The organism is Zobellella sp. An-6, assembly GCF_052487945.1.
Map to the genome: position 1 here is coordinate 1,195,019 of NZ_CP199259.1, position 110,762 is coordinate 1,305,780.

Here is a 110,762-nt window from a genome sequence, read left to right on the forward strand (position 1 = left end):
GGTGCGGCTGGATCTGATCATGCGCATCGCCGAGCTGGAAGAAGTGCAGCCGGCGGCCCTGCAGGAGCTGAACGACATCATGGAGAAGCAGTTTGCCGGCCAGAGCGGTGCCAAGGCCGCCAAGATGGGTGGCCTGAAGGCGGCGGCCAATATCATGAACTATCTGGACACCTCCATCGAAGGGGTGCTGATGGAGGCGATTCGCGATCAGGACGAAGAGATGAGCATGAAGATCCAGGACCTGATGTTTGTGTTCGAAAACCTGATCGACGTCGACGACAGGGGCATCCAGATGCTGTTGCGCGAAGTGAATGGCGACCTGCTGCAGCGCGCGCTCAAGGGCGCCGACGATCAGCTCAAAGAGAAGTTTTTCAATAACATGTCCAAGCGTGCTTCCGAAATGCTGCAGGATGACCTGGAGGCCATGGGGCCGGTGCGGGTCAGCGATGTGGAGGTGGCCCAGAAGGAAATTCTGGCGATTGCCCGTCGCCTCGCCGACAGTGGCGAGCTGATGCTGGCCAAGGGCGCGGGTGACGATTACGTATGAGCCGTCGTTCTTATCCGACCCGGGGCTACGTCAGGCCCGGCGAGCTTTCTGATGCCGAGCACTGGTCCTGGCCCGAGATGTCCCTTCCCCAGGTGGCGCAGAAAGAGCATGCCCTGAATATCAAGAGCCGCGCGCAAGCCGTGCCCGAGTCGCCGGATACCGAGTTCGAGCCCGAGCCCCTGACCGCCGAGGCCCTGGAGTCCATCCGCCAGGCCGCCTACGAAGAAGGCCATGAGGAAGGATATGCCGAAGGCAAGCAACAGGGCCTGGCCGACGGACGGGAAGAAGGCCGCTTGCAGGGGATGAAGGAAGGCCATGAGGCGGGGCTGCGGCAGGGACTGGAGCAGGGGCTGGCGGAAGCCAAGGAACGCATCGACGAGCAGGTGCGCCAGTGGCAGCAGTTGCTGGCACGGCTGGAGCAGCCCCTGGCACAGGTCGATAAGGTGGTGGAGCAGAGCCTGGTGATCCTGGCCCAGGAACTGGCCCGCAACCTGTTGAAAACCGAGGCCACTACCTCACCCCAACTGCTGCTGGCCACCTTGCGGGAGGCGATGGATGCCCTGCCGGACCGCGAGGGGGGAGTGACCCTGTTTTTGCATCCCGATGACGTGGCCGTGATCGAGCAGCACTTTGACGACGGCAGCCGGCAGCAGCGACGCTGGACGCTGGTGGCCGAGCCGAGCATGAGCCCCGGCGACCTGCGTCTGAAAACCGCCATGTCGGAGCTGGACGTGGGCTTGGCGCGGCGCATCGACGAACTGATGGGCAACTTCATCAAGGCCAACTGGAGCCGTTTCCATGAGCCTGGCTGAGCGGCTGGCCGCCTACCAGAGCCGGGGGTTGACGCCGGCCCTGGCCGCCAGCGGCAAGCTGACCCGGGTGGTGGGCCTGACGCTGGAGGCGGTGGGCTGTACCGCGGCGGTCGGCAGCCAGTGCCGCATCCAGACCCTGTTCGGGGAGATGGATGCCGAGGTGGTGGGCTTTGCCGACGACAAGCTCTACCTGATGCCCGGCGAATCCCTGAAAGGTGTGATCCCCGGCGCCCGGGTCACCCCCGTGGGGCAGGGCGCCGGCGTGCCGGTGGGCATGGCGCTGCTGGGACGGGTGATCGACGGTATCGGTCAGCCCCTGGACGGCCTGGGCCCCCTGGCCACCAATGACACCGCCGACTTTACCGCCCGGCGGCTGAACCCCATGTCGCGCAAGCCGATCGAGGAGCCCATGGACGTGGGGGTCAGGGCCATCAATGCCATCCTCACCGTGGGACAGGGCCAGCGCATGGGGCTGTTCGCCGGCTCGGGGGTCGGCAAGAGCGTGCTGCTCGGCATGATGACCCGGGGCGCCAAGGCCGATGTGGTGGTGGTGGGGCTCATCGGCGAGCGTGGCCGGGAGGTCAAGGAGTTTATCGACGTCATCCTGGGGGAGGAGGGCCGGGCCCGTTCCGTGGTGGTGGCGGCTCCGGCCGACGCTTCCCCCCTGATGCGGCTCAAGGGCTGTGAAACGGCCCTGACCCTGGCCGAGTATTTTCGCGACCAGGGCCTGAACGTGCTGTTGCTGATGGACTCCCTCACCCGCTACGCCCAGGCCCAGCGGGAAATCGCCCTGGCGGTGGGCGAGCCGCCGGCCAGCAAGGGGTATCCGCCCTCGGTGTTCGCCAAGCTGCCGGCCCTGGTGGAGCGGGCCGGCAATGGCGCCGAGGGGCAGGGCAGTATCACCGCTTTCTTTACCGTGCTGACCGAAGGGGACGACCTGCAGGATCCGATAGCCGACTCGGCCCGGGCCATCCTCGACGGCCACATCGTGCTGTCGCGGCAGCTGGCCGACAGCGGCCACTATCCGGCCATCGATATCGAGAAATCCATCAGCCGGGTGATGACGGCGGTCACCAGTGATGCGCACCAGCAACAGGCCAGGGCGGTGAAGCAGGCCTATGCCCTCTATCAACAGAACCACGATCTGATCAACCTGGGCGCCTATCAGTCCGGCGCCGATCCCCGCCTGGATCTGGCCATTCATATCCGGCCCCGGCTGGAGCGTTTCCTGACTCAGGGCATGACCGATGTCATCGGTCTGCAGGCCTGCCTCAATGAGCTGGAAGTGATCAGCCGGCCGCTGCTGAGGGCCGGCTGATGAGCAAGGCCCTGCACCTGCTGCTGGAGCAACTGGACGGCCAGGAACGTCAGGCCGCCGCCGAGATGGGTGCCGCCCAGCTCCAGTTGCAGCGGCTGGAGCAGCAGCAGCAGACCCTGAGCCAGTACCAGCGCCACTACAGCCAGGAGTTTCACAACCGCGGCCAGCAGGGACTCGGTGCCCACCAGTTTGGCCATTTCCAGGGCTTCATCGACAAGCTGGAGCAAGCACAGCACCAGCAGCAGCAAGGGCTGCAGCAGGCCCGGCAACGGCTCGAGCAGAGCCGGCAGGCCTGGATGGCGGTGCGTACCCGCAAGCAGGCCATCGACAAGCTGCTGGAGCGGGAGGCGGTGCGCAAGCGCCAGGCCTCCGCCCGGCAGGAGCAGAAGATGCTCGATAACCTGGCGATTTATCGTTTTTACAAGAAAAGCACTTAGTTTCCGGTATGTATTTTGCTTGGTCTTAATGCCGGTACGATAGCTGACGGCGCGGCGACGCGATTTACAGGGATCCATTCATCATGACAATGAGCATCATGCCCGTGAACCTCGGGGGCGGTTTGGAAACGGATGTCGCCAGGGCGAGCGGGGTCGAGGGCCCGGCCAAGACGGGCCTGCGTTTTGACGATGTGCTGCAGCAACAGGCGGCGGAAGAGAAGCCGTTGCCCGGACCGGTCGTGGCCGCGGCGGATGAAGAGGCCGGGCCGCAAGATACCCGAGCGGTGCCCGAGCCGGACAGGAGCGGCGGGGAGGCTGCCGCGCTGCCGGCCGTGTCCGACCCCGGGGAAGCGCCGGCCTCCGCCCGCGCCGGGGAGGAGGGTAAGGCCCGGCCCGAGGAGCACATTGACGGTCAGTCCGAGGAGCAAGCTGAGGTCCAGCCTGAGGGCCAGCCCTTCCGCGCCGAGCTGGCCGCCATAGCTCCGCCCCGGGGCGAGCCGGGGGCGTCTCTCACCGGGGCGCTGAAAACGCAGGCTCCGGAGCCGCCGGCGGCCGAGGCCGTCGAGCCGCGGTCGAGCCAGGGCGTCGACCACGGCGCCGCGGGCACGACGGCGGCCGCCACCGCGGATGCCGGGACGGCAGCGGCTGAAGAGGGGGATGCGCCGGTGCAACCGGGGGCCTTGCCGCAGGCAAGGCGGACGGCACCGGAACAGCCGTTCCCGGAAGAGAGCCCCTCGGCCGACGGCGCAGGGCAGGAAAAACACGCCGGCCAGCCGGTGTTTCAGGCCGAGGCGAGCGGCCGGGAAATGGCTGGGAAGGGGGAGCGGCCTCTGGCGCCGGAGGCGGTGGAGCACGCGAGGTCGAATGGCGCCCCGGGGACACAACCGGACAGGAAAGACGCCCTCTGGCAGGCCGATGTTCAGCCGGACCGGCGGGAGTCGACCCTGCCGGAGGGGGGGGCGGAGCCGGACGAGGTGGCGAAAACCGGCGCGCCAGTGGAGCGCCGGGAGGCACGTTGGCAAGCCGGACCCGCCCCTGTGGTGTCGCCGGACACTTCGGTGGCGCCCGCTAACGAGACGGGCTATCGGGCGGCGGCCGGGGTGAACGTCTCGGCGGCGGGGCAGGCGCAATGGTCTTTGGCCCGGCCACCGGTCGCTGCCGAAGGGGACGAGGCGACTCCCGACTGGCTGGCCCAGATAGAGCACGGCAGGCGTTGGCAGCAGGCGAGTGAAAGCGGCAATAAGTTGCCGCCGGAACCGGCGGCGGCAACAACCCTGGACCTGACCGGGGCGGAGGACGGGAGGGAGCCTGCGGGCTTGCCCGAGATGCCCGGGGCGGAGGTCGAGCCGGACAAGGCGGTGCCTCCGGTGACGGTGGGCAAGGGGGAGACGCTTCCCCCGCCGGTGGCCGACGACAGGGTGACGATACCGGAAACGGTGGCGCCGGCCGTGGCCGGTTCACGGGAAGGCTCTCCCCTCTTGTCTCCCGAACGAGGGGGGCTGACGGAACGCCCCCTGGCGCTGCAGGGAACACCCGAGCAAGGTGCCAGGCAGCTGGCGCAACAGGTGCAGGTGATGGTCAGCCAGAATCTGCAGGAAGCGGACATTCGCCTGAGCCCCTCCGAGCTGGGCGGCCTGAGAATACAACTCAAGTTCGAGCAGGGGGAAGTGAACGTCCAGTTTCTGGCCAGCCAGCCCCAGGCCAGGGAACTGCTCGACCAGGCGCTGCCCCGGCTGAGGGAGATGCTGGTGCAGCAGGGCTTGACCCTGGGCCAGGGGACGGTGGGCGGTTTTGGCGGTCAGCAGGGGGCGCAGCAGCAGGCGGCATCGGAAGGGGGCGGCCGGGGTGGCCACTCCTCGGCCCCGGCCGAAAGCCAGGACATGCTGGAGCCGGGCGAGATGGCGGCGAAGGGCTCCGGGCCTGTCCCCGACGGCCGTATCGATTTCTTTGCGTGAGTCAACCGGGTAAGGTTCCTGTTTTTTTAAGGGTAAAAGATGGCCAATGATCTGATCATGCCCAAGGTGGCGTGGTACAAGCGAAAACTGATCTGGGTAATAGTGTTGCTGGTATTGGGCGGGGCCGGTGGGGGCGTGGCCTGGTGGCTGACTCCAGCGGAAGATACCTCGCAGCAGGAAGGGATCGATGAGAGCAAGGCACTCTATGTCAGCGCGTCCAGGCCCTTTATTTTCAGCGTGTCGGCCGGCATGCGCGAACGTCTGGTGCAGGTGGAAGTGCAACTGATGGTGCGGGGGGCGACCAATGAGGCGAAGGCCAAGCGCCATCTGCCCCTGCTGGAGAGCACCCTGCTGTCGGTGTTCAGCCGGCAGAGCGCCGATAATTACCTGACGGCGGAAGGCAAGCTGGTGGTTCGTCAGGAGGCACAGAACGAGCTGAACCAGATCCTGACGGAAGAGCTGGGCGAGCGGCTGATCGAGCAGGTGCTCTTTACCAGTATCGTAATGCAATAGGTGAATCGTGAGCGATCTGTTATCCCAGGATGAAATCGATGCCCTGCTGCACGGGGTGGACGAGGTAAAGGAAGACGCGGTCAAGAGTGGCGACGGCGTGACCATGTTCGATTTCTCGTCCCAGGATCGCATCGTCCGCGGGCGCATGCCGACCCTGGAGATGGTGAACGAGCGTTTCGCCCGCCATATGCGCATCAGTCTGTTCAACATGATGCGTCGCACCGCCGAGGTCTCGATCAACGGTGTGCAGATGCTGAAGTTCGGCGAATATGTGCACTCCCTGTTTCTGCCCACCAGCCTGAACATGGTACGCTTCCGGCCGCTCAAGGGCATTGGCCTGATCACCATGGAGGCCCGCCTGGTGTTTATCCTGGTGGACAACTTCTTCGGGGGCGACGGCCGCCATGCCAAGATCGAGGGACGCGAGTTCACCCCGACCGAGCGGCGGGTCATCCAGTTGCTGCTGAAACTGGTGTTCGAGGACTACAAGGAGGCCTGGGCCCCGGTCATGGATGTGGAGTTCGAATATCTGGACTCGGAAGTCAACCCGACCATGGCCAACATCGTCAGTCCCACCGAGGTGGTGGTGGTGAGCTCCTTCCATATCGAGCTGGATGGCGGTGGCGGTGATTTTCACGTGACTTTGCCCTACGGCATGCTGGAGCCCATTCGGGAGCTGCTGGATGCCGGGGTGCAGAGCGACAAGGGCGAGAACGATCTGCGCTGGGGCAAGGCGTTGCGCGACGAGATCCTGGATGTGGGGGTGGATATGTCGGTCAGGCTGCTGGAGAAGGAAGTCACCCTGCGCGACATCATGGAGTTCAAGGCCGGCGATATCATCCCGGTGGTCATGCCCGAACAGCTGCTGATCTCGGTAGAAGACCTGCCGACCTTTCGCGGCCGGCTGGGTCGGGCCGGGGAGAAGATGGCGGTCAGGATCAGCGAAAAGATCAGACGGCCGGAAACGGTCAAGACCGAATTGCATGAAGTGACCCGGCGCGGCGTCCGTATCGACGGCGAGGCCGAGCTGGAAGAACTGGAAAGAACCATTGAGGATGCGTCATGAGCAATGAGCAAAACGAGCTGGATGATGTCTGGGGTGAGGCCATGGCCGAGCAGGAAGCCCAGGACTCCCAGGTGAAGCGGGTCGAGCTGGATGATTTCAGCGATGACGATGCCTCGCCGTTATCCGGCGAGGAGCGACGGAAACTTGACGCCATCCTGGATATTCCGGTTACCATCTCGATGGAAGTGGGGCGCAGCCAGATCAGCATCCGCAACCTGCTGCAGCTCAACCAGGGCTCGGTGGTGGAGCTGGACCGGCTGGCCGGCGAGCCGCTGGACGTGATGGTGAACGGCACCCTGATCGCCCATGGCGAGGTGGTGGTGGTCAACGACAAGTTCGGCATCCGGTTGACCGACGTGATCAGCCAGACCGAACGCATTAAAAAGCTGAAATGATGATCCCGTTGCTGCTGTTAGCGATCCTGCCCTGGCCCCTGCTGGCCCAGGGCCCCGACATCCGCTGGGATTCCTGGGCCCTGTCGTCGTTGCTGGTCATCGGCCTGATCGTGCTGTTGGGCGCCCTGGTGCGCAAGCTGCGCCTGCCCGGTGCCCTGGGCGGCAGCCGCCAGCTGCGGATCGTGGCCAGCCTGGCGCTGGGGCATCGGGAACGGTTGCTGGTGGTGCAGGTGGGGGAAGAGCAGTGGTTGCTCGGGGTGACCGCGCAGCAGGTCTCCGGCCTGGGCAAGCTCGACAAGCCCCTCAGCATCGAGCAGGCGGGCAAGCTGTTGGCGGGGCGGGCCGATGGCAAGAATTAGTTGGCTGCTGCCGTTGTTGCTGCTGGCGGTGCCGGCCATGGCCCAGCAGGGCATGTCGGCGGTGACCGTCACCACCAATCCGGACGGTAGCCAGGAATACAGCCTGACGCTGCAGGTGCTGGCGCTGATGACGGCGCTGTCGTTCCTGCCGGCCATGGTCATCATGATGACCTCCTTCACCCGTATCATAGTGGTGCTGTCGATTTTGCGTCAGGCGCTGGGCCTGCAGCAGAGCCCGTCCAACCAGGTGCTGATCGGCATCAGCCTGTTCCTGTCCTTCTTTATCATGTCGCCGGTGCTGGACCGGGTGAACAGCGATGCCCTCCAGCCCTACCTGGCGGAGGAGATCGGTTCACGCGAGGCCCTCGCTCGTGCCGAACTGCCGATCCGCGACTTTATGCTGGCCCAGACCCGGGTCAAGGATCTGGATACCTTTCTGACCATCGCCGATGTCCAGGTGGACAGCGAGGCGGAGGTACCGCTGCGGGTGCTGATCCCGGCCTTTGTCACCAGCGAGCTGAAGACCGCGTTCCAGATAGGCTTCATGCTGTTTCTGCCTTTTCTGGTGATCGATCTGGTGGTGGCCAGCATACTGATGGCCATGGGGATGATGATGCTGTCGCCCATGCTGATTTCGTTGCCGTTCAAGCTGATGCTGTTCGTGTTGGTGGACGGCTGGAGCCTGATCATGGGGACACTGGCCAACAGCTTCGGCCTGGGAGCGGGATAGTGAGTCCGGAAACCTTCGTCGATATCTTTCGCAGCGCGCTCTGGCTGGTGACCCTGCTGGTGTCGGCGGTGATATTGCCGAGCCTGGCCGTGGGCCTGATCGTCTCCATCTTCCAGGCGGCGACGTCCATCAACGAGCAGACCCTGAGCTTCCTGCCGCGTTTGCTGGTCACCCTGGGGGCGCTGGCGGTGGGGGCCCACTGGGGATTCGAGATGCTGATGGACTTCTTTTACGAGCTGGTATTCCAGATCCCGCAGGTGATCGGGTAAACCAAGCTTGAAGCTTGAAGCTTGAAGCTTGAAGGGTGAGGAGTGAGAAGTGGGGGGAAGGGTGAGAGAAGAGAAGGCGGTCATCTCCGCGAAGGCGGAGATCCATGACAGATTGCACTGGACTCCCGCCTTCGCGGGAGTGACAACAGAGTGTTTACCGCTTTGGCGTGTACTTTCAATCGCCGCTACTTCCAGCTTCCAGCTTCCGGCTTTAGCCCGAGTTAATAGATGAACTACACCACCGAACAGATACTGCTGTGGCTGGCCTCTTATCTCTGGCCCCTGTGCCGCATCGCCGGCCTGATGATGACCATGGTGCTGTTCGGTGCCCAGCTCACGCCGGTATACAGCCGTTTGCTGCTGGCATTGGCGCTCACCATCGCCGTGGCACCGGTGCTGCCGGCCATGCCGGCGGTGGCGTTGTTTTCCGGCGGCGGTTTTCTGATCACGGTGCAGCAGGTGCTGATCGGGGCGGTGATCGGGCTGCTGTCCCAGTTTTTACTGCAGACCTTCGTCACCGCCGGCCAGATCATCGCCATGCAGACCAGCCTGGGCTTCGCTTCGATGATGGATCCCCTGAACGGCCAGTCGGCGCCGGTGGTGGGTCAGTTCTATCTGATGCTGGGCACCGTGCTGTTCCTGGCGCTCGACGGTCATCTGCTGATGATCGAGGCCATCGTCATGAGCTTCGAGACCCTGCCCGTGGCCATGAATGGTCTGTCGGTGGTCAGCTGGCAGAGCCTGGCCGGGCTCTTGACCCTGCTGTTCCAGGGCGCCGTGGCCATGTCGCTGTCGGCCATCGTCGCCATGCTGCTCATCAACTTCAGTTTCGGGGTCATGACCCGGGCCGCTCCCCAGCTCAACATCTTCAGCGTGGGCTTCGCGGTCAGCATGGTATGCGGTCTCTTTATCATGTGGCTGACCCTGGGCGGCTTCCTGGGGCATTTCGAGAACCAGTGGCTCAGGCTGCAGCTGGTGATGTGCGATACCCTTTACCTGAGTTGCGAGGGAGGCTGAATGGCGGAGTCGGACGGCCAGGAACGAACGGAACAGCCCACGGAGCAGCGACTCCGTCAGGCCAGGGAAAAAGGGCAGATCCCCCGCTCCAAGGAGCTGGGCACGGCGGCAGTGCTGCTGAGCGCCGCCGCCGGCCTGCTGATGATCAGCGGCCCGCTGGGGCGGGCCATGTCCCGGGTGTTCGAGCAGAACTTCCGGGTTGAGCGGGCGGCGCTGTTCGACCCCGAGGCCATGATGGCGGCGCTGAAGAGCTCGGTGCTGAGCCTGATGTGGCCCCTGCTGGGGCTGTTCGCCATGGTTCTGGTGGCCGCCCTGGTGGGCAATACCCTGCTCGGCGGTTTCAATTTCAGTACCCAGGCGATGATGCCCAAGCTCAGCCGGATGAGCCCGCTCGCCGGCATCAAGCGGATGTTCGGGTTGCAGGCGCTGGTCGAGTTGCTCAAGTCCATCGCCAAGGTGGTGTTTATCGCCACCTTCGCGATCTGGCTGCTGTGGGGCCAGTTCGAGAACATACTGCGGCTGAGCGATGAGACCCTGCCGGCGGCCATGATCGGTGCCCTGGAGTTGCTGCTGTGGATGGGATTGCTGCTGTGTCTGGCGTTGTTGCCTATCGTGGCCATCGACGTCCCCTTCCAGCGCTGGAACCACAACCGCCAGTTGAAGATGACCCTGCAGGAAGTCAAGGACGAGTACAAGAATACCGAGGGCAAGCCCGAGGTGAAGGGGCGGATCCGCCGGCTGCAGCAGGAGATGGCCAATCGCCGGATGATGGCGGAAGTACCCACCGCCGACGTGGTGGTGGTCAACCCGAGTCACTACTCGGTGGCCCTGCGCTACGACAAGGACAAGCCCGGCTCGGCACCCGTGGTGGTGGCCAAGGGGCTGGACGAAATCGCCCTCAAGATCCGGGAGATCGCCCGGGAATACGAGGTGCCGGTGATCTCCTCGCCCGCCCTGGCGCGGGCCGTCTATCATTCCACCAAACTCGACAAGGAAATTCCCGAAGGGCTCTTCGTGGCGGTGGCCCAGGTCCTGGCCTATGTATTCCAGCTGAACGCCTGGCGCAAGGGCCAGGGCCGCAAGCCGGTGCCGCTGAAGGATGACCTGCCGATCCCCGAGGAATATAAAGTCTGAAGCTTGAAGCCTGAAGCCTGAAGCCCGCCGTAGGGTCCACTTCAGTGGACCGTTTCGCCACCGGCGCTGGGGTTCGGTCGAATGAATTCGACCCTACAGTGCGTAGTTTTTGGTGTTGATGGCTTGTTTTTTGCATCAAGAATCACATCGGTTTTCAGCAACAATTAACGTACTCATGGAATTCAGGGCAAGGCTTTTACAGGCGGGACAGTGGTCGCGGTGGTTTCACAAGGGCCTGGGCACGCCCCTGCTGGTGCTGGCGGCACTGGGCATGGTGGTGCTGCCCATTCCCACCCTGCTGCTGGATGTGCTGTTTTCCTTCAATATCTCGCTGGCGCTGGTGATCCTGCTGGTGGCGGTGTACACCCAGCGGCCGCTGGATTTCGCCGCCTTTCCGACAGTGCTGCTTGTGGCCACCCTGCTGCGGCTGGCCCTGAACGTGGCCTCCACCCGGGTAGTCCTGCTGGAGGGACACGAAGGCGGCAACGCCGCCGGTAACGTGATCGAGGCCTTCGGCTCGGTGGTGATCGGCGGCAACTACGCGGTGGGTCTTATCGTCTTCCTGATCCTGATGATCATCAACTTCGTGGTGGTCACCAAAGGGGCCGGGCGCATTTCGGAGGTGAGTGCCCGCTTCACCCTGGACGCCATGCCCGGCAAGCAGATGGCCATCGACGCGGATCTGAACGCCGGTCTTATCAACCAGGAGGAGGCCCGTACCCGGCGGGAAGAGGTGACCCGGGAGGCCGACTTTTACGGCTCCATGGACGGTGCTTCCAAGTTCGTGAAGGGCGACGCCATCGCCGGCATCATGATCCTCTTCATCAATATCATCGGCGGTTTCATCATCGGCATGGCCCAGCATGGGCTGCCCTTCGGTGAGGCGGCCCGGATCTATACCCTGCTCACCATCGGCGACGGCCTGGTGGCGCAGATCCCCTCCCTGCTGTTGTCCATCGCCGCCGCCATCATCGTCACCCGCCAGAATACTCGGGAGGACATGGGCCAGGCGATGCTGGGCCAGTTGTTCGACAATCCCAAATCCCTGTCCATCGCCGCCGGCATACTGATCACCATGGGACTGGTGCCGGGCATGCCGCATTTCGCCTTTCTGCTGCTGGGCGGCCTCTCGGCGTTGGGCGCCTGGTGGCTTTACAAGCGCAGTGCCCGGGCCGAGCAGCAGGGGAGCGAACAGGAGAAGCTGCCGGCCCCCATCGGTGCCGAGCCGAAAGAGCTGAGCTGGGACGATGTCTCCCAGGTCGACACCATCGGCCTGGAAGTGGGTTACCGGCTGATCAGCCTGGTGGATCAGTCCCAGGGCGGGGAGCTGCTGAGCCGGATCAAGGGGGTGCGCAAGAAGCTGTCCCAGGAGCTGGGCTTCCTCATCCCGGCGGTCCATATCCGCGACAACCTGGAGCTGGGCCCCAACCAGTACCAGATCACCCTGATGGGCGTCAGCTCCGGTGCGGCCGATATCTACCCGGAACGGGAGCTGGCCATCAACCCGGGGCAGGTGTTCGGGCCCGTTGCCGGCATCGATACCCGGGATCCGGCCTTCGGGCTGGAAGCGACCTGGATTGCCAGGGAGCAGACCGAACAGGCCCAGAGCCTGGGCTACACCGTGGTGGATGCCGCCACCGTGGTGGCCACGCACCTGAGCCAGCTGCTGACCAACCATGCCGCCGTCCTGCTGGGCCACGAAGAGGTGCAGAACCTGATCGACCAGGTCGGCCGCAGCCAGCCCAAGCTGGTGGAAGGGCTGGTGCCCAATACCCTCGGCCTGGCGCTGGTGACCAAGGTATTGCAGAGCCTGCTGAACGAAGGGGTCACCATCCGCGACATGCGCACCATACTGCAGACCCTGACCGAATACGCGCCCAAGAGCCAGGATCCCGAGGTGCTCACCGCCGCCTGCCGTATCGCCCTGCGCCGCTTCATGGTTCAGGAAATCGCCGGTACCGAGCGGGAGCTGCCGGTGATCACCCTGGCTCCAGAGTTGGAACAGATTTTGCAGAATTCCTTGCAGGCAGGTGGTGCCCAGGGCAGCGGCATAGAGCCGGGCCTGGCCGAGCGCATGCAACAATCCCTGGCCCAGGCTGCGGCCAACCAGGAGATGGAGGGTCAGCCGGCCATATTGCTGACTTCCGGCATGTTGCGTACCACCCTGGCCCGTTTTGTCAAACATACTATTCCCAGTCTGCGGGTGTTGTCCTATCAGGAAGTGCCTGATGATCGTCAAATCCGCATCGTGGCATCCGTTGGCCAGCAGTAGCAGGGTGGAAGCTGTAAATGAAAATTAAACGATTTTTTGCCAAGGACATGAGAGCCGCCCTGGCCGAGGTAAAGGAAGAGCTGGGGGCCGATGCGGTGATCATGTCCAATAAGAAGGTCTCGGGCGGTATCGAGATCGTGGCCGCCGTCGATGATGATGAAGCACCGCCCGCCCTCTCCCAGCGTCCGCTGATGGAGGACAACGTCAGAATTTCGTCGCAGGCCCGTCAATTTGTCCCGCCGCTGGATGGAAAGAAGCAGGCCGAGACCCTGCAGTCACTGCTGATGCGCAGCCAGCAGGTCGAAGCCTCTCCGAAAACCCTGGCGGAGCAGGGTAACTGGGCCGAGTCGATGGGACGCCGTAAAGAGCCGACGCTGGGCCGGCCGGAATCCACGGCGGCGTCGCTGCCCCGGCATGAAGCCCGGGACAGCCGGCGCAAGGAAAGCGCCAAGGACAAGGAGCTGAACGCCATGCGTCAGGAAATCGCCAGTATCCGCCGTCTGCTGGAGCATCAGGTATCCGGGCTGATGTGGCAGGAGGTGGAGCGGCGCGAGCCGGTGCGGGCCATGGTGATCAAGCAACTGGGCAGCCTTGGTTTCAGCGACGGTTTTGCCGATCAACTGGCGATGCGGGTCGACGACCGGGTGCCGCCCCACGTGGCCTGGAGTCAGGTCGAGGCGGCCCTGACCCAGCAGCTGTCGACCGGCGAAGATGACGTCTTGCGTCAGGGCGGGGCCGTGTCCCTGCTGGGACCGACCGGGGTCGGCAAGACCACCACCATCGCCAAGCTGGCGGCCCGTTTCGCCGCCCGCTACGGGGCCGAGCAGGTCGCCCTGATCACCACCGATCACTATCGTATCGGCGCCCATGAACAGTTGCAGACCTACGGTCGCATCATGGGGGTGGTGGTCAAACAGGCGCGAACCTATCAGGAGCTGGCCCAGGCCCTGTACCACCTGCGCCACCGCCGGCTGGTCTTGATCGATACCGCCGGCATGGGACAACGGGATCTGCGGTTGAACGAACAGCTGGACACCCTGGTGGGCGACAAGCAAATCAAGATCCGCAATTACCTGGTGCTGCCGGCCACGGCCCAGCGTAGGGTGTTGCAGGAGGCGGTGGATCACTTTCGCCGTATTCCGCTGGCGGGCTGTATCCTGACCAAGCTGGATGAAAGCCTGTCTTTGGGGGATGTGCTGGACATCAGCATCCAGAACAGCCTGCCCATCAGCTATATCACCGATGGCCAGAGGGTGCCGGAGGATTTGCGGCTGGCGGACCCCCTCGAGTTGGTCCGCCAGGCGCTGGGCACCGTGGAGCAGCGCCGGGAAGAGCCCTATTACTGGGACACTTCTGAGTCCGATGAAGAGGGTGCGCGTTTCTATGATTAATTGGTTTCAGGACCAGGCGAGTGGGCTGCGGCGTATGCAGAAAACAAACAAGGTGCAGGTCATCGCGGTGACCGGCGGCAAGGGCGGGGTGGGCAAAACCAATATCAGCCTGAACATGGCCTCGGCCATGGCGGCGCAGGGCAAGCGGGTCATGGTGCTCGATGCGGATCTGGGGCTGGCCAATGTCGATGTTTTGCTGGGGATCAGGGTGACCCGCAACCTGTCCCACGTGTTGCGGGGTGAATGTACCCTGGACGAGGTCCTGGTCGAGGGTCCCCAGGGCGTCAAGATCATACCCGCGACCTCCGGCAACCAGGCCATGACCGAGCTGTCGCCCCTGGAACATGTCAGCCTGATCCGGGCCTTCAGCGAGATGCAGACCCCGGTGGACGTGTTGCTGGTGGATACCGCCGCCGGCATCTCCGACATGGTACTCAGCTTTTCCCGGGCGGCCCAGGAAGTCTTGGTGGTGGTGTGCGACGAACCGACTTCCATCACCGATGCCTATGCCCTGATCAAGATATTGTCCCGGGACTATGGCGTCTTCCGCTTCAAGATAGTGGCCAACATGGTGCGCAGCCAGCGGGAGGGGCAGGAACTGTTCGCCAAGCTGACCCGGGTGACCGATCGCTTCCTCGACGCGGCCCTGGAGCTGGTGGCTTGTGTGCCCTTCGACGGCAATCTGCGCCTGGCGGTGCGGCGCCAGTCCCTGGTGGTCAACCAGTATCCCAAGTCGCCGTCGGCCCTGGCGATCAAGCTGTTGGCGGCCAAGGCCCTGACCTGGCCTGTACCGCAACGGGCCGGCGGGCACCTGCAGTTTTTCATTGAGAACTTACTGAATCACCCCGTGGCGGAGCAAGATGTCTGGAGTGAATAAAGCGTTGGCGTATGCCCCGCAGCAAGGTTCCCATCAGTTGGTGGAACGTCATGTCGGCCTGGTACGGCGTATCGCCCAGCACCTGCTGGCCCGTTTACCGGACAGCGTCTTGCTGGACGACCTGGTTCAGTCGGGCATGGTGGGGCTGCTGGAGGCGGCACGCAACTTCGATGCCAGCAAAGGCGCCAGCTTCGAGACCTTTGCCGGCATCCGTATCCGTGGCGCCATGCTCGACGAGATCCGCCGCGGCGACTGGGTGCCGCGCTCGGTGCACAAGCACAGCCGGCAGATAGCCGAAGCGATGGCGGCCGTGCAGCGGCGGGAAGGGCGCAATGCCCAGGACCGGGAGGTGGCCGCCGAGCTGGGGGTCGATCTCGACAGTTACCATGCCATGCTGCGGGATGCCAACAACGGTAAAATCCTGGAAATCGAAGAGTTCGAAGCCGGCGTGGAGGCTTACACCGAAGAGAGCATGCATCCGGCCAGCCCCTTCGAGGTGATGTCAAAAACCCGCTTCCTGCAGGCGCTGTCGGATCATATCAAGACCCTGCCGGAGCGTGAGGCCCTGGTGCTGTCGCTCTATTACGATGAGGAGCTCAACCTCAAGGAAATCGGCCAGGTGCTCGAGGTCAGTGAGTCCCGGATCAGCCAGATCCACAGCCAGGCGATGCACCGGCTGAGAGCCAGGTTAAAAGATTGGCAAAATTGAGGGATGGCAATGGGTTATTGCCCGCCCGATGAGATATCCTGCTCAAGTTTCGGTATGCGGGGCCGACATAGTAACAAGACTTATCATGTTCAGCGGCTGTTGGTTCGGCTGATAGGAGGAAATGCTTGGACAAGAACATGAAAATCCTCATCGTGGACGATTTTTCCACCATGCGCAGGATTATTAAAAACCTACTCAGAGATCTCGGCTTCAACAATACCCACGAAGCCGACGACGGCAGCACGGCGCTGCCCATGCTCAAGAACGGGGACTTCGACTTCGTGGTCACCGACTGGAACATGCCCGGCATGCAAGGCATCGACCTGCTGCGCGCTATCCGGGCGGACGACAAGCTCAAACACCTGCCGGTACTGATGGTCACCGCGGAAGCCAAGCGCGAGCAGATCATCACCGCCGCCCAGGCCGGCGTGAACGGCTATGTGGTAAAGCCCTTTACCGCCGCCACCCTCAAGGAAAAACTCGAGAAGGTCTTCGAGCGCATCGGATAAAAAGGCATCGACATGGCAGAACAGAAAGGAATGATAAGCCTGGAGCAGGCCCGGGAGCTGGTCGCTTTGCTTGAGCGCGGCGATCAGGATGGCGCCGACCGCTATCTCGCCGATGTTTGCATGCCCCAGGCCAACGAATTGCGGGAGCAGGTCGGCCAATTGACCCGCCAGCTGCACGATGCCCTGCAGGAGTTCCGCAACGATCCCCGCCTGCCCGAGCTGGCGGAGAGCGAGATCCCCGATGCCCGGGAACGCCTGAATTACGTTATCGACATGACCGACAAGGCCGCCAACCGTACCATGGATGCGGTGGAAGCCAGCCTGCCGATAGCGGACCGGCTCAATGATCGCATTCAGCAGGTGATGCCGGGCTGGCAGGAGCTGATGAGCCGCCAGCTGGAGCTGAACCGCTTCAAGGAACTGTGTTTCCAGCTCGATGACTTCCTCAGGGATTCCGAGCAGGATGCGGACAAGCTGCGCCAGCTGCTGACCGAGATCCTGATGGCGCAGGACTTCCAGGATCTGACCGGGCAGATGATCCGCAAGGTGATCAACCTGGTGCATGAAGTGGAAGCCAAGCTGGTCGAGATCCTGTCGGTATTCGGCCGTCTGCCCGGCATGAGCGAGATAAAGGCTGCGCCGAAGAGCGCCCCGGTCTCGGCCATCGCGGCCGAAGGTCCGATCATCAACAAAGAGCAGCGTAACGACGTGGTCTCCGACCAGGACGAGGTCGACGACCTGCTGTCCAGTCTGGGATTCTAAGGAGAGAGCATGGGCTTTGAGGTAGACGAGGATATTCTGCAGGATTTTCTGGTAGAAGCATCGGAGATCCTGGAGCAGCTGTCGGAGCAACTGGTCACGCTGGAACGGCAGCCGGACGACAAGGATTTGCTCAATGCGATTTTTCGTGGCTTTCATACCGTCAAGGGGGGCGCCGGTTTCCTGTCGCTGACCGCCCTGGTGGAGACCTGCCACAAGGCCGAAAACGTCTTCGATATTCTTCGCACCGGCCAGCGCCGGGTCACCGCCGAGCTGATGGATGTCATCCTGCGCTCCCTCGACACCGTCAACAGCATGTTTTCCGAAATTCAGAGCCGCCGGGAACCGACGCCGGCCGAGCCGGAGCTGCTCGAGGAGTTGGGGCGCTACTGTACCCCGGCCGGTGAAGAGGTCTCGGTGGTCACCCCGGCCGTCGTGGCCGCCGCGCCGACCGAGCCCGCTTCCGCCGGCGCTTCCATCGCCGACCTGACCGAAACAGAATACCGGCAGATGCTGGATGAATTGGCACCGGGCGAATCCGAAGGTGGCAGCCAGGGCGACGATATTACCGACGATGAATTCGAAGCCCTGCTGGATCAGCTGCACGGAGCCGGCAAGCACGGCGGTATACCCCAGCAGGCACAAGCGCCGGTGGCGGCCGCCACCGAGCCGGCCACCCCGGGCGGTGGCGACGATCTGATTGACGACAGCGAATTCGAGGCCTTGCTGGACCAGTTGCACGGGGCGGGCAAGGGGCCTTCGGTCGTGTCCTCAATGGCGGCCACGGTGTCGGCGCCGGTTGCCGACAAGGCTCCGGTGTCGGCGCCGGTCGTCGACAAGGCTCCGGTTTCGGCGCCGGTCGCCGACAAGCCGGCCGCCAAGGCGGCCCCCGCACCGGCGAGCGCGCAGCCGGACACCACGGTACGGGTCGATACCAAGACCCTCGACAACATCATGAACATGGTGGGCGAGCTGGTGCTGGTGCGCAACCGCCTGCTCAGCCTGGATTCCAGCCATGAAAACGAGGAGATCACCAAGGCGGTGACCAACCTGGACGCGGTGACCGGGGATCTGCAGGGGGCGGTGATGAAGACCCGGATGCAGCCGATCAAGAAGGTGTTCGGTCGTTTCCCCCGGGTGGTGCGCGACCTGGCCCGCAGCCTGAAAAAGGACATCAACCTGGAGATGGTCGGCGAAGAGACCGATCTCGACAAGAACCTGGTCGAGGCGCTGGCCGATCCCCTGGTGCACCTGGTGCGCAATTCCTGCGATCACGGTATCGAACTGCCGGAAGTGCGTGAGGCCGCCGGCAAGCCGCGGGTGGGCACCATCCGGCTGACCGCGTCCCAGGAAGGGGATCATATCCTGCTCGGCATCGAGGACGACGGCGCCGGCATGGATCCAGAAAAGCTCAAGAGCATCGCCATCGAGCGGGGTATCCTCGATGCCGACGGCGCCGCCCGCATGAGCGACAACGAGGCCTACAACCTGATCTTCGCCCCCGGCTTTTCCACCAAGACCGAGATTACCGATGTGTCGGGCCGCGGTGTGGGGATGGACGTGGTCAAGACCGGCATCAGCGCGGTCAACGGCTCCATTTTCATCGACTCCGAAAAAGGCAAGGGCACCCGGCTGCAGATCAAGGTGCCGCTGACCCTGGCAATATTGCCGACCCTGATGGTGCTGGTGGGCAGGCAGACCTTCGCCTTGCCGCTGACCAACGTCAACGAGATCTTTCACCTGGATCTGACTCGTACCAGCATGGTCGACGGCCAGCTCACCATAGTGGTGCGCAACAGGGCCATCCCCCTGTTTTACCTGCAGGACTGGCTGCTCAGGGGCGCCGGCCGGGTGCGCAAGGAGCAGGGCCATGTGGTCATCGTGATGATCGGCAACCAGCAGGTCGGCTTCGTGGTGGATGGCCTGATCGGCCAGGAAGAAGTGGTGATCAAGCCGCTCGACCAGTTGCTGCACGGTACGCCGGGGATGGCCGGGGCCACCATTACCAGCGACGGTGGTATCGCCCTCATTCTGGATATCGCCGGCCTGATCAAGGCCTACGCCCGGCGCTACGCCTAACAATCAATAACAAGGGAACGGGATTCAAGAGATGGCTATTCGGGTATTAGTGGTGGACGATTCGAGTTTCTTCCGCCGCAGGGTGAGCGAGATCCTGAACCAGGATCCCCTGCTGACCGTGGTCGATACCGCCGCCAACGGCCAGGAGGCGGTGGAAAAGGCGAAGTCGGTGCGTCCCGATGTGATCACCATGGACATCGAGATGCCGGTGATGGACGGTATTTCCGCGGTGCGGGCGATCATGAAGCAGAGCCCGACCCCGGTGCTGATGTTTTCCTCCCTGACTCATGAGGGAGCCAGGGCGACCCTGGACGCCCTGGATGCCGGGGCCATGGACTTCCTGCCGAAGCGCTTCGAAGACATCGCCCGCAGCAAGGAAGAGGCGATCCAGCTGTTACAGCAGCGGGTCAAGGCGATCGCCCGCCGCCGTGCCTTTATCAGCCCGCGGCCGCCGGCTGCTCCGTTGCGGGAACGGCCGGCGCCGAGCGCCCTGCTGCCCGAACGGAGTGCCCTGTCGACGCCGGCGCCGGCCGTGACGGAAAGGCGCAGCCTGCCCCGGCGCAGCGGCAAGAGCTACCAGCTGCTGGCCATCGGCACCTCCACCGGCGGCCCGGTGGCGCTGCAGAATGTGCTGACCAAGCTGCCGGCCAATTTCCCCCATCCGATAGTGCTGATCCAGCATATGCCCGGTACCTTCACCACGGCCTTCGCCGCCCGCTTGGACGGCCTGTGCCAGATCCGGGTGAAGGAGGCGGAAGACGGCGATATGTTGCGCCCGGGCCATGCCTACCTGGCGCCCGGCGGCAAGCAGATGATGTTCGAAGGCCGGCCGGGCGCGGCGCGCCTGCGCATCGTCGAGGGCAATGACAAGGTCAACTACAAGCCCTGCGTCGACATCACCTTCGCCTCCGCCGCCAAGACCTACGGCGGCAACGTCCTGGCGGTGGTGCTGACCGGCATGGGGGCGGACGGACGGGAAGGGGCCCGGCTGCTGAAGGAGCAGGGCGCCAATATCTGGGCCCAGGACGAGGAAAGCTGTGTGGTTTACGGCATGCCCCAGGCGGTGGCCAAGGCCGGCTTGGCCAGCGAGTCTTTGCCGCTGGGCGTGATCGGCGAGGCCATTGTCGGCGAGATGGGAGCCTGACATGGCCCTGGCCGGCTTGTTGTTGGCGCTGGTGAGCATCACCCTGGCTCAGCTCTGGCACGGCGGCAGCCTCTGGGGGCTGCTCGACGTGCCGGCCTTGCTGATCGTGCTCGGCGGTACCCTGGGCGCCGTGCTGTTGCAGACACCCTGGACCCAGTGCCGGGCCGCCTTCAAGGCCTCGGCCATGCTCTTTCGCACCCCGCACTGGCCGTTCCAGGAGCAGGCTTCCCGTCTGTTGCGCTGGTCGAACGAGGCGCGTCAGGCCGGTTTCCTGGCCCTGGAGCCCCGGCTGGCCAACGGCGAGCTGGATGCCTTTACCCGCCAGGGGCTGCAGTGGCTGGTCGACGGCACCGAGCCGCCCGCCCTGGAGCAGTTGCTGGATAATGAGTTGGATCGGCTGGAAGAGCAGAGAGAGATGGAGGCGCGGGTGTTCGAAGCCATGGGCGGATACAGTCCGACCATCGGCATCGTCGGCGCCGTACTCGGCCTGATCCAGGCCATGGCGCACCTGGACGATCCCAACCGCCTGGGTGCCGGCATCGCCGTGGCCTTTGTCGCCACCCTCTACGGGGTGGGGCTCGCCAACCTGCTGCTGTTGCCCCTGGCCAACCGCCTGCGGGCCCTGTACCGGCTGGAACTGCGCTACCGGGAACTGACCGCCATCGGCCTGCTGGCCATTGCCCGGGGAGAGGGCAGCCTGGCGGTCAGCCGGCAGCTGGGCCAGTACCAGGGACAGCGGCAATGAAGCGCCGCTCGCTCATCCGGCGTCCGCACAGTGCCGGCCTGGATCGCTGGCTGGTGTCCTATGCCGACTACATGACCCTGGTGTTCGCGCTCTTCGTGGTGCTCTACGCCATTCACGCCAGCAAGAGCGAGGTGCAGCAGCCCCTGCTCGACGGCATGCAGCAGGCACTGGTGCGACTCAGTGGCCAGCACCCGTCCGGGATCGGGCTGGCCCGCACCGAGCCCGCCGAAACGCTGGTGAGCTCGTCGCCGGCCTTGGAACCGGAGCCGGCCGGGATGCCGTCGGCCCCCGCCGAGCCGGTACCGCCTTCGGCCCTGGCCGAGCTGGAGCGGCGGCTCCAGCGGCAACTGGCCCCTCTGCTGGAGCGGCAACTGGTCGAATTCGAGCGGGACGAGGACTGGCTGACCCTGACCCTGGCGGGGGAACTGCTGTTTGCCAGCGGCAGCGCCTTGCTCGCTCCCAACAGCGAAGCCGTGCTGGGCGCCCTGCTGCCGGTGTTGGAGGAGGGTCAGCATTACATCCGGGTGCGCGGTTATGCGGACAGCATCCCGGTCAGCAACGAACTCTACGCCTCCAACTGGCAGCTGTCCGCCGAGCGGGCCAGGGCCGTATTGGAATGGCTGCTGAGGGCGCAGATCGCCGCGCCGAGGCTGGCCCTGGAGGCCTTTGGTGAACACCGGCCCCAAGCCCTGGGACGGGGTGAACGGGGGCGGGCCCTCAACCGGCGGGTCGAGCTGGCCATCTCGTCGCACCAGTGGCGGCCGGCGGCGGCCTTGCCGTCCCGGCCCCTGGAATCGGCGCCGCAACGCGGGCTCAGGGTCTATGAACTGCCCGGCGGCGGCATCAGAATCAGCACAGCACAGGACTAGCCAGTGATTGTTTGGACAGTAGCAAATCAGAAAGGCGGTGTCGGCAAGACCACCTCGGTGATCGCGCTCGCCGGCCTGCTGGCACAGTTGAAGAAGCGGGTCTTGTTGATCGACACCGATCCCCACGGCTCGCTGACCGCGTACCTCGACTATGATACCGATGTCCTGCCCCATACCCTGTTCGATCTGTTCCAGACGCCACAGGCGGGACGGGCGGAGCTGGCGCAGGTAGCGCTGCAGACCCGGTTCGACGGCATGACCCTGCTGCCGGCCTCCATCTCCCTGGCCACCCTGGAGCGCACCTCCAGCGGCCGGGAAGGCATGGGCCTGGTGCTCAAGCGGCTGCTGGCGGAGGTGAAGGACGATTTCGACGTGGCCCTCATCGACTGCCCGCCGGTGCTGGGGGTGATGATGGTCAACGCCCTGGCTGCCTGCGATCGTATTCTGGTGCCGGTACAGACCGAGTTCCTGGCGCTCAAGGGGCTGGAGCGCATGGTCAGCACCTTCCAGCTGATGCACAAGGCCAGGAAGGACGGTTTCCGTTATACGGTGGTGCCGACCATGTACGATCAGCGCACCCGGGCCTCGGTGCAGAGCCTGGACAGCCTGAAGCAGCGCTATGGCAGTCATGTCTGGCCCTCGGTGATCCCGGTGGACACCAAGTTCCGCGATGCCAGCCTGCGCCATGAGCCCCCTTCCTATTTCGCCAAGGGCTGCCGGGGCGTCTACGCCTACCAGACCCTGTTGCGCTACCTGTGGCGCCTCGACGGCGCGGATCAACCCTTATGAATAAAAGACAGTTTGACGCCCTCGACGACTATTTCGATGCCCTGCTGGAGGAAAGCGCTCCCCAGCGGCAACCCGAGGCGCTGCCCGTGGTGCCGGCACCGGTGTTTGCCGAGCCGGAGGCGGAGCGCCGGCAGGCGCTGGAAACCCTGCTGGCCCGGGTGGCCGAGCTGAAGGAAGAAGAGGCGCCTCCCTTGCCAGCGCCGGTGGTTGCCGCGACGCTCCCCGAGCCCGAGCCCGAGCCCGAGCCCGAGCCCGAGCCCGAGCCCGAACCGGTGGCCGATGCCGTCGAAGTCGGTGAGCCGGCACAGATATTACAGACACAACCAGAGCCAGTTGCCGCCGAGTGGCGTAATATGGACACGGAAAACAGTTTCCAGGCGCTGTTTTTCGAGGTGGCGGGCATGACCTTCGCGGTGCCCCTGACCCATTTGGGGGGCATCTACCAGCTGTCGAAAATCACCACCCTGTTCGGCAAGCCGGACTGGTTTGCCGGGGTGCTCACCGAACGCCAGCGCCAGCTCTATGTGGTGGACACCGCCCGCTGGGCGATGCCCGGTCACCAGGCGGAAAAAAAGGAGTACCAGTACCTGGTGACCCTGGGGGAAAGCAACTGGGGGCTGAGCTGCCACCAGTTGAAGGGGACCGCCCTGCTGCACCGGGATCAGGTCAAGTGGCGCGCCAGCCCGGGCTCAAGGCCCTGGCTGGCGGGCATGGTAAAAGAGAGAATGTGTGCCTTGCTGCACGTGGACGCCTTGATCGGGCTGCTGGAGCAGGGTAAGAATATCGATGGTCAACAAGTCTGAGCAGACATAAGGGAAGCCTATGAGCAGTCATCGCAATGTAGCTGAAAATCTCGCAGAAGGTGAAGTATTACAGTGGGTTACCTTCCGCCTGGATAATGAGACCTACGGCATCAACGTGATGCAGGTGCAGGAAGTGCTGCGTTACAGCGACATTGCGCCTGTGCCGGGCGCGCCGGACTATGTACTGGGTATCGTCAACCTGCGCGGCAACGTGGTCACGGTGCTGGACACCCGGCTGCGCTTCGGACTGGAGCCGGCCGAGGTCACCGACAATACCCGCATCGTCATCATCGAGGCCGAGAAGCAGGTGATCGGCATCCTGGTCGACAGCGTGGCCGAGGTGGTCTACCTCAAGTCCTCAGAGATCGAAAGCGCGCCCAATGTGGGGACCAGCGAGAGCGCCAAGTTTATCCAGGGGGTCTGCAACCGGGAGAACGAATTGCTGATCCTGGTGGATTTGGACAAGCTGCTGTCCGATGACGAGTGGGACGAGCTGGGTCAGCTCTGATGTGGTGGGAACCGGCCTTTATCCTGGCCATGCTGGCGCTGATGCTGGCCATGGTCGCTCTGCTGGTGGCCTGGATGATGTGGCGGCTTTGCCAGCGCAAGCTCGAGGCCATGAGCCGGCTGATGCGCGAGCTGACGCGCACCCGGGACAGCTACCGCAAGCAGTTGGAAGAGTTGCAGGCGGCCAACATCGGACTGGGGAAAAAGGTCACCGAACTGGGGCGGCATCTCGGGATCTTGAACGAGCGGCAGCAGGAGCTGGCGCTCAAGGATCCCCAGAGCAAACTCTACAGCCGGGCGGCGCGCATGGTGCAGCTGGGGGCCGATGTGGAAGAGATCATGGCCGAGTGCGAGATGCCCAGGGCCGAAGCCGAGCTGCTGCTGTCCCTGCATCGCAAGCCGTAACTTGAAGGGATCGGTCAGAGTTTTAGTCAAGCCCTGCTGTCTGCCTTGACGAAGCGCAGAGGCAGCCCTGTTGCCTCTGCGCTCACAGGTGATTACCGGCGATCATCTTTCGGCGATTCCATCACCACCATGGTGGTGATGGAATTGACCTGGTGACATTCACCCAGCACATCGGAGTGAAACCGCTTGTAGTCCGCCAGGCTTGCGGTCTCCACCCGCAGCAGATATTCATTCGTTCCAGTGATATTGTGGCACTCCACCACTTCTTTCACATAGCGGACATGTTCTTCAAAGCCATTCTGGGCTTTCTTGCTGTGATCGGACAAACCTATCGCCACATAGGCAATAAATCCGCACCCCATCTTCTGGTTATCCAGCACGACCCGGTAGCCTCTGATCACCTTCCGGCGCTCGAGTTCTTGAACTCGGCGCAGTGTGGCAGAGGGAGACAGTCCCACTCGTTCGGCCAGCTCCACGTTCGGGAGCCGGCCATTCAGTTTTAGCTCTTGCAATATTCTTTCGTCAAGTTTGTCCATAGCATGGATTTGTTGTTTATTTTAAGTTTATGTAATGAATTCAAGCACAAAATTTCCCGTAAGAACAATTATCCTGTGTCTGTCTGGGGCGTATTTCTACGGCGAGTTCTTGCCATGCAGGAACCAACCGGCCTGAATCCGGCCCCTGGTGATCCGTTATCATCCGTTTTCAGCAGGAGCCCCCATGCCTATCGAGCAACTCTGGCCGCTGGTCATGTTCGCCTTCGTGACCTCTTTCACTCCCGGCCCGAACAACATCATGTTAATGACGTCAGGAGCCAATATCGGCTTTATCCGCACTATTCCTCACATGATGGGCGTGACGCTCGGTTTCAGTGTGATGGTGGTCGTGGTCGGTATCGGGCTGACCGGCATTTTTCTCCGCTATCCGGCGCTGCATCACATTCTGAAGGTAGTGTGTCTGATCTATCTGGTCTGGCTGGCGATCAAAATTGCCATGAGTAAACCAGGCAACAAGGAGCAAGAGTATCAGCCGATGAGTTTTAGCGCGGCCGCCATATTTCAGTGGGTCAATCCCAAGGCCTGGTCCATGGCCTTGACGACGGTCAGCGTTTACAATCCGAGCGCCGACGGGTTGGGGTTGGTGCTGATAGCTCTGGTCTTTGGGCTAGTGAATCTGCCCTGTGTGAGTATCTGGGCTGCCGCCGGTAAACAACTGAGCCACATGCTGACCCACCCCATACAGGTACGCCGCTTTAACCTGGCCATGGGTGGGCTGCTGCTTGTCTCCACGCTGCCCATGCTGTGATCGGCACGGGCTCTTCATTTCCGTCCTAGAACGCCATATAGTTTAAAACTTAGGCAGCCCCTTCCCCTCTTGTTTGTAGGCTTGGCTGCTGACGAGGTGTAGGCTGTCAGCCAAAGGGCACTCCTCCTTCGGCACGCCGTAAACCCGTCCATGGGGGCTCCGCCGCGCCCTCCCTGGCGTGGAGGGCCGGCGGAAGAGCGCCCTTTGTCTTCCCTAGTGCTCCGGTGCCGCCTGCCGGCAGCACCATCAGACGACATAGGGGTTTGGAAAGAGGCAACAGGGATGGCCTCCGCCGACCGTCACATGCTAGGGGGCGCGAAGCGCCTTGCACCGCCGCCAGCATCGCGAAGCGATGATACGGCGGTTTCCGCGACATTTGGCATGTGCCGAGCGCCACAAGGATGTGCTTGCAGCGTGTCGGCGGAGGTGGCCCTGTTGTCTCTTCGTCTACATTTTATGATTAATTTTTAAACTAATCGGTGCTCTAGCAGGCAACCGGACTGGTGACGAAGAGACAAGCCTTCAGCCGACTTTGTTCCAGCGCAATAAATCCGGCGATTTTAACTTTCACCGTAGCGAAACTAAGGCCATTTATGGGCGCCCTGTGCTAGACTGGCGCCCATTTTTCATGGTCAGAATACCGATCTATGCTTGAAGCCCGCGCGTTAACCTGTGTCCGCGAAGAACGCACCCTGTTCAGCGAACTGTCGCTGACGGTTTCCCCCGGTGATCTGGTGCAGGTGGCCGGCCCCAACGGCGTCGGCAAAACCAGCCTGCTGCGGCTGCTGGCCGGCCTGTCCCGTCCCTACGGCGGGGAGGTGTGCTGGTCCGGTGAAAACATCGAGCAGTGCCGCGACGGCTACCACCAGGAATTGTTCTACCTCGGGCACCAGGCCGGCATCAAGCACGAACTGACCGCCTTCGAGAATCTCGCCTTCTTCCGTCGCATGCATCACGCGGGCAGCAAGGCCAACCTGTGGGAGGTGCTGGCCATGGTGGGCCTGGCCGGGCTCGAGGATCAGTACGCCGGCCAGCTGTCCGCCGGACAGAAGCGGCGGGTGGCCCTGGCCCGGCTGTGGCTGAGCGGCCCCCGCCTGTGGATCCTGGACGAGCCCTTCACCGCCATCGACAAGCACGGGGTCAAGGTGCTGGAGCGGCTGTTGCTGGAGCATACCGATGCCGGCGGCATGGTGCTGATCACCACCCATCAGGACCTGTCCCTGAGCGCCGACCGGGTGCGAATCCTGCACCTGACCCCCTTCCAGGAGAGCGAGGCATGAGAACCCTGTTTACCGGCGTGGTCCGCCGCGAGCTGGTGTCGGCCCTGCGCCGTCGCGCCGATATCCTCAACCCGCTGTGGTTCTTCCTCATCGTCATCACCCTGTTCCCGCTGGGCATCGGTCCCGAGCCGGCCCTGCTGGCCCGCATCGCCCCGGGCATCGTCTGGGTGGCGGCGCTGCTGTCGTCGCTGCTGGCACTGGAGCGGCTGTTCCGGGATGATTTTATCGACGGCACCCTGGAACAATTAATGCTGATGCCCTGTCCCTTAGGGGTGCTGGTGCTGGCCAAGGTGCTGGCCCACTGGCTGCTGACCGGGCTGCCGTTGCTGCTGCTGTCGCCGTTGGTGGCGGTGTTGCTGAGCCTGGATCTGGCCGGTTTCCAGGGGGTGTTTTGGACCCTGTTGCTGGGCACCCCCATCCTCAGCCTGCTCGGGGCCATCGGGGTGGCGCTGACGGTCGGCATCGGCAAGGGCGGCGTGCTGTTGAGCCTGCTGACCCTGCCGCTGTATATTCCGGTGCTGATCTTCGCCACCTCGGCGATAGAGGCGGCGTCGATGGGGGTGCCCTACAACGGCCAGCTGGCGATCCTGGGCGCCATGCTGGCGGGCAGCGTGACCCTGGCGCCCTTCGCCATCGCGGCGGCGCTGCGGGTCAGCGTCAACTAACTGGCGGTAGCGGTTTTTTGAGCGGCGAATTTAGGGTATCTTGAATTCGTGTGAACAATAGGTAATACAAAAAGAAGGTTTGTGAGCAATATGTGGAAATGGTTGCATCCTTATGCCAAGTCCGAAGACGCCTACCGCCTGGCCGGGCTCTGGCTGCCCTGGTTTGCGGTCTTCAGCGTCGTCTCCTTTACGATCGGCCTGGTCTGGGGCCTGGCTTTCGCGCCGGCGGATTACCAGCAGGGTGATGCCTTTCGCATCATCTACATCCACGTGCCTTCCGCCATCATGTCGATGGGCGCCTACTCCGCCATGGCGGTGGCCGCCTTTATCGGCCTGGTGTGGCAGATCAAGACCGCCGACATGGCGGTGGCAGCCATCGCCCCGGTGGGCGCCGTCTTCACCTTTATCGCGCTCTTTACCGGCGCGGCCTGGGGCAAGCCGATGTGGGGCACCTGGTGGGTGTGGGACGCCCGCCTGACCTCGGAGTTGATCCTGCTGTTCCTCTACCTGGGCGTCATCGCCCTGTACAACGCCATTTCCGACAAGGTGCTGGCCGGCCGGGCCGCCGGCATACTGGCGCTGGTGGGGGTGATCAACCTGCCGATCATCCACTATTCGGTGGAATGGTGGAACACCCTGCACCAGGGCGCCACCATCACCAAGTTCGCCCGGCCGTCCATTTCCAATGACATGCTCTGGCCGCTGCTGCTGATGATTGCCGCCTTTGTCTGCTTCCTCGGCGCGCTCACCCTGATGCGGCTGCGCAACGAGTTGATCCGGCGGGAATCGCACCGGCCCTGGGTACTGAAAATGGCGGAGGAACAGGATGAAATTTGACAGCTGGTCCGCATTCTGGGCCATGGGCGGCTACGGCTTTTACGTGTGGCTGTCCTTTGCCGTGACCCTGCTGGCCCTGCTGGGCCTGGTGGCGGTCACCATAACAACGAAGAAACGCTTGCTGCGCGAGGTCAAACAGAAACAAGCCAGGGTCGCCCGTCGCAAGGCCGCCCAGAAGTTGGAGAACACCCTATGAACCCAAGACGTAAGAAGCGGATGACCCTGCTGGTGGCCGTGGTGATCGGCCTGTCGGTCATGACCGGGCTGGTGCTCTATGCATTGCAGCAGAATATCGACCTCTTCTATACCCCCACCGAACTGGTGCAGGGCAAGGGCAAGGAGCAGATCAGGCCAGAAGTGGGCCAGCGCCTGCGCATCGGCGGCCTGGTGGTACCCGGCTCGGTGCGGCGCGATCAGCAGAGCCTGAAGGTCAGCTTCGATCTGGTGGACGCGGGCGGCGAAAAGGTGACGGTGCTGTTCGACGGCATATTGCCGGATCTGTTCCGGGAAGGGCAGGGCATCGTGGCCCAGGGCCACCTGGAGGATGCCCGCACCATCAGCGCCTTCGAGGTGCTGGCCAAGCACGATGAGGAATACATGCCGCCGGAAGTGGCGGAAGCGCTCAAGGGGATGGAGCACTTCAAGCCGGAGTACACCGAGGAACAGCTGAAAGGGAGCCGTTCATGATCCCTGAGATAGGCCAATTCACCCTGATCCTGGCCCTGGCGGCGTCCGTCGTCCTGAGTATCTACCCGCTGCTGGGCGCCGCCCGCGGCAACGTCGGCATGATGCTGCTGGCCCGGCCGCTGGCCTACGCCCAGTTCGGCTTCCTGCTGGTGTCTTTCCTCTGCCTGACCTGGGCCTTTGTCGATCACGACTTTACCGTGCTCTACGTGGCGTCCAACTCCAACAGCCTGTTGCCGCTGGAGTACCGTATTTCGGCGGTGTGGGGCGCCCACGAGGGCTCCCTGCTGCTGTGGGTGCTGATCCTCGCGGGCTGGACCGCGGCGGTGGCCCGCTTCAGCCGGGCGCTGCCGCTGGAGGCGGTGGCCCGGGTGCTGAGCGTGATGGGCATGGTGGGCATCGGTTTTTTGCTGTTCGTGCTGCTCACCTCGAATCCCTTCGAACGGACCCTTCCCTATTTCCCGGTCGACGGCCGGGATTTGAATCCGCTGCTGCAGGATCCGGGGCTGATTTTCCATCCGCCCATGCTGTACATGGGCTATGTGGGCTTTTCCGTCGCCTTCGCCTTCGCCATCGCCTCGTTGATGACCGGCAAGCTGGACGCGGCCTGGGCTCGCTGGTCCCGACCCTGGACCATGGCCGCCTGGATCTTCCTGACCCTCGGCATCGCGCTCGGCTCCTGGTGGGCCTACTACGAGCTGGGCTGGGGCGGCTGGTGGTTCTGGGATCCGGTGGAAAACGCCTCCTTCATGCCCTGGCTGGCGGGCACGGCGCTGATCCACTCGCTGGCGGTGACCGAGAAGCGGGCCACCTTCAAGGCCTGGACGGTGCTGCTGGCGATCATGGCGTTTTCGCTCAGCCTGCTCGGCACCTTCCTGGTCCGCTCCGGGGTGCTGGTGTCGGTGCATGCCTTCGCCTCGGATCCGACCCGCGGGCTCTTCATCCTGGTGTTCCTGATGCTGGTGGTGGGCTCGTCGTTGCTGCTGTACGCCATCAAGGGCGCCGAGGTGCGCAGCCACGGCAAGCATGAGCTGGCCAGCCGGGAAACCATGCTGCTCGGCAACAACATCATCCTGATGGCCGGCCTGGTGGTGGTGCTGATCGGTACCCTGCTGCCCCTGGTGCACAAGGAGCTGGGCCTGGGCAGCATCAGCATAGGCGCGCCCTTCTTCAACAGTCTCTATGCCTGGCTGATCATCCCCTTCGCGCTGCTGCTGGGGGCGGGCCCCCTGTTCCGCTGGCGCCGCCAGCAGATGAAGGAGGTCAACGGCAAGCTGCTGTTCGCCCTGGCGGTGAGTACAGTGCTGGGCCTCGGCCTGCCCTGGTGGTTTGCCGAAAACTTCGAACCCTGGGCGGCGCTGGGCATCGGCCTCGGGGTCTTTATCGTCGTCACCAGCCTGCAGGAAACCTGGATCCGCGCCACCCACAAGCACAGTTTCGGCGTGGGGGTACGCAAGCTCGGCAACAGCCACTGGGCGATGATCCTCGGCCACATCGGCCTGGCGGTGTCCATCATCGGCATTGCCTGCACCCAGATCTACAGCATCGAGCGGGACGTGCGCATGAGCAAGGGCGACAGCGTGACCTTTGCCGGCTACACCTTCACCTTCGAGGGGACCCGCCGGGCCGATGGTCCCAACTACGAGGGCTTCAAGGGGGTGATCGGCGTGGCCAAGAACGGCCGGCCGCTGACCGAGCTGCGTGCCGAGAAGCGGATGTACGTGGTGCAGCGCATGCCCATGACCGAGGCCGCCATCAACGCCGGCTTTACCCGGGATCTCTACGCCGCCCTGGGGGAAGAGCTGGATGACGGCGCCTGGGCGGTCCGGCTCTACTACAAGCCCTTCGTGCGCTGGATCTGGTTCGGTGCCGTGCTGATGTCGATCGGTGGGGTCATCGCCATGGTCGACAAGCGCTATCGTTTCGGCCGTAAACACGAGCAGGAGGTTGCATGAACCGCCGTATTCTGATCCTGTCCATTCCGCTATTGCTGTTCCTGGGCGCCAGCGTCTTCCTGTACAAGGGACTGTTCTCCGATCCCACCCGGCTGGAATCGGTGCTGATCGATCAGCCGATCCCGGAATTCACCCTGCAGGATCTGCACGATCTGGACAAGCAGCACGGCAAGGACATCTTCACCGGCCGGCCCATGCTGCTCAACGTCTGGGCCACCTGGTGCCCGACCTGCTATGCCGAGCATGAGTACCTGAACGAGCTGAAGGCGAAGGAGGGCATCCACATCATCGGCATGAACTACAAGGACGAGCGGGACAAGGCCCTGCGCTGGCTGAGCAACCTGGGGAATCCCTATGCCATCGACCTCTACGATCCGCGCGGCATGCTGGGCCTGGATCTGGGGGTGTACGGGGCGCCGGAGACCTTCCTCATCGACAGTGGGGGTGTCATCCGCTACCGCCATGTGGGGGACGTGAACGAACAGGTGTGGACCCAGACCCTCAGGCCCATTTTCGAGCAGATGGAGTAAGCCATGCGTTTTCTCTCCTTCCTGGCCCTGCTGGCCGGCCTGGTGCTGACGGCACCGTTGCCGGCCCGGGCCGCCATCGATGTGTATGAGTTCGACAGCCCCGAGCAGGAAGACGTGTTCCGCGAGCTGGTGCGCGAGCTGCGCTGCCCCAAGTGCCAGAACCAGGACATTTCCGACTCCAATGCGGAATTGGCCAAGGATCTGCGCGACAAGACCCACGAGATGCTGCTGGCGGGCAGCAGCAAGCAGGAAATCATCGACTACATGGTGGCCCGCTACGGCAACTTCATCCTCTACAAGCCGCCGCTGATGGCCTCCACCCTCATCCTGTGGCTGGGGCCGGTGCTGGTGATCCTGCTCGGCCTGGGGGTGGTGCTGCTGCGTACCCGCCGGGGCCGGCGCGGCCGGAGCGAGGCGTTGAGCGCGGAAGAGCAGAAGCGCCTGGCGGAACTGCTGAACAAAGACAAAGAGAGCTGATATGACCTTATTCTGGATCTTCAGCGCCGGGCTGACCGCCCTGCTGGCGCTGGTGATAGTGTTGCCCCTGCTGCGTGGCCGGGTCGAGTCCGCCGAAAGCCGTAACGAGCTCAACACCCGGCTGTACCGACAGCGGTTGCAGGAGCTGGAGCAGGATCGCGAACAGGGCCTGCTGGAAGACAGTGAGTCGGCCCGGCTGGAGCTGCAGAAAAGCCTGCTGGACGATGTGGTGCCGGAGCCGGCGCTGCAACGCCGGCGCAGCCCGCTGCTGTGGCTGCCGGCGGTGTTGATGGTGGTGGTGATCGCCTATGCCGGCTACTGGCAGCTCGGCGCCCACCGGGAAGTCGCCCAGTGGCAGGACGCCAGCGGACGGCTGGCGGAGCTGTCCCGCCGGGTGCTGGTGGAGCAGGACGAGAGCGTGACCGAGCAGGACGTGCGCGCGCTGATGCTGGCGCTGCGCACCCGCCTGCATCAGCAGGGCGACGATTACCGCGGCTGGCTGCTGCTGGGCCGGCTGGCGCTGGAGATGCGCGACGGCGAAACCGCCAGGGACGCCCTGGAGAAGGCGCTCGGGCGGACCGACGATACCGGCGCCGTGGTGGTGCCCTATGCGGAGGCCCTGGCCATGACCGGCGAGACCCTGCGGGCCGAAGGCCTGATCAAGGAAACGCTGGCCCGGGATCCGGACAACCTGGAAGCCTGGTCGGTGTTCGCCTTCATGGCGTTGCAGCAGGACGACTATGCCACCGCGGCCGAACGCTGGCGCGACATGCTGGCGCGGATGTCGCCGGACAATCCCCGCTATGTGATGATAGAGCGCTCTATCGCCTTCGCCGAGCAGCGGCTGGCCACGGCCGATACCACGCCGGTGGCCGGGCCCCGCTACGAAGTGGAGATCAACACCTCGAGTTCGGTGCCCTACCATCCGGGCGCCGTGCTGTTCGTGTTCGCGGTGGATGCCGAAGGCGGCGAGATGCCGCTGGTGGCCCGGCGTATCGAGCAGCCGGCCTTTCCGCTCACCATCACCCTGTCCAACGCCGACGCCATGGTGGCCGAGAATAACCTGAGCAGCCGGGAGGGGGTGATCGTCAAGGCCCGTCTCGCCCCCAGCGGCAACGTGGCCGACAGCACCGACGCCTGGGAAGGGCACAGCGGCGTATTGAATACCGACGCAGATAGCCGTATCCGGGTTATCATAGACACGCCCCTGTAAGGGGCGGCGGCCGTCGCACTGCCGGCCGCTTAAGCTAGACTAGAACGATAACAAAAATCATAAGGTTACATTATGTGGCGAGTGCTTATATTGACGGCGGGCATGACCCTGACGGGTGCTGCCGTGGCTCAGGGGGATGCCTTGCCCCGGGCCAGTGATCCCTTTTCTACCAGCAAGCCGGCAGACTATGCCAAGTCCACGGCCGACGATCCCCGTGATCCCTTCGAGCCGGTCAACCGGGCCTCCTGGGTGATCAACTATGATCTGCTCGAACCCTATGCGGTACGTCCGGTCGTGCATACCTATGCCAATCTGGTACCCGATCCGCTCAAGGAAGGGATACAAAATGTGGTGCTGAACCTGGAGGAGCCGGCCAGTTTCGTCAACCATCTGGTGACGGGAGAGTTTGCCGGAGCCGGGACCAATCTGGCCCGCTTCGGTATCAACAGCACCTTCGGGGTGCTGGGCTTTTTTGATGTGGCGGGAAAAATCGCACTCCAGCCCCAGCCCAAGGATTTCAGCCAGGTCTTGGGGCAGATGGGGATAGGAGATGGTCCCTATCTGATGGTGCCACTGATGGGGCCTTATACCCTGCGGCAGCTGTCGGGAGACGTGGTGGACAGCCTTTATTTCCCTTACGATGTCATGACCTTTGCCATGCGTACCGGGAAGTGGATGCTGGGTGGCCTGTACCAGCGTAGTCAGTTGATTGAACGCGAGCCCATTATCGACAACGCCCTCGATCCTTACGGCCTGACCAAGGATTTCTATATGCAGTATCAGGCGAGCAAGGTGGGCCGGGAAGCGAACGCCATGCCGGACGACGAGGAATTGTCCGATTTTATGGACGAGATCGACGGCTAAAAGAGAGCGGTAAGCCAGAAGCTTGAAGCCGGAAGAGGCCGGGTTTCAAACTCCTTTCCAGCTTCCAGCTTCCAGCTTCCAGCTTCCAGCTTCCAGCTTTCAGGGTTTTCCCGTCACTCCGCCGCTGACGATAAAGGTGGTGACGGTGCCGGCGGGGATGTCCAGCGGCCGCACCTTGTCCTTGTCGACGATCAGCACATTGCCGGCAAAGTTGTAGGACTGGGGCAGGTAGACGGCGACCTTGTCCTGAAACCCGAACTCTTCCATCTGCTCCCGGGTGATAAAGCCCAGCACCATCACTTCTCCGTCCATCAGGCTGACCGCCACCGGCTTGTCGAAGCGCTTGTTGTCGCCGAGCAGGGCGTTGAACAGGTCCCGCAGGGAATTGTAGAGCATCTTCACCAGGGGAATGCGGGTGAGGACGGCGTCGAACAGGTTGAGGAAAAAGCGGCCCAGGTAGAAGGAGGCGAACATGCCGGTGAGGATGATCAGCGCCAGGGTCACCAGGCCGCCGGCCAGATCCGATACCCAGCCCGCCTCCAGCGCCGGAAACACCAGTTGCAGCAGCGAGCCCAGGGCTGAAAACAGGGTTTCGTTGAGCATGTTGAAGATCAGGTACACCAGGTAGACGGTCAGCACGAAGGGCAGCAGGATCAGCAGGCCCTGGAAGAAAAAGCGGATGAGTCGTTGCATGTCCGGGTTCCTTGAAAAGAGAAGGGAATGATGGCAGAACTCCGCCCGAATACCAGTCCGAACGGCGGGAACCGTGTCAGGGCGAGTCGTGCGCTCGCTAGTGCCGGCCCGCCGCTAGGGCGCGCACGTAATTCAGCCAGCGGGCGTACCAGGGCGGGCTGAACCGCCGGCTCTGCTCGGCGGCGAACAGGGCCTTCTGCAGCAGCTGGGGGCTGGGCCTGTGGCCATAGTGGGCGAGCCAACAGCGGGCGACTTCATCCAGGATCAGCCGGCACTGGTGATCGTAGAGGGTGTCGTTGTTGTAGGACGGCGGACTCCGGCGGTAATCCACCCCGTAGTGATCCAGGATCCGGCGGAAGCTGGCCACCAGTTGCCGGTATTCGTGTTGGTCCATGCGCGCTCCTCTCTTGCCTCAAGTATACGCCGCCAGCCGTGCCGTTTTGGCTCTTTTCTGCCCATTCGCATCCTTCAGGGTAAAATAACCGGTTTTTCACCGACATCAGGCTTTGCAAGGCCGCCCGGCCTTGGTATGGTGGGGGCGGTTGCGTAAAAGAGAAATCACCGTATGTCAAATGGTGAGTGATTTTTCTTTAAGTTTGGTTGTAAAGAAATGTTTACATGTGAGGATGTCATCATGCAGAAAGACACACTGAATAATATCCATATCCAATCCGAACAGGTGATGATCACCCCGGCGGAACTGAAGGCCAAGCTGCCCATCTCCGACCAGGCGCTGGCCTTTATCGGCCAGGCCCGGCAGACCATCTCCGATATTATTCATCGTAAGGATCACCGCCTGCTGGTGATCTGCGGCCCCTGCTCCATCCACGATATCGACGCAGCCAAAGAGTACGCAACCCGCCTCAAAAAACTGCATGATGACTACCGTGATAGCCTTTATATCGTGATGCGCGTCTATTTCGAGAAGCCGCGTACCACCGTCGGTTGGAAAGGCTTTATCAACGATCCTCACCTGGACGGCAGCTTCGACATCGAACTGGGCCTGCACAAGGCGCGTGAACTGTTGTGCTGGCTGGCCGAGCTGGAGCTGCCCCTGGCCACCGAAGCACTGGATCCCATCAGTCCCCAGTACCTGGCGGAGCTGTTCTCCTGGTCCGCCATCGGCGCCCGGACCACCGAGTCCCAGACTCATCGGGAGATGGCCTCCGGCCTGTCCATGCCGGTCGGTTTCAAGAACGGCACCGACGGTAACCTGGGCACCGCCATCAATGCCATGAAGGCTGCGGCCGAGCCCCATGCCTTCATGGGCATCAACCAGGAAGGACAGGTGGCCCTGCTGGTGACCCAGGGCAACCCGGACGGCCATGTGATACTGCGCGGCGGCAAGCAGCCCAACTACGACTCGGTCAATATCGCCCTGGCGGAAAAGGCGATGACGGCGGCGGGCCTGACCCCTAAACTGGTGGTGGACTGCAGCCACGGCAACTCCAACAAGGATTACAGCCTGCAGCCGCTGGTGGCGGAGAACGTGGTGCACCAGATCCAGGAAGGCAACCAGTCCATCATCGGCATCATGCTGGAATCGCACCTTGCCGAGGGCAACCAGTCGAGCGAGCAGCCCAAATGCGATATGCGCTACGGGGTGTCCATCACCGACGCCTGCATCGGCTGGGACACCACCGCCGAGCTGCTGGCCCAGTGCCACGAGCAACTGGCCGCGCCACTCAAGGCCCGCCTCGGCTGAGCCGCCGGATCACCTCCTCGAACCTGAGCCCGTGCCGGCGGATGACTGTCGCCGGCGGCCAATAGCGGGCATAATAGAGCACCGTGCCCGGGAAGGGCCGGTGCTTTTGTAATTGGGATGAAGCCAATGGTAGATGAATTGCAGGTCCTGCGGGATCAGATTGATGAGGTCGACCAGCAACTGGTCGAGCTGTTTGCCCGCCGGTTGAAACTGGTGGCGGGCGTGGGAGAAGTGAAAAGCCGCCAGGGCGTGCCCATCTATGCACCCGATCGGGAGGCCGCCATGCTGGCCCGGCGGCGGGCCGAGGCCGAGGCCAGGGGCGTGCCGCCGGACCTGATTGAGGATGTCCTGCGCCGCGCCATGCGCGAGTCCTACGCCAGTGAAAAAGATACCGGCTTCAAGTGCATCAAACCGGAGTTGTCCAAGGCGGTGGTGATCGGCGGCGCCGGCCAGCTCGGCGGTCTGTTCGCGCACCTGCTGCGCCTGTCCGGCTACCCGGTCGAGATCCTGGAAAAGGAAGACTGGGACGGGGCCGACACCCTGCTGGGCGATGCGGGCCTGGTGGTGATCGCCGTGCCCATCGATCAGACGGTGGCGGTGATCGAGCGTCTGCCGACGCTGTCCGCCGATTGCCTGCTGGTGGACCTGACCAGCATCAAGAGCGAGCCGCTGGCGGCCATGCTCAAGGCCCACGCCGGCCCCGTGCTGGGGCTGCACCCCATGTTCGGGCCCGATGTGTCCAGCCTGGCCAAGCAGGTGATCATCTACAGCGACGGTCGCGGCGCCGAGCAGTACGAGTGGCTGCTGGCCCAGATGCGGATCTGGGGCGCCCGGCTGCAGGCGGTGTCGGCGCAAGAGCACGACCAGGCCATGAGCCTGGTGCAGGCCCTGCGCCACTTCACCAGCTTCGCCTACGGCGCCCACCTCTGTGCCGAACGGGCGGATCTGGCCCAGCTGTTGCGCCTGAGCTCGCCCATCTACCGGCTGGAGCTGGCCATGGTGGGCCGGTTGTTCGCCCAGGATCCGGCGCTGTACGCGGACATCATACTGTCCTCGCCCCGCAACCTGGAGATGATAAGGCGCTACCACCGCCGCTTCGGCGAGCTGCTGGCGCAGCTGGAAAACGGTGGTCGGGAGGCTTTTATCGAGCACTTTGCCACCGTCAGCGCCTTCTTCGGCGACTATGCCGATATCTTCCTCAAGGAAAGCCGGCTGCTGCTGGCCCAGGCCAACGACAGCCGCCACCACCAGGACTGACGCGACCAACAAGGCCCGGGCTCCCGGGCCTTTTCAGACTGCAGACTTACCTGGACAGGCAACGCTTATGCCAAGGCGGACAAAGGGAACGCTCCGCCGACCGTCACATGCCATGGATAGCATGTGCGAGCCTACATGGGGCGAGCTTGTCTCGCCGTGACGAGTCGTTGCAGCCTGACCGAACATCCAGTGAATGTTCGCAGCAGGCTGAAACGGTGAGTGTCATCTTTCGTGGCCTGTCGACGGAGTTGGTCTTTGGCCGACTTATTCGGCCATTACAACGCCTTTGTCATCAACCTCGAAAAGGCCCGGTCTCCCGGGCCTTTTTACTGTCCGCGTTATCCCTGGTACAGCCGACGGGCGAGGGGCGCCAGGGCGTCGGCCTGCCGGCCTTCGGCCAGTTCGATGCAGAAGCCCTGCAGGCCGGCTTCCTTCAGGGCATGGGCGAGTTCGGGCAAGACGGATTCCTCGCCGTCGAGCCGGCCGAGCAGGGGCAGATGGGTCTGCTGCTGCAGGGCCAGCAGCTCGGCCAGGGGCAACCCCCGCTCGTCGAGCAGGGCCAGTTGCTGGTTGCCTTCCGCCAGGATGAGTTCGGCGTCCGCCAGCGAGGCGGCGGCGTCCTGTTGCAGGGGCAGCAGCAGGGGGCGGGTACAGCGGCCGGCGGCGATCAGCAGTTCACTCCGCAGGGCCTGCTCCGGCTGCAGCAGCAGCAGATCGAGGTATTCCGCCGCCCGGTTGAGCTCTTCGACCTTGCTGACCCTGGTCATGGCCGCCAGATCGAAGCGGGCCGCCACCTCGCGCAACCGCTGCAGGTGCTGCAGCCCCTGCTGGATATCGCCGTTGTCGAAGCAGGGCACGGCCAACACCTGGCCGCCGCTTTCCTTCAGCTTGCGGGCGGCTTCCTGCAGTTGCTGCTCTCCGGGCCAGGCGGACAGCATGGCGATCAACAGGGGCTCGCCGGCGCCCAGGTAGAAGCGGCCCACCTGCAGACGGGTGTCATCCTGCTTGTAGGCACGGCTGTGGCGGGGCTGCTCGTCCTCGGCCGGCGCCGCGACCCCGCCCCGGCTGAGGGCGCCGGAGGGGATCCGGGTCGGCGCCACTTCGGCGCTGGGATAGCAGCCCAGCACCTTGATAAAGCGGGTGATGCGACCCAGCTCCTTCAGCGCCGACTGCATCTCGGGGCTGTTGACGTTGGCGGCCACGTCCACATAGAACATCTCCTCCCAGGGATTGCCGATGATGGGGCGGGATTCCAGCTTGGTCATGGTGATGTCGTGGTTGCGCAGTACCAGCAGGGCCTCCACCAGGGCGCCGCTCTGCTGGCCGGTGGACATGATGAAGCTGGTCTTGGCCGGGATCTGTTCGGCCACGTCGATGGGTTTGCGCGCCACCACGATAAAGCGGGTCATGTTCTGCTTCTGGTTGGCCAGGCCGCGCACCAGCGGCTTGAGGCCGTGCAGCTCGCCGCCGTCGGCGCTGCCCATGGCGCCCACGTCCGGGCGCTTGAGGCCGGCCACCAGCTCCATGGCGTTGGAGGAGGCGGCGCAGAACTCCACCTTGACCCCGGGCAGCGTCTTCAGGTACTGGGAGCACTGCTGGTACACCTGGGGGTGGGTGTAGAGGGTTTTCAACTGGCCGACGTCGGTGTCCACCGCCACCAGCAGGCAGTGCTCTATGGGCTGGGTCAGCTCGCCGACGATGGACAGGCTGGTGTGCTGCATCAGATCGAAGACGTCGTTGATGGAGCCGGAGCTGGTGTTCTCGATGGGCAGGATGCCGTACTGGGCCTGGCCCGACTCCACGGTGTCGAGGATCTGCTGGAAGGTCTCGCAGCTGTGCTCGATGATGCCGGCCTGGAAGCGGGACAGGTACTTGCGGGCCGCGAGGTTGGAGTAGGAGCCGCGCAGGCCGAGGAAGGCGACGCTGATGGAGGGCACCTGATCCCGGGGGTTGAGCAGGTCCTGCAGCAGTGCCTGTTGGGACAGCACCGAGTCTTCGATGATGGTGTGATAGAGGCGGGTGACGTAGTGGGCGTCCAGGCCGAGCTGCCGGCCCTGGTTGACAAGCTCCACCAGCAGCGCCTGCTCCCGCTCCTGATCCCGTATCGGCCTGGGGTTTTCCAGCTTGGCGCGGGCCACCTCCAGGCTCAGGGCCTTGCGCCTGGCCAGCAGGGTCAGCAGCTCGCTGTCCAGGCGGGTGATGTGGGTTCTGATCTCGTCCAGATTCATGAATAGGGCTTCCTTCGTCGCCAGTCCGGCTGAATAAAAAAGCCTCCCGGTGGGAGGCTTGGCGGTTCGTCTTTCGCTTATCTCTTGCTTGCGCCCCGGCCTCCCGTGTCAGGATGCAAAAAAGAAGCGAAAGAAAAACGGGGATACGGACATCTTCGGGTCATCACGGCTAGGAACAACTCCCATAGGAATACTGAAAAGCGCCGGCGCTGGCAAGCCTTTTGCCGGATTTTTTGGTGTATTGGCCATGGAAAGCAAGAAAACGGCCCTTCGGCCGTTTTCTTGCTGCTATCAGTGCAGTAGGGTGCAGGAGCAGTCGGGGAGGTATTATTCGCCCTCTTCACTGACCGGCTGAATGGCATTGGCCCTCTGGGCCAGGGGTTTTTCCGCATAGCGACCGAGCTGGCGTTCCAGCTTCTGCCCCAGTTCGTTGATGGCCGCATAGAGATCTTCGTGTTCTGCCTGGGCAAAAAGGGTGTCGTTGGGCACACCTGCCTTGGCTTCCACCAGGTAATTCAGGCCTTCCTTCTGAATCACCACATGGGGGTTGATAAGCACGATTTGGCGCCGGTTGAGTTTATCGAAACGACTTTCGATCCGTTCACGAATGGCGGGAGAAATGTCGACGACATGGCTGGTAATCGCAATAGACATAGGGACCCCCTTGCTGTTTCTTCGTTTGTGTTCAGCTTCAGGTTACCCCGGCGGGGAATTAATTTTGTGATTGAAATCAACTTTTTTCCGCCCCACATCGCGCCTTGGCAATATTTGTGAGCCAGCCGCCGCTACGGTGAAAAAAGCCTTGCCAGCATAAGGCGACAAGAGACAGACTCGAACGGATAAGCTCTTGGGCCCTGCCGCTCTGAGTGCCCGCTGACGAGGTTCCGCCGCTGCCCCAGGATCGGGGAGAATTTGTCGCGCCCCATTGGCAGCCCACCCCGTATTCCTTAGGATAGCCCTATATTTTCTCGAAAGGGGTGGAGCCGTGAAAAGCTGGTTTGGAGTCGGATTGCTGCTGTTGAGCCTGGGGAGCCTGGCCGAGGCGTCGCCGTTGCGTGAACGTTATCAGCAGGCCGAGCAGGCGTTGAAAAAGAACGAATTATCCCGTTACCAGCAGTTGCGCCAGGGACTGGACGCCTACCCGCTGACCGTTAATCTGGACTACCGCTACCTCGCCGACCGGCTCAACCAGCTCACCACGGCCCAGGTCAGGAACTTCATGGCCCGTTATCCCGATTCCCTGCAGGCGGACCGGCTCGAGCGGCAGTACCTGTTCCGCCTGGCCCGTGAGCAGCGCTGGCAGGAGTTTCTGGCCCTGTATCCCCAGCTGCCCAACAGCATAGAGCTGCAATGTGCCCACTATCAGGCCAAGTGGGCGGCCGGCGACAGGGTCACCGCCCTCGCCGGGGCCGAGCGGCTGTGGCTGCATGGCCACTCCCGGCCCGGTATCTGCGATCCCCTGTTCGAGACCTGGTACCGTGCAGGCGGACGCAACGACGAGCATATCTGGCAGCGCATGCTGCTGGCCTACGAGAACGGTCAGGAAGGATTGATCACCTTTCTGGGCCGGTTGTTGAGTCCCTCGGTCCGCCCCGCCGGCGAGCTGCTACAGGCGTTGTACAAGGATCCTCGACAACTGGAACGACCCGAAGCCGTCCGGGTACCGAGCCGGCGCCACCAGACCGCCGTGGCCAGGGCCCTGGCCCGGCTGGCGGACAGCGAACCCGAACTGGTGATGAGCCTCTATCCCAAATATCAGCGCCTTCATGGCATCGACGGGGTCCAGATGGCGGTGGTGGAGCGCAGCCTGGCCCGCCGGCTGATGTTCAACCGCACCCGGGATTACCGCAGCTGGCTCGACAGCCGGCTGCCGGAAGTGGGGGATGCCGAGCTGTTCGAGCTGCGGGCCCGCCTGGCCATCTGGGAGCAGGATTGGCGGCCGCTTGACGGCTGGATCGACCGGCTTCCGGCCGAAGCCCAGCAGGACAGCCGCTGGCTGTACTGGCGCGGGCGCGCCCTGGCGGCCCAGAACAAGACCGCCGAGGCCGATAAGGCCTGGCACAAGGCTGCTCAGGCCCGGGATTATTACGGCTTTCTGGCGGCCCAGCAGAGCCGGCGGGACTTTACCCTGCAGAAGCAGCCATTGGTGCCGGCCCCATCCTGGAGCCAGGCCAGCCGGCAATGGCCGGCCCTGCTGCGGGTGGCGGAGTGGCTGGCCCTGGGAGACCGAACCGCCGCCCGCAGCGAATGGCACCATCTGCTGGGCAAGGTCGACGAGCAGGCCGGGGTCGCCCTGGGCAGCCTGGCCTTGAGCCGGGGCTGGTACGACAAGTCCATCTTGGCCAGTATCCGGGTGCAGGCCTGGGATCACCTGGAGCTGCGCTTCCCGGTGGTGTACCGGGACATCTTTCAACGCCAGGCCCGGCGCCTGGGCGTGGACGAGGCGACCCTGTTCGCCATCGCCCGCCAGGAAAGCGCCTTTTATGAACTGGCCCGCTCTCCGGTGGGGGCCGGCGGCCTGATGCAGCTGATGCCCGCCACCGCCAGGGAGACCGCCCGCAAGCACGGCATCACCCAGTTCCGCCATCCCGCCGACGTCTACCGGCCCGAGGTGAACGTACAGCTCGGCTCCAGCTACTTCAAGGAACTGCTGGAGCGCTACAACCATAACCGGATCCCGGCCATCGCCGCCTACAATGCCGGCCCCGGCCGGATCAACCGCTGGCTGAGCGAGAGCGGCAGCCGGCCGCTGGATGTCTGGGTGGAGAACATTCCCTACCGGGAGACCCGGGGATATGTGCAGAACGTGCTGGCTTTCTCGGTGATCTATCAGGAAATGCTCGGTCAACCCAAGACCTTCCTGAAACCGGCGGAGCTCGCCTATGTCTACTGAACGAAGGGTAGCCATCCTCGGACTGGGCTGGCTGGGCGAGCCGCTGGCAGCCACCCTGGCCGGCCTGGGTTATCGGGTGGCCGGCAGCACCACCGATGCCACCAAGGCTGCACGGCTGCGGCAAACCGGCATCGACGTCGAACTGTGGAATATCAAGGACCCCTTGCCGCCGGCCTGGCCGGAGCGGCTGGCCGCCGATACCCTGGTGCTGTGCGTGCCGCCGGGCAAGGTGCCCGACTATGCCGCCACCCTCGGCCGGGTAGCGGCGTTGGCGGCTGCGGCCGGGGTGCGCCGCCTGCTCTTTACCAGTGCCACCTCGGTCTATGGCGGCACCGGCGTCAAGACGGAAGCCGACACCGGGCCGGATTCCGAGCGCGGTGAACGCATGCTGGCGGCGGAACGAAGGGTGCGTGGCAGTGGCATCCCCCGGGTGCTCTGCCTGCGGCTGTCGGGCCTGGTGGGGGGCAGCCGCGAGCCGGGACGCTTCCTCGCCGGCCGCCGCTTCGAGGGCGGCGAGGAGCCGGTCAACCTGGTGGCACTGGAAGATCTGCTGCGCTTCATTCCCGCCATACTGGCGCGGGAAGACTGGCCGGAAACCCTGAACGTCAGCGCCCCCCATCATCCCAGCCGGCAGGCTTTCTACCGCCAGGCGGCCGAACTGCGGGGACTGCCGCCGCCGACCTTCGAGGGCGGCGGCGAAGGCAAGAGCATAGACGGCGGCGCCCTCTGCCGCTGGCTGGGTGTGGACTACGAAGTGACGGACTGGTTCAGCTGGCTGGCTGCGCGTAAGGCGCGGGGCTGATCAGGGGCGCCAGGGCCAGGATCAGGGTGTCCCGGTAGACGCTGCGCCTGTCCAGCAGGTTGCGGGTCAGCACGCCGATGGCGCCGCCCTGCTGTTTGCAGTTGGTTAAATTGAACAGGCGGTCCATGGCCTGCCCCAGCTCCTCCCCCTGAGACACGGCGCTGGCCACGAATGGCGGCAGGGTCAGGCTGGCGCTGCGGGCGGCGTTGTCGAGCCCGGGTCCCAGCACCTGCAGCCAGGCGAAGGTGAGGGTTTGCCCCAGTAATTGAGCCACGCCGCCTTCCATCCCTATCCACAGATCCGCCTCGGGGCGGCATTCCCGCGCCGCCAGCGCCCGGTTGCGGGCGCCCCGCAGGGTTTCCTCGTCGCTCATCGGCTGGGCGGCCACGCCGGAGGGCACGGCCAGGCCGCTGAGGTCGATGACCCGCTCGGGAAACAGCAGGCCGAGCGCCTGGCGGGCGGCCGCTATCTTGGCCGGATTGAGGGATGCGACTATGACCTTCATGAATCACCTTGGTTGTGGACAATTGCGGGTACAGGTTAGGCTGATTATTATGCCACTTTACTTGTCTGGTTGGAGATCTTTGCACAGATGACCGAAGAACAGAGTCCCGGCGGGGAGCTGCTGCTGCGCACCATGGCCATGCCGGCGGACACCAATGCCAACGGCGATATTTTTGGCGGCTGGATCATGTCCCAGATGGATCTGGGTGGCAGCCTGCTGGCCAATGAAATCGCGTTGGGACGGGTATGTACCGTGGCGGTGAATGAATTGGTTTTTTCACGCCCGGTGCAGGTGGGGGACGTGGTCTGCTGCTACGGCAAACTGCTGAAGCAGGGCCGCAGCTCCATGACCATAGAGGTGGAAATCTGGGTCAAGCCGGTACTGGTGCCGGAGAGCGGTCCCCGCTACCGGGTGGCCGGGGCCCAGTTCGTGTATGTGGCCATCGACGAGCATGGACGTCCCCGTACCGTGCCGCAGCCGGCATAAGGGGGCTCTGGGCGGAACGGAAACGGCTGCCGGCAGTGTCCCTGGAGGAGCATGACCGGGCGGCTTCCGACCAGGCTCCCTGGCGGCGCTCCGGCCGGGAGAAGAACATTAAAAAGGGAGCCTTAAGGCTCCCTTATGGTGATCCTGCGCCTAACGCCTCAGCCTGAATTGACCGAGACGATCAGGGTTTGGCCGGCGCGCAGGTTGTGCCTGTCGCTCAGGCGGTTCCAGCGCAGCAGGTCGGTAATGCTCACGCTGAAGCGGCTGGCGATGGCCGACAGCGAGTCGCCGGCCTGGACCAGGTAGACCCCGTCGGAAGGCGCCGGTTGAGCGGCCCGGGCGGCGGAAGGCAGCATCAGGGTCTGGCCCACCCTGATGGTGTTGCCGCTCAGGTTGTTGGCCTGGCGGATGGCCTCGATACTGGTGCCGTGGCGGCGGGCGATGACGCCCAGGCTGTCGCCCCCCCTGACCCGGTAGCGCTGGAACTCCCGGCGCTCCTGCTGGGGCAGATCGGCCATGGCCAGCTCGAAGCCCTGGGCATGGTTCACCGGCACCAGAATTTCCGCGTTGCGGGCGGGCGAGGTGGCGGCCTTCTTGAAGCCGGGGTTCAGCTGCTTGAGCTGATTGCGGTTCATCCCGGCCAGATCGGCGGCCATGTTCAGATCCACCTGGCCTTCCACTTCCACCACCGCCAGCTGGGGACGATTGGGGACTGCCGGTACTTCCATGCCGTAGTGGCTGTCGTGCTTCAGGATGTCGGCCAGGGCCAGCAGCTTGGGCACATAATTCTGGGTCTCCTTGGGCAGGGACAGAGACCAGTAGTCGGTCGGCTTGCCCTGCCGGCGGTTGGCCTTGATCGCCCGCTGCACCCGGCCCTCGCCGGAGTTGTAGGCCGCCAGGGCGTGTAGCCAGTCGCCGTCGAAGAAATCATGCAGGTATTCCAGATAGTCGAGCGCCGCCCGGGTCGAGGCCATGACGTCGTAGCGGCCGTCATACCAGCTGTCGTAATGCAGGCCGAAGTTCTTGCCGGTGCCCTGCAGCATCTGCCACAGGCCGGCCGCGTGCCCGCGGGAATAGGCCTTGGGATCGAAGGTGCTTTCCACTACCGGCAACAGTACCAGTTCCATCGGCATGTTCCGTTTCTCTATCTCTTCCTTGATGAGATAGAGAAAAGGTCTGGCGCGTTCGGATACGGAACGCATGTATGCCGGGTGTTTCAGGTACCAGTTGCGCTGGGCGACCACCCTGGGGTGATCCAACGGCACCTGGAGTTGCATCCCTTCGGCCAACTCAAGCCACAGGTTCTGCTGTTGGGGCTCCGCCTGCTGGTGGAACTGCCGGTTGCTCGATGAGTGGGCGACGGTGCGGTAAGTGCCGTCGTCGGCGGATGCTTTACTTTGCACCCTGAGCGACGAATACGCCGCCGATTTCGGGTAAAGCTGGCTGTGCGCCGCTTGCCCTCCACCTGTTTCCTGATGGCCATAGGGATACCGGGCCGAATCGGCCGGCATCGCCTGGCAGCCCGCCAGGAGCAAGGCACTGGATAAAATACAGAGTCTTCTCATGGTGTCTGCGTCTCACAAAAACGGCGGCCAGTGTATGCTTTGTGAGCAGTTTAATCAAGTTCGTTAAAAATCGTCCTTCCAGTGACGAAGTGCGGCGAACACCTCGACGTCTTCATTTAACGCCGCCATGGCATGGTGCTGGGCCGCGGCCCGAACTCCCGCCACATGGGGGCGGAGGAAGACATTGACGGCTTTTTCCAGCGCGATGGAACTGGGCAGGGTAGGGATACCCTGCTGGCGTAGTTTGGCCACTTTTTGCAGGTATTTTTTTAATTCGGGGTTGTTTGGCTCCACAGTGTGGCAAAAAGCCAGGTTGGCCTGGGTGTATTCATGGGTACAGTAAACTCGGGTCTCGTCGGGCAGGGTGGCCAGACGGGAGAGGGACTGATGCATTTGCTGCGGGGTGCCCTCGAACAAACGACCACAGCCCCCTGAGAACAGGGTATCACCGCAAAACAGCAGCCCTTGGCCATGATAGGCGATATGGCCCAGGGTATGGCCGGGCACGGCCATTACCGCGAGCTCGAGCCCCAGGCTGCTCAGCTTGACCCTGTCGCCTTCCTTCAGGCCGATGCCCCCCGGTGCCGGCATCGGCTCGGCGGCGGGAGCGTAGAGGCGCGCTTCGGGCCATTGGGCGAGCAGGGCCTGAACGCCACCGGTATGATCCCGGTGATGATGGGTGATCAGGATGGCGTCCAGGGTCAGGCCGCGCTCCGCCAGCACCCGTCCGACCGGGGCGGCGTCGCCCGGATCCACTACGGCCGCACGATCGCCGTTGCTTATCAGCCAGATGTAGTTATCGTTAAAGGCGGGAATGGGACTAATGTTAGGCATGATGCTGTCCTTATGAGCGTGTTACGCCTAGCTTATCAGAGGGGCCATGAAAGCAGCCAGTACACCGTCGGCGCCGAAAAACTGGCAGCGATTGCCATGTGGCAGCCAGCTTGCCGAGCAATTGCAGCAGCGTCTGGATGAATGGGCGCCGAGCCTGTTCGGTTTCAACTTGCTCAAGATCGACGCGCTGGGGGCCGCCCTGTCTCTGGACAAGAGCCGTATCCGGCAGTCGGTGGTCATGGGGCAGCAGCCTTTCGAGGGCATGGATCTGCTGGCGGACGCCGCCGCCATGCCCTTCGCCCCCGGCAGCCTGGACGCCTGTCTGCTGGCCCATGTGCTCGATTACAGCGCACACCCCCATGCCATCTTGCGTGAAACCGAAATCGCCCTGCGGGATGACGGCTGGCTGATCGTGACCGGATTCAACCCCTACAGCAGTGCCGGCCTGGCCTGTGCCCTGCCGGCACTGCGCCACCGCCTGCCCTCCTGGCAGCGGATGCTGGCGCCAGGACGGCTGGAAGACTGGCTCAAACTGCTGGGATTCGAAGTGATCGAGCGGGATTACCTGGGCTTCACCCGCGTCATGCGGTTTGCGCTACCCGGCCAGTGGCGCGGCCGGCTCTGTCCGCGGTTTTGTCCATCGCTGGCGGCGGTCTATATCATACTGGCGCGCAAGCGACGCTTTCCGTTGACGCCGGTGCGGGAGCTCAAGCCGGTGCGCAATGCCCTGACCCAGCCGGGTATGGCCCGTCAGCGCGAATAGCCGGTGTCTTCATTGACGGCCTCATGCAAGGCGGCCTCCCGGGCCAGTTCGTCGCAGCGTTCGTTTTCCGGATGGCCGGAATGTCCCTTGACCCAGTGCCAGTGCACCCGATGCCGCTGGCACAGGGTATCGAGCTGCTGCCACAAATCCGCGTTTTTTACCGGCGTCTTGGCGGCGGTCTTCCAGTTGTTGCGTTTCCAGCCGTTGATCCACTGGGTGATGCCCTGGCGTACGTACTGGCTGTCGGTGGTCAGCTCGACTTCGCAGTCATGGCTGAGGGCGGCGAGGCCGGCGATAGCCGCCATCAGCTCCATGCGGTTGTTGGTGGTCAGACGATAACCCCGGCTCAGCTCCTTGCGATGCTGCTTGTAGAGCAGCACGGCGGCATAGCCCCCGGGGCCCGGATTGCCGAGGCAGGAGCCATCGGTATACAGCTGGATCTGTTTCATGCGTGTCCACCTTGTGAAAATAAGGGCGAAGTCTGCCACAGGGATCGAGGCCGGGCCAGTGCAACCGGGTCGCCTCGGTAGCGCTATCGGGTCCGGTTATTTATACTGGCGCCCGTATTGTGCGGAGGAAACAGCGATGACCCAGCAAGGCCACCACCGGCAAATTGTCCTGGATACGGAAACCACCGGTATGAATATGGGCGCCGGGCCCCACTATCTCGGACACAGGGTGATCGAGATCGGCGGGGTGGAGGTGGTCAACCGGCGTCTGACCGGGCGACATTTTCATGTCTACCTCAAGCCGGATCGCAAGGTGGACGAGGAAGCCATCCAGGTACATGGCATCACCGACGAGTTCCTGGCGGACAAGCCGCCCTTTACCGCCGAGGTGGACGCCTTCCTCGAGTTTATCGCCGGGGCCGAGCTGGTGGCCCACAACGCGCCCTTCGACGTCGGCTTTCTCGACTACGAAATGGAGCTGATGGGGCGGCCGGAGCGGATGGCCCAGTTGTGCAAGGTCACCGATACCCTGGCCCTGGCCCGGCAGCTGTTTCCCGGCAAACGCAACAACCTGGATGTGCTCTGCGACCGCTACGGCATAGACAACAGCCATCGTTCCCTGCACGGGGCCTTGCTCGATGCCGAGATCCTGGCCGATGTCTATCTGTTGATGACCGGTGGCCAGACCAAGCTGAACCTGCAGACCGACACCGGGACGCAGGAAGACAGCAGCCGCCAGGGGATACGGCGCCTGGGTGCCGAGCGGCCCGCGCTGCGGGTGATCCGGGCCGGCGAGCTGGAGCTGCAGGCCCACGAGGCCCGGCTGGATCTGGTGATGAAGAAGGGAGGCGGCTGCCTGTGGCGTGGAGAATAGGCCGGCTGTTGTGTGTCGGCATGCTGCTCTGGGTGAACGGCGGCCTGGCCAACGAACAGGACGCACGCTGGCTCAGCAACACCTTTCGCATCGATCCTTCCATCTCGGCCGTTACGTTATTTATCGAAAGAGAGGCGGGGAGCCCTTCCGTGGTGCTGATCCGTCCGGATGGCAGCAAATATTACTACCAGCGGCATCCATCGAACATCAACTGGGCCTCCACCGCCAGCCGGGACGTGATCACCCTGTGGCAGCCCGAACCCGGCCCCTGGCAGGCGACCGGGAAAATCAGCGAACAGCGGGGGATCTCGCTGGTCAGCGCCTTCAGCCTGCGGCTGGAGCCTTTGCCTCCGCGGGTTTATCAGCAGGAGGTTATCAAGCTCGGGGCGGAACTCGTGTATGACGAGACCCGCCTGGATGCCGCCTATTATCTGGACGGATTGTCGTTGACCGCCCAGTTGGTCGGCCAACGTGGTACCGACGAGGATGCTTTCACCCAGGCTCCCCAGGTGATCGGTGTTTTTGCCGATGATGGAACGAACCTGGATGAATATCCCGGTGACGGGAAGATGACCGCCGAAGTGATTGTTGACGCCCTGCCGGGTCGTTACCTGTTCCAGGCGCAAACGACCAACAGAGTGCTGGCACGCACCTATGAACAGGAGCTGCTGGTCTACCCCATGCCGATCAGCCTGCGCTTTTCCACTCCAGGGGCGGAGGGAAACTGGCAGCTCACCATCGATGCCGATGGCGAGCTGTTGCCCGACAGCCTGGTGGTGGCCGGTGAACTGAGCAATCCGCTGGGGCAAACATTGCCCGTTTCCGGACAGGGGAGGGTGATTACGCTGCCCGATGCCCGTCAGCCGGGCAACTATCGCTGGCAAGGCCGGGCTTTCGCCACCACCCGTGACGGACGGGAAATCCAGCTCAACCTGATGGAGCAGGTGGTGCGGGTGCTGCCCCCGGTCGTGGCCGCGTCGGCCAGCCCGGTGAAAGAACCGCCCTTCTGGCTCACTCTTCCCTATTTGGTCGGCGGTGGTGTCGGGCTGCTCCTGCTGTTGAGCGGCGTGGGAGGGCTGATATGGCGCAGAAGAAGGCGAGCGACAGGACAGCGGCCGGGTTGAGGCGGATGCCGGTCGATGATGTCTAAAATGCAGGTGATAGCCTAAAAATTGCTCTAACAGTATAAAAGCATCACTTTATGCTTGATCTCGCCGGCCTCCCCCACTAAGATTCGTCCCGCCTGAAGTCAGCAGTATCAGGCCTCGGAGCGGTAGTTCAGTTGGTTAGAATACCGGCCTGTCACGCCGGGGGTCGCGGGTTCGAGCCCCGTCCGCTCCGCCAGATTAAAGCAAAAAGCCACCTGAGGGTGGCTTTTTGCTTTTCTGCATTCCTTCGCTTCCCTTACTCAGCTTCCCTTCGCCGCCTGATGGCTGCGGAAATGTTTCGCGCTCAACAGGATTATCTGTGCCCATTCCTCTTGGCTGCTGCCGAACCTGGCACTGAAGGCCGTGGCTTTCCCTTCTCCCTGGCGTGACGCCATGCTCTTCGGGACTGTGCGATGAGACAAGGTGCCGCCAGTCGGAGGTTCCCAATTTCTCTCTAAGCCTGTAATTTTCTTACATTTTTGTGCTATAGTTAATCGTCCATCATCGATTACGGCCCTAACCATCAAGGATCTTGAGTATGACCGATAAAGAGAACAATGATGTGATAGCCCCGGAGGGAAAGGTCAATCCCATCGATACCGACTACCAGGTGGGGCAGGATAATATCGCACTGAAGATAGGCCCCTTCGGCCTCGACATCCACAACCGGGTATTCCTGATCTCCGGCCTGGCGATTGTGGCCTTCGTGTTTCTGACGCTGGCGTTTCAAAACCAGGTGGGTCCCCTGTTCGGGGATTTGCGCGGCTGGCTCACATCGAACCTGGACTGGTTCTTTCTGACGTCCGGCAATATCTTCGTGCTGGTGTGCGTGTTTCTTATTTTCTCCCCCTTGGGGCGGGTGCGCATCGGCGGCACCGAGGCCAAGCCCGACTTCAGTTACCTGGGCTGGTTTTCCATGCTGTTTGCCGCCGGCATGGGCATCGGGCTGATGTTCTACGGGGTATCCGAGCCCCTGTCCCACTTCGGCAGCGCCCTGGGTGGCGTCAGCGTCGAAAACGGGGTGCGTACAGACTGGGCACCGCTGGGGGCCGCCGCCGGTGATGCGGAGGCCGCCAGGCGACTCGGCATGTCGGCCACCATCTACCACTGGGCGCTGCATCCCTGGGCCATTTATGCGGTGCTGGCGCTGGGGCTGGCCATCTTCTCCTTCAACAAGGGGCTGCCGCTGACGGTACGGTCGGTGTTTTATCCGCTGCTGGGCGAGCGGGTCTGGGGTTGGCCCGGCCATGTCATCGACATCCTGGCGGTGGTGGCGACCCTGTTCGGCCTGGCCACCTCCCTGGGGCTGGGGGCCTCCCAGGCCAGTGCCGGCCTGAACTACCTGTTCGGCCTGCCGACCGGCACCACCACCGAGGTGGTGCTGGTGCTCGGGATCACCGCCATCGCCACCCTCTCGGTGCTGGCCGGGCTGGACGCCGGGGTCAAGCGGCTGTCCGAGATAAACATGGTGCTGGCGGCGGCGCTGCTGCTGTTCGTGATCGTCGCCGGTCCCACCCTGGCCATCGTCACCGGTTTCTTCGCCAACCTGGCGGCCTATCTGGAGAACCTGCCGGCGCTGTCCAATCCCATCGGGCGGGACGACGCCAACTTCTCCCAGGGCTGGACCGCCTTCTACTGGGCCTGGTGGATTTCCTGGTCGCCCTTCGTCGGCATGTTCATCGCCCGGGTATCCCGGGGCCGCACCGTGCGGGAGTTCATCATCTCGGTGCTGCTGGTGCCCTCCGCCGCCTGCGTGCTGTGGATGACCGCCTTCGGCGGCACCGCCATCAGCCAGCTGGTCAACGACGGCTACCAGACGGTGGCCGAGGCGGCCCTGCCGCTGCAGCTGTTCATCATGCTGGATGCCTTGCCCCTGTCCGCGATCACCTCCTTTATCGGCATCATTCTGGTGGTGGTGTTCTTTATCACTTCGTCCGATTCCGGCTCCCTGGTGATCGACACCATCTCCGCCGGCGGCAAGGTCAACTCGCCCAAGCCCCAGAAGGTGTTCTGGTGCACCTTCGAGGGACTGGTGGCGATCGCCCTGATCCTGGGGGGCGGCCTCATCGCCCTGCAGGCGATGGCGGTGTCCACCGGTTTTCCCTTTACCATAGTGCTGCTGATCTCCTGTGTGGCCCTGATCAAGGGGCTGCTATCGGAGCCCAAGGCGGTCTGAGCCGGGCCCAGGGAGGCAGGCGGGGTGACCTGCCTGCCTCTTTGTTTTTTCAGCGCGAAGGAGCCGAGAGATGGAAGTCGAACAACTGGAAATACTGGGGTTCATCCGCCGTTTCGCGCCCTTCGAAGGCTTGCCGGAGGAGACGCTGGCGCGGGTGGCCGGCCAGGTGGAAATCGCCTATTACCGGGCCGGCAGCCCGATCCTGAACTACGGCGATGAGGTGCACGATCTCTACCTGGTGCGCAGCGGCGCGGTGGAGATCTACCGGCGCAGCGGGGAGCTTTACAACCGCCTGAGCGAAGGCAGCCTGTTCGGCCAGATGGGGCTGCTGATGAACAACAGGGTGCGGCTGCCGGCCAGGGCACTGGAGGACACCCTGCTGTACTGCCTGCCCGAGGCCCTGTTCCACACGCTGTGCGCCGAGTTCGAGTCCTTCGCCGACTTTGTCGAGGTGGACAGCAGCCGGCTGCGCCAGGCGGTGTCCCGCCAGGAGGGGGCCAACGAACTGATGACCTCGTCGGTACGGGAGCTTATCACCCGGGAGCCGGTGACCATCTCCCTGTCGGCCACGGTGCAGGAAGCGGCACAGAGGATGACCGAGGAAGGGGTGTCCTCCATCCTGGTGCTGGATCCCGCCCCCCGGGACGACGGCGCCCTGGTGGCCGGCATTCTCACCGACCGGGATCTGCGTACCCGGGTGCTGGCGGCGGGGCTGGCGCTGCAGACGCCGGTGGCACAGGTGATGTCTGCGGATCCGGTGGCGCTGGAAAGCGGCCAGTTCGTGTTCGAGGCCATGCTGGCCATGCTGCGCCACAACCTGCACCACCTGCCGGTGCTGCACCGGGGACGGCCCATCGGGGTGATCGCCCTGTCCGACCTGATGCGCCACGAGTCCCGCAACAGCCTGTTCGTGGTGCGCCACATCTTCCGGGCCCAGTCGCTCGAAGAGCTGATCGGGGTCGCCGGGGAGGTGAAGGCCTGTTTCGTGCGCATGGTCAACGAGGACGCCAACTCCCGGATGATCGGTTCGGCTATGGCGGTGATCGGCCGCAGCTTCAAGCAGCGCCTGCTGGAGCTGGCCGAGGCCGAGCTGGGGCCGCCGCCGGTGCCCTACTGCTTCCTGGCGCTGGGCTCCATGGCCCGGGACGAGCAGTTGATCGTGACCGATCAGGACAACGCCCTCATCCTCGACAACCGCTACCATGCCGGGGTGCACGGCGACTATTTCGCCGCCCTGGCCGAGCGGGTGTGCGATGGCCTGGCGGCCTGCGGCTACAGCTATTGCAAGGGCGGCATCATGGCCACCAATCCGCGCTGGCGGCTGACCCGGCGGCAGTGGGAGCAGTGCTTCACCGACTGGATCGACAACCCCAGCCCCCAGTCGCTGCTGGACAGCTCTATCTTCTTCGATCTGGACGGGGTCTTCGGCAAGACGGAGTGGGCCGATCAGCTCAACGCCCTGATCGCCCGCCGGGCCCGGCAGCACCCCCGCTTCCTCGCCAGCCTGGCCCGCAACGCCCTGAACCGCACCCCACCGCTCGGTTTCTTCAAGGAATTCGTGATGGAGCAGGACGGCAAGCACAACAACTCCATCAACCTCAAACGGCGGGGCACGGCGCCGCTGGCGGATCTGATCCGGGTGCATGCCCTGGCGGTGGGCTCCCGGGCCCAGAATTCCTTCGAACGGCTGAAGGACGTGATCGAGGCCGGCATCCTGCCCAAGGGACGGGGGCCGGATCTGCGGGATGCCATGGAGTTCATCGCCATGGTGCGCATCCGCCACCAGGCCCTGGATCTGGTGGCCGGGCGGGAGCCCGACAACAACATTGAGCCGGAACACCTGTCGGACTTCGAGCGCCGCAACCTGAAGGACGCCTTCCAGATCCTGAGCCATGCCCAGAAGTTCCTGAAGTTCCGCTACCAGCCCAACCGGGCGGGGTAGGGCCATGTTCTATCTGCGCCCCCTGCGCCCGCCCGCGGCCGCGCCCACCCCGGAATGGCCCGAGCTGTTCGGCCAGCTGGCCCGCTCCGCCCGGGATTACCGGCTGCAACGCTACTACCGGGCCGGCGCGGTCGAGGGAGACAGGCCCTTGGGCGAGGTGCCCTTCGTGGCCCTGGACTTCGAAACCACCGGCCTGGATCCCCGCCGGGACGCCATCGTCAGCATCGGCCTGGTGCCCTTCGATCTGAAGCGTATCCGGGTGCGGGAGTCGGCCCACTGGATCCTCAACCCCCATAAGCCGCTGGCGCAGGAATCGGTGGTGATCCACGGTATTACCCACTCGGCGGTGCAGGCGGCGCCGGACCTGCTGCTGGTGCTGGATGAGCTGCTGACGGCGATGGCCGGGCGGGTGGTGGTGGTGCATCACAGGGCCATCGAGCGGGGTTTCCTGGACAGGGCGCTGCGGGCCCGGCTGAACGAGGGCATCCGCTTCCCGGTGGTGGACACCATGGAGCTGGAGGCGCGCCTGCACCGGCGCAAACCGCTCGGGCTCTGGGCCCGGCTGCGGGGGCAAAGGCCGGTGTCCATCCGCCTGGCCGACAGCCGCGGCCGTTATCACCTGCCCCATTACCATCCCCACCACGCCCTGACCGACGCCCTGGCCACCGCCGAGCTGCTGCAGGCGCAGATCGCCCACCACTACGGCGCCGACACGCCGCTGAGGGCGATCTGGCGCTAGTCCGGCGTATACCGGGCCCAGCCGCTGCCGATGGCGCGCAGCGGCAGCTTCAGGCCCAGCTCGGGCACCTGGCGGGCGATCCAGGCCGGAAAGGTGTTGCTGTTGGGGCCGGGGAACAGCCGGTACCGGTCCTTCCAGGGGTAGGCCTGCGCCGCCCTGTCGATCCGGGCGATCAACTCGTCCACTCCCGGGCCGCGCCGGTCGAGCAGTATGGTCGGTTCGGCGCCGAACCAATGGCGGTCGGGGTGATCCCGGGCCACCCGCAGCGCCGGCAGGCCGCGGCGCACCCGCCAGCCGATGACTTCATAAACGGTATACTGCTCGGCCCGGCTCGGCTTGACCGCGATCCAGGTGTGCACCGCAAACCAGCCGCGCCAGCCCCAGGCGTCGGCGCCATAAACCTGGATCACGGCTTCGGGGGTGCTGGCCGGATCCGGGGCTATGCCGGCCGGGGCTCGGCTGGCGGACTGCCAGCCGTCACTGGAGCAGCCGAAAAGCAGCAGGGTAAGGACGAACAGGCCCGCTCTGGTCATGATGTCGGTTCCTTCCTGTGGGAATATGTCTTAGAAGACCCCGGCGCCCGCCCGTCTTATTTCACAGCCGGAAACGGGGCTCGTCGTTGTCTTCCGGCAAATCCTGGTCGGACAGCCGGATCACCGGTTCCACCCGGCCCCGGCCCGGGATGGGCAGATCGAGCGGTCGATTGCTGATCAGAGCCAGGATTTCCTCGCGCAGCTCCTCCGCGCCCGGCCAGTCCTTGGGCGAGAGGTGGACCAGGGGCAGGCCGGCATCGCTGATGTTCTGCAACAGTCGCTGGCGCTGGCGGCCGTCGGTCTTGCTCAGGCTGTCGTCCACCAGCATCACGGCGCCCCGCACCTTGAGATCCTTGGGTGAACAGAGTACGAAATCCAGCGTTTCGCCGAACAGGGCGTGCCAGGCCTGCTCCCGGTGGGCTTTCTTGAGGTCGGGGCTGAGTTCGAGTACTTCGCTCATGCATACGCAAGGGAACACCCTGAGTTCACGGCCCAATGCGCTTTCCAGCAGCCGCAGGGCGGCGGCGGACTCGGCGCTGAACAGCAGCTTCTGCCGGTAGGGGTGTTTGGCGCTGCCTCGCCACAGTCGGCGCAGCAGGCTGAATGAGATCAGTAATACCAGCAGCGCCACCAGGGCGAACATCAGCCAGTCGAGCAGGGATACGGGAAGCAGATCTATCATGGGATCCTGGGTCTTTCGGCGTAATCGAAGATGAGGTAAGGACCCGTCCAGTGTAGCAGAGGCGCGGGCACGAATTGAATATCCTAACGGGAGCAGGAGGTCGGCGACAACTATTCCCGGCTTTGTGGCGGCGGTGCTGGCTTGTCGTGCGGCGGCCACCTATAATCCCCGCCATTAAAAAAACTTATCGAGGTATCGATGTCCCGGCGACTGCCCCCGCTCAACGCGCTCAAGGCGTTCGAAGCCGCCGCCCGCAACCTGAGTTTTACCCGGGCGGCGGAAGAGCTGTTCGTGACCCAGGCGGCGATCAGCCACCAGATCAAGGGGCTGGAGGAATACCTGGGCATTAAATTATTTCGGCGGCGCAACCGCTCCCTGCTGTTGACCGAGGAGGGGCAGAGCTACTTTCTGGAAATCAAGGACATCTTCTCCGCCATCTCCGATGCCACCGAGCGGCTGCTGGCGCGCAGTGCCAAGGGCGCGCTCACCGTCAGCTTGCAGCCCAGCTTTGCCATCCAGTGGCTGGTGCCCAGGCTGGTGCGCTTCAGCGAGGTACACCCAGACATAGACGTGCGCATCAAGGCGGTGGATCTGGACGAGGGTTCGCTCACCGACGACGTGGACGTGGCCATCTACTACGGCAAGGGCAACTGGCCGGGGCTGCGGGCCGACAAACTGCATACCGAGTATCTGATCCCGGTGTGTTCGCCCATGCTGCTGATGGGTACCAAGCCCTTGAAGAGCCCGGAGGATCTGACCCGCCATACCCTGCTGCACGATACCTCGCGACGGGACTGGAAAGCCTGGTTCAAGCAGCTCGATATTCAGGCGGCCAATGTCAATCAGGGGCCCATCTTCAGTCACTCCTCCATGGTGATCCAGGCCGCCATCCACGGCCAGGGGGTGGCGCTGGGACACAGCGTGCTGACCCAGCCGGAGATCGATGCCGGTAGGCTGGTGTGTCCCTTCGAGCAGGTACTGATGTCCAAGAATGCCTATTACCTGGTGTGCCATGAGTCTCAGGCGGCGCTGGGCAAAATCGCCGCCTTCCGCGAATGGATGCTGGCGCTGGTGACCAAGGAAGAAAAACAGAAGGCCCTGAACGGATGAGCAAGGTGTTGAAGAATGGCCCGGATCACGCCGCCCACCGGGTGCTGCTGGCCCATGGCGCCGGCGCCGGCATGACGCACGAGGTGCTGGAGACCCTGGCCGAAGGCCTGGCCGACGAGCAGATCCAGGTGGTCCGCTTCGAGTTTCCCTATATGCAGAAAACCCGGGCCGACGGACGACGCCGACCGCCGGACAGGGAGCCGGTGCTGCTGGCCTGCTGGCGGGAGCTGGCGGCGGAATTCGCCCATCCCCGGCTGTTCCTGGCGGGCAAGTCGATGGGCGGGCGCATGGCCTCGCTGGTGGCCGACGAACTCTCGCCCCGGGGACTGATCCTGTTGGGCTTTCCCTTCCATCCCCCGGGCAAGCCGGACCGCTTTCGCGGTCAACACCTGGCCAGCATCGCGACCCCGACCCTGCTGGTGCAAGGGGAGCGGGATACGTTCGGCAACCGGGAGGCGGTGGCCGGTTACGATCTGGCCGAGGGGGTGGAGACACTCTGGATCAAGGACGGCGATCATGGCTTTTGCCCGCGCAAGTCCTCGGGCACCAGCCTGGAACATAACCTGGCGACGATAGTGGCCGGGATGAGGAGGTTTATTCTTGCTCGTTAAACTCTGGTTCTATCTGGCGGCCGGGCTCGGCCTGAGTGCCACCGCCCTCGGCGCCTACGGCGCCCATGGGTTGGCGGCGAGCGGTGTCGCCGGCCATCTGGTCTCCGCCTTCAACACCGCGGTGCAGTACCAGTTCCATCACGCCCTGGCGCTGCTGCTGGTGACCCTGGCGCTGCGCTGGCGGCCGCAGCCCTTGCTGCACCTGGCCGCCGCTTTCTTCGCCCTGGGCGTGTTGCTGTTCAGTGGCAGTATTTATGCCTTGGTGTTGTTCGGCACCAAGGGTATCGGTTGGCTGCCCCCCCTGGGGGGCGTCGGTTTTATGGCTGGTTGGCTGAGCCTGTTGCTGGCCGGTCGTGCCTGGTTGAGGTCTGAATGAAACAATTATTGATATATTGCCGTCCCGGGTTCGAAAAAGAGGCGGCGGCGGAAATTCAGGACAGGGCGGCGGCCATGGGCTGCCCCGGTTTTGCCCGTGCCAAGGACGACAGCGGCTTTGTGGTGTACGAATGCTTCCAGCCGGAAGACGGTGATCTGCTGGCGCGCAAGCTGCCGTTCCGGGAGTTGATCTTCGCCCGCCAGATGCTGGTGGTCTGGGCCGAACTGCAGGACCTGTCCCAGGAAGACAGGGTCGGTCCCATAGTGGCGGCGGCGGAAGGCATGCCCCTGTGTGGCGATATCCGGGTGGAGACCCCGGATACCAACGAGGGCAAGGAGCTGTCCCGCTTCTGTCGCAAGTTTACCGTGCCGGTGCGCCAGGCGCTGCGCGGCAAGGGCGTGCTGACCCGGGCCGAGGCCCGCAACAGGCCCACGCTGCACCTGTTTTTTACCGCCAACAACCGGCTGATGCTGGGCTACTCCTATTCCTACAATCACTCGCCCTTCCACATGGGGATTCCCCGGCTGCGTTTCCCCGCCGATGCGCCCAGTCGCTCCAGCCTCAAGCTGGAGGAGGCTTTCCATGTGTTTATCCCGCGGGAAGAGTGGGAGACCCGGCTGACCTCCGGCCTGAGGGCGGTGGATCTGGGGGCGGCACCCGGCGGCTGGACCTATCAACTGGTGGCGCGGGGTATGATGGTGGCGGCGGTGGACAATGGTCCCATGAACCAGGGCCTGATGGACACCGGCCAGGTCAAGCACTACCGGGAAGACGGCTTCAAGTGGCGGCCGGTGCGCAAGAACGTCTACTGGCTGGTGTGCGACATGGTGGAGAAGCCGGCCCGGGTGGTGGCGCTGATGGCGGACTGGCTGGTGAGTGAAGACTGCCAGGAAGCGATCTTCAACCTCAAGTTGCCGATGAAGAAACGCTATGCCGAGGCGGTTTATAACCTGCAGCAACTACAAGAGAAGCTCGACGAACTGGGCGGCTTTCAGGTGCAGGCCAAGCAGCTCTATCATGACCGGGAAGAGATCACCGTGCACGTGTTCCAGCCGCGCAAGGTGTCAAAACTTGTACCTAAGGTCTAGGCTGGACTCGTCATCGGTCACCTTGATATCCACTTCCAGTCGGTTGCGGGGATCCTTCGGTCTGATACGGAGTTTGACGCCGTCGCCCCTGAGCCTGAGTGAAGTTCTATAGCCATCGCCGTCCAGGTTCAGGTTGGGCCTGTAATCCTTGAGCGACAGGCTGACCGAGCTTTCCGGTGTCAGTTGCAACCGGGGAGCGGCGGCAAACCGGTTTCTTCTTCCGTCGGTATTTTCTTGCAACTCGATATCCAGGCCGTAACGCTTGGGAATATCGCTGATCAGTTGTTGGGGGTCTATGGTAAAGCGCAGTTCCTGGCCCGCCGCCTGCAGCGACAGTGGCAGGAGCACCAAGATAATCACTCGCCGACTGTCCATGTTCGTCGCCTCGCTCGTCCGTTATAGCTAACTATAGCAGCGAGGTTCCGGCCGGGGATCACCGAAAAGCAAGAGGGAGCCGGCGGCTCCCTCCCGGGGTTAGAGGTTGGCGATAATCGCCTGGGTAAACTCGGTGGTGCTGGCGCTGCCACCCAGATCCCGGGTGACCGTCTTGCCCTCGGCGATGGTCTTGCGCACCGCCTCGCGGATCTGGCGGGCCTTGTCCTGCATGCCCAGGTGCTCCAGCATCTGGATGGAGGCCAGGATCACCGAACAGGGATTGGCGATGTTCTGGCCGGCGATGTCCGGCGCCGAGCCGTGTACCGCCTCGAAAATCGCCACTTCCTTGCCGATGTTGGCGCCGGGTGCCATGCCCAGCCCACCCACCAGGCCGGCACAGAGATCCGAGAGGATGTCGCCGAACAGGTTGGTGGTAACGAGAACGTCGAAGCGCTCGGGGTACATCACCAGGTTCATGCAGGCGGCATCCACTATCATCTCGTTGGTTTCGATATCCGGATAACGCTTGGCGACCTCCCGGGCCACCTCCAGGAACAGGCCGGAGGTGGACTTCAGGATGTTGGCCTTGTGCACTATGGTCACCTTCTTGCGGCCTTCGTTGCGGGCCAGCTCATAGGCGAACACCACGATGCGCTCGGCGCCTTCGCGGGTGATGATGCTCATCGCCTCGGCGCTGGCATTGTCGTCGGCGCGCTTCTGGCCGGCGCCCGAATACATGCCTTCGGTGTTCTCGCGGATGGTGATGATGTCGATGTTCTCGAACCGGCTCTTGGTACCTTCGAAGGACACCACGGGACGGACGTTGGCGTACAGGTTGAACAGCTTGCGCAGCGAGACGTTGATGGAGGTGAAGCCGCCGCCCACCGGGGTAGTGAGGGGGCCTTTCAGGGTGATCTTGTTCTTGGCAATCAGGTCGAGGGTGGTTTGGGGGAGAAGTTCGCCGTGTTTTTCCAGGGCCATCAGGCCGGCGTCGGCGTAGTCGTAGTGAAAGTCACAACCAGCGTGATCCAGGATCTGCAGGGCGGCATCGATAATGCTGGGGCCTATGCCGTCACCCGGGATCACGGTAATACTGCGTTTACTCATGGGCAGCTTTTCCGTTATCAGTTACAGAGGTAGGGGAAGTTGTTTTGCGCGGCTTTTATAACATTTTTAGCGCATTTTGCCTATGGCCCTTTAGTTGAAGGCCGGTATCGCAGCTCCTTGAGGTTGAAGCCAAGTTCGATATCATCCACCAGCCTGACCAGCTGCCTGGCCAGCAAGGCGTCGTGCTTATGGTGATGTACGGCTTGTTGTTCCTTGCCGACCGGCTCACAGGCCAGCAGCCGGTCCAGGTTGTCGAATTGTTGCAATAAAGACCTGGCTCGTTTGGGGCCTATTCCCGGCACGCCCTTGATCTGGCTGCCGGATACTCCGGTCAGGGCCCAGTAATCCACCAACTGGACCGGCTGCAGGCCGTAGTGCTGCTGCACATGGGCTTCGTCCAGCCAGCGCTGGCTGAAATGATCCCACAGCCGGGTATGGGGGCCGAGCAACTGGCAGAAGCCCCGATCGGTGGAGACGATGGTGGTCGCCAAACCGCGCCGGGCCAGGGTACTGGCCAGGGTGGCCACCAGATCGTCGGCTTCGTCTGTATCCGACAGCAAGGCATCGATACCGAGCTGCCACAGCACCTGCTGCAGCCGGTCGAGGTGAGCGGCGAGCGGCGCGGGCATGGGGGCCCGGCCGGCCTTGTAGCCGGGGTAGAGCCGGTGACGGAACCCTTGCGGGGCGCCGTCGAATACCGCCACCACATGGCTGGGTGCGAAGCGTTCGAGCAGGCGGCCGGCGGCATGGCCGAGGGCCGCCTCGGTCGCCGCCAGGGTGGCGGCCTCGTCCTGTTGCCGGCTCTCTTGTACCGCGTAGAGCCGACGGATCAGGTTGAGGGCGTCGAGGATCAGTAGCTGCATGCCGCTCCCGGCTCAGCGGTTGATGCGGTAGCAGGGCACATAGGCCGAGCCGGGCAATTTCATCCGCTGTTGCTCCACGAACTGCTGCAGCAGCTTGTCCATCATCTTCATCAACTTGGGTTCGCCGTTAATCAGGAAGGGCCCTTTCTTCTCGATGGCGCGGATGCCGCCTTCCTTGACGTTGCCCGCCACTATGCCGGAGAAGGCCCGGCGCAGGTTGGCCGCCAATTGCTGGGGAGCCTGCTCCCAGTGCAGGTTGAGGTTGGCCATGCTGTCGTGGTCCGGGACGAAGGGGAGCTGGAACTCCGGCTCTATCTTCAGCGACCAGTTGAAGGAGTAGGCGTCGCCCACCGCCTTGCGGTAATCCCGTACCAGCGGCATGGCACTCTTGACCCGGCGGGCCACCTCGGCCGGATCATCGATGATGATCTGGTACAGGGACTGCGCCTCGGATCCTAAGGTGTTGCCGATAAACTCGTCCAGGCTGCGGAAATAGCTGGCGCTTTCCTTGGGCCCGGTCAGGATGATGGGCATGGGCTGGTGGCGGTTTTCCGGGTGCATCATGATGCCGAGGATATAGAGGATCTCCTCGGCGGTGCCGACGCCACCGGGGAAGATGATGATACCGTGGGCCAGACGCACGAAGGCTTCCAGGCGCTTCTCGATATCCGGCAGTATCACCAGCTCGTTGACGATGGGGTTGGGTGGCTCGGCGGCGATGATCGAGGGTTCGGTCAGGCCGACATAGCGGCTGCCATTCACCCGTTGCTTGGCGTGCCCCACGGCGGCGCCCTTCATCGGCCCTTCCATGGCGCCGGGGCCGCAGCCGGTACAGATGTTCATTTCCCGCAGGCCCAGTTCGTTGCCGACCTCACGGGTATACTGGTATTCCACCGGGTTGATGGAGTGCCCCCCCCAGCAGACGGCCAGGCTGGGATCGGCGCCCGGAATGACGGCCTTGGCGTTGCGCAGTATGGAAAACACCAGATCGGTGATATGCAGGGAAGAGGTCAGGTTGAACTGCTTGACGCTCTGCAGTTGGCTGTTGACGTAGATGATGTCCCGCAGCACCGAAAACAGGTGATCCTGGATGCCGCGAATGATTTCGCCATCGACAAAGGCATGTTCCGGTGGGTTGAACAGTTCCAGTTTGACCCCGCGCTCACGACGTATCACATTGATATCAAAGGACTTGTAACGTTCCAGTATCTCCTTGGAGCTGTCGGTTTTGCTGCCGGAGTTGAGCACCGCCAAGGCACAGTTGCGGAATAGCTGGTACAGATCGCCGGAGGCGGACTGCTTGAGGCGATCGACCTCGACTTGTGACAGCAGGTTCATGCTGCCAACCGGATTGATATGGGTAATCATGGACACTCCCGTGAAAGTATTGATGGCATCAGGCCATGACGGTCTGATTGCGTCCCGCATGCTTGGCTCGATACAGGGCCTGATCGGCGCGCTCCAGGGCTGAAGTGGTGTTGTCACCTCTTTTGAACAGGGTGGCGCCGATGGAGGCGGTGATGGTAACGCGCTCTTCTTTGAAGCGGAACGGAATATTTCTTATCTGTTCTCGCAGTTTTTCCAGGGGCTTGCTTATCTTTTCTGGATTGACATTGGGCAGCAACAGCACGAATTCCTCGCCCCCGAAACGGGCCACGAAGTCCGTCTGACGCAGCGATTTCTGAATGGTTCTGGCGATCAGACGCAGTGCCTTGTCTCCTGCCAAGTGTCCGTACTTATCGTTGATCTCCTTGAAATAATCGATATCCAGCAGGGCGATGCACAGCGGCTCCCGGTAGCGCTGCCAGCGGCGGTATTCCACCTCCAGCCGTTCATCCATGGCCGCCCTGTTGTAGATCTGGGTCAGGTTGTCGATAAACAGCTTTTCATTCTGGACGCTGAGCCGCTGCTTGAAGTCTTCCGCTTCACTCTTGAGCTCATGGATCTGTTTTTCCATGGCGTTCATCCGGTTGAGCAAGGATTGCTCCCGCTCCTGCAGCCGCTCGTGCTGGACCAACACATGGCTGATGCTGCGCATCCGCAGCTCGATTTCCCCTTTCAGCTGTTCGTTGTCCTGGCTGACCAGGTGCTCGCCGATGGCCCTGAGCTCGCCGGCGATATGATGACCGTGGTGGGTGCGGGCATCGAACAGGGCCTGCCCCTCACTCAGGGAAATGGCGAAATTGTGGTGCATTTCTCCCAGGTTGGTATTGAGCTTGGCGAGAAAGAGGGTCGAGTTCTGTCTTTCCTGCCGACATCCCTCTATGGTGAGTTCAATCAGGCGAAGGCAGAGCGATGGCAAGGACGTCCGATCCACCTGCTGCAGCAGGTGGCTCTGTATTTTGGCCAGGGCGGCACCGATATCACCGGAAAAATGCAGTTCATCGATCAGCTGTTGCAGTCTTGAACAGAGCTCATGGTGATGGGCCTGGGTATTTTTATCCTGCTCGGCATATTGGTCGAGGGCCTTCTTGTAGCAGTCCAACAATTGCCAGAGGTGCCCTTGGTGGGTGCCGTCCAGTTGCCCGAGCTCGGCCAGCAGGGTGTCTAGCTGCGGCAGCGCCAACGGCGACTGCTGTAGCTCCCGTGCCGCGAGACGTACCCTTTGTCCATTCAGTTGCTGCAGCCGGTGCCACTGGTTACCGCCGTGGCGCAGACGGGAAAGCTGACGTTCAAAGTCGGTCGTCAGTCTGCACAGCTCGGGAATCGCGTCGCTTGGGAGTGACGGTTTGGACTGGCCTGCAAACAGCTTTTGCCACTGTCCCACCAGGCGGTGGCTGGTGTCCGCCTCTGCTCCTTGCTGAACGGCGGGGGCGAGCAGGTCTGCCTGTTGCTGCAGTCCGCTCAGGACCTTGCCCAGGTTATCAATAACCGATGTCAGTTCCATTAACATCTGTTTATCGTTGAGATTGTCCATTGTTCACCCTTACACCCTAGCGCAGGCGGGTCTGTGACATTATATCGGGGCTGCCGGCTCGGGAGCCAAGGCGTGCCAGTCAATCTGTTGTTTTTTATGAGAGCTGTTGACCTTGACCAAGCCCTTCTGGATAGCCTGTATGCAGCAGTGGCGGATTTCGCCGTTAAAAAACGCCGCCTGTTGGCAGTCGACCGCCAACAGCTCTACCCAGGCCAACTCACCGGTGCGCTCCGCCAGTTGGAGGGCGGCGGCCATGGCCAGATACAGGATATCGCCCAGCCGCATGTCGTCCAGGGCGTGCGGGGCTTTGGGCAGGAACGGGTGTCCGATGATACCGATGGCCAGGCGTCGATCAAGTTCAAATTGACAGGGAAATTCTGCAAACATTCGCTCAAGACTCAATAGGGTCTGCTTTAGGTCGACCACCTGGCGCTGGGAGATGACATAGATAAACTGGCCTTCCCGCAGATCGTAGAGCCGGGCCTTGGGATGAATTCGCCCCTGCAGATAGTCGCCCAGTTTCTTCTGGATGCCGGCCGCATGCTCCAGGCCCACCCGCTCGCTCAGGTCGACCATGAAGGGGACATGGAGCAGGAAGTAGTAGATCTTGTCGTTGAAGGGCTGGACTTCGGCTTCGTTCAGATACCACTGTTCGGAACGCTGCTGGCGTTTGGCCATCTCCTGGGGCAGCCGCTGCATCAGTTGGCGCCAGTTGGGCAGATTGGTTCTCGGCTCGAGCAGCAAGAGCCGGTGCAGCTCCTTGTTGTCGTGTTGTAGCCGGCGGCCGCGGATATGGTTGCGGACCATGCCGTAGAGCAACAGGGGCGCGATCAGACTCAGGCTGGTCGCCAGCAGTGCAAAGCGTTGCCGATCCTGCTGCAGGCCCTCGTTTTGCCGGCGCAGCTCGGTCAGCTCCCGCTCCTGCTGCAGCTGCAGGTCGTTGCCCTGCACCAGGCTCTGAGTGAGCAGCCGGTTGAGTTGACTCGCCCGTTCGAAATAGGCGTGGAAGGCCTTCTGGTGGACCAGGGCCTGGCTCATGTTGCCGCTGTTTTCGAACAACTGCGCCAGCTGGTGGTGGATCTCGATGAGCCGGGGCACGTCATCCCGTTGCTCGGCCAGTTGTTTGGCCCGTTCCAGCTGCAGCAGGGCCAGGCCGGTTTCCTGCTGTTCCAGGTGCAGTCGCCCCAGTTGTAGCAGGGTGTCGGTCTGGCGGGGAATGTCCTGGCTGCGCTCGAAACCGGCGCGGGCCAGGCCGAGATAATGGCGGGCCTCGTCGAAGGATTTCAGCAGCAGGTAGGCGTGGCCGATTTCCAGGTACAGCCGGGCCATCAGTTCGGGATCGCCCTGGAGTTTGACCAGGTCAAGGGCGTTGAAGAAGTACACCAGCGCCAGGTTGGCGTCATTACCGGCGCGGGTGACCCGGCCCAGGTTGAGCAGGGAGCCGATCAGCAGGGGCGGATTGCCCAGCAGCTCAAACTCGGTGGTGGCCAGGCTGGCATAATGGATCGCCTTGTCCGCCTCCCCCAGGGCGGCGGCCAGGCTGGCCGCCCTGTCCGCCGCCATCGCCTTGAGGTAGTACTGGCGGCGCTTGCTCAGTAAGTCCAGGGTTTCCACGTAATGGGCCAGGGCCAGTTCGGTCTGCTGCAGCCGCTGATAGTATTCGCCCAGCAGGTAGTTGGCCCAGGCTTGCTGCAGGACATCGCCCTGCTGCAGGGCCTGTCGGCGGATCTGTTCGAAGGCCTGGCGGGCGTCGTCGAAACGGTGCAGGTGGAGCAGGGTGCCGGCCTGCAGCAGTTGCAGGACGTCTCCAAGGGAAGTGGCGGCTTCGGGACCGAGCAGGGCGGCGGCTTGCTCCAGCTGCGTCTGGGCTTGTTCGGGCTGCTGCCGGGCCAGGGACAGCTTGGCCTTGAGCATCAGGCCGGTGGCCTGCTGCTCGGGCTGGCGATAGCGTTTGGCCAGCTCGATGGCCTGGTTGATGCTGGCGTCGGCGGGCAGCAACAACCCGTCGTTGGCCTGGCACAAGGCCTGGATCTGCCAGGCGGCCAGGCTTTGCTCCCGGGTGCGGTAGAGTCGGGCCAACTCCTGATGATCGAAGTCCTGGCGCGAGTTGATCATCTGCGCCGGATCGGCTTCCTTGCGTTGCAGGAAGTGGTTGGTGAGCGCCACGCATTCGTTGGGCCGGCTCAACATGAGCTGTCGCGCCCGCTGCAGCTCGGTGGGCTCGGGTTGGTATGGCGACAGCGGCGGCGCACCCGCCAGATGCGATACCAGGACGGCGACAGAAAAGATCACGATAAAGAGTACCGAAACAACACGGATAACAAGGCAGTTTACGGAGCCGGCCGGAGGGAGTCCAGCCCGGGGCGCGATCCGGCCGGCATCGCGCCGCCGCCCGGGCGCTTACTGGCGCAGCAGGCGGACATTGGCGGCCTTGCCGGCCACGTTGCTGCGGTAGGGATTGATGTCCAGGCCGCCACGGCGGGTGTAGCGGGCGTAGACCGTCAGCTCCCGGGGCCGGCAGTGGTGCATCAGATCCATGAAGATGCGCTCGACGCACTGTTCGTGGAACTCGTTGTGCTGGCGGAAGGACACCAGATAGCGCAGCAGCGCGTCCCGCCGGATGCGGGGACCCTGGTAGCGGATCATCACGCTGCCCCAGTCCGGCTGCCCGGTCACCAGGCAGTTGGACTTGAGCAGGTGGGAGTGCAGGGTTTCCTGCACTTCTTCCCGCTCGATGGCGTCGGCGAGCAGGGATTCGTCGGGCTGGTAGCGGTCTATCTCGATGTCGAGATCGTCGATGCAGTCGCCGGGCAGCACCCCGAACTGGGCCGGCGCGGCGGCCAGCTCATACAGCCTGACCCTGACCTGGCCCTGGGCACAGAGGGACAGATCCCGGGTGAGGAGGTCGGCGACCTCTTCCAGGCTGTCGAAGCGGCTCTGGTTGAAACTGTTCAGGTAGAGCTTGAACGATTTGGACTCGATCAAATTGATGCTGGTGGCCGGTATGTGCACCTCGCCCATGGCCACCACCGGCTTGCCCCTGGGATTGAGCCAGGACAGCTCGTACAGGTTCCACAGATCCTCGCCGCCGAAGGGCAGGGCGCCGGCCTCGAGGCCGAGATCGTCCCGGTTCAGGCTGCGGGGCACGGGCTGCAGCTGGCCGGGGTCGTATTCGCACACATAGCTGCTCTGTTTGCCGAGGGGGAGGGCGTCCAGCGCCTGGCTGTTCTGGTACTTCTGCTCGGGTGTCATTTCGGATTCCGGTTGATAAAATGCGGCTTTCTGGCCTTATTGTGGGACTTTGGCATGCAAGATCAAGTAGTGGTGGCATTGGCCGCCTTGTTCGAGCGGATGCGCCGGCACGGCGGCCTCCCCCTGGTGGAGCATGATCCCGCCTATCCGTCGCCGGCGGAGCTGCCGCCGGCCATCGAGGGCCGGGTAGCCTGGCGACCCGTGCCCCGTTCCGAACCGGGCTGCTTCGACAACCTGGCCACCGCCCTGGCGATGCCGGTGCATCCCGCCCTCGGCGCCTTTTTCGGTCACTATTTCGCCGGCAACCTGCCGGTGTGCTTCAAGGGGCTCTTCCTCACCCTGCTGCAACCCTGGAACCAGGACGACTTCGAACGGCTGCAGCAGAACCAGATAGGCCACCAGTTGATGCTGAGAAAGCTGGGCCTGCCGGCCAGCTGGTTTCTGGCCAGTTGCCGGGACGAGCAACGCCTGGTGACGTTGGACAACGACAGCGGCGAGGTGCTGCTGGAGCGCCTGGGCAAGGGCCGTATCGGGGTATTGGCGCCGAACCTGGCCATTTTTTTGCAGCGGGTGGAGCCGTACCAAGGACTCAATCCTTGAAGTCCCAGGACAGGTTGGACACCAGCCGGCAATCGTCGCATTTGAAGTCGAAGATATCGTGCACCGGCTCCGCCAGCCGCCAGTCGCCGCCACAGCCGGGGCAGGGACGCTCCCGCTCGGCGGTCAGGCAGTCGCCGCCCACCCGGTACAGGTAGTAGAAGGTCGGTATCCCGGTCAGGTACTCGATGCGCTTGGCCAGATCCCGGCCGCGCCGGGCCAGGCGACTGTCCGGCTGTGCGAGCTCGAGCACGGCGCCGTGCTCCAGGATGGAGCCATTCATCTGCAGCTGATCGCAGGCTTCCCAGTCTTCCTGCCATTTCAGCACCTGCTTGAAGTCGCCGTTGGCCACCGGCGGTATCCGGTACAGGGGCACGGGGGCGAAGTGCTCGCCGCAGCGCAGGGGCGAGCAGCTGTGCAGGTAGCTGGTGTAGAGCAGTTGCCAGCCGCGGGTTTCGCAAGGGTCAGTGCTGTCCGAATTGAGATCCTGACCGCGGCACTGCACCCGGGGGCTGGTCAGCCCGACCTGGTGCAGCCGGCCGATGGCCAGCTCCACCTGGCGGCTGTAATGGCGCGGGTGCAGGCTGTCCTGCTCCGGGCAGACCACCCGGCAGCCGAGCCAGCCCTGGTGGATGCTGGTGGGAAACTCCCGCCCCAGGATCTGGCCGTTGTAGCGCAGGGCATCCAGCAGCTGGCGCACCGCCGGCTCGGCCTCGACCAGCTCGATATCCTGATAGCAGTCGAAACTGAGTTCGCACACCCACATCAGCGCTGTTGCTCCAACAGCCGCTCGATCCGGGCCAGGCGCTCCTCCAGCTCCCGGACACGCTCGGCCAGGTCGGGCCGGGACTCCGTCGCAGGAGCGGCGGGGATATCGGAGGCCGGAGGCAGGCTGCCCGGCGACTGCTTGTAGCGGCTGATCAACTGCAACAATTGGGGCATGCTGACCTGGCCACCGACCCTGGCCTTGACCGCGGCGGTGGTGATGCTCTTGCCTTCACGCACCAGGCTGTGAATGGCGTTGATGATTTCCTGACTGGACATCTTGGCTCCGTTTAAGGGTTATCTCAGGCTGGCGTTCAGCTGATCGATGACTTCCGCCCAGTCCGAGTCGCTCTGTAGCCCTTCCTTCAGGAAGGTGGATTGGGCCTTGTTCCAGAAGGGGGCATCCACCAGTTCCACCTCGGGAGGCAGGCGGTGGGCCGCCAGAAAATGCTCTATACCCTGGTGGCTGGCGTCCAGCCCCAGTTGTTCAAACAGCTCACTGAACGGGTGGGTAATGTGTTCCATGGGGTTCTCCTCGGCAAACCGTCTATGGGAGGCCACCCGGGTAGGGTAGCGTTCGGAACTCTTCTCAGTCCCTGCTCTTACAGCATAGGCGATGGTGGCTCGCGCAGCACCGGCAGGGAGACGTCCAGTATCCTGAGGCCGGCCAGCCAGAGGGTGCCTTCGTCCTTCTGCAGGCCGTCGTGGCTGAATTCGAACCTGAACTGGGCCAGCAACCGGCCCTGCTTCCATACGTAGCGATAGCGATAGACGCTGAGCAACTGCAGTTGCTGGCGCTTGCAATAGTGCTCCAGCCAGCGGCGGGCGAATTCGCTCTGGCGGCGTATCTGCCAGTAGCCGGCACCGAGCAGGAACAAGCCCAACAGCAGCAGCAGCTCAGTCACGGGCGGCCGCGAACAGCTGGCCGATGGCGTCCCGCAGGGCCGGCGCCAGCGCCGGGTTGTGCAGGTTGGCCAGGATCAACGGGCGCAGGGCCGGGGTCGAGACCAGTTCGGCGAAGAGGCCGTTGAACAGAGCCGGGTGCCGTTCGGCGAGCTGCTCCAGGTAGGCCAGCAGCAGGGCTTCGTCGGTCAGCTCTTGCCACAGCCGGGCCGCCAGGCTCAGCATCAGGGTCTGCCCCGGCGCCAGGGCCAGCAGGCTGGCGATTTTGCGGCTGCGGGCCGCGAGGGGCGCGGTGCCCGCCGTGGCTCGCAGCAGCAGGCCGATGCGCTCTTCATCGGGGGTGGCGCGCTCCTGCTCGGCGCTGATGGCGTTCAGCAGGCATTCGGCCAGTTCGGCGGGCAGGGGCTGATGCTCGCACTGACCCAGCAGGGCCTGCTGCACCGGCAGGGGCAGGCCGAACAGCCGGGAGGCCACCAACCGGCCGAGGGCCGGCTCCGCGGGCAGGCGGGCCGCCAGATCCGCCAGCCCCTGCAGGCCCAGCTGCTGCCAGTCGTGCCGCTCGGGCTCGGCCAGGTAGTCGAGCACCGCCTGGTAGTAGGCGGAGGGCGGCAGGGCCAGATCCCGCCGCAGCCGGGCATGGAGGGCGGCCAGCTTGTCCTGGGCCGGCTGGAAGGTGAAGGGCGTCTGGGCCAGGCGTTGCTGTTGCTCATCGCCGAGGGGAGCACTGGGATCCTGGCCCAGCTGCTCGACCAGGGCGGCGAGGAAATGCTTGACCGCGGCGTTGTTGAACAGGCCGCGCTCGTCCAGGGGGATCTTCAGGAACCAGAGGTAGTGCTGGCGCTCGTCCCCGTGCTGGTGGTAGCAGACCGCCAGCCAGGCGTGGCGCTGCAGGGGCCAGGGGTAAGGCCGGCGGCCGGCCTCGATGGCGGCGAAATCCTCGGTGGCCAGGGGTTGCAGGCGGCGGCCCAGATCGTAGAGGCGGAACTCGGTGCCCGCCCGGGTCAAAAACTCGCTCAAGGTATCTATCTGCATCGGCTCCTCCTGTCGACCAGGGCGGAATTATAGGGAGTCGGGCGCCAAGATGGTATAGTGGGCCGGTGTTTTAAGAGGAGGATGCCGATGTCTGCCGACCCCCGAGTACTGCTTTATGCCATCGAGCGCGAGCTCAAGGTGCTGTCCTGGTGGGAGAGTTCGCCGCCCTCTGCCGAGGCGCTGGCGAGCACGGAGCCGTTCTGCCTCGACACCCTGAGTTTTCCCCAGTGGCTGCAGTTCGTGCTGATCCCGCGCATGCAGGCGCTGATCGACGCGGGCTCCCCCCTGCCGACGCGGATCTCCATCTACCCCATGGCCACCGAGAGTTTCAGGGAGCTGGCCGAAGATACCCGGGCGCTGGAAGAGGCCATCGCCCGCCTGGACGAGGCGTTGTCCGGCCAGCCGGTGTCCCGCGAAGCATGAGCATCGACATCGTTTACGAGGATGACTGGCTGGTGGCGGTGAACAAGGCGGCGGGGCTCTTGGTGCACCGCAGCTGGCTCGACCGGCACGAGACCCGCTTCGCCATGCAGCTCACCCGCGACGCCGTGGGCGGGCACGTGTTTCCGGTCCACCGGCTGGACAGACCCACCTCCGGGGTGCTGCTGTTCGCCAAGAGCGCCGAGGTGGCGCGGACCCTGACCCTGGCCTTTACCGAGCGACGGGTGGAAAAGCACTACCTGGCGGTGGTGCGTGGCTACCTGACGCAGGCCGGCACCCTGGATTACGCCCTGGAGCACCGACCGGACGCCATCGCCGACAAGTTTGACGACCCCGACAAGCCGCCCCAGCCGGCGGTGACCCACTGGCAGAGCCTGGCCCGGGTGGAGCTGCCCTTCGCGGTGTCGAAAAAGCACGCCACCAGCCGCTACAGCCTGGCGCGGCTGCACCCTGAGACCGGACGCAAGCACCAGCTGCGCCGCCACCTGGCCCACCTGCGCCATCCCATAGTGGGCGACACCACCCATGGCGACGGCCGCCACAACCGCTTCTTCCGGGAGCAGTACGGCTGCGGCCGCCTGCTGCTGCACGCCGCCGGCCTGACGCTGGCGCATCCGATCACCGGTGAGCCGCTGCGGCTCGAGGCGCCCCTGGATCAGGGCTGGCGATCGCTGATCTGTGAGTTCGGTTGGGAAAGTGCGCTCGCACCCGGGGAGCCTGACGGGGTAAAATCCGCGCTTTCAGTGGTTTAGGCGCATATCGTGACACTTCAACCCCTACTCGATCGGATAGACCTTGAGGCCCGCCGGCATGTTGGCCAGGGCAAGGTGGCCGACTACATTCCCGCCCTGGCGCGGGTACCCGCCGAGCGATTCGGCATGGCCATCTGCACCCTGGACGGCGAGTTGTATTGCAGCGGCGACGCCCGGGAGCCATTTTCCATCCAGAGCATTTCCAAGGCCTTCGCCCTGGCCATGGCCCAGCAGCGCTATGGCGACGAGTTGTGGCAGCGGGTAGGCAAGGAGCCGTCGGGCAATGCCTTCAATTCCCTGGTGCAGCTGGAGTTCGAGCAGGGCATACCGCGCAACCCCTTTATCAACGCCGGCGCCCTGGTGGTGGTGGATGCGCTCAGCTCCCGCCTGTCGGCTCCGGTGCACGCCTTTCTGGAGACGATGCGGCTGCGGGCCGGCAACCCGGCGCTGCGCATCGACCACAAGGTGGCCGACTCCGAATACGAGCACCGCTTTCGCAATGCGGCTATGGCCAACCTGATGAAGAGCTTCGGCAACTTCCACAACGAAGTGGACGAGGTGCTGAAGGCCTATTTCAGCTATTGCGCCCTGTCCATGAACTGCGTGGATCTGGCCCGGGCCTTCAGCTTCCTGGCCAACGGCGGGCGCTGCGTGATGACCGGCGAGCAGTGGCTGCCCCGGCTGCAAACCCAGCAGCTCAATGCCCTGCTGTTCACCTCGGGACTCTACGATGCGGCCGGAGATTTCGCCTACCGGGTGGGCATGCCGGCCAAGTCCGGGGTGGGTGGCGGCATAGTGGCGGTGGTGCCGGGCCGCTTCACCGTGTGCGTCTGGTCGCCGGAGCTGAACGATTATGGCAATTCGGTGGCGGGGATCTGGGCACTGGAAGAGCTGTCCCGGGCCCTGGATTTACGACTTTTCTGACAGGAGAAAATATGGCGGCGGTGGAGATTGTTATCGGCAGCGTCTATGGTTCGGCGGTGCTGGTGGCCGAGACCCTGGAACAGGCCCTGCGGGACGCCGGGCACAGCGTCCGGTTGCATGAGGATGCGGTGCTTTCGGAGCTGGACAAGGAGCGGTTGTGGCTGGTGGTCACCTCCACCACCGGCCAGGGCGACCTGCCCCCCAACCTGGTGCCGCTGTTTGAGGAGATCCGCGAACGCTGCCCGCCCATGCCGGCGCTGCGCTACGCGGTGGTGGCCCTGGGCGACAGCAGTTACGAGAACTTCTGCGGCGGCGGCCGCCAGTTCGACGAGTTGCTGCAGGAGCTGCAGGCCCAGGCACTGGCCCCGCGCCTGGAGGTGGATGCCAGCGAAACCCTGGAGCCGGAAACGCCGGCCCTGGAGTGGCTGAAGGGCTGGATGGGGAACATATAAGCTTGAAGCTTGAAGCCGGAAGAGGGGGGCATTTACGCTTCCGGCTTCCGGCTTATTCCTTCGTCACCCGGATACCGTCTTCTTCAATCTGGATCAGGCCCTTCTTGTAGAGGCCGCCGATGGCCTTCTTGAAGGTGCCCTTGCTGGTGCCGAACAGGCGGAACAGGGTGTCCGGATCCGTCTTGTCGCTCACCGCCATAAAGCCGCCGGCCTGGGTCAGCTTGTCGAGCACCTTCTGGGCGGCGGCGTCCACCCGGCCCGGGCCCGGCTTGAACAGGCTCAGGTCGAGCTTGCCATCGTCCCGTACCTGCTTGATGTAGCCCCTGATGGCCCGTCCCATGGGCAGGCGTTCGGGCAGCTCCGACTTGAACAGCACCCCCCAGTGGCGGCCGTCGACCACCGCCTTCAGTCCCAGGGGGGTGGCGCCGGCGATCAGCAGGCTGACCTCGTCGCCGGGCTGGTAACGGGGGCGCTCCTGGCTCAGGAAAGGTTCCAGCTTGCTGCTGGCCACCATGCGTCCCTCATGATCCAGGTAGAGGTACACCACATAGTGGCGGCCTTCGTGCATGGGCTGGGCCTGCTGGCGCGCCGGCACGAAGATGTCCTTTTTCATGCCCCAGTCGAGAAAGGCGCCCAGGCGGTTGGTGGTCACCACCCGCAAGGAGGCGAACTGGCCGGCCCTGGCCTTGGGGGCCTCGGTGGTCACCACCGGCGCCAGATCCGCATCCAGGTAGATGAAGACGGCGACCTCGTCGCCGGGCTGGCAGCCTTCGGGCAACTGGCGACGGGGCAGGAACAGCTCGCCGTAATCGTCCCCGTCCAGCCAGCCGCCCTTGTCGTCCAGGCGCAGCAGGGGCAGATTGTTGTAGTCGCCAAGCTTGATCATGGTGGTTACCCTGGTTGCAAAAGGCGGATCTTAGCCTGTGCTGGGTCCAAAGACCAGATGAGAGGGATGGCGAAGAGGGAAGGATGTGTACCGGCGATACAGCGTCTACCATCAGGTGAACAACATCGGGGCAGGGGAGTACCATGACTGCGGAGCAAACCACCGTTCTCCTTATCTTGCTGGTCACGGTCGTGCTGTTTTTATGGGGGCGCTGGCGCCACGACATGGTGGCGTTGGCCGCCTTGCTGGCCTGTGTGCTCACCGGCCTGGTCTCTCCGGAGGACGCCTTCATGGGATTTGGTCATCCGGCGGTGATCACCGTGGCCTGCGTGTTGGTATTGAGCCGAGGCTTGCAGCAATCCGGAGCGGTCGATGCGCTGGTCCGTCGGCTGTTGCCGGCCGAAGCCGGCGTCAGTTTGTCCATCGTGGCACTGACCGCTCTGGGGGCGGCCCTGTCGGCCTTTATGAACAACGTGGGGGCGCTGGCGTTGCTGATGCCGGTGGCCATCCAGATTGCCCGCCGTCAGCAGCTGGCGGCGGGGGTGGTGCTGATGCCCCTGGCCTTCGGCACCATTCTGGGGGGCATGACCACGCTGATTGGTACCCCGCCCAATCTTATCGTATCCGGGTTTCGGGCGGTAAACGGGACGGGCGGCTTCGCCATGTTCGATTTTGCTCCCGTGGGGCTGGCGGTGGCCGGCACGGGCGTGTTGTTTGTGACCCTGTTGGGCTGGCGGCTGGTGCCACGGCGCAAGCCATCCGGCATGGAGGGGTTCGACAGTGCGGCCTACATCACCGAGGCCCGGGTACCGGAGGAAGCGAAAGCGGTCGGCCTCAGCCTGCGGGAGGTGGAGGCTGAGTTGGAGCAGGCCGGGGCCCAGGTATTGGCGCTGGTGCGCAACGAGGTGCGGGTGACGGCGCCCAGCCTGCGCCGACGGGTACAGGCCAGGGATATTCTGCTGATCGAGGCGGAAGCCGAATCATTGTCCAACGTCTTGTCCAGTCTGGGGTTGAAACTGGCCGCAGAAAAGGCTAAGCCGGACAAGGACGAGGTCGCCGCCGAGGCCGACGCCCAGCCCGCCGAGCCGTCTCAGGATAAGGCCGCCAGGGAGCGGGGCGAGGAGCCGGTGCTGATGGAGTTTGTGGTGTTGCCGGATTCCGAGTTGATCGGGCGCTCGGCTCGGGAGAGCCGCCTGCGCAGCCGCTATAACATCAATTTGCTGGCACTGTCCCGCCAGGGGCAACGCTCGGTGGCCCGGCTGCGGGCCATCGCTTTTACCGCCGGCGACCTGCTGCTGATGCAAGGGTCCCCGGAGGCCCTGGGCGAGTTCGCCACCAATGCCGGCTGTGTGCCGCTGGCGGAGCGGGAGCTGCGTATTCCCGACAAACGCAAGGTGATGCTGGCCAGCGCCATCATGGCGGGCGCCATCTTCTGCGTGACCTTGGGGCTGTTGCCGGCCGCCATCGCCTTTGCTGCCGGGGTGCTGGCTTCCATGGCGACGGGGACTGTGCCGCCCAGAACGGTGTATTCCGCCATCGATGGCTCGGTGGTGGTGCTGCTGGGGGCGCTGTTTCCGGTGGCCGCAGCCATGGATACCACCGGCGCCGCCGGCCTGGTCGCCCGCTTTCTGCTGGAGCAACTGGTTCAGGGGCACGAAGTGCTGGCGCTGGTCCTGATCCTGGTGGTGACCATGACCCTGTCCGATCTGATGAACAATGCCGCGACCGCCGCCGTCATGTGTCCCATCGCCTTGGGGACCGCCGCCCAGTTGGGGGTCAGCACAGATCCCTTTCTGATGGCCGTGGCCATTGGCGGCTCCTGCGCCTTCCTGACGCCGATAGGGCATCAGAACAATACCCTGATCCTCGGGCCCGGGGGCTTTCGTTTCGGTGACTACTGGCGTCTGGGGCTGCCACTGGAAATCGTGGTGGTGCTGGTCGGTGTCCCCATGCTGCTGCTGGTGTGGCCGTTATGACACGGCAAGACAGAGGCGAATGACGACACCTTGGGGCCATTATTCAACCATACTTAGCTCAGTAAAATTCGGTGCCTGTTGGAGCCGGCCAGGGGTAAAACGGGCGTTTAGCCATGATGAGGATATCACCATGCACAATGAACTGGACAACAAGGTCATACTGGAAGTGTTCGACAAGATCCGCCGCTTCGGCGAGCCCTACGAGGATGGCCACATGCTGGAGGGGGTAGTGGCGCGCAGTGATTTCGACGGCTATAGCGTGCATCTTTCCGGTAGTGGCGTCAGCCTGCAGCTCAACTTCCACCAGAGCTATCATTTCGACTATGCCAGCGACAAGCTCAAGGAGCAGTTCATGGCCAAAATCGACTATATCCACCGTCATTTCAACGGCTGACCAGGGAGCCGACGCTTGCCGCAGCCCCGAGGCTGGCAAACCGAGGGCGGCGCCCGGAGGCGCCGCCATGGGGTCAGAGCTTGCGGGCCTTGACGCTGCGGCCCTTGATCTTGCCCTGCTGCAGGTGCTTCAGTGCCTGGCGGGCCGCATCTCGGTGCACCGCCACGTAGGACTGCATTTCCGTGATATCGATTTTTCCCACCAGGCTGCCAAGGATGCCGGCCTCGCCGGTCAGGGCGCCGAGGATGTCGCCGGCGCGGATTTTGGTCTTGCGGCCACCAGCGATGCAGAGGGTGACCATGTCCGGTTGCCGCGGCGCGGCGCCGGCATCGAGCCCGGCCAGGTTGCCCTGGGGAATGGGGGCCTGCTGGTACTCTTCGATCAGATTGACCCGGTAGGCTTCCTTGGGGCTGTAGAGGGTGATGGCGAGGCCCTGCTGGCCGGCGCGGCCGGTACGGCCGACCCGGTGCACATGCACTTCCGGGTCCTGGGTGACCTCGTAATTGACCACCATCGCCAGCTCCTTGATATCCAGGCCGCGGGCGGCCACGTCGGTGGCCACCAGCACATTGGCGCTGCCGTTGGCGAAGCGGATCAACACCTGGTCTCGCTCGCGCTGCTCCAGATCGCCGTTCAGGGCCAGGGCGGCGAAGCCCAGGTTGTTCAGGTGGTCCGCCACCTCCTGGCAGGCCCGCTTGGTGTTGCAGAACACCACGCAGGACGCGGGCGCATAATGGCCGAGCAGGCTGGCCAGGGCCTGCCTGCGCTGTTCGGGCTCCACCTCGTACAGGGTCTGTACGATGGCGTCGGCCCGTTGCGGCTCGACCACCGACACCCGCTCGGGCCGGCGCTGCAGGCCCTGGCTCATTTGCGCGATGCCGTCCGGGTAGGTGGCGGAGAACAACAGGGTCTGGCGCTCCCGGGGCGCGCAGGCCACCACCCGCTGGATATCGTCGGCAAAGCCCATGTCCAGCATGCGATCCGCCTCGTCCAGCACCAGGGTGTTGAGGGCATCCAGCTTGAGGGTGCCCTTGTCCAGGTGCTTGAGCACCCGGCCCGGGGTGCCGACTACTATGTGCACGCCGCCGGCCAGGGCGGTGAGCTGGGGGCCGTTGGGCGAGCCGCCGCACAGGGTGACCAGGCGGACGTTGGCCATGGCCCGGGCCAGGCGGCGCAGTTCTCGCGCCACCTGATCGGCCAGCTCCCGGGTGGGGCAGAGCACCAGGGTCTGCACCGCCAGCTTGTTCACATCCAGCCGGGCCAGCAGCCCGAGGCCGAAGGCCACCGTCTTGCCGCTGCCGGTGCTGGCCTGGGCGATCACGTCCTTGCCGGCCAGTACCAGGGGCAGGCTTTGCGCCTGAATAGGCGTCATTTGGATGTATTCCAGGCTGGCCAGGTTGTCGACCAGGGCCGGGGCCAGGGGCAGGGCGGAAAATTCGGTGTGATTCACGGCAGGTTCTCGATAGCGGGTAAAATAGGGCGCCGACAGGCGGGGGCATGATAGCAGAAAAGTGGGCGCGGCTGCGGTTTTTCACGGTACAACAGGAGCGGGGGGAACTGACGCAGGCGGGAGAGGTGAAGCGGAAGGGGAGAGAGGGCGGCAGGACCGCCCTCGGGCCGGAGGCCGCTTAGTTGTGCTTGTGCAGTTCGGCGTTCAGTTCGATCGCGGACTTGTTGGTTTTCACCTCGATGCGGCCGTTCTGGGAGTTGCGGCGGAACAGCAGGTCGTTTTTGCCGGCCAGATCGGCGGCCTTGACGGTTTGCACCTCGTTGTTTTTGTCATCCAGCACGGTGACTTTCGAACCGGCGGTGATGTAGAGGCCGGATTCGATGGTGCAGCGATCGCCCAGGGGGATACCCAGGCCGGCGTTGGCACCCAGCAGGCAGCCTTCGCCCACGGAGATGACGATGTTGCCGCCGCCGGACAGGGTGCCCATGGTGGAGCAGCCGCCGCCCAGATCCGAGCCATTGCCCACCACCACGCCGGCGGAGATGCGGCCTTCGACCATGCTCACGCCCAGGGTGCCGGCGTTGAAGTTGATGAAGCCTTCATGCATGACGGTGGTGCCTTCGCCCACGTGCGCGCCCAGGCGGATACGGGAGGCATCGCCGACACGCACGCCGGCCGGTACCACGTAATCGGTCATCTTGGGGAACTTGTCGACCGAGTTGACGCTGAGGGGGCGGCCCTGGGCACGGGCGGCCAGCTGGCGACGGGCCAGTTCGTCTACCGCGATGGCGCCCTCGGAGGTCCAGGCCACGTTGGGCAGCAGGCCGAACATGCCGGACAGATCCAGGCCGTGCGGTTTCACCAGACGGTGGGAGAGCAGGGCCAGCTTCAGGTACACCTCGGCGGTGCTGGCAGGGGCGGCGTCGGTTTCCAGTATGGTCACCACCAGCGGCTGGCGGGTGCCGGCCAGCACCTCGACTATCTCGGCCTGGGCCTGAGCGTTCACCGACAGGAAGGCCGCTTCCAGGTCTTTCAGCTGGGCCGCGTCGATTTCGATGGCCGCGTTGCCACCCTGGTAACCGATCTTCGCCGCCACCGCGCCGATCAGCGCGTCATCCGCATTCAGCAGCGGCTGGTTGTAGTAAACCTCCAGCCATTCCCCTTTGGCGGACTTGGTGCCCACACCCAGACCGAAAGCAAAGTTTGCCATCCTGTTCACTCCGTTAATTGGTTTGCATACCTAATCGGCTGGCGCACCGCGGCCAGCCGAGCGGTTCGGCGCAGCAGCACGCTCGGCCGATCCCGTTTCTTAATTCAAGACTGGCGCATCTTTTATCATATTTTGCCGCCCTGGTTGAGCTCGTCGACCAACTTTTCTCGCAATTGCGCCTGCTCCTGCTCACTTAATGGTCGATCCTCGCGGTTGGTGAGGCTGAAGAAGTCCTCCACCCGTTCGCCGATGGTGGTGATCTTGGCGGCGTGCAGGTTCAGGCCCAGGCGGCTGAACACGGCGCCGATGCGGGCCAGCAGGCCGGGGGTGTCGAGGGCCACCAGCTCCATCAGGGTACGTTTGGTGAGCCGCTGGGGCTGCAGGAAGCTGACCTGGGTGCGCACGTCGAATTCCCGGTGGCGGCGCGAGGGGGGACGCAGGCGAATGGCCGGCGGCGTGGTATTGGTCAGGGCTTCGCCCAGGCCGTCGCACAGGCCGCTGAGGCGGTCACCGCTGACCGGCTGGCCGTCCGGCTCGAGCACGATGAAGGTATCCAGGGCGTAGCCGTCCTTGGAGGTCATGATCTGGGCGTCGTGGATGTTGAGGTTTTTCTGATCCAGGGCCGCCGCCACCCGGCCGAACAGGTTGGGCGAGTCGGGACTGTAGATGAACAGCTCGCTGCCGCCCCGGCCCGGCTGCTGGCTGATCTGCACCAGGGGCCGACGGCTGTCGCCGTGGGCCAGGATATGGCGGCTGTGCCAGGCGATCTGCTCCGGGGTATGGCGCAGGAAGTAGTCGGCGGTAAAACGCGTCCACAGCGGCTTGACCCGCTCATAGGGGGTGTCCAGGTGCTCCAGCAACTGGCGCGCCTGCAGCTTGTTCTCGCGGATGCGCAGGCGCAGGTCGGGCGGATTTTCCAGGCCCAGGCGCAGCGCCTTCTGGGTGGCGAAGTAGAGTTCGCGCAGCAGGCTGCCCTTCCAGTCGTTCCACAGGTGATCGTTGGTGGCGCAGATGTCCGCTACCGTCAGGCAGTAAAGGTAGTCCAGGTGCAGCTCGTCCCGTACCTGGGTGGCGAACTCGCGGATCACATCCGGATCGTAGATGTCCCGGCGCTGGGCGGTGACCGACATCAGCAGGTGCTGGCGCACCAGCCAGGACACCAGGCGGGCATCGGACTTGTCCAGATCGTGCCGCAGGCAGAAGTCGAGGGCGTCCTCGGCGCCCAGCTCCGAATGATCGCCGCCCCGGCCCTTGGCGATGTCGTGGAACAGGGCGGCCAGGTACAACAGCTCCGGCTTGCGCAGCCGGGTGCTGATCTCGTGGCACAGGGGGTGGCTGCGTCTGCCGGCGGGCCCGCGGAACAGGTAGATGTTCTTCAACAGCCGGTGGGTGTGCTCATCCACCGGGTAGGCGTGGAACATGTCGAACTGCATCTGGCCCACTATCTTGCTCCACTGGGGGAAGTAGGCGGCGAGGATGCCATAGCGGTGCATCAGGGTCAGGGCCAGATCGCAGCCCCGGGGGTGACGCATCAGCATCATGAACAGCCGGCGGCAGTCGGCCCGCTCGCACAGAAAGCCGGGCAGCCGGCGGCGGGCGTCGCGCAGCTGGCGCAGGGTGGTGGAATAGATGCCGCTGATCTGGGGGTGGGCGGCAATCTGGTAGAACAGCCGCAAGATGGCGGCGGGCTCCTGCTTGAACAGGTCCGGCCTGACCACGTCGATCAGCCGGCCGCGCAGGCGGAATTCGGGGGTGAGCATGCGCACGTCCATGGCGATATGACCGAGGATGGCCTCGTCGAACAGCTGCAGCAGCATCTCGTTGAGTTCGGCCACCCGCCGCACCGTCTGGTAGAAGCGCTTCATCATCTGTTCGATGGGCTCGTTGCCGTCGCCGGCGAAGCCCAGGGCGGTGGCCACCGCCCGCTGGCGGTCGAACAGCAGCCGGTTGTCGGAACGGTGAATGGCCAGGTGCAGGGCGAAGCGCAGCTTCCACAGGAAGTTCTGGCAGTCGAGCAGCTCGCGGTATTCGGCCCGGGTGAGGAAGCCGTGGCTGACCATCTCGCTCAGGGTGGCGGCACCGAAGTGGCGGCGGGCAACCCAACTGATGGTCTGGATGTCGCGCAGGCCGCCGGGGCTGCTCTTGATGTCGGGCTCCAGCTTGTAGCTGGTGTCCTGGAACTGGTGATGGCGGGCTTCCTGCTCTTTGCGCTTGGCCTCGAAGAAGGCCTGGCTGGGCCAGAAACGATCCGGTGCCGTGGCCCGGATGAGGGCGGCGAAGGTGTCGTAGCAGCCGGTGATGAGGCGGGCCTCGATCAGGTTGGTGGCCACGGTGATGTCCTTCTCCCCTTCCTCCACGCATTCGGCCACCGAGCGCACGCTATGGCCCACTTCCAGGCGCAGATCCCACAGCAGGGTGATAAAGCTGCCGATGCGCTCGCCCAGCTCTTCTCCGGGCGGGTCGTCGCTCAGGATCAGCAGGTCGATATCGGAATAGGGATGCAGCTCACCGCGGCCGTAACCGCCCACCGCCACCAGGGCCAACCGGGCATCCCGGTCCAGGCCGAAGCGTTGCCACAGGCCGGTGAGCAGCTGGTCCATATGCTGGGAGCGGGTCGCCACCAGCTCCATGATGTCGTCACCGGCGTGGAAGCGCTGCTCCAGCCAGTCCTGCAGGCGGGCGAGCATGTCCTTGCAGGTGGCGAGGCTGAGCTGGTCGGGGGTAAGCAGGGCCGGAGCGAGCGGGCTGGCATCCATAAGGTGGTGACTTCCTTCGTCTTCAGGTAATGGGGTTAAGTTAGCAAAGTCGGCCCGGGGGGGAAAGGACATCAGCCCGCGGACACCAGCCGGCAGGGCAGGGCCAGCTCGGCGATGGAACGGCCCTGCTCGATCTGGGCCAGCAACTGGCGGGCGGCGGCGGTGCCGGCCTGGGGATAGCCGAGATCGACACTGGCCACGGCCGGAAACAGGAAGTGCAGCAACTCGTTGTTGCCGACCCCGGTGAGGGGCAACTGCCGGCCGCTTTGCTGCAGGTACTTGGCGGCGCCCAGGGCCAGGGTGTCGCTGGCGCACACCAGGGCATCGGCCTCCGGTCGTTCCGTCAGCAGCAGGCGGGCACCTTCCTGGCCGGCATGGAAAGACAGGCCGCCCAGCCGGTAACCGGGCGTGATGCCCCGGGCATGGCAAAAGTCGAGATAGGCCTCCAGACGCTGTTGGCCGGTGGTGCTGTCCTGCAACTCGACGCCGACATAGGCCGGGCGGCGCACCCCTTTCCGCCAGAGGTGTTCCAGCATCAGCGTGATGGCGCCCTTGTCGTCGTAGCAGACCGATGAAAAGCCCGGGTAGCGGCGGGCCATCACCACCAGCTTGTCTTGCCAGTCGGCCTGGCCATCCAGCGCCAGCCCGGTAAAGGCGAACAGGATGGCGCCGTCGGCCTGGCGCAGCCGCAACCAGTCGAGGTGCTCCACCACCTTGGCGCTGCTGAAGCCGGATTCCATCAGCAGCACTTCATAGCCGGCCCGCTCCAGCACCGGCAGCATGGCGCGCACCGCCTGGTGTTCGGAGGCGGAGTCCAGGCGCGAGACGATGATGCCCACCACCTGCTGGCGTCGGGTGCGCATGGCGCGGGCCGAGGGCGAGGGGGCATAGCCGGCCTCGGCGATGATCTGCTCTATTCTGTGGCGGGTTTCCGGCTTGACCTTGGGATCCCGGTTCAGCACCCGGGAGACGGTGGTGGTACCCACCCCGGCCAGCCGGGCAATATCGGAGATTGTCGGGCGTTTCTTCATCATGGTCGTCAACTTGCTCGAGGTGGCGGAATTGTGCCCCAAGTGTGAGCGCTTGCACAAAATGGTATCGATACCATTTTATTGTTTCGGTATTGGGATACACTCTGCGGTATCGATTCCACTGTTAAGGAAAACTCCATGAGCCAGAGCAAGAGTCAGGAAATGGCGATCCTGATTGAACATATCGGCGGCAAGGGCAACATAGCGGCGGTCAGTCACTGTCTGACCCGGCTGCGGTTCGTGCTGAACAACCCGGGGCAGGCCGACCTGAAGAAGATCGAGACCCTGTCGGCGGTCAAGGGCTGCTTCACCAATGCCGGCCAGTTCCAGGTGGTGATCGGCACCAATGTGGACGTCTACTATCAGGCGTTGAACAGCCTGCTCGGCCAGGAGGGGCAGAGCAAGGAGCAGGCCAAGCAGGCGGCCCGGCAGAACATGAGCGTCTGGGAGCGGGCCATCTCCCACCTGGCGGAGATCTTCGTGCCGCTGCTGCCGGCCATCATCACCGGCGGCCTGATCCTGGGCTTTCGCAACCTGATCGGCGACATCGCCCTGTTCGACGGCCGGACCCTGACCCAGATCAGTCCCTTCTGGGCCGAGGTGCACTCCTTCCTCTGGCTGATCGGCGAGGCGATTTTTTTCTTCCTGCCGGTGGGAGTGTGCTGGTCCACGGTGCAGAAGATGGGGGGCACGCCCATCCTCGGCATTGTGCTGGGGGTGACCCTGGTTTCGCCCCAGCTGATGAACGCCTATCTGATCGGCCAGCAGTCGCCGGAGATCTGGGACCTGGGCTTCTTCGCGATCGAGAAGGTCGGCTATCAGGCCCAGGTGATCCCCGCCATGCTGGCCGGGCTGGTGCTGGCGATGATCGAACTCCGGCTGAAAAAATGGGTGCCGGACTACCTCTACTTGGTGATTGTACCCTTCGTCTCCCTGCTGACCGCGGTGACCCTGGCCCATACTTTGATCGGTCCCTTCGGCCGCCTGCTGGGGGACGGTGTGGCCTTTGTCGCCAGGGCGGCGATGACCGGCGATTTCGCCCCCATCGGCGCGGCCCTGTTCGGCTTCTTCTACGCGCCCCTGGTGATCACCGGCATCCACCACACCACCAATGCGGTGGATCTGCAACTGATGCAGAGCATGGGCGGCACCCCCATCTGGCCGCTGATCGCCCTGTCCAATATCGCCCAGGCCTCCGCCGTGGTGGGTATCATTTGGGTCAGCAAAAAGGCCAACGAGCGGGAGATTTCGGTGCCGGCGGCCATTTCCGCCTACCTGGGGGTGACGGAGCCGGCCATGTACGGCATCAACCTCAAGTACAAGTTTCCCATGCTCTGCGCCATGACCGGCTCCGCCCTGGCAGCCCTGCTGTGCGGCCTGTCCGGGGTGCTGGCCAACGGCATCGGGGTGGGCGGCCTGCCGGGCATCCTTTCCATCCAGCCCCGTTACTGGCTGATCTACCTGCTGGCCATGGCTGTCGCCGTGGTGGTGCCCATGCTGCTGACGGTGCTGATGTACCAGCGCCGGCGGCGGGCCGGGGTGGCGCTGGGGTGAGGCTATCGCAGGCTCGGCGCGGTGTTCGCCCGGGCCCTTTCTACCAAGATGGAACCAAGAGCACACAGATGAACAAAGAAGAGCAGTACGGCCAGTGGTGGCATAGCGGCGTCATCTACCAGATCTACCCCAAGTCCTTCTACGACTCGGGGGACAGGGGCACCGGCGATCTGCGCGGGGTGATCGACAAGCTCGACTACCTGGCCGACCTGGGGGTGGACGCCCTCTGGCTGACGCCGGTGTACGTCTCGCCCCAGGTGGACAACGGCTACGACATCGCCGACTACTACCGGATCGATCCGGCCTACGGCACCATGGCCGACTTCGAGCAACTGCTGGCCGAGGCCCACCGGCGCGGCATCCGGCTGATCATGGACCTGGTGGTCAACCATACCTCCACCGCCCATCCCTGGTTCCAGGCCGCCATCCAGGATCCGGCCGGGCCCTACCGGGACTTTTACATCTGGCGTGACGGCCGCGACGGCGGCCCGCCCAACAACTGGCAGTCCAAGTTCGGCGGCAGCGCCTGGCAACGGGATGCCGCCTCGGGCCAGTACTACCTGCACCTGTTCGCGGCGGAGCAGGCGGATCTGAACTGGGAAAACCCCGGGGTACGGCAGGAGGTGAACAACATCGTCCGCTTCTGGGCCGGCAAGGGGGTCGACGGGCTGCGCCTGGACGTGATCAACCTGATCTCCAAGGACCAGGCCTTTCCCGATGACGAGCGGGGCGACGGGCGGCGTTTCTATACCGACGGTCCCCGTGTCCACGAGTTCCTGCACGAACTCAACCGGGCGGTGTTCGCCCCTTGCGGCATGATGACGGTGGGGGAGATGTCCTCCACCAGCCTGGCCCACTGCCAGCGCTACTCGAGCCCGGACAGCGAGGAGCTGTCCATGGTGTTCAACTTTCACCACCTCAAGGTGGACTACCCGGACGGCGACAAGTGGCGGCTGGCGCCGCCGGATTTCGTCGAGCTCAAGCGGCTGTTCAGCGAGTGGCAGCAGGGCCTGCACGGGCGCGGCTGGAACGCCCTGTTCTGGTGCAACCACGATCAGCCGCGCATCCTGTCCCGCTTCGGCGACGAGGGCGAGTTCCGGGAGCGTTCCGCCAAGATGCTGGCCACCGTGCTGCACCTGATGCAGGGCACCCCCTATATCTACCAGGGAGAGGAGATCGGCATGCCCAACCCGGGCTATGAGCGTATCGGGCAGTATGCCGATGTGGAAAGCCGCAATATGTACCGGATCCTGCGCGAGCGGGGCGTCGATGAAGACGAGGTGATGGCGATACTGGCGGCCCGTTCCCGGGACAATGCCCGCTCCCCCATGCAGTGGGACGACGGCGAGCGGGCCGGCTTTACCCGCGGCACGCCCTGGCTGGCACCGGGGGCGAGCAAGACCCGGGTGAACGTGGCGGCGGCGCTGGCGGATCCGGAGTCGGTATTTTACCACTACCGGCGGCTGAACCGGCTGCGCAAGCGGCATCCGGTGATAGTGCGTGGCGATTACCGGGATCTGCTGCCCGAACACCCGTACCTCTGGTGCTACCAGCGGGATGACGGGGAGCGGCGGCTACTGGTGGTGGCCAACCTGGGACGGGAGGAGCAGGCGTTCGAGCCACCGGCGCTGGCGCCCTGGCGCCGGGCCGAGCTGCTGGTCGACAACACCGGCGCGGCGCCGGCCGCCCCTCGCGCCCTGCGGCTGGCGCCCTACCAGTGTCAGGCCTGGCTGCTGGAATAGCCTTATTCGATGATGACGGCGGTGCCGCTGGCGGAGACCATCAGCATGCCGTTGTTCTGGCCCATCACTTCGTAGTCCAGGTCGATGCCCACCACCGCATTGGCGCCCAGCTCCCGGGCTTTCTGCTCCAGTGCCAGCAGGGCGAGATCCCGGGCCCGCTGCAGTTCCCGTTCATAGGTGGCGGAGCGGCCGCCCACCAGGTCGCGGATATTGGCGAACAGATCCTTGAACAGGTTAGCGCCGAGGATGGCCTCGCCGGCCACCACACCGCAGTACTTGCGGATGCGCTTGCCTTCGATGGAAGGCGTTGTGGTCATTTCCATGGGGACTCCTAGAGGTTGTTCTTCTGCTTGAGCAGATCGCGGATTTCGGTCAGCAGCTGCTCTTCCTTTGACGGCGCGGGCGGGGCTGCGGGGCTGGCTTCTTCCTTGCGCTTGAGCCGGTTGATGACCTTGATCACCATGAAGATGGCGAAGGCCACTATGGTGAAGTCCAGCACCGTCTGGATAAAGCGGCCATAGGACAGGGTCACCGCCGGCACCTCTCCCACCGCCTCCTGGAGCACTATGGCCAGGTCGGAAAAATCGACGCCGCCTATCACCACCCCGATGGGCGGCATGATGACGTCGTTGACCAGGGAAGAGACGATCTTGCCGAAGGCGGCACCGATGATGATGCCCACCGCCATGTCCACCACGTTGCCCTTGACGGCAAACTCCTTGAACTCTTTGATTATGCTCATGTAACACCACCGCTGAAAGATAAATACCCAAGGTGGATCAAGTTTAGGCGGGCCTGGCCAGGAGGAGGTAGGAGAGAGGGCAAATATTCACCTGTGTCCCTCTGGCACGAAGAAAGGCGCCGCAGCGCCTTTGGTATACAGATACTGTGTATCCTGTGCTTATCGTTATCAGCCGCAGGGCACTATGCTGACCGCATGGTTGCCTTTAGGCCCTTTTTGGATTTCGTATTGAACGACCTGGCCCGCTTTCAGGGTTCTGTATCCCTCCATCTGGATGGTGGAAAAGTGTGCGAACACGTCTTCGCCGCCTTCCGTCGGACAGATAAAGCCAAATCCCTTAGCGTTGTTAAACCACTTCACCGTACCGGTTGTCATACTTTTGCATCCTTTTTGCTCAAACATCCTAAACAACATTGAGAAATTGGCAGCTGCCAATTATAACTACAGGCGATTTTCCGCCGGATGCGGTGACCATGACCGGGTGCCATACGACACTTTAGACAATGGCCACCAATCAACCACTCTAGTCCAACTTTGGGGGCAGTCAAGCCTTTGTTTGCACTCAGGCCCCCGAAGCGGAAGACTATTGACAGCGCCGGCTTAAGCGGTAGTGTGAAGGAAAGGCTAAATAACCGTTCCTGATACCCTCGGGGCCAAGCGGCCGCTGGCTTCTTTGCCTTGAACGGCGGACACCAGGGCTTCCATCAGGAGGCCGGCTTCTGTAGCACGATTCGGAACAGTGATTTAGAGTAGATATATGAGCAGGAGAACACAGCAGGCGGTCGGTGATCGGGTCAAAGAGGTGGAAGAAACTGCGCTGCAGCCACCTCCTATGTACAAGGTCATCTTGAATAACGACGACTACACCCCCATGGATTTTGTCGTGGAGGTGCTGCAAAAATTCTTTGCGATGGATGTGGACAAGGCCACGCAGGTGATGCTGGCGGTACATTATCAGGGGAAGGGGGTTTGCGGTCTCTTTACCGCAGAAATTGCAGAAACCAAGGTAGCGCAAGTGAACAAGTTTGCCCGTACGCACGAACATCCGTTGTTGTGCACCATGGAGCAGGCATGAGCCAAGACCCGCCGTAACGGGACACCGCAGTTTTTAGGGGAGGTGCCTATGTTGAACAAAGACCTTGAGAGCACGTTGAACGACGCTTTCAACGAAGCCCGTCGCGCTCGCCACGAGTTCATGACGGTGGAGCACCTGTTACTCGCCCTGTTGGACAACCCCTCCGCCAAGGAGGCCCTGGTTGCCTGTGGTGCCGATCTGGAACAGCTACGCCGTGATACCCATACCTTTATCGAACAGACCACGCCGCTGATCCCGGTGGGGGATGACGAACTCGAAACCCAACCCACCCTCGGCTTCCAGCGGGTGCTGCAGCGGGCCGTGTTCCATGTGCAGTCTTCCGGCAATGCCGAGGTCACCGGCGCCAATGTGCTGGTGGCCATTTTCAGCGAGCAGGAATCCCAGGCGGCCTACCTGCTGAAAAAGGCCCATGTCAGCCGGCTGGACGTGGTCAACTTCCTGTCCCACGGCATCCGCAAGGATGGCCAGCCGGAAGAGGCGCCCCCTTCCCAGCAACAGGAAGAGAACACCGAAGATGCCGCCAACAACCAGACCGAAGGCTTCGTCATCAACCTGAACCAGTGGGTGAAGGAAGGTCGCATCGATCCGTTGATCGGGCGGGACCAGGAACTCAATCGTACCATCCAGGTGTTGTGCCGCCGGCGCAAGAACAATCCGCTGCTGGTGGGCGAAGCCGGGGTGGGCAAGACCGCCATCGCCGAAGGCCTGGCCTACCGCATCGTGCATCAGGACGTGCCGGAGATCATCGCCGGCAGCACCATCTACTCCCTCGACATGGGCTCCCTGCTGGCGGGCACCAAGTACCGGGGGGATTTCGAAAAACGCTTCAAGGCCCTGCTCAAGCAGTTCGAGAAGCAGAAGGGCGCCATCCTGTTCATCGATGAAATCCACACCATCATCGGTGCCGGTGCCGCCTCGGGCGGCCAGCTCGATGCCGCCAACCTGTTGAAACCCTTGTTGTCCAGCGGCCAGATCCGTTGCGTGGGCTCGACCACCTACCAGGAATACAGCCAGATCTTCGAGAAGGACAGGGCCCTGGCACGGCGCTTCCAGAAGATCGATATTCTGGAGCCTTCGGTGGAGGACACCACCAAGATACTGCTGGGGCTGAAGAGCCGTTACGAGTCTCACCATGACGTCCGTTATACCACCAAGGCGATCCGGGCCGCCGCCGAGCTGGCGGCCAAGTACATCAACGATCGCCATCTGCCGGACAAGGCCATCGACGTGATCGACGAGGCCGGCGCCCAGGTGCGGATGCAGCCGCCGTCCAAGCGCAAGAAGACCATCGGCGTGGGCGATATCGAGGCCATCGTCGCCAAGATTGCCCGCATCCCGGAAAAATCCGTGTCCAGCTCCGACAAGGAGGCCCTGAAGAACCTGGAGCCCAACCTCAAAATGGTGGTGTTCGGGCAGGACAGGGCGATCGAGGTGCTCACCGACGCCATCCGCCTCAGCCGTTCGGGCCTAGGCAACGAGCGGCGGCCCATCGGCTCTTTCCTCTTCGCCGGCCCGACCGGGGTGGGCAAGACCGAGGTCACTCAACAGCTGGCGCGCATCCTCGGCATCGAACTGATCCGCTTCGACATGTCCGAGTACATGGAGTCCCATACCGTGTCCCGGCTGATCGGGGCCCCTCCCGGTTATGTGGGCTTCGATCAGGGCGGTTTGCTCACCGATGCGGTGATCAAGCATCCCCATGCGGTGGTGCTGCTCGACGAAATCGAGAAGGCGCACCAGGACGTGTTCAACCTGCTGCTGCAGGTGATGGACAACGGTACCCTCACCGACAACAACGGCCGCAAGGCGGACTTCCGTAATGTGATACTGGTGATGACCACCAACGCCGGGGTACAGGAAACGGTGCGCAAATCCATCGGCTTCCAGCAACAGGATCACAGCCACGACGCCATGACCGAAATCAACCGGACCTTCGCGCCCGAGTTCCGTAACCGGCTCGACCATATCATCTGGTTCAATCACCTGGACATGGATATCATCCATCGGGTGGTCGACAAGTTCATCGTCGAGTTGCAGGCTCAACTGGATGCCAAGGGAGTCTCGATGGAGGTCAGCGAGCAGGCCCGGCACTGGTTGGCCGAGAAGGGCTACGACCGGTCGATGGGGGCCCGCCCCATGGGCCGGGTGATCCAGGAGCAGCTGAAGAAGCCGCTGGCCAACGAGCTGTTGTTCGGTGAGCTGGTAGGGGGCGGCTCGGTGAAAGTCACCCTCGAAGATGACAAGCTGCACTTCGACTATCAATCGGAGGCCTCGTTGGCCCACTAAGGCCGTGAGATCAGGCGCTTTCCAGGATGCCCGGTGCCGTGACAGGCCCGGGCATCGTTTTTATCCAAGAGGTGCATGCCTGCCGGAATAGGGAGCGAAATGAGGGGGCGGAACAAGGCAGCTGTCGGTGTTGGCAGCCGTTCTGCAAGCTCAGGATGACTGGCGCGCGGTGCTCAGCGGGCGCGGAAGACGATGCGTCCCTTTGACAGATCGTAGGGAGTCAGTTGGACGGTGACCTTGTCGCCGGTCAGGATGCGGATATAGTTCTTGCGCATCTTGCCGGAGATGTGGGCGGTGACCACATGGCCGTTTTCCAGCTCAACGCGAAACATGGTGTTGGGCAGGGTTTCCAGTATGGTCCCCTGCATTTCAATACTGTCTTCTTTAGCCATTGAGTCCTCTTGTTAACGCAGGCAATAAAAACGGCAGGGATCATGCCGGATTTCGCCCCGGGTGTAAAGTTTCCGCTCAGTCTTTGATCGGCCGCCACTGGCCGGCAATCAGACGCTGGTGCGGATAAAAATGCTGTTTGTAATTCATTTTCTTGCAGCCATCGACCTGATAGCCCAGGTAGAGCCACTCCTTGCCCAGCTCCGCCGCCAGTCGCACCTGACTCAGTATGGCGAAGGTCCCCAGGGATCTGTGCTCCTGGCTGGGTTCATAGAATGTATACATGGCGCTCAAGCTACGATTGAGCAGGTCGGTCACCGCCACCGCCACCAGCTGCTGCGCCAGGTGAAACTCCACGAACACCGGCGGCAGCCAGTGGCAGAGCAGAAAGCCATCGTACTGCTGTCGGCTGGCCGGGTACATGGCGCCGTCACTGTGCCGCTCGTTGATATAACGCTGGTAGAGGCGAAAATACTCGGGCTTGTCCTGCTCACTCAGGCGGACCTCGATATCCCGGTTGAGGCGCAGTATGCGCTTCTGGCTGCGGCTGGGAGTGAAACGGGCAATCTCGATGCGCAGCGACTCACAGGCCCGGCAAGACTGGCAGTGAGGGCGGTAGATATCGGCGCCGCTGCGGCGGAAACCGGCCCCGAGCAATTGCTCGTAGCCTTCCGGGCAGAGCAGCTCCTTGTCGAGCAAGACCAGTAATTGCTCCTGCCGCTCGGGCAGGTAACTGCACTGATGCTTGGGGGTCAGCCCCACCTTGAGATTCACTTCCCTCATAATACCAGTTCACCCGGTTGCCAACAGGATAACGCCAAGGGCTGCTGTTGCAGCTCTTTGAGTTTATGTAAAAAACGAGTCCGCGGCCAGGTGATCACCCCCAGGCTCAGCAGGTGGGGATTGGGCAACTGGCAGTCGATCAGCCGCCCGCCATGGCGGGCGAAATGCCGGCACAGGCCGAGCATGGCGAGTTTGGATCCGTTGTCGACCCGGTGGAACATGGACTCGCCACAGAACAGGGTACCGAGGCCGAGGCCGTAGAGGCCGGCCACCAGCTGGTCCTGTTGCCACACTTCTATGGAGTGGGCCTGGCCCTGATGGTGCAAGCGGCAGTAGGCCTTTTCTATGCCCGGGGTAATCCAGGTGCCTTCCCGCCTTTCCCGCAACAGACGGCACTGGCGAATCACCTGTTCGAAGGCGGTATTGATGGTCAGCCGGTAGCGGCCCTGGCGGGCCAGCTTGGTCAGGCTTCGACTGACGTAGAGCAGCTCCGGCTCCAGTACCGCCCTGGGGTCGGGCGACCACCACAGCAGAGGCTGGCTTTGATCGAACCAGGGAAAGATGCCCATGCGATAGGCCAGCAGCAACCGCTCCGGCGACAGGTCACCGCCCATGGCCAGCAGGCCGTTGGGCTCGTCCAGGGCGAGCATGGGATCCGGAAACCAGAGCCGCTCGTCGAGCAGGGTCAGCATGGCGGCTCCTTCAGTCCTGCTCGAACTCGAGCCAGTCCTTGCCGGTTTTCTGCTCGATATAATCGCGGATGAACTGTCGCACCTTCTGGGAAGGGGTTACGTCTTCCTGGGCGCAGAGCTGCTCGAACAGCGCTTTTTTCCTGGGATCGATCAACAGGGTCAGGCGGGCGGTACGTTGTTCCATGGGGCCTCCGGCGCATTATGCATGTTAATCATATTATCATTGAATGAATAACAAGTGAGCATATAATCATCATACTATTCTAATATAGCCTGCCTCCGGGAGGAGCGTTATGCCGCACCGAGCCCACCTGTTTTCCTTGCGCATCGGCCATGCCCTGCGCGAAAGCTGCCTGCAAGAGCCTTATGGCCGCCGGCGGCTGTTGCGGGATCTGCTGGCCGGCATCACCGTGGGCATCATCGCCATTCCCTTGGCCATGGCGCTGGCCATCGCCAGCGGAGTGGCGCCCCAGTATGGCCTCTATACCGCCATCATCGCCGGCTTCGTCATCGCCCTTACCGGCGGCTCCCGGCTGAGCATTTCCGGCCCTACCGCCGCCTTTGTGGTGATCCTCTATCCTATCGCCCAGCAATACGGCCTGGGCGGCCTGCTGCTGGCCACTGTCCTCTCCGGCCTGCTGCTGATCGGCATGGCCCTGATGCGCCTGGGGCGGCTGATCGAGTATATCCCCGAACCGGTCACCCTGGGGTTCACCGGCGGTATCGCCGTGGTGATCGCGACCTTGCAGCTGAAGGATTTCTTCGGGCTGCCACTGGCCGTCTTGCCCGAGCATTATCTGGGCAAGGTCTCGGCCCTGGCCGGGAGCCTGCCCGGACTGCACTGGCCCAGTCTTGCGGTGGCCCTGCTTACCCTCGCCATCATGCTGCTCTGGCCCCGGCTGAAGACCGGGGTGCCGGCGCACCTGCCGGCGGTGATCCTGGCCAGCCTGGCGACACTGTTGCTCAACCAGCACGGGCTGGAGGTAGACACCATCAGCAGCCGCTTCAGCTACTTGTTGCCCGACGGCAGCAGCGGCCAGGGTATTCCGCCGGTGTTGCCCGACTTCGTCTGGCCCTGGTTGCAGCCGGGACCTGCAGGAGCCCCCCTTGAGTTTGGCTGGTCCCTGCTGCGGGATCTGCTGCCGGCGGCCTTCGCCATCGCTATGTTGGGGGCGATCGAGTCGCTGCTCTGCGCCGTGGTGCTGGATGGCATGACCGGCAAGCGACACAGTGCCAACAGCGAGTTACTCGGGCAGGGCATAGGCAACCTGGTCGCTCCCTTTTTCGGCGGCATCACCGCCACCGCCGCCATCGCCCGTTCGGCCGCCAACTTCAAGGCCGGGGCCGAGTCGCCGGTGGCGGCCATGGTGCATGCACTGGTGGTGCTGGCGGGACTGGTGCTGCTGGCGCCCTGGCTGGCTTGGCTGCCGATGCCGGCCATGGCCGCGCTGCTGATGGTGGTGGCCTGGAACATGAGCGAGGCCCACAAGGCGGTGCATCTGTTCAAGACGGCTCCGGTAGGCGATATCCTGGTGTTTCTTACCTGTTTCTCCCTGACCATACTGTTCGACATGGTGCTGGCGATCACCGTCGGCATCCTGGTGGCGGCGGTGCTATTCGTGCGGGAAATCGCGGAAATGACCCGGGTGACCGATATTTCCGGACACCGGCGCTTGGTTGAGGCGCCGTTGCCGCCGGGCTGGTCGGTGTTCAAGGTGAATGGCCCGCTGTTCTTTGCCGCCGCCGACCGGGTGTTCGGAGAGCTGTCCACCCAGCTGGGGGGGCGAGCCGGCATAGTGCTCTATCTGGACGGGGTATCCATCCTGGATGCGGGCGGACTGGCGGCGTTGAACAAGTTCGTCGACCAGTGCCGCAAGCAAGGTATCCGGGTGTCGATCGCGGATCTGCAGTACCAGCCGCTCAAGACCCTGGCCAGGGCTGGGGTGCGGCCCATAGAGGGGGTGCTGGCTTTTTATCCGACCCTGAAGGAAGCGCTGGAGAGCCTGGGGGAAGAGGCAGCCGCGGCATCGCGGCCGGAGGAGCTCGGGTTGATGCCGGGGTCGGCCCCGGCATCCCTGTCCTAGTTACTTGCTGAGGGCGTCCAGGTAACGCTCGGCGTCGAGGGCCGCCATGCAGCCGGTACCGGCGGAAGTGATGGCCTGGCGGTAGACGTGATCCATGACATCGCCGGCGGCGAACACGCCGGGAATGCTGGTTTGGGTGGCGTTGCCATGTAGGCCGGACTGGACCCTGAGGTAGCCGTTTTCCATTTCCAACTGGCCTTCAAAGATCTGGGTGTTGGGCTGGTGGCCGATGGCAATAAAGACACCGGTCACCTCCAGCTGCTCGGTGGCGTCGCTGCGGGTGTCTTTCAGGCGGATGCCGGTCACCCCCATTTCATCCCCCAGCACTTCGTCCAGGGTGCGATCGGTGTGCAACACTATGTTGCCGTTGTTGACCTTGTCCATCAGCCGGTCGATCAGGATCTTCTCGGAGCGGAACTGGTCTCGGCGGTGCACCAGGTGGACTTCGGCGGCAATATTGGCCAGATAGAGGGCTTCTTCCACGGCGGTGTTGCCGCCACCGACCACGGCCACTTTCTGGTTGCGGTAGAAGAAGCCGTCACAGGTGGCGCAGGCGGACACGCCGCGGCCCTGGTAGGCCTGCTCCGAAGGCAGGCCCAGATATTTGGCGGAGGCGCCGGTGGCGATGATCAGGGCGTCGCAGCTGTATTCGCCGCTGTCGCCCTTGAGCCGGAACGGGCGCTGGGTGAGATCGACATTGTTGATATGGTCGAACAGGATTTCGGTGTCGAAACGCTCGGCGTGCTCCTTCATACGCTCCATCAAGGCCGGCCCGGTCAGTCCTTCCGCGTCACCCGGCCAGTTCTCCACATCGGTGGTGGTGGTCAGCTGGCCGCCTTGCTGGATGCCGGTAACCAGCACCGGATTCAGGTTGGCCCGGGCCGCGTAGACGGCGGCGGTGTAGCCTGCGGGGCCGGAACCCAGGATCAGCAGTTTGGCGTGTTTGGCTTGGCTCATGTGTTTCTCCAACCTTGGCAAATAGGCAGATAAAAAGTGGAACCGATTGTAGGGGATAGGCCTGATGGAATAAAGCGTAAGAAAACGATTGTTGCAATCGGGCTCTGGCCTGGCGAGACAGTGCCATACGGGACGCGCTGTCTGGTCAGAGTTATAACGAATAGTTATGCAATATAACCAAAACCTCCCCTTGCCTGGTGAAGATTGGCCGAAGATAAGATAAATCACTGCTCCTGCCGGTTTCATTGGGGAGGGAGTAGGGATAATTTTTATCAGGTTGTGGATTTGCAGAGACATATCCTGCCTGAAAGGGGAGGAGGCTGCTTGAGAGTTTTTTCAGGCAAAAGCCCCATTCTTCGGCGTAAAAATTTAGTTTTGGTACCTCTTTTATGATAAGGGCAAACATATGTGCTATCTGTTTGTCTTTTATCATGTTAAGCTACCATATGCCTTGAGTGTATATATAATCACTTTTAATGGTTTTTTATTTAATCTAAGCAGCCTGAGGGCATGCAGAGCCGGCTTCTGTCGCAACACCCTTCATCGAACGGAATTCTTTCCATTGTCTAAAGCTGGGTTGCAAAAAAGCATGGTTTTGTGCCATATAAGTTTAATGTTCATAGTGGAATGTATCGAAAATGAGTCAAAGGATGGATGAAGTATTGGATGCGAACAACAGGCCGGCGAAAGAGCTGGACCGCATCGATCGCAACATACTCAATGAGCTTCAACAAGATGGCCGTATCTCCAACGTGGAACTGTCCAAGCGGGTGGGATTGAGCCCCACACCTTGCCTCGAACGGGTCCGCCGCCTGGAACGCCAGGGATATATCGAAGGCTATACCGCCATTCTCAACCCCCAGTTCCTGGATGCCTCCCTGTTGGTCTTTGTGGAAATCACCCTTAACCGCGGCACACCGGACGTATTCGACGAATTTAACGACGCGGTGCAAAAGCTGGAGGAGATCCAGGAATGCCACCTGGTATCCGGTGATTTCGACTACCTGTTGAAGACCCGGGTGGCGGACATGTCCGCCTACCGCAAGCTGCTGGGGGAAACCCTGCTGCGACTGCCAGGGGTGAACGACACCCGTACCTATGTGGTGATGGAAGAGGTCAAGCAGAGCAACCGGCTGGTGATAAATACCCGATAAACTGTGCTAATCTGCCCGGCTCTGGTATTTTTATGCCGGGCGGGGTTCCATGGCGAACCTGTACTTGCGAGCGGCCCCGGCCGCTCGCTTGTCGTTTGGTGCCTGGCGACTTCCCCTGTCGCAGACTTTCGATTGCATGACACAACAAAAAAGAACGAGGAGCGGGCGTTTGGCGGAGAAAAAGCTGTTTACTCCCATGTCTGGTTTACAGCGTCTGTTTGAGGCCGGATTGATCATCATCATCTTACTGGCGATCTTCATGATGCTGTCGCTGGTGTCTTACCATCCTTCCGATCCGGGTTGGTCGCAAACCGCATGGGGGGGCGAGATCAGCAATGCCGCCGGTCCGGCCGGTGCCTGGTTGGCCGATATCCTGCTGTTTGTGTTCGGCTTTTCGGCCTATCTGGTACCGCCCTTCATGGTGTTTTTCGGCTGGGTGACCCTCTGGCGCCCGAGGGCATTGACCGAGATCTGCTACCTGACCCTGAGCCTGCGCATCATCGGCTTCCTGATGCTGCTGCTCAGCTTGCTGGGGCTGGCCAGCATGAACCTGGGCAACATCTATTACTTTTCCGCCGGCGGCCTGGTTGGCGACATGCTGGCGGTGGCGCTGAACGCTCTGTTCGGTTCCCTGGGCACCACCCTGATGCTGCTGTGCGGCTTTGCCACCGGGGTGACCTTCTTTACCGGCTGGTCCTGGCTGTTGATCGTGGAGCGTCTGGGGGGAGCCGTGTTGGAGTTTCCCAGCTGGCTGAGTTCGGCGCCATCCCGCCTGTTGGACTGGCAACTGGAACGCCGGCAGCGCCGGTTGGGTGACAAGGATCAAGCCGCAGTAGAGCCGCTGCCGGCGGTAGCAACGCCCGCCGCGACCACAACCGAGTCCGGTTTTGTCGGTTGGCGCCGGTTCAAGGATCGCCTCGGCAGCCGGCGGGAAGCCGATGAGGAGTGGGATGATGCTCCCGAGGATCCCCTGCTGGCCCCGGTGCCCGTTGCCGATAAACGGCCGGCACCGCCGAAAAAGGCGCCGCCGGTGCGCCGGGAACCGGTGCTGGGAGGCGTGGATGAGCCGGCTGATCCCATCGCCACCATCGCCGAGAGCAACGGCTGGAACCTGGATGACGACGAGGATGAACTGGAGCTGCCCTGGCTGAGCGACGATGCCGAGCCGGTGGCGGCGCCTGCGCCTGCGCCGTCTCCCAAACCGGCTATCCCGGTGCGGCCCCCGCGCAACGATCTGACGCCCTTGCCGTCGGTGGAACTGCTGGACAAGCCCAAGCCCAAGCAGCATGCGGTAAGTGAAAGCGAGCTGGAACGCATCGCCCGCCTGGTGGAGGCCAAGCTGGCCGACTACAACGTCCAGGCCAATGTGGTCGGCGTTTATCCGGGGCCGGTGATCACCCGCTTCGAGCTGGATCTGGCGCCCGGGGTCAAGGTCAGCAAGATCACCAACCTGGCTCGGGATCTGGCTCGCTCCCTGTCCGCCATCAGCGTGCGGGTGGTGGAAGTGATCCCCGGCAAGCCCTATGTGGGACTGGAGCTGCCCAATACCCGGCGGGAGACCGTCTATCTGCGCGAGGTGCTCGACAGCGATCCCTTCCGCCGTAGCGAGCACCCGCTGACCCTGGTGCTGGGCCAGGACATCGCCGGCGAGCCGGTGGTGGTCAACCTGGCCAAGATGCCCCACGTGCTGGTGGCGGGCACCACCGGCTCGGGCAAGTCGGTGGGGGTGAACGTCATGATCTTGTCGATGCTGTACAAGGCCACGCCGGAAGAGGTGCGCTTTATCATGATCGATCCCAAGATGCTGGAGCTGTCGGTGTACGAGGGTATTCCGCATCTGCTGACCGAAGTGGTCACCGACATGAAGGAGGCGTCCAATGCCCTGCGCTGGTGCGTGGGCGAGATGGAGCGCCGCTACAAGCTGATGTCGGCCATGGGGGTGCGTAACCTCAAGGGCTTCAATACCAAGGTACAGGAGGCCATCGATGCCGGCGAGCCGCTGCGTGATCCCCTGTGGCAGCCGACCCAATCGATGGATACCTATCCGCCGGCGCTGGAGAAGTTGCCCCACATCGTGGTGGTGATCGACGAGTTCGCCGACATGATGATGATCGTCGGCAAGAAGGTGGAGGAGCTGATCGCCCGCATCGCCCAGAAGGCGCGGGCGGCGGGCATCCACCTGATACTGGCGACCCAGCGGCCCTCGGTGGACGTGATCACCGGCCTGATCAAGGCCAACATCCCGACCCGGATGTCGTTCCAGGTATCGAGCAAGATAGACTCGCGCACCATCCTCGATCAGCAGGGGGCAGAGTCGTTGCTGGGCATGGGCGACATGCTCTACCTGCCGGCCGGTGACAGCAACCCGACCCGGGTGCACGGCGCCTTCGTCGACGACCACGAGGTGCACCGGGTGGTGGCGGCATGGAAGGAGCGGGGCGAGCCCGACTATATCGAGGAGATCCTGAACGGCGACGTGGGCGCCGATGGCCTGCTGCCCGGGGAAGCCCCGGAAGGGGGCGACGATGGCGAGCTGGACGAACTGTTCGACCAAGCGGTGGCTTTTGTCGTAGAGAGCCGTCGCGGCTCTACCTCCAGCGTGCAGCGCAAGTTCAAAATAGGCTACAACAGGGCCGCCCGCATCATCGAGCAGATGGAGCAACAGGGCATAGTGAGCCCCGCGGGCGGAAATGGTCAACGTGAAGTGCTGGCGCCTCCGCCGGCCAGGGAGTAGGACTGAATGAAAAAACTGGCAACCTTGGGTGTGCTGTTGTGGTCGGTGAGTGCCGTGGCCCTGGCCGATGTCCGGGCCGAGCTGCAGCAGAAGCTGGCGACCTTCGAACGTTTTTCCGCCGACTTCAGCCAGCAGGTGTTCGACGAGCGGGGCGAGCCCATGCAGAGTGCCGAGGGCAGCATGCAGCTGTCCCGCCCCGACCGCTTCCGCTGGCACACCGCCTCGCCGGACGAGAGCCTGATCGTATCCAACGGCACCGATGTGTGGATCTACGATCCCTTCGTGGAGCAGGTGAGCATAGTACCCCTGGAGCAGGCGGTGCAGAATACCCCCTTCCTGCTGATCTCGGGCGGTGACGGCCGGCGCTGGCAGCAGTATGAGGTGGCCAGGAGCGGCGCCGACTATGTGGTGACCAGCAAGGATCCGGGGGAGCTGATCCATCAGTTCAGCCTGCGTTTCGACGGGGCCAACCGCATCGAGCGCTTTACCGTGATCGAGTCCGGTGGCCAGCGCAGCGAGTTTACCCTGACCAATATCGACACCGCCCCGGCCACCGCGGCCGACAGCTTCCAGTTCACGCCGCCGGCCGGGGTGATGATAGACGACCAGCGCTAAGAAAGAGTCCGCAGAGGGAGTGATAAGCGGTAAGCTGTCGGCTTACCGCTTTGTTTTACGGGGGATATGGTGAAATGACTACCCTGAGCCTGGATTTCGAGCAGGACGACTTTCGTCCCCTGGCGGCGCGGATGCGTCCCGCCCGATTGGAGCAGTACCTGGGCCAGCAGCACATACTGGGACCGGGTAAGCCGTTGCGCCGGGCGCTGGAGGCGGGGCACAGCCATTCCATGATCCTGTGGGGGCCGCCGGGCACCGGCAAGACCACCCTGGCCGAGCTGGTGGCCGGCTACTGCGACGCCCAGGTGGAGCGGGTATCGGCGGTGACCTCCGGGGTCAAGGAGATCCGTGCCGCCATCGAGCGGGCGCGGGAGCACAAGCTGGCCGGACGGCGCACCATCCTGTTCGTGGACGAGGTGCACCGCTTCAACAAGTCCCAGCAGGACGCCTTCCTGCCCCATATCGAGGACGGTACCGTCACTTTTATCGGCGCCACCACCGAAAACCCCTCCTTCGAGCTCAACAACGCCCTGCTGTCGCGGGCCCGGGTCTATCTGCTCAAACGGCTGGAGACGGTGGACGTGGAGGCGATGATCGAACAGGCCCTGACCGACGAACGGGGCCTGGGCGGCCAGGCCGTCGAACTGGCGAGCGGCGTGCGGCGGGCGCTCGCCGAACTGGTCGACGGCGATGGCCGCAAGGCACTCAACTACCTGGAGCTGCTGGCGGACATGGCCGAGGAGCGGGACGGGGTACGCCGGATCGACAAGACGCTGCTGGCGGAGGTGACCGGCGAGCGGCTGGCCCGCTTCGATAACCAGGGGGATCTCTATTACGATCTGATCTCGGCGGTGCACAAGTCGATCCGCGGCTCCAACCCGGATGCGGGGCTGTACTGGTACGCACGCATGATCAGCGCCGGCTGCGATCCCCTCTATATTGCCCGTCGGCTGCTGGCCATCGCCTCGGAAGACGTCGGACTGGCCGACCCGAAAGCCATGGAGGTGGCATTGGCGGCCTGGGACTGTTTCACCCGGGTCGGGCCGGCGGAAGGGGAGCGGGCCATCGCCCAGGCCATCGTTTATCTCGCCTGCGCGCCCAAGAGTAACGCTCTCTATACCGCCTGGAAGGCGGCGCTGCGGGATGCCCGGGAGCTGCCGGACTTCGAGGTGCCCCTCCATCTGCGCAATGCCCCCACCAAACTGATGAAGGAACTGGGCCATGGCGCCGAGTATCGCTATGCCCACAACGAGCCCGGGGCCTATGCCGCCGGGGAGACCTACCTGCCCGAGGCATTACGGGAGCGGCGCTATTACGAGCCCAATGAACGGGGCTTCGAGCAGAAGGTCAAGGCCAAGCTCGACTACCTGAAAAGCCTGGACGAGCAGGCCGGCGGCCAGTTGGCCCCGGGGCGACGAAGCTGATAAACTGAGGCCGACTTAGTGACGTCCGACCCTGCGTGTCATACGCATTACAAGCATCAAATAAGGTAACTCATGCTGGATCCCAAATACCTGCGCAGCGATATCGCCGACACGGCCGCGCGGCTGGCAAGCCGTGGTTTTATTCTGGACGTCGAGCTGTTCAACCGGCTCGAGGAAAAGCGGAAGTCCCTGCAATCCCGTACCCAGGAGCTGCAGGCCGAGCGCAATGCCCGCTCCAAGGCCATCGGCCAGGCGGCACGCAGCGGCGAGGACATAGCCCCGTTGAAGGCGGCGGTGTCGCAAATCAACGATGAACTGGATGTGTGCAAGGTCGAGCTGGATGCCCTGCTGGCGGAAATCGAGGCCTTCTGTGCCGCCATTCCCAACCTGCCCCACGCGTCGGTGCCGGTGGGCCGGGACGAGCACGAGAACCAGCTGGTGCGCAGTTGGGGCGAGCCCACCGAGCTTGGCTTCGAGCCCAAGGATCACGTGGCCCTGGGTGAGGACCTGGCCGGGCTCGATTTCAAGGGCGCGGTCAAGATCGCCGGCTCCCGCTTCGTGATTATGCAGGGCCAGATCGCCCGGCTGCACCGGGCCCTGTCCCAGTTCATGCTGGACCTGCATACCGGCGAGCACGGCTACACCGAGTGCTATGTGCCTTACCTGGTGAACAGCGACAGCCTGTTCGGCACCGGCCAGCTGCCCAAGTTTTCTGCCGATCTGTTCCATACCGCCATCGAGGGCGAGGGGGAAGACGAGGGCAAGGTGCGCCGTTTCTCCCTGATCCCCACCTCCGAGGTGCCCCTGACCAACATCGGCCGGGACGAGATCTTCGAGGCGGATCAACTGCCGCTCAAATTCACCGCCCATACCCCTTGTTTCCGCTCCGAGGCGGGCTCCTACGGCCGGGATACCCGGGGTCTCATCCGCATGCATCAGTTCGACAAGGTGGAAATGGTGCAACTGGTACACCCGGAAGCATCCTGGGACGCGCTGGAAGAGATGGTGGGCCACGCCGAGAAAGTGTTGCAGAACCTGTGCCTGCCCTATCGGGTCATGGCTCTGTGCACCGGCGACATGGGCTTTGGGGCCGCCAAGACCTACGATCTGGAAGTCTGGCTGCCGGCCCAGAACACCTACCGGGAGATTTCGTCCGTGTCCAACTGCGCCGATTTTCAGGCCCGCCGCATGCAGGCCCGGGTGCGCGGTGCCGATGGCAAGCCCCAGTTGCTGCACACCCTGAACGGCTCCGGCCTGGCGGTGGGCCGTACCCTGGTGGCGGTGCTGGAAAACTACCAGCAGGCCGACGGTCGTATCGCCGTGCCAGAACTGTTGCAATCCTATATGGGTGGCCTGAAATACATCGGCTGACCCCATGGCCGAGCCAACCAGCCGGGGCCCTGTGCCCCGGCTTTTTTCCATGGGTGTACCGGACGCCGGCCGGTGGTGGCAACCGGGAGCCCCTGTCAGAAACAGCACGAAGGCAACCGGTGAGGTGATATGGAAGGAGGATCATCGGCGGACGAGTGAATCGCCAGCCGGGCCGGTATTCACCCAGGATCTCCCCTGTCATGATGTTCCGCCTGGTGATGCTGCCTTACGCCGTCGAGCTCATGGTCGGTTGGAGCCTGCTCTTTTGCATGGGAGCACGTCCGCCCCGTCGGTCGGTCCAAGGGCGGCTTCCTCCTCACCGGCCTGCCGCCCTTGCCGGGCCGGAGATGGCGATATCCCCGGCCTTTCTTTTATCCGGGATAGTTTGATGTTGAATGAAATTTATCCGCTTTTTCTTCGCCTTTTGCCGGGCTCCTTTGGTAGAATGCGCGGCAATTAAGAGGTTCCCGGCAATAAATGATGGTTTGGATAGACTACGCAATTCTCGGCATTATCGGCCTGTCAGCACTCATCAGCCTGGTCAGAGGCTTTGTGAAGGAAGCGATGTCGCTGGCCACCTGGGTTGCCGCCTTCTTTATCGCCAGCCGTTTCTACGCCGATCTGGCGGTTCATCTCGATATCTCCGACCCTTTGTTCCGTAATGGCGCCGCCATTGCCATTTTGTTTGTGTTGACCCTGATCCTGGGCGCCCTGGTCAACTACATCGTCGGTGAGCTGGTCACCAAGACCGGCCTGTCCGGCACCGACCGGGTGCTGGGCGTCTGCTTCGGCGCGGTGCGCGGCGTCTTTATCGTGGCCGCCATGCTGCTGTTCATCGATACCATGACCGCCTTTCCGCAGAGTCAGTGGTGGCGTGATTCCCGCTTGATCCCGGAATTTGGTATAGTGATCCAGTGGTTTTTCAGCCTGGTTCAGAATTCATCCAGCTTTTTACCCAAGCCATAGCGAGTTGAGGAAATTAGGACATGTGTGGGATTGTCGGTATTCAAGGTACGACCCCGGTAAACCAGGCGCTGTATGACGCCCTGACGGTACTTCAGCACAGAGGTCAGGATGCGGCCGGTATCGTCACCATTTCCGGTGACACCTTCCGCCAGCGCAAGGCCAACGGCCTGGTTCGGGACGTATTTGAAGAGCGCCATATGGAGCGGCTCATCGGTAACGTGGGCATCGGCCATGTGCGTTACCCCACCGCCGGCAGCAGCAGCGTGGCCCAGGCCCAGCCGTTTTACGTGAACTCGCCCTTCGGCATCGCCCTGGCCCACAACGGCAACCTGACCAACGCCAAGGAGCTGAAGGAAGAGCAGTTCCGGGTGGCGCGCCGTCATATCAACACCACCTCCGATTCCGAGGTGCTGATCAACGTGCTGGCCCACGAGCTGGATCAGCAGACCCAGAAGCTGCATCTGGAGCCCAGTCATGTGTTCGCCGCCGTCGGCCGGGTGCACCAGAAGGTGCGCGGTGCCTATGCGGTGGTAGCGGTGATCATCGGTCACGGCATGCTGGCGTTCCGGGATCCCAACGGCATTCGCCCCCTGGTGCTGGGCAAGCGCGACGCGGAAGACGGCGGCATCGAGTATATGGTGGCTTCCGAAAGCGTGGCCCTGGACGCGGTGGGTTTCAGCCTGATCCGCGACGTGGCCCCGGGCGAGGCGATCTACATTACCGAACAGGGCGAGCTGTTTACTCAGCAGTGCGCCGCCGAGCCCCAGCATCATTCCTGCATATTCGAGTATGTCTATTTTGCCCGTCCCGACTCCTTTATCGACAAGGTATCGGTCTACGCCGCCCGGGTGCGCATGGGCCAGAAACTGGGCGCCAAGATCGCCCGGGAATGGGAAGATCTGGACATCGATGTGGTGATCCCCATCCCCGAGACCTCCTGTGACATCGCCCTGGAGATCGCCCAGAACCTGAACATTCCCTACCGCCAGGGGTTCGTGAAGAACCGCTACATCGGCCGCACCTTCATCATGCCCGGCCAGCAGCAGCGCAAGCAGTCGGTGCGCCGCAAGCTGAACGCCATTCCTTCCGAGTTTGCCGGCAAGAACGTGCTGCTGGTGGACGACTCCATCGTCCGTGGCACCACCTCCGAGCAGATCATCCAGATGGCGCGGGAAGCCGGCGCCAAGAAGGTGTATTTCGCCTCCGCGGCCCCGGAGATCCGCTTCCCCAACGTCTACGGTATCGACATGCCCACCGCCAACGAGCTGATCGCCTACGGCCGGGAAGTGGACGAGATCTGCAAGCTGATCGGTGCCGACGGCCTGGTCTTCCAGGATTTGGAGGATCTGGAAGACGCAGTACGCCACTTTAACCCGGAACTGCGCCGGTTCGAGACTTCGGTGTTCACCGGGGAATACGTGACCCAGGACGTGAACCAGGAATACCTGGACGCGCTGAACGCCCTGCGCAGCGACGGCGCCAAGCAGAAGGACAGCATCGACAACAGCCATCTGGAAATTTACAACGAAGGCCAGCCCTGAGTACGGATGTCCGGATAGTAAAAAGGGGTCGTCAGACCCCTTTTTCGTGCCCGTGGCTTTGCCCTATTGGGTATAGATGGGCCCCAGCCCCCAACTCCAGACGATGACGGAGCCGACCATGATGCACACCAGCAGCACCAGGCCGCAGGTGACTACCGAGCTGGCATAGATAAAGCCGCGCTCTTCGGGAATGTGCATGATGATGGGCACCCCGGAGTAGAGCAGGTAAACCGAGTAGGCCAAGCCGGCCAGTCCCACCAGCATCAGGAAGACGGGTTCGGGGTAGAGCACCGCCAGACCGGTCATGAACAGGGGCGTGGCGGTATAGGCCGCCAGCTCCATGCTCTGGGTAAAGTTCGGGTTGGCGCCGAAGGTCTTTGCCATCCAGAAGGTCAGGTAGGCCAGGGCGAAGACGCCGGCGATCAGGGTGACGTACATGCCCACCGACATCACCAGGGCGCTCTGGGTGGTCAGCATGATGGTATTGCTGGTACCGAAGTCCCAGCCGATCATGGTGGCGGAAATAAAGGTGCACACCGCCGGTATCAGGGCGATGAACACCAGGTGTGTCAGGCTGTAGGTCAGACTTTCATGATGGTGGTCTATGGTATGCCACTCTTCTTTGGGGTGCGCATACAGGCCCCAGATATGGTTCAAAATCATAGCGTTGTCCCCTTAACTATCTTTACCGACAAGCGGCTGGCCCGAGGATAAAAACCGCTTATGCCGTTTTCACCTCTACCTAAGTTTGGCCAGAGTCCGGAGAGCGTCAAGCTTGGTTACCTATAAACCACAATTTTGCAACCTGGCTCAAATACTGGGAAGAGTGCCTATTCCAGCACCAGAGGGGCGCCGGGGTAGAGGGTACCCGACTCGAGGATGTCGGCCCGGATGCCGCCAAGCCCCTTGAGAGCGGTCATCATATCTGCGCCGGTCAGGCGGCTGAGCAGACGACAGGGGTGGCAATGGCGCAATCCCCGCAGGCGGACCTCGCCGATACGGAAGGAGCGTCCCAGCAGCAGGCTGACATCCAGATCGGTGACCACCAGGTTGCGGCGAAATTGTTCTGCAGGCAATTGCAGCCCCAGCCGCTGGTTGCAGAGGGCGATGGCCTCCAGGCTGATCAGGCTCAGTTGGCGGCCCCGGCTGAAACACTCGGGCCGGTTGAAGCTGCCGACGGCAAGGTAGTAGCGATCCCCAACAAGGCCCCGGCCGGCCACCGCGTACACCGAGGGGACCGGCTGCAACGGCGCCCTGGCGCGGGGGGCGGTGAGGATCCGGACCAGCTCAGCCATGGCCGGCGGGCGCCAGCACCCGGAAGTGGCTCAGGGAGAAATCCGGCCCCGAGGTCAGCATTTCCTGGCCGTCGGCTTTGTACCAGTGGTGCAGCATCAGGCGGGCGTCCCGCTCCAGGCCGAGATCGGCGCTGCCCGGATGGATGGCCACCCCGAAGGGGACGGCGGGGGTCTCGTCGTCGAAGAAGTCCCGGCAGGCGTCCTCGCCGGCAAACAGCAGGGAAACCGGACGCTGCTCGGCACGTAGCAGTTGCTGCAGCCTTGCCTTCTGATCGCCGTCCCGGGTGCGGCGGTTGGCCAGCAGCACGCCGCAGCGGACATGGAGGAAGTCGGCGAAGGCAAGGGGGTTGATGCCGCTGTCGGCCAGCCAGGCGGCGATGGCCCAGCCTCGCTGGGGGCGACCGCAGAGCAGGCTCAGCAACACTTCCATGCCGGGCTCCATCCTGGCCCAGTTCGCCACCAGCATGGCGACGTTGTCGGTTTCCCGGTAGTAGGGGGTCTCGGCACCCTTGCCGCCGACGGCCAGGCTCTGGGCGCCCAGCCGCAGGGCATAGGGTGCCCTTGCCACTATCAACCGCAGGCGGTCGGCATCGGGTTGCAGTTGAAAGTGTCGGATAAAGGCGGACTGCCAGTCGTGCATGATGGTTCCGTCCGGTTAATGAATGGTAAGCGGATTGTAACTCAAGTCGCGTCCGCTTGGCGTCTCTCCGTCAGCCAGTCGGCTATCTGCCGGCATAGCCAGTCCGGCTCGTCCAGAGGCAGGTCATGGCCGGCGTCCGGATGGCGGCGCAGGGGCAGTCTCCAGGCATCGGCCAGGGCCAGGCTGCAACGGGGGCTGACCAGCTGGTCAGCCAGGCCGTTCAGCACCAGCATGGGGATCGGGGGAGGGCGTTCGGGCGGTCGGTAGCGCAGGGCGGCGAGCAACTGGCACAGGGTGCTGTGTCGGCTGGCGGGCCGCTCCCGGGCGTAACCGGCCCAGCGAGCGAGGAGCTCCGGATTTTCGGCAAAGCGTCGGCTGGTCAGGCGCAATATGGTGCCTTCCTGAGTCTGCGGATCCCGTTGCCACAGCAGCCATTTCAGCAGGGGCCAGTAGGCCTGCGGCTTGAGCCGCTGGTAGAAGGGGCTGAAGCCGGCGAGGCTGGTGTTGATCAGCACCAGGCCGGCCAGCTGCCGTGGATAACGGTTGGCCCAGTCGATGGCGACCATGCCGCCCAGGGACAGGGCCAGCAGGTGGACAGGCCCCTGTCGCAGCCAGGGGTGCCAGCGCAGCCGCAACCGCTCGGTGATGCCGGCGATGGACAGGGGACCGGATTCGCCGTATTCGGCGCCGAAACCGGGCAGATCCGCCAGTATCAGCTCGTCTTGCGGAAAATACTGCCGGAAGCGGCCGGGAAAGTCTTCCCAGTGGCGCCGTTCCCGCATCAGCCCCCGCAGCAGTATCCATCGCCTAGTCATGGGGTTCGCTCCTGTCGAACCAGAGCCGGCGTGCCTCCTGTCGGAGCCGATCGCGTCGAGGCGCGTCCGGCAGCCACAGGGCATGGCTTTCCACCGCCCGGGCCAGAAAGTCGATGAGGATCAGATGGCGGCGCAGCACTCGCTGATGGCGATGGGGCTTGACCGGATTGAACAGGCCGGTCAGGTGCAGCAGCTGCAGGGGGTTTTTGCGCACCCACAGCCAGGAGCCCATTTCCAGGGTGAAGGAGAGGAAGATGCCGGGGCTGTCCCTGTGTAGCAGCGTGAGATGATCCCAGAGGTCACCATGGGTCATGTAGTGCAGCCACTGGGGTTCGATATCGTAGTAGTTGTGATTGGGATAGCTGGTCAGGAACAGCTCCCGCAGGGCCATGGTTTCCGCCAGGCGGGGCGGCGCCGCCTTGCTGCCGGCAAAGGGAAACCAAAGCCTGTCCCTATGCCCGTAGCCGGAGTGGCAGTCCAGCGCCAGGGCGAAGGGGCGGCCGATCAGATGGCGCTCCACCGCTTGGCACAGGGCGGCGGCTTCCGGCTCCAGGGCGGAGCCCCGGTACCAGGGCAGCCGCCGGCTCAGGCGCTGGCCGCCCAGGGGCCAGGGGACCTTTTCACTGGCCTCGACCGGACTGTTGCGCATCAGGTCCACCCCATGGACGTTGGCCCGGGTGCCCCTCAGCATGCCGACCGGGTTCACGACCGGCATAAATACCAGGCTGACCCGCTCCAACAGGCTGTGGGTCAGGCCGGACCAGCGCAGGCTGGCGACCAGGGAATGCAGGTAGGCCAGCACCACGGCGCTGCCGATCCGCTCTATGCCGTGGACGCCGCCGAACAACCCCAGGGCCGGCGCCTCGGCCGCACGGGTGCCGAGCCGGAGCAGTTGCAGCGGTAGCCGCTGGTCGGCGCATGGCAGCCAGCCCAGGGTCTCCAGTCGGGCCTGGGCACCGGCACGTCGGGCCAGCTCGGCCAATTGGTCGAGCTCGGGTAACAGGGAAGGCGAGGGAGCCGGCATCAGGCCCTCCACAAAAGGGGACTCTCTCCAGTGTATGCAATAAAGCATGACGCTTTGAGGACAGGCGCTTTCTTAAAGGGCGAATTTTCGGCGCCGCTGGTCGTCACGTCACCTTGTCGGTCACGTCGGGCTGTGTCGGGTTCGGATCCGCCGGACCTGGCCGGCGATAAGCGGATTTACACAACAACGCGATGTAACCCCGTGCCTTGTATGGGAATTAAATGTTACACTGCTACCGCTTTATTAGTAGCTGCTAACAATAACCAGAAACCGTGTCGCAGACCGGCTCCGTCCATCTCGCCAGTTGCCCCTATTCCATCGCTCATGCTGACAGCCATCATCGAACAAGCCATCCTCCTCCTTGCCCTGGGCTGGTTGCTGACCCTCAACATTCGCCGGGGGCGGCATCATCCCCGGCTGGTGATCCTGACTTCCGGTCTCTGGTTCGGGCTCATCGCCATCGTTTGCATGTTGCTGCCCTTTACGGTGGCGCCCGGGGTACTGCTGGATGCACGCAATGCGGTCCTGTTCGTGGCCGGCCTCTTTGGCGGGCCGCTTTCCGGAGGAATGGCGCTGGCGATGGCCGGCGGTTTCCGGCTCTGGCTGGGTGGAGAAGGGACCATTCCCGGGCTGTTCAGCCTGATGTTGGCACTGGGGTTGGGGTTGGGGATGCGCCATGCGCTCAGGCGGGGCTGGGCACGGCTTGACCTCTGGCATCTGTTGCCGGTGGTGGTGGTGCTGCATTTGACCACGGTGGCCTTGATCTCCTGGCTGTTGTCCTCAGCAGAGCCTGTCCTGTTGCAACCCCTGGTGGGGCCCTTCCTGCTGGTGATGGTGCCCCTGACCCTGATGCTGGTATTTATCCTGAGGGATGCGGAGCAGCGCCGGCGGGAGCAACTGGCCTTGCGCGCGAACGAGTCCCGGCTCAGGGCCATTACCGGCGCCTTGCCGGATCTCCTGTTCGTGATGGACGAGGAGGGGCGTTATCTGGAGGTGGTGTCCTCGGATCCGGGCCTGCTGTTTGCCACCGACGAGCCGTTGATCGGCAAAAGGGTGGCAGAGCTTTTCGCTCCCGAGCTGGCCGGGCGCTTTCTC

Annotated in this window: 114 protein-coding genes, 1 tRNA gene, 1 pseudogene and 1 other annotated feature (2 of these 117 running past the window's edge); of the genes and pseudogenes, 74 read left to right on the plus strand and 42 right to left on the minus strand. The window is 63.5% G+C overall.

The features are described from left to right. The 27 genes from fliG to ACT7DK_RS05615 all read left to right on the plus strand — a co-directional run. Positions 1–547: the 3' portion of a flagellar motor switch protein FliG gene (fliG, locus tag ACT7DK_RS05485; protein WP_445397106.1), read on the plus strand. 500 nt of this gene lie to the left of the window's left edge; only the last 547 of its 1,047 coding nucleotides appear in the window; its start codon lies beyond the left edge, outside the window; the stop codon is at positions 545–547. Beyond that, positions 544–1,359, plus strand: coding sequence for a flagellar assembly protein FliH (fliH, locus tag ACT7DK_RS05490; RefSeq protein ID WP_445397108.1), 816 nt, complete (start codon positions 544–546; stop codon positions 1,357–1,359). The genes fliG and fliH overlap by 4 nt, the downstream gene beginning before the upstream one ends. Further along, complete coding sequence (fliI, locus tag ACT7DK_RS05495) at positions 1,346–2,677, plus strand: flagellar protein export ATPase FliI (protein WP_445397110.1); 1,332 nt, start codon at positions 1,346–1,348, stop codon at positions 2,675–2,677. Before fliH ends, fliI begins: the two co-directional genes overlap by 14 nt. Beyond that, positions 2,677–3,114, plus strand: coding sequence for a flagellar export protein FliJ (fliJ, locus tag ACT7DK_RS05500; RefSeq protein ID WP_445397112.1), 438 nt, complete (start codon positions 2,677–2,679; stop codon positions 3,112–3,114). Before fliI ends, fliJ begins: the two co-directional genes overlap by 1 nt. 332 nt (positions 3,115–3,446) lie before the next feature. Next, positions 3,447–5,069 (plus strand): flagellar hook-length control protein FliK, encoded by a 1,623-nt coding sequence (locus ACT7DK_RS05505; RefSeq protein WP_445397114.1) that lies wholly within the window; start codon positions 3,447–3,449, stop codon positions 5,067–5,069. Between the two features lie 39 nt (positions 5,070–5,108). Then, positions 5,109–5,582, plus strand: a complete 474-nt coding sequence (locus ACT7DK_RS05510; protein WP_445397116.1) for a flagellar basal body-associated FliL family protein — start codon at positions 5,109–5,111, stop codon at positions 5,580–5,582. A gap of 7 nt (positions 5,583–5,589) precedes the next feature. Then, the gene (gene fliM, locus ACT7DK_RS05515; protein WP_445397118.1) at positions 5,590–6,648 is read left to right on the plus strand and encodes a flagellar motor switch protein FliM; all 1,059 of its coding nucleotides are present in this window, start codon (positions 5,590–5,592) and stop codon (positions 6,646–6,648) included. Further along, a complete protein-coding gene (gene fliN / locus ACT7DK_RS05520; protein ID WP_445397120.1) occupies positions 6,645–7,043 on the plus strand; it encodes a flagellar motor switch protein FliN in 399 nt (132 codons plus the stop codon). Before fliM ends, fliN begins: the two co-directional genes overlap by 4 nt. Further along, on the plus strand, positions 7,043–7,402 hold the full coding sequence (fliO, locus tag ACT7DK_RS05525; protein WP_445402281.1) for a flagellar biosynthetic protein FliO: 360 nt from the start codon (positions 7,043–7,045) through the stop codon (positions 7,400–7,402). Before fliN ends, fliO begins: the two co-directional genes overlap by 1 nt. Further along, positions 7,389–8,132, plus strand: a complete 744-nt coding sequence (fliP, locus tag ACT7DK_RS05530) for a flagellar type III secretion system pore protein FliP (RefSeq protein WP_445397122.1) — start codon at positions 7,389–7,391, stop codon at positions 8,130–8,132. Before fliO ends, fliP begins: the two co-directional genes overlap by 14 nt. After that, positions 8,132–8,401, plus strand: a complete 270-nt coding sequence (gene fliQ / locus ACT7DK_RS05535) for a flagellar biosynthesis protein FliQ (protein ID WP_445397124.1) — start codon at positions 8,132–8,134, stop codon at positions 8,399–8,401. The genes fliP and fliQ overlap by 1 nt, the downstream gene beginning before the upstream one ends. A 228-nt stretch (positions 8,402–8,629) precedes the next feature. Next, positions 8,630–9,418, plus strand: a complete 789-nt coding sequence (gene fliR, locus ACT7DK_RS05540; protein WP_445397126.1) for a flagellar biosynthetic protein FliR — start codon at positions 8,630–8,632, stop codon at positions 9,416–9,418. Further along, positions 9,419–10,552 carry a flagellar biosynthesis protein FlhB gene (gene flhB / locus ACT7DK_RS05545; RefSeq protein ID WP_445397128.1) on the plus strand — a complete coding sequence of 378 codons (1,134 nt, stop codon included), beginning with the start codon at positions 9,419–9,421 and terminating at the stop codon, positions 10,550–10,552. A gap of 175 nt (positions 10,553–10,727) precedes the next feature. Beyond that, on the plus strand, positions 10,728–12,824 hold the full coding sequence (flhA, locus tag ACT7DK_RS05550; protein ID WP_445397130.1) for a flagellar biosynthesis protein FlhA: 2,097 nt from the start codon (positions 10,728–10,730) through the stop codon (positions 12,822–12,824). Between the two features lie 17 nt (positions 12,825–12,841). Continuing rightward, positions 12,842–14,215: a flagellar biosynthesis protein FlhF gene (gene flhF / locus ACT7DK_RS05555; protein WP_445397132.1), complete on the plus strand. Its 1,374-nt coding sequence runs from the start codon at positions 12,842–12,844 to the stop codon at positions 14,213–14,215. Further along, the gene (locus ACT7DK_RS05560; protein ID WP_445397134.1) at positions 14,208–15,092 is read left to right on the plus strand and encodes a MinD/ParA family protein; all 885 of its coding nucleotides are present in this window, start codon (positions 14,208–14,210) and stop codon (positions 15,090–15,092) included. The genes flhF and ACT7DK_RS05560 overlap by 8 nt, the downstream gene beginning before the upstream one ends. Further along, the gene (locus ACT7DK_RS05565) at positions 15,085–15,801 is read left to right on the plus strand and encodes an RNA polymerase sigma factor FliA (RefSeq protein WP_445397137.1); all 717 of its coding nucleotides are present in this window, start codon (positions 15,085–15,087) and stop codon (positions 15,799–15,801) included. Before ACT7DK_RS05560 ends, ACT7DK_RS05565 begins: the two co-directional genes overlap by 8 nt. 137 nt (positions 15,802–15,938) lie before the next feature. Then, the gene (cheY, locus tag ACT7DK_RS05570) at positions 15,939–16,310 is read left to right on the plus strand and encodes a chemotaxis response regulator CheY (RefSeq protein WP_445397139.1); all 372 of its coding nucleotides are present in this window, start codon (positions 15,939–15,941) and stop codon (positions 16,308–16,310) included. A gap of 12 nt (positions 16,311–16,322) precedes the next feature. Next, positions 16,323–17,072: a protein phosphatase CheZ gene (locus ACT7DK_RS05575; RefSeq protein ID WP_445397141.1), complete on the plus strand. Its 750-nt coding sequence runs from the start codon at positions 16,323–16,325 to the stop codon at positions 17,070–17,072. 9 nt (positions 17,073–17,081) lie between these two features. Then, entirely contained in the window at positions 17,082–19,148 is a 2,067-nt protein-coding gene (locus ACT7DK_RS05580) for a chemotaxis protein CheA (protein WP_445397143.1), read from the plus strand. Between the two features lie 31 nt (positions 19,149–19,179). Then, positions 19,180–20,292 (plus strand): protein-glutamate methylesterase/protein-glutamine glutaminase, encoded by a 1,113-nt coding sequence (locus tag ACT7DK_RS05585; RefSeq protein WP_445397145.1) that lies wholly within the window; start codon positions 19,180–19,182, stop codon positions 20,290–20,292. 1 nt (position 20,293) lies between these two features. After that, a complete protein-coding gene (locus ACT7DK_RS05590) occupies positions 20,294–21,037 on the plus strand; it encodes a flagellar motor protein (protein WP_445397147.1) in 744 nt (247 codons plus the stop codon). Further along, the gene (locus tag ACT7DK_RS05595; protein WP_445397149.1) at positions 21,034–21,906 is read left to right on the plus strand and encodes an OmpA family protein; all 873 of its coding nucleotides are present in this window, start codon (positions 21,034–21,036) and stop codon (positions 21,904–21,906) included. The genes ACT7DK_RS05590 and ACT7DK_RS05595 overlap by 4 nt, the downstream gene beginning before the upstream one ends. A 3-nt stretch (positions 21,907–21,909) precedes the next feature. Next, entirely contained in the window at positions 21,910–22,695 is a 786-nt protein-coding gene (locus ACT7DK_RS05600; protein ID WP_445397151.1) for a ParA family protein, read from the plus strand. Continuing rightward, positions 22,692–23,498, plus strand: a complete 807-nt coding sequence (locus ACT7DK_RS05605; protein WP_445397153.1) for a chemotaxis protein CheW — start codon at positions 22,692–22,694, stop codon at positions 23,496–23,498. The genes ACT7DK_RS05600 and ACT7DK_RS05605 overlap by 4 nt, the downstream gene beginning before the upstream one ends. Positions 23,499–23,517: 19 nt before the next feature. Beyond that, the gene (locus ACT7DK_RS05610) at positions 23,518–24,006 is read left to right on the plus strand and encodes a chemotaxis protein CheW (RefSeq protein WP_445397155.1); all 489 of its coding nucleotides are present in this window, start codon (positions 23,518–23,520) and stop codon (positions 24,004–24,006) included. Next, complete coding sequence (locus ACT7DK_RS05615; RefSeq protein WP_445397157.1) at positions 24,006–24,410, plus strand: DUF2802 domain-containing protein; 405 nt, start codon at positions 24,006–24,008, stop codon at positions 24,408–24,410. Before ACT7DK_RS05610 ends, ACT7DK_RS05615 begins: the two co-directional genes overlap by 1 nt. A 92-nt stretch (positions 24,411–24,502) precedes the next feature. Here the strand turns inward: ACT7DK_RS05615 and ACT7DK_RS05620 are convergent, their stop codons facing one another. Continuing rightward, entirely contained in the window at positions 24,503–24,946 is a 444-nt protein-coding gene (locus ACT7DK_RS05620; protein WP_445397159.1) for an Lrp/AsnC family transcriptional regulator, read from the minus strand. A gap of 184 nt (positions 24,947–25,130) precedes the next feature. On the opposite strand from ACT7DK_RS05620, the gene ACT7DK_RS05625 reads away from it, so the two are divergent. The 11 genes from ACT7DK_RS05625 (at position 25,131) to ACT7DK_RS05675 (ending at position 34,220) form a co-directional block, all read left to right on the plus strand. Continuing rightward, positions 25,131–25,715, plus strand: a complete 585-nt coding sequence (locus tag ACT7DK_RS05625) for a LysE family translocator (protein WP_445397161.1) — start codon at positions 25,131–25,133, stop codon at positions 25,713–25,715. A 647-nt stretch (positions 25,716–26,362) separates the two neighbouring features. Then, complete coding sequence (gene ccmA, locus ACT7DK_RS05630) at positions 26,363–26,995, plus strand: cytochrome c biogenesis heme-transporting ATPase CcmA (protein WP_445397163.1); 633 nt, start codon at positions 26,363–26,365, stop codon at positions 26,993–26,995. Then, complete coding sequence (ccmB, locus tag ACT7DK_RS05635; RefSeq protein ID WP_445397165.1) at positions 26,992–27,660, plus strand: heme exporter protein CcmB; 669 nt, start codon at positions 26,992–26,994, stop codon at positions 27,658–27,660. Before ccmA ends, ccmB begins: the two co-directional genes overlap by 4 nt. A 90-nt stretch (positions 27,661–27,750) precedes the next feature. Continuing rightward, positions 27,751–28,497 (plus strand): heme ABC transporter permease, encoded by a 747-nt coding sequence (locus tag ACT7DK_RS05640; RefSeq protein ID WP_445397167.1) that lies wholly within the window; start codon positions 27,751–27,753, stop codon positions 28,495–28,497. Next, positions 28,487–28,693: a heme exporter protein CcmD gene (gene ccmD, locus ACT7DK_RS05645; protein WP_445397169.1), complete on the plus strand. Its 207-nt coding sequence runs from the start codon at positions 28,487–28,489 to the stop codon at positions 28,691–28,693. Before ACT7DK_RS05640 ends, ccmD begins: the two co-directional genes overlap by 11 nt. Beyond that, positions 28,690–29,184 (plus strand): cytochrome c maturation protein CcmE, encoded by a 495-nt coding sequence (gene ccmE / locus ACT7DK_RS05650; protein WP_445397171.1) that lies wholly within the window; start codon positions 28,690–28,692, stop codon positions 29,182–29,184. The genes ccmD and ccmE overlap by 4 nt, the downstream gene beginning before the upstream one ends. After that, a complete protein-coding gene (locus tag ACT7DK_RS05655; RefSeq protein WP_445397173.1) occupies positions 29,181–31,136 on the plus strand; it encodes a heme lyase CcmF/NrfE family subunit in 1,956 nt (651 codons plus the stop codon). Before ccmE ends, ACT7DK_RS05655 begins: the two co-directional genes overlap by 4 nt. Then, a complete protein-coding gene (locus ACT7DK_RS05660; RefSeq protein ID WP_445397175.1) occupies positions 31,133–31,666 on the plus strand; it encodes a DsbE family thiol:disulfide interchange protein in 534 nt (177 codons plus the stop codon). The genes ACT7DK_RS05655 and ACT7DK_RS05660 overlap by 4 nt, the downstream gene beginning before the upstream one ends. 3 nt (positions 31,667–31,669) lie before the next feature. Next, positions 31,670–32,143 carry a cytochrome c-type biogenesis protein gene (locus ACT7DK_RS05665; RefSeq protein ID WP_445397177.1) on the plus strand — a complete coding sequence of 158 codons (474 nt, stop codon included), beginning with the start codon at positions 31,670–31,672 and terminating at the stop codon, positions 32,141–32,143. Between the two features lies 1 nt (position 32,144). Beyond that, positions 32,145–33,356, plus strand: a complete 1,212-nt coding sequence (gene ccmI / locus ACT7DK_RS05670) for a c-type cytochrome biogenesis protein CcmI (protein WP_445397179.1) — start codon at positions 32,145–32,147, stop codon at positions 33,354–33,356. A 72-nt stretch (positions 33,357–33,428) separates the two neighbouring features. Continuing rightward, the gene (locus tag ACT7DK_RS05675; protein WP_445397181.1) at positions 33,429–34,220 is read left to right on the plus strand and encodes an MlaA family lipoprotein; all 792 of its coding nucleotides are present in this window, start codon (positions 33,429–33,431) and stop codon (positions 34,218–34,220) included. A 99-nt stretch (positions 34,221–34,319) separates the two neighbouring features. Here the strand turns inward: ACT7DK_RS05675 and ACT7DK_RS05680 are convergent, their stop codons facing one another. Both ACT7DK_RS05680 and ACT7DK_RS05685 read right to left on the minus strand, forming a co-directional pair. Then, a complete protein-coding gene (locus tag ACT7DK_RS05680) occupies positions 34,320–34,913 on the minus strand; it encodes a DUF502 domain-containing protein (RefSeq protein ID WP_445397183.1) in 594 nt (197 codons plus the stop codon). Positions 34,914–35,010: 97 nt separating this feature from the next. Beyond that, positions 35,011–35,307, minus strand: coding sequence for a hypothetical protein (locus tag ACT7DK_RS05685; protein ID WP_445397185.1), 297 nt, complete (start codon positions 35,305–35,307; stop codon positions 35,011–35,013). Between the two features lie 240 nt (positions 35,308–35,547). Between ACT7DK_RS05685 and ACT7DK_RS05690 the strand changes: the two genes are divergently transcribed. Together ACT7DK_RS05690 and tyrA are read left to right on the plus strand one after the other, a co-directional pair. Further along, complete coding sequence (locus ACT7DK_RS05690) at positions 35,548–36,618, plus strand: 3-deoxy-7-phosphoheptulonate synthase (RefSeq protein WP_445397187.1); 1,071 nt, start codon at positions 35,548–35,550, stop codon at positions 36,616–36,618. A 126-nt stretch (positions 36,619–36,744) separates the two neighbouring features. Then, entirely contained in the window at positions 36,745–37,875 is a 1,131-nt protein-coding gene (tyrA, locus tag ACT7DK_RS05695; RefSeq protein WP_445397189.1) for a bifunctional chorismate mutase/prephenate dehydrogenase, read from the plus strand. Between the two features lie 1,079 nt (positions 37,876–38,954). Here the strand turns inward: tyrA and ACT7DK_RS05700 are convergent. Then, a pseudogene (locus tag ACT7DK_RS05700) lies at positions 38,955–40,103 on the minus strand (chorismate mutase); the annotation flags it as partial. A 32-nt stretch (positions 40,104–40,135) separates the two neighbouring features. Then, positions 40,136–40,257: a sequence feature (Phe leader region), on the minus strand. Between the two features lie 173 nt (positions 40,258–40,430). Continuing rightward, positions 40,431–40,757: a ribosome hibernation-promoting factor, HPF/YfiA family gene (gene hpf / locus ACT7DK_RS05705; protein ID WP_445397191.1), complete on the minus strand. Its 327-nt coding sequence runs from the start codon at positions 40,755–40,757 to the stop codon at positions 40,431–40,433. A gap of 331 nt (positions 40,758–41,088) precedes the next feature. Between hpf and ACT7DK_RS05710 the strand changes: the two genes are divergently transcribed. Together ACT7DK_RS05710 and ACT7DK_RS05715 are read left to right on the plus strand one after the other, a co-directional pair. Next, positions 41,089–42,996 (plus strand): transglycosylase SLT domain-containing protein, encoded by a 1,908-nt coding sequence (locus ACT7DK_RS05710; RefSeq protein WP_445397193.1) that lies wholly within the window; start codon positions 41,089–41,091, stop codon positions 42,994–42,996. Then, complete coding sequence (locus ACT7DK_RS05715) at positions 42,986–43,798, plus strand: NAD-dependent dehydratase (protein ID WP_445397195.1); 813 nt, start codon at positions 42,986–42,988, stop codon at positions 43,796–43,798. Before ACT7DK_RS05710 ends, ACT7DK_RS05715 begins: the two co-directional genes overlap by 11 nt. Here ACT7DK_RS05715 and yjjX read toward each other — a convergent pair. Continuing rightward, positions 43,764–44,303 (minus strand): inosine/xanthosine triphosphatase, encoded by a 540-nt coding sequence (yjjX, locus tag ACT7DK_RS05720; RefSeq protein WP_445397197.1) that lies wholly within the window; start codon positions 44,301–44,303, stop codon positions 43,764–43,766. The two genes, ACT7DK_RS05715 and yjjX, sit on opposite strands and share 35 nt — an antisense overlap. An 87-nt stretch (positions 44,304–44,390) precedes the next feature. On the opposite strand from yjjX, the gene yciA reads away from it, so the two are divergent. Then, positions 44,391–44,789, plus strand: coding sequence for an acyl-CoA thioester hydrolase YciA (gene yciA, locus ACT7DK_RS05725; protein WP_445397199.1), 399 nt, complete (start codon positions 44,391–44,393; stop codon positions 44,787–44,789). 158 nt (positions 44,790–44,947) lie between these two features. Here yciA and ACT7DK_RS05730 read toward each other — a convergent pair whose 3' ends face one another. Both ACT7DK_RS05730 and gloB read right to left on the minus strand, forming a co-directional pair. Further along, the gene (locus ACT7DK_RS05730) at positions 44,948–46,354 is read right to left on the minus strand and encodes a LysM peptidoglycan-binding domain-containing protein (protein ID WP_445397201.1); all 1,407 of its coding nucleotides are present in this window, start codon (positions 46,352–46,354) and stop codon (positions 44,948–44,950) included. A 63-nt stretch (positions 46,355–46,417) separates the two neighbouring features. Next, positions 46,418–47,188 carry a hydroxyacylglutathione hydrolase gene (gloB, locus tag ACT7DK_RS05735; protein WP_445397203.1) on the minus strand — a complete coding sequence of 257 codons (771 nt, stop codon included), beginning with the start codon at positions 47,186–47,188 and terminating at the stop codon, positions 46,418–46,420. 46 nt (positions 47,189–47,234) lie between these two features. Here gloB and ACT7DK_RS05740 point away from each other — a divergent pair, with 46 nt between their 5' ends. Then, positions 47,235–47,951, plus strand: a complete 717-nt coding sequence (locus ACT7DK_RS05740; RefSeq protein ID WP_445397205.1) for a class I SAM-dependent methyltransferase — start codon at positions 47,235–47,237, stop codon at positions 47,949–47,951. Here ACT7DK_RS05740 and rnhA read toward each other — a convergent pair. Then, positions 47,939–48,400, minus strand: a complete 462-nt coding sequence (gene rnhA, locus ACT7DK_RS05745; protein ID WP_445397207.1) for a ribonuclease HI — start codon at positions 48,398–48,400, stop codon at positions 47,939–47,941. The genes ACT7DK_RS05740 and rnhA overlap by 13 nt on opposite strands. Positions 48,401–48,536: 136 nt before the next feature. On the opposite strand from rnhA, the gene dnaQ reads away from it, so the two are divergent. The 6 genes from dnaQ (at position 48,537) to ACT7DK_RS05775 (ending at position 55,279) form a co-directional block, all read left to right on the plus strand. Further along, positions 48,537–49,274 carry a DNA polymerase III subunit epsilon gene (gene dnaQ / locus ACT7DK_RS05750; protein WP_445397209.1) on the plus strand — a complete coding sequence of 246 codons (738 nt, stop codon included), beginning with the start codon at positions 48,537–48,539 and terminating at the stop codon, positions 49,272–49,274. A gap of 20 nt (positions 49,275–49,294) precedes the next feature. Beyond that, a complete protein-coding gene (locus tag ACT7DK_RS05755) occupies positions 49,295–50,398 on the plus strand; it encodes a hypothetical protein (protein WP_445397211.1) in 1,104 nt (367 codons plus the stop codon). Positions 50,399–50,541: 143 nt separating this feature from the next. After that, positions 50,542–50,618: transfer RNA gene (locus tag ACT7DK_RS05760), tRNA-Asp, on the plus strand. Positions 50,619–50,960: 342 nt separating this feature from the next. Further along, a complete protein-coding gene (locus ACT7DK_RS05765; protein WP_445397213.1) occupies positions 50,961–52,598 on the plus strand; it encodes a BCCT family transporter in 1,638 nt (545 codons plus the stop codon). Positions 52,599–52,668: 70 nt separating this feature from the next. Then, complete coding sequence (locus ACT7DK_RS05770) at positions 52,669–54,540, plus strand: DUF294 nucleotidyltransferase-like domain-containing protein (RefSeq protein WP_445397215.1); 1,872 nt, start codon at positions 52,669–52,671, stop codon at positions 54,538–54,540. Positions 54,541–54,544: 4 nt separating this feature from the next. Continuing rightward, the gene (locus ACT7DK_RS05775; protein WP_445397217.1) at positions 54,545–55,279 is read left to right on the plus strand and encodes a 3'-5' exonuclease; all 735 of its coding nucleotides are present in this window, start codon (positions 54,545–54,547) and stop codon (positions 55,277–55,279) included. On the opposite strand, the gene ACT7DK_RS05780 is transcribed toward ACT7DK_RS05775, so the two are convergent. Then, positions 55,276–55,812, minus strand: a complete 537-nt coding sequence (locus ACT7DK_RS05780) for a DUF3750 domain-containing protein (protein WP_445397219.1) — start codon at positions 55,810–55,812, stop codon at positions 55,276–55,278. The genes ACT7DK_RS05775 and ACT7DK_RS05780 overlap by 4 nt on opposite strands. A 61-nt stretch (positions 55,813–55,873) precedes the next feature. Further along, on the minus strand, positions 55,874–56,494 hold the full coding sequence (locus tag ACT7DK_RS05785; RefSeq protein WP_445397221.1) for a DUF2726 domain-containing protein: 621 nt from the start codon (positions 56,492–56,494) through the stop codon (positions 55,874–55,876). Between the two features lie 198 nt (positions 56,495–56,692). Between ACT7DK_RS05785 and ACT7DK_RS05790 the strand changes: the two genes are divergently transcribed. From ACT7DK_RS05790 to rlmM, 4 genes are read left to right on the plus strand one after another with little or no spacing between them, the layout of a single operon-like run. Beyond that, entirely contained in the window at positions 56,693–57,604 is a 912-nt protein-coding gene (locus ACT7DK_RS05790; RefSeq protein ID WP_445397223.1) for a transcriptional regulator GcvA, read from the plus strand. Beyond that, the gene (locus ACT7DK_RS05795; protein ID WP_445397225.1) at positions 57,601–58,215 is read left to right on the plus strand and encodes an alpha/beta family hydrolase; all 615 of its coding nucleotides are present in this window, start codon (positions 57,601–57,603) and stop codon (positions 58,213–58,215) included. The genes ACT7DK_RS05790 and ACT7DK_RS05795 overlap by 4 nt, the downstream gene beginning before the upstream one ends. Next, positions 58,205–58,591 (plus strand): DUF423 domain-containing protein, encoded by a 387-nt coding sequence (locus tag ACT7DK_RS05800; RefSeq protein ID WP_445397226.1) that lies wholly within the window; start codon positions 58,205–58,207, stop codon positions 58,589–58,591. Before ACT7DK_RS05795 ends, ACT7DK_RS05800 begins: the two co-directional genes overlap by 11 nt. Continuing rightward, on the plus strand, positions 58,588–59,679 hold the full coding sequence (gene rlmM, locus ACT7DK_RS05805; protein ID WP_445397228.1) for a 23S rRNA (cytidine(2498)-2'-O)-methyltransferase RlmM: 1,092 nt from the start codon (positions 58,588–58,590) through the stop codon (positions 59,677–59,679). The genes ACT7DK_RS05800 and rlmM overlap by 4 nt, the downstream gene beginning before the upstream one ends. On the opposite strand, the gene ACT7DK_RS05810 is transcribed toward rlmM, so the two are convergent. The 7 genes from ACT7DK_RS05810 to queF all read right to left on the minus strand — a co-directional run bounded on the left by ACT7DK_RS05810 (position 59,656) and on the right by queF (position 68,193). Then, complete coding sequence (locus tag ACT7DK_RS05810) at positions 59,656–60,039, minus strand: hypothetical protein (protein WP_445397230.1); 384 nt, start codon at positions 60,037–60,039, stop codon at positions 59,656–59,658. The two genes, rlmM and ACT7DK_RS05810, sit on opposite strands and share 24 nt — an antisense overlap. Before the next feature lie 114 nt (positions 60,040–60,153). After that, positions 60,154–61,161: an isocitrate dehydrogenase gene (locus ACT7DK_RS05815; protein WP_445397232.1), complete on the minus strand. Its 1,008-nt coding sequence runs from the start codon at positions 61,159–61,161 to the stop codon at positions 60,154–60,156. Between the two features lie 80 nt (positions 61,162–61,241). Continuing rightward, positions 61,242–62,024, minus strand: a complete 783-nt coding sequence (gene xni, locus ACT7DK_RS05820) for a flap endonuclease Xni (RefSeq protein WP_445397234.1) — start codon at positions 62,022–62,024, stop codon at positions 61,242–61,244. A gap of 12 nt (positions 62,025–62,036) precedes the next feature. Continuing rightward, positions 62,037–63,392 carry a nucleotide 5'-monophosphate nucleosidase PpnN gene (gene ppnN, locus ACT7DK_RS05825; protein ID WP_445397236.1) on the minus strand — a complete coding sequence of 452 codons (1,356 nt, stop codon included), beginning with the start codon at positions 63,390–63,392 and terminating at the stop codon, positions 62,037–62,039. A 28-nt stretch (positions 63,393–63,420) separates the two neighbouring features. Then, positions 63,421–64,911 (minus strand): diguanylate cyclase, encoded by a 1,491-nt coding sequence (locus ACT7DK_RS05830; RefSeq protein ID WP_445397238.1) that lies wholly within the window; start codon positions 64,909–64,911, stop codon positions 63,421–63,423. Between the two features lie 69 nt (positions 64,912–64,980). Next, positions 64,981–67,233 carry a tetratricopeptide repeat protein gene (locus ACT7DK_RS05835; protein WP_445397240.1) on the minus strand — a complete coding sequence of 751 codons (2,253 nt, stop codon included), beginning with the start codon at positions 67,231–67,233 and terminating at the stop codon, positions 64,981–64,983. A gap of 108 nt (positions 67,234–67,341) precedes the next feature. Then, positions 67,342–68,193, minus strand: coding sequence for an NADPH-dependent 7-cyano-7-deazaguanine reductase QueF (gene queF / locus ACT7DK_RS05840; RefSeq protein WP_445397242.1), 852 nt, complete (start codon positions 68,191–68,193; stop codon positions 67,342–67,344). A gap of 54 nt (positions 68,194–68,247) precedes the next feature. On the opposite strand from queF, the gene ACT7DK_RS05845 reads away from it, so the two are divergent. Further along, positions 68,248–68,793: a SecY-interacting protein Syd gene (locus ACT7DK_RS05845; RefSeq protein WP_445397244.1), complete on the plus strand. Its 546-nt coding sequence runs from the start codon at positions 68,248–68,250 to the stop codon at positions 68,791–68,793. On the opposite strand, the gene ACT7DK_RS05850 is transcribed toward ACT7DK_RS05845, so the two are convergent. The 5 genes from ACT7DK_RS05850 to ACT7DK_RS05870 form a co-directional block, all read right to left on the minus strand. Further along, the gene (locus ACT7DK_RS05850; protein ID WP_445397246.1) at positions 68,783–69,556 is read right to left on the minus strand and encodes a Zn-ribbon-containing protein; all 774 of its coding nucleotides are present in this window, start codon (positions 69,554–69,556) and stop codon (positions 68,783–68,785) included. The genes ACT7DK_RS05845 and ACT7DK_RS05850 overlap by 11 nt on opposite strands. Beyond that, positions 69,556–69,834, minus strand: a complete 279-nt coding sequence (locus tag ACT7DK_RS05855; RefSeq protein WP_445397248.1) for a DNA-binding protein — start codon at positions 69,832–69,834, stop codon at positions 69,556–69,558. Before ACT7DK_RS05855 ends, ACT7DK_RS05850 begins: the two co-directional genes overlap by 1 nt. 18 nt (positions 69,835–69,852) lie before the next feature. Then, positions 69,853–70,080: a DUF2789 domain-containing protein gene (locus ACT7DK_RS05860; RefSeq protein ID WP_445397250.1), complete on the minus strand. Its 228-nt coding sequence runs from the start codon at positions 70,078–70,080 to the stop codon at positions 69,853–69,855. A 77-nt stretch (positions 70,081–70,157) separates the two neighbouring features. Next, positions 70,158–70,460, minus strand: coding sequence for a DUF3301 domain-containing protein (locus ACT7DK_RS05865; protein WP_445397252.1), 303 nt, complete (start codon positions 70,458–70,460; stop codon positions 70,158–70,160). Next, complete coding sequence (locus ACT7DK_RS05870) at positions 70,453–71,490, minus strand: DUF3549 family protein (protein WP_445397254.1); 1,038 nt, start codon at positions 71,488–71,490, stop codon at positions 70,453–70,455. The genes ACT7DK_RS05865 and ACT7DK_RS05870 overlap by 8 nt, the downstream gene beginning before the upstream one ends. A gap of 87 nt (positions 71,491–71,577) precedes the next feature. Between ACT7DK_RS05870 and ACT7DK_RS05875 the strand changes: the two genes are divergently transcribed. From ACT7DK_RS05875 to ACT7DK_RS05890, 4 genes are read left to right on the plus strand one after another with little or no spacing between them, the layout of a single operon-like run. Then, positions 71,578–71,913, plus strand: a complete 336-nt coding sequence (locus ACT7DK_RS05875) for a YqcC family protein (protein ID WP_445397256.1) — start codon at positions 71,578–71,580, stop codon at positions 71,911–71,913. After that, positions 71,910–72,683, plus strand: a complete 774-nt coding sequence (truC, locus tag ACT7DK_RS05880) for a tRNA pseudouridine(65) synthase TruC (protein WP_445397258.1) — start codon at positions 71,910–71,912, stop codon at positions 72,681–72,683. The genes ACT7DK_RS05875 and truC overlap by 4 nt, the downstream gene beginning before the upstream one ends. Positions 72,684–72,689: 6 nt before the next feature. After that, entirely contained in the window at positions 72,690–73,607 is a 918-nt protein-coding gene (gene glsB, locus ACT7DK_RS05885; RefSeq protein WP_445402283.1) for a glutaminase B, read from the plus strand. A gap of 11 nt (positions 73,608–73,618) precedes the next feature. Further along, positions 73,619–74,059 carry a flavodoxin gene (locus ACT7DK_RS05890; RefSeq protein ID WP_445397260.1) on the plus strand — a complete coding sequence of 147 codons (441 nt, stop codon included), beginning with the start codon at positions 73,619–73,621 and terminating at the stop codon, positions 74,057–74,059. A 52-nt stretch (positions 74,060–74,111) separates the two neighbouring features. Here the strand turns inward: ACT7DK_RS05890 and ACT7DK_RS05895 are convergent, their stop codons facing one another. Next, positions 74,112–74,945 (minus strand): CvfB family protein, encoded by an 834-nt coding sequence (locus tag ACT7DK_RS05895; protein ID WP_445397262.1) that lies wholly within the window; start codon positions 74,943–74,945, stop codon positions 74,112–74,114. Between the two features lie 143 nt (positions 74,946–75,088). Here ACT7DK_RS05895 and ACT7DK_RS05900 point away from each other — a divergent pair, with 143 nt between their 5' ends. Next, complete coding sequence (locus tag ACT7DK_RS05900) at positions 75,089–76,921, plus strand: SLC13 family permease (protein WP_445397265.1); 1,833 nt, start codon at positions 75,089–75,091, stop codon at positions 76,919–76,921. 130 nt (positions 76,922–77,051) lie between these two features. After that, on the plus strand, positions 77,052–77,315 hold the full coding sequence (locus ACT7DK_RS05905) for a DUF3081 domain-containing protein (protein ID WP_445397267.1): 264 nt from the start codon (positions 77,052–77,054) through the stop codon (positions 77,313–77,315). A 73-nt stretch (positions 77,316–77,388) separates the two neighbouring features. On the opposite strand, the gene dbpA is transcribed toward ACT7DK_RS05905, so the two are convergent. The 4 genes from dbpA to treR all read right to left on the minus strand — a co-directional run bounded on the left by dbpA (position 77,389) and on the right by treR (position 83,762). After that, on the minus strand, positions 77,389–78,765 hold the full coding sequence (gene dbpA / locus ACT7DK_RS05910; protein WP_445397269.1) for an ATP-dependent RNA helicase DbpA: 1,377 nt from the start codon (positions 78,763–78,765) through the stop codon (positions 77,389–77,391). Between the two features lie 178 nt (positions 78,766–78,943). Continuing rightward, positions 78,944–79,975: a 2,3,4,5-tetrahydropyridine-2,6-dicarboxylate N-succinyltransferase gene (gene dapD / locus ACT7DK_RS05915; RefSeq protein WP_445397271.1), complete on the minus strand. Its 1,032-nt coding sequence runs from the start codon at positions 79,973–79,975 to the stop codon at positions 78,944–78,946. Positions 79,976–80,100: 125 nt separating this feature from the next. Then, the gene (gene glnD, locus ACT7DK_RS05920; protein WP_445397273.1) at positions 80,101–82,731 is read right to left on the minus strand and encodes a bifunctional uridylyltransferase/uridylyl-removing protein GlnD; all 2,631 of its coding nucleotides are present in this window, start codon (positions 82,729–82,731) and stop codon (positions 80,101–80,103) included. Positions 82,732–82,802: 71 nt separating this feature from the next. After that, on the minus strand, positions 82,803–83,762 hold the full coding sequence (gene treR / locus ACT7DK_RS05925) for a trehalose operon repressor TreR (RefSeq protein WP_445402285.1): 960 nt from the start codon (positions 83,760–83,762) through the stop codon (positions 82,803–82,805). 138 nt (positions 83,763–83,900) lie between these two features. On the opposite strand from treR, the gene treB reads away from it, so the two are divergent. Both treB and treC read left to right on the plus strand, forming a co-directional pair. Further along, complete coding sequence (gene treB / locus ACT7DK_RS05930) at positions 83,901–85,316, plus strand: PTS trehalose transporter subunit IIBC (RefSeq protein WP_445397275.1); 1,416 nt, start codon at positions 83,901–83,903, stop codon at positions 85,314–85,316. A gap of 68 nt (positions 85,317–85,384) precedes the next feature. Beyond that, the gene (treC, locus tag ACT7DK_RS05935) at positions 85,385–87,058 is read left to right on the plus strand and encodes an alpha,alpha-phosphotrehalase (RefSeq protein WP_445397277.1); all 1,674 of its coding nucleotides are present in this window, start codon (positions 85,385–85,387) and stop codon (positions 87,056–87,058) included. Between the two features lie 2 nt (positions 87,059–87,060). Here the strand turns inward: treC and ACT7DK_RS05940 are convergent, their stop codons facing one another. From ACT7DK_RS05940 to cspD, 3 genes are all read right to left on the minus strand, one after another. Then, positions 87,061–87,381: a heavy metal-binding domain-containing protein gene (locus ACT7DK_RS05940; RefSeq protein ID WP_445397279.1), complete on the minus strand. Its 321-nt coding sequence runs from the start codon at positions 87,379–87,381 to the stop codon at positions 87,061–87,063. An 8-nt stretch (positions 87,382–87,389) separates the two neighbouring features. After that, positions 87,390–87,800: a large-conductance mechanosensitive channel protein MscL gene (gene mscL / locus ACT7DK_RS05945; protein ID WP_445397281.1), complete on the minus strand. Its 411-nt coding sequence runs from the start codon at positions 87,798–87,800 to the stop codon at positions 87,390–87,392. A 168-nt stretch (positions 87,801–87,968) separates the two neighbouring features. Then, a complete protein-coding gene (cspD, locus tag ACT7DK_RS05950) occupies positions 87,969–88,175 on the minus strand; it encodes a cold shock domain-containing protein CspD (protein WP_445397283.1) in 207 nt (68 codons plus the stop codon). 382 nt (positions 88,176–88,557) lie between these two features. On the opposite strand from cspD, the gene clpS reads away from it, so the two are divergent. After that, positions 88,558–88,875, plus strand: coding sequence for an ATP-dependent Clp protease adapter ClpS (clpS, locus tag ACT7DK_RS05955; RefSeq protein WP_445397285.1), 318 nt, complete (start codon positions 88,558–88,560; stop codon positions 88,873–88,875). A gap of 48 nt (positions 88,876–88,923) precedes the next feature. Beyond that, complete coding sequence (clpA, locus tag ACT7DK_RS05960) at positions 88,924–91,182, plus strand: ATP-dependent Clp protease ATP-binding subunit ClpA (RefSeq protein ID WP_445397287.1); 2,259 nt, start codon at positions 88,924–88,926, stop codon at positions 91,180–91,182. 173 nt (positions 91,183–91,355) lie between these two features. Here clpA and infA read toward each other — a convergent pair whose 3' ends face one another. The 4 genes from infA to ACT7DK_RS05980 form a co-directional block, all read right to left on the minus strand. Beyond that, entirely contained in the window at positions 91,356–91,574 is a 219-nt protein-coding gene (gene infA / locus ACT7DK_RS05965) for a translation initiation factor IF-1 (RefSeq protein WP_037439960.1), read from the minus strand. Between the two features lie 76 nt (positions 91,575–91,650). Next, the gene (locus ACT7DK_RS05970) at positions 91,651–92,358 is read right to left on the minus strand and encodes an arginyltransferase (RefSeq protein WP_445402287.1); all 708 of its coding nucleotides are present in this window, start codon (positions 92,356–92,358) and stop codon (positions 91,651–91,653) included. Further along, complete coding sequence (aat, locus tag ACT7DK_RS05975; protein ID WP_445397289.1) at positions 92,352–93,047, minus strand: leucyl/phenylalanyl-tRNA--protein transferase; 696 nt, start codon at positions 93,045–93,047, stop codon at positions 92,352–92,354. The genes ACT7DK_RS05970 and aat overlap by 7 nt, the downstream gene beginning before the upstream one ends. 10 nt (positions 93,048–93,057) lie before the next feature. Next, entirely contained in the window at positions 93,058–93,231 is a 174-nt protein-coding gene (locus ACT7DK_RS05980; RefSeq protein ID WP_445397291.1) for a CopG family transcriptional regulator, read from the minus strand. Positions 93,232–93,340: 109 nt separating this feature from the next. On the opposite strand from ACT7DK_RS05980, the gene dauA reads away from it, so the two are divergent. Further along, positions 93,341–95,131, plus strand: a complete 1,791-nt coding sequence (gene dauA, locus ACT7DK_RS05985) for a C4-dicarboxylic acid transporter DauA (RefSeq protein ID WP_445397293.1) — start codon at positions 93,341–93,343, stop codon at positions 95,129–95,131. Here the strand turns inward: dauA and trxB are convergent, their stop codons facing one another. Together trxB and ACT7DK_RS05995 are read right to left on the minus strand one after the other, a co-directional pair. Next, on the minus strand, positions 95,132–96,088 hold the full coding sequence (gene trxB / locus ACT7DK_RS05990; RefSeq protein WP_445397295.1) for a thioredoxin-disulfide reductase: 957 nt from the start codon (positions 96,086–96,088) through the stop codon (positions 95,132–95,134). Between the two features lie 151 nt (positions 96,089–96,239). After that, positions 96,240–96,521 (minus strand): hypothetical protein, encoded by a 282-nt coding sequence (locus ACT7DK_RS05995; protein ID WP_445397297.1) that lies wholly within the window; start codon positions 96,519–96,521, stop codon positions 96,240–96,242. A gap of 217 nt (positions 96,522–96,738) precedes the next feature. Here ACT7DK_RS05995 and lrp point away from each other — a divergent pair, with 217 nt between their 5' ends. The 7 genes from lrp to purF all read left to right on the plus strand — a co-directional run bounded on the left by lrp (position 96,739) and on the right by purF (position 105,893). Next, complete coding sequence (lrp, locus tag ACT7DK_RS06000) at positions 96,739–97,242, plus strand: leucine-responsive transcriptional regulator Lrp (protein WP_202086282.1); 504 nt, start codon at positions 96,739–96,741, stop codon at positions 97,240–97,242. A gap of 169 nt (positions 97,243–97,411) precedes the next feature. Beyond that, entirely contained in the window at positions 97,412–99,976 is a 2,565-nt protein-coding gene (locus tag ACT7DK_RS06005; RefSeq protein WP_445397299.1) for a DNA translocase FtsK 4TM domain-containing protein, read from the plus strand. Between the two features lie 6 nt (positions 99,977–99,982). Next, complete coding sequence (gene lolA / locus ACT7DK_RS06010) at positions 99,983–100,591, plus strand: outer membrane lipoprotein chaperone LolA (RefSeq protein ID WP_445397301.1); 609 nt, start codon at positions 99,983–99,985, stop codon at positions 100,589–100,591. A gap of 74 nt (positions 100,592–100,665) precedes the next feature. Continuing rightward, positions 100,666–102,015, plus strand: coding sequence for a replication-associated recombination protein A (locus ACT7DK_RS06015; protein ID WP_445397303.1), 1,350 nt, complete (start codon positions 100,666–100,668; stop codon positions 102,013–102,015). Between the two features lie 72 nt (positions 102,016–102,087). Beyond that, a complete protein-coding gene (gene serS / locus ACT7DK_RS06020) occupies positions 102,088–103,386 on the plus strand; it encodes a serine--tRNA ligase (protein WP_445397305.1) in 1,299 nt (432 codons plus the stop codon). A gap of 480 nt (positions 103,387–103,866) precedes the next feature. After that, on the plus strand, positions 103,867–104,352 hold the full coding sequence (locus ACT7DK_RS06025; RefSeq protein ID WP_445402289.1) for a CvpA family protein: 486 nt from the start codon (positions 103,867–103,869) through the stop codon (positions 104,350–104,352). Positions 104,353–104,372: 20 nt separating this feature from the next. Then, positions 104,373–105,893, plus strand: a complete 1,521-nt coding sequence (purF, locus tag ACT7DK_RS06030; protein ID WP_445397307.1) for an amidophosphoribosyltransferase — start codon at positions 104,373–104,375, stop codon at positions 105,891–105,893. A 63-nt stretch (positions 105,894–105,956) separates the two neighbouring features. Here the strand turns inward: purF and ACT7DK_RS06035 are convergent, their stop codons facing one another. The 5 genes from ACT7DK_RS06035 to ACT7DK_RS06055 form a co-directional block, all read right to left on the minus strand. Continuing rightward, positions 105,957–106,556: a Yip1 family protein gene (locus ACT7DK_RS06035; RefSeq protein WP_445397309.1), complete on the minus strand. Its 600-nt coding sequence runs from the start codon at positions 106,554–106,556 to the stop codon at positions 105,957–105,959. A gap of 167 nt (positions 106,557–106,723) precedes the next feature. Then, the gene (locus tag ACT7DK_RS06040; RefSeq protein WP_445397311.1) at positions 106,724–107,188 is read right to left on the minus strand and encodes an MOSC domain-containing protein; all 465 of its coding nucleotides are present in this window, start codon (positions 107,186–107,188) and stop codon (positions 106,724–106,726) included. Beyond that, positions 107,181–107,828 (minus strand): hypothetical protein, encoded by a 648-nt coding sequence (locus ACT7DK_RS06045; protein ID WP_445397313.1) that lies wholly within the window; start codon positions 107,826–107,828, stop codon positions 107,181–107,183. The genes ACT7DK_RS06040 and ACT7DK_RS06045 overlap by 8 nt, the downstream gene beginning before the upstream one ends. A gap of 41 nt (positions 107,829–107,869) precedes the next feature. Beyond that, positions 107,870–108,643 (minus strand): alpha/beta fold hydrolase, encoded by a 774-nt coding sequence (locus tag ACT7DK_RS06050; RefSeq protein ID WP_445397315.1) that lies wholly within the window; start codon positions 108,641–108,643, stop codon positions 107,870–107,872. Continuing rightward, positions 108,636–109,667 carry a DUF2817 domain-containing protein gene (locus tag ACT7DK_RS06055; RefSeq protein WP_445397317.1) on the minus strand — a complete coding sequence of 344 codons (1,032 nt, stop codon included), beginning with the start codon at positions 109,665–109,667 and terminating at the stop codon, positions 108,636–108,638. Before ACT7DK_RS06055 ends, ACT7DK_RS06050 begins: the two co-directional genes overlap by 8 nt. A gap of 324 nt (positions 109,668–109,991) precedes the next feature. Here ACT7DK_RS06055 and ACT7DK_RS06060 point away from each other — a divergent pair, with 324 nt between their 5' ends. Next, on the plus strand, positions 109,992–110,762 hold the 5' portion of the coding sequence (locus tag ACT7DK_RS06060; RefSeq protein WP_445397319.1) for an EAL domain-containing protein. 1,878 nt of this gene lie beyond the right edge of the window; the window shows 771 of its 2,649 coding nt (coding positions 1–771); the start codon lies at positions 109,992–109,994; its stop codon lies off the right edge, out of view.

Coding starts and splice junctions, on each gene's coding strand:
- dapD (WP_445397271.1), bottom strand. CDS start 79,975: ATGGCAAACTTTGCTTTCGGTCTGGGTGTGGGCACCAAGTCCGCCAAA.
- ACT7DK_RS06025 (WP_445402289.1), top strand. CDS start 103,867: ATGGTTTGGATAGACTACGCAATTCTCGGCATTATCGGCCTGTCAGCA.
- cheY (WP_445397139.1), top strand. CDS start 15,939: ATGAAAATCCTCATCGTGGACGATTTTTCCACCATGCGCAGGATTATT.
- clpS (WP_445397285.1), top strand. CDS start 88,558: ATGAGCAGGAGAACACAGCAGGCGGTCGGTGATCGGGTCAAAGAGGTG.
- flhB (WP_445397128.1), top strand. CDS start 9,419: ATGGCGGAGTCGGACGGCCAGGAACGAACGGAACAGCCCACGGAGCAG.
- trxB (WP_445397295.1), bottom strand. CDS start 96,088: ATGAGCCAAGCCAAACACGCCAAACTGCTGATCCTGGGTTCCGGCCCC.
- ACT7DK_RS05995 (WP_445397297.1), bottom strand. CDS start 96,521: ATGATAAAAGACAAACAGATAGCACATATGTTTGCCCTTATCATAAAA.
- ACT7DK_RS05860 (WP_445397250.1), bottom strand. CDS start 70,080: ATGGAACACATTACCCACCCGTTCAGTGAGCTGTTTGAACAACTGGGG.
- ccmB (WP_445397165.1), top strand. CDS start 26,992: ATGAGAACCCTGTTTACCGGCGTGGTCCGCCGCGAGCTGGTGTCGGCC.
- ACT7DK_RS05580 (WP_445397143.1), top strand. CDS start 17,082: ATGGGCTTTGAGGTAGACGAGGATATTCTGCAGGATTTTCTGGTAGAA.
- ACT7DK_RS05870 (WP_445397254.1), bottom strand. CDS start 71,490: ATGCAGATAGATACCTTGAGCGAGTTTTTGACCCGGGCGGGCACCGAG.
- ACT7DK_RS05900 (WP_445397265.1), top strand. CDS start 75,089: ATGACTGCGGAGCAAACCACCGTTCTCCTTATCTTGCTGGTCACGGTC.
- ACT7DK_RS05585 (WP_445397145.1), top strand. CDS start 19,180: ATGGCTATTCGGGTATTAGTGGTGGACGATTCGAGTTTCTTCCGCCGC.
- ACT7DK_RS05845 (WP_445397244.1), top strand. CDS start 68,248: ATGCAAGATCAAGTAGTGGTGGCATTGGCCGCCTTGTTCGAGCGGATG.
- fliO (WP_445402281.1), top strand. CDS start 7,043: ATGATCCCGTTGCTGCTGTTAGCGATCCTGCCCTGGCCCCTGCTGGCC.
- ACT7DK_RS05655 (WP_445397173.1), top strand. CDS start 29,181: ATGATCCCTGAGATAGGCCAATTCACCCTGATCCTGGCCCTGGCGGCG.
- flhF (WP_445397132.1), top strand. CDS start 12,842: ATGAAAATTAAACGATTTTTTGCCAAGGACATGAGAGCCGCCCTGGCC.
- ACT7DK_RS05730 (WP_445397201.1), bottom strand. CDS start 46,354: ATGAGAAGACTCTGTATTTTATCCAGTGCCTTGCTCCTGGCGGGCTGC.
- ACT7DK_RS05830 (WP_445397238.1), bottom strand. CDS start 64,911: ATGGAACTGACATCGGTTATTGATAACCTGGGCAAGGTCCTGAGCGGA.
- ACT7DK_RS05665 (WP_445397177.1), top strand. CDS start 31,670: ATGCGTTTTCTCTCCTTCCTGGCCCTGCTGGCCGGCCTGGTGCTGACG.
- truC (WP_445397258.1), top strand. CDS start 71,910: ATGAGCATCGACATCGTTTACGAGGATGACTGGCTGGTGGCGGTGAAC.
- tyrA (WP_445397189.1), top strand. CDS start 36,745: ATGGTAGATGAATTGCAGGTCCTGCGGGATCAGATTGATGAGGTCGAC.
- ACT7DK_RS05620 (WP_445397159.1), bottom strand. CDS start 24,946: ATGGACAAACTTGACGAAAGAATATTGCAAGAGCTAAAACTGAATGGC.
- ACT7DK_RS05680 (WP_445397183.1), bottom strand. CDS start 34,913: ATGCAACGACTCATCCGCTTTTTCTTCCAGGGCCTGCTGATCCTGCTG.
- ACT7DK_RS06040 (WP_445397311.1), bottom strand. CDS start 107,188: ATGGCTGAGCTGGTCCGGATCCTCACCGCCCCCCGCGCCAGGGCGCCG.
- flhA (WP_445397130.1), top strand. CDS start 10,728: ATGGAATTCAGGGCAAGGCTTTTACAGGCGGGACAGTGGTCGCGGTGG.
- ACT7DK_RS05575 (WP_445397141.1), top strand. CDS start 16,323: ATGGCAGAACAGAAAGGAATGATAAGCCTGGAGCAGGCCCGGGAGCTG.
- ACT7DK_RS05560 (WP_445397134.1), top strand. CDS start 14,208: ATGATTAATTGGTTTCAGGACCAGGCGAGTGGGCTGCGGCGTATGCAG.
- ACT7DK_RS05595 (WP_445397149.1), top strand. CDS start 21,034: ATGAAGCGCCGCTCGCTCATCCGGCGTCCGCACAGTGCCGGCCTGGAT.
- ACT7DK_RS05715 (WP_445397195.1), top strand. CDS start 42,986: ATGTCTACTGAACGAAGGGTAGCCATCCTCGGACTGGGCTGGCTGGGC.
- rnhA (WP_445397207.1), bottom strand. CDS start 48,400: ATGAAACAGATCCAGCTGTATACCGATGGCTCCTGCCTCGGCAATCCG.
- ACT7DK_RS05980 (WP_445397291.1), bottom strand. CDS start 93,231: ATGGAACAACGTACCGCCCGCCTGACCCTGTTGATCGATCCCAGGAAA.
- ACT7DK_RS05875 (WP_445397256.1), top strand. CDS start 71,578: ATGTCTGCCGACCCCCGAGTACTGCTTTATGCCATCGAGCGCGAGCTC.
- treB (WP_445397275.1), top strand. CDS start 83,901: ATGAGCCAGAGCAAGAGTCAGGAAATGGCGATCCTGATTGAACATATC.
- ccmD (WP_445397169.1), top strand. CDS start 28,487: ATGAAATTTGACAGCTGGTCCGCATTCTGGGCCATGGGCGGCTACGGC.
- treR (WP_445402285.1), bottom strand. CDS start 83,762: ATGAAGAAACGCCCGACAATCTCCGATATTGCCCGGCTGGCCGGGGTG.
- ACT7DK_RS05815 (WP_445397232.1), bottom strand. CDS start 61,161: ATGAGTAAACGCAGTATTACCGTGATCCCGGGTGACGGCATAGGCCCC.
- ACT7DK_RS05790 (WP_445397223.1), top strand. CDS start 56,693: ATGTCCCGGCGACTGCCCCCGCTCAACGCGCTCAAGGCGTTCGAAGCC.
- ACT7DK_RS06035 (WP_445397309.1), bottom strand. CDS start 106,556: ATGATTTTGAACCATATCTGGGGCCTGTATGCGCACCCCAAAGAAGAG.
- ACT7DK_RS05755 (WP_445397211.1), top strand. CDS start 49,295: ATGCTGCTCTGGGTGAACGGCGGCCTGGCCAACGAACAGGACGCACGC.
- glnD (WP_445397273.1), bottom strand. CDS start 82,731: ATGGATGCCAGCCCGCTCGCTCCGGCCCTGCTTACCCCCGACCAGCTC.
- ACT7DK_RS06015 (WP_445397303.1), top strand. CDS start 100,666: ATGACTACCCTGAGCCTGGATTTCGAGCAGGACGACTTTCGTCCCCTG.
- ppnN (WP_445397236.1), bottom strand. CDS start 63,392: ATGATTACCCATATCAATCCGGTTGGCAGCATGAACCTGCTGTCACAA.
- aat (WP_445397289.1), bottom strand. CDS start 93,047: ATGCTGACCCTGCTCGACGAGCGGCTCTGGTTTCCGGATCCCATGCTC.
- ACT7DK_RS06050 (WP_445397315.1), bottom strand. CDS start 108,643: ATGACTAGGCGATGGATACTGCTGCGGGGGCTGATGCGGGAACGGCGC.
- ACT7DK_RS05625 (WP_445397161.1), top strand. CDS start 25,131: ATGCCTATCGAGCAACTCTGGCCGCTGGTCATGTTCGCCTTCGTGACC.
- ACT7DK_RS05660 (WP_445397175.1), top strand. CDS start 31,133: ATGAACCGCCGTATTCTGATCCTGTCCATTCCGCTATTGCTGTTCCTG.
- infA (WP_037439960.1), bottom strand. CDS start 91,574: ATGGCTAAAGAAGACAGTATTGAAATGCAGGGGACCATACTGGAAACC.
- ACT7DK_RS05780 (WP_445397219.1), bottom strand. CDS start 55,812: ATGACCAGAGCGGGCCTGTTCGTCCTTACCCTGCTGCTTTTCGGCTGC.
- ACT7DK_RS05765 (WP_445397213.1), top strand. CDS start 50,961: ATGACCGATAAAGAGAACAATGATGTGATAGCCCCGGAGGGAAAGGTC.
- ACT7DK_RS05640 (WP_445397167.1), top strand. CDS start 27,751: ATGTGGAAATGGTTGCATCCTTATGCCAAGTCCGAAGACGCCTACCGC.
- ACT7DK_RS05895 (WP_445397262.1), bottom strand. CDS start 74,945: ATGATCAAGCTTGGCGACTACAACAATCTGCCCCTGCTGCGCCTGGAC.
- clpA (WP_445397287.1), top strand. CDS start 88,924: ATGTTGAACAAAGACCTTGAGAGCACGTTGAACGACGCTTTCAACGAA.
- ccmI (WP_445397179.1), top strand. CDS start 32,145: ATGACCTTATTCTGGATCTTCAGCGCCGGGCTGACCGCCCTGCTGGCG.
- yciA (WP_445397199.1), top strand. CDS start 44,391: ATGACCGAAGAACAGAGTCCCGGCGGGGAGCTGCTGCTGCGCACCATG.
- ACT7DK_RS05740 (WP_445397205.1), top strand. CDS start 47,235: ATGAAAGCAGCCAGTACACCGTCGGCGCCGAAAAACTGGCAGCGATTG.
- fliN (WP_445397120.1), top strand. CDS start 6,645: ATGAGCAATGAGCAAAACGAGCTGGATGATGTCTGGGGTGAGGCCATG.
- ACT7DK_RS05940 (WP_445397279.1), bottom strand. CDS start 87,381: ATGGAAATGACCACAACGCCTTCCATCGAAGGCAAGCGCATCCGCAAG.
- ACT7DK_RS05610 (WP_445397155.1), top strand. CDS start 23,518: ATGAGCAGTCATCGCAATGTAGCTGAAAATCTCGCAGAAGGTGAAGTA.
- ACT7DK_RS05775 (WP_445397217.1), top strand. CDS start 54,545: ATGTTCTATCTGCGCCCCCTGCGCCCGCCCGCGGCCGCGCCCACCCCG.
- treC (WP_445397277.1), top strand. CDS start 85,385: ATGAACAAAGAAGAGCAGTACGGCCAGTGGTGGCATAGCGGCGTCATC.
- ACT7DK_RS05510 (WP_445397116.1), top strand. CDS start 5,109: ATGGCCAATGATCTGATCATGCCCAAGGTGGCGTGGTACAAGCGAAAA.
- ACT7DK_RS05785 (WP_445397221.1), bottom strand. CDS start 56,494: ATGATAGATCTGCTTCCCGTATCCCTGCTCGACTGGCTGATGTTCGCC.
- ccmE (WP_445397171.1), top strand. CDS start 28,690: ATGAACCCAAGACGTAAGAAGCGGATGACCCTGCTGGTGGCCGTGGTG.
- gloB (WP_445397203.1), bottom strand. CDS start 47,188: ATGCCTAACATTAGTCCCATTCCCGCCTTTAACGATAACTACATCTGG.
- ACT7DK_RS05795 (WP_445397225.1), top strand. CDS start 57,601: ATGAGCAAGGTGTTGAAGAATGGCCCGGATCACGCCGCCCACCGGGTG.
- ACT7DK_RS05675 (WP_445397181.1), top strand. CDS start 33,429: ATGTGGCGAGTGCTTATATTGACGGCGGGCATGACCCTGACGGGTGCT.
- lolA (WP_445397301.1), top strand. CDS start 99,983: ATGAAAAAACTGGCAACCTTGGGTGTGCTGTTGTGGTCGGTGAGTGCC.
- dauA (WP_445397293.1), top strand. CDS start 93,341: ATGCCGCACCGAGCCCACCTGTTTTCCTTGCGCATCGGCCATGCCCTG.
- rlmM (WP_445397228.1), top strand. CDS start 58,588: ATGAAACAATTATTGATATATTGCCGTCCCGGGTTCGAAAAAGAGGCG.
- ACT7DK_RS05690 (WP_445397187.1), top strand. CDS start 35,548: ATGCAGAAAGACACACTGAATAATATCCATATCCAATCCGAACAGGTG.
- serS (WP_445397305.1), top strand. CDS start 102,088: ATGCTGGATCCCAAATACCTGCGCAGCGATATCGCCGACACGGCCGCG.
- fliH (WP_445397108.1), top strand. CDS start 544: ATGAGCCGTCGTTCTTATCCGACCCGGGGCTACGTCAGGCCCGGCGAG.
- hpf (WP_445397191.1), bottom strand. CDS start 40,757: ATGTCTATTGCGATTACCAGCCATGTCGTCGACATTTCTCCCGCCATT.
- purF (WP_445397307.1), top strand. CDS start 104,373: ATGTGTGGGATTGTCGGTATTCAAGGTACGACCCCGGTAAACCAGGCG.
- fliP (WP_445397122.1), top strand. CDS start 7,389: ATGGCAAGAATTAGTTGGCTGCTGCCGTTGTTGCTGCTGGCGGTGCCG.
- lrp (WP_202086282.1), top strand. CDS start 96,739: ATGGATGAAGTATTGGATGCGAACAACAGGCCGGCGAAAGAGCTGGAC.
- ACT7DK_RS05605 (WP_445397153.1), top strand. CDS start 22,692: ATGAATAAAAGACAGTTTGACGCCCTCGACGACTATTTCGATGCCCTG.
- ACT7DK_RS06045 (WP_445397313.1), bottom strand. CDS start 107,828: ATGCACGACTGGCAGTCCGCCTTTATCCGACACTTTCAACTGCAACCC.
- ACT7DK_RS05615 (WP_445397157.1), top strand. CDS start 24,006: ATGTGGTGGGAACCGGCCTTTATCCTGGCCATGCTGGCGCTGATGCTG.
- ACT7DK_RS05850 (WP_445397246.1), bottom strand. CDS start 69,556: ATGTGGGTGTGCGAACTCAGTTTCGACTGCTATCAGGATATCGAGCTG.
- ACT7DK_RS05905 (WP_445397267.1), top strand. CDS start 77,052: ATGCACAATGAACTGGACAACAAGGTCATACTGGAAGTGTTCGACAAG.
- xni (WP_445397234.1), bottom strand. CDS start 62,024: ATGCAGCTACTGATCCTCGACGCCCTCAACCTGATCCGTCGGCTCTAC.
- ACT7DK_RS05685 (WP_445397185.1), bottom strand. CDS start 35,307: ATGGACCAACACGAATACCGGCAACTGGTGGCCAGCTTCCGCCGGATC.
- ACT7DK_RS05590 (WP_445397147.1), top strand. CDS start 20,294: ATGGCCCTGGCCGGCTTGTTGTTGGCGCTGGTGAGCATCACCCTGGCT.
- ACT7DK_RS05770 (WP_445397215.1), top strand. CDS start 52,669: ATGGAAGTCGAACAACTGGAAATACTGGGGTTCATCCGCCGTTTCGCG.
- dnaQ (WP_445397209.1), top strand. CDS start 48,537: ATGACCCAGCAAGGCCACCACCGGCAAATTGTCCTGGATACGGAAACC.
- fliR (WP_445397126.1), top strand. CDS start 8,630: ATGAACTACACCACCGAACAGATACTGCTGTGGCTGGCCTCTTATCTC.
- fliJ (WP_445397112.1), top strand. CDS start 2,677: ATGAGCAAGGCCCTGCACCTGCTGCTGGAGCAACTGGACGGCCAGGAA.
- yjjX (WP_445397197.1), bottom strand. CDS start 44,303: ATGAAGGTCATAGTCGCATCCCTCAATCCGGCCAAGATAGCGGCCGCC.
- ACT7DK_RS06055 (WP_445397317.1), bottom strand. CDS start 109,667: ATGCCGGCTCCCTCGCCTTCCCTGTTACCCGAGCTCGACCAATTGGCC.
- fliI (WP_445397110.1), top strand. CDS start 1,346: ATGAGCCTGGCTGAGCGGCTGGCCGCCTACCAGAGCCGGGGGTTGACG.
- mscL (WP_445397281.1), bottom strand. CDS start 87,800: ATGAGCATAATCAAAGAGTTCAAGGAGTTTGCCGTCAAGGGCAACGTG.
- ACT7DK_RS05890 (WP_445397260.1), top strand. CDS start 73,619: ATGGCGGCGGTGGAGATTGTTATCGGCAGCGTCTATGGTTCGGCGGTG.
- ACT7DK_RS05855 (WP_445397248.1), bottom strand. CDS start 69,834: ATGTCCAGTCAGGAAATCATCAACGCCATTCACAGCCTGGTGCGTGAA.
- cspD (WP_445397283.1), bottom strand. CDS start 88,175: ATGACAACCGGTACGGTGAAGTGGTTTAACAACGCTAAGGGATTTGGC.
- ccmA (WP_445397163.1), top strand. CDS start 26,363: ATGCTTGAAGCCCGCGCGTTAACCTGTGTCCGCGAAGAACGCACCCTG.
- queF (WP_445397242.1), bottom strand. CDS start 68,193: ATGACACCCGAGCAGAAGTACCAGAACAGCCAGGCGCTGGACGCCCTC.